The sequence below is a fragment of the Rhizobium sp. S96 genome (assembly GCF_030382195.1).
Taxonomy (GTDB): domain Bacteria; phylum Pseudomonadota; class Alphaproteobacteria; order Rhizobiales; family Rhizobiaceae; genus Rhizobium.
The window spans coordinates 299,467-414,809 of the sequence record NZ_JAUDRY010000042.1 but is presented as its reverse complement, the minus strand read 5'-3'; the positions used below and the strand labels follow the sequence as shown (position 1 = coordinate 414,809).

The window sequence follows — 115,343 nt, the reverse complement described above, 5'->3', positions numbered from 1 at the left end:
ACATCCGCGACCTGACGGCGGGCGTTACGCTCTACCTGCCGGTCGAGGTCGATGGAGCTCTGTTCTCGATCGGTGATACCCACGCCGCGCAAGGCGACGGCGAAGTCTGCGGCACGGCCATCGAAAGCCAGATGAACGTCGAGGCAACGATAGAACTGGTCAAGGACGCCCGCCTGCAGACGCCGCGCTTCACCACCACCGAACCGGTCACCCGCCACCTCGATGGCGCAGGTTACGAAGTGACGACCGGCATCGGCCCGGACCTGATGACCGGCGCCCGCGAAAGCTTGATGCGGATGATCGACCTGCTCGGTTCGGAACACGGCATGAGCGCCGTTGATGCCTATCTTCTCTGCTCGGTATGCGGCGATCTCCGGATCAGCGAGATCGTCGACCAACCGAACTGGGTTGTCTCGTTTTACTTCCCGAGGATCGTATTCGCGTGATTTCATCTGCTCCCTCACCCGTTCTCACCGTCCGCAATCTCAGCATCGATGCCCTCACCCCCGAGGGCCGCAAGCCGGTCCTTCGCGATGTCGGCTTCGAACTCGCCTCCGGCGAGACGCTTTGTATCGCAGGCGAATCCGGGTCGGGGAAATCCGTGACGTCGCTCGCCATCATGGGTCTGCTCCCGAAGGCATCGCTTCGCGTGGCCTCCGGGAACATCCTGCTTGGCGAGCGGGACCTGCTGACGTTGTCGAACCGCGCCATGCGCGGCATTCGTGGTGGCGACATCGCGATGGTCTTTCAGGAGCCGATGACCTCGCTCAATCCTGTGATGTCGATCGGCGCGCAGTTGACGGAAGCCATTCGCGAACACCAGGGCAGCGACCAGGCTGAGGCCGTCGCGCTCAGGATGCTGGACGCCGTGCAGATGACGGAGCCTGCCCGGCGCCTGAAGCAGTTCCCGCACGAACTGTCCGGCGGCATGCGACAGCGCGTCATGATCGCCATGGCGCTCTCCTGCCGCCCCAAAGTGCTGATCGCCGATGAACCGACGACGGCGCTCGATGTCACCGTACAGGCCCAGATCCTGAAGCTGATGCGCGAGCTGAAGACCGAGTTCGGCACGTCGATCATCCTCATTACGCACGACATGGGCGTGGTTGCCGAAATGGCAGATCGCGTCGTCATCATGCAGCATGGGCGCATTGTCGAAACCGGCCCCTCGCTGGCCGTGTTTTCCGAACCGAAAGAGGCATACACCCAGCAGTTGCTGGCCGCCGTTCCCCGGCTAGGCGCACTGTCGGGCACCGACAGCCCGCCGCGCGTGACTGCTTCCCCGAAAGAGGCCAAGCCCAGGGAGCATGCGCCGGTGATGAACGTCACCGGTTTGAATGTTGTTTACGGCACCTCCGGCAGCCGCTTCTTCAAGGGCAAGCCGCCGGTGCGCGCGGTCAACGATGTTTCCTTCGACATCCTGCCGGGAGAGACGCTAGGTCTCGTCGGGGAAAGTGGTTCGGGCAAGTCGACCACTGGAAAAGCGGTCCTCGGCCTCATCCCGTTTACCGGCGATGTGCTGATAGACGGGCAGAATATTGCCGGGCTGGGACAGCGCGAGATGCGCCCGGTGCGACGTTCCGCACAGATGATCTTTCAGGATCCTTATGCGTCGCTTGATTCCCGCATGGCGGTCGGCGCCGCGGTCGCCGAGCCGATGCTCATCCACGGCATCGGCGACAAGTCGGAGCGGCGCGACCGGGTAGCCGAACTTCTGAAGCGAGTTGGGCTCACGCCCGATGCCGCGACTCGCTATCCTCACGAGTTTTCCGGCGGACAGCGCCAGCGTATTTGCATTGCACGCGCGCTGGCACTCGAGCCCAAGCTGATTGTTGCCGACGAGAGCGTTGCAGCGCTTGACGTTTCAGTCAGAGCCCGTGTCCTGGACCTGCTGCTTGAACTGCAGGAGACGATCGGCCTCGCCTATCTCTTCATCTCGCACGACATGGCTGTCGTCGAGCGCATGTCGCACAAGGTCGCGGTCATGCGGCACGGACAGATCGTCGAGACCGGCTCGCGGCGGGAAATCTTCGAGAACCCGCGTCAACCCTATACGCAGGCATTGATGGCGGCTGTTCCTGTCCCGGACCCGGCGCACTACAGGGCCGCGCGAGAAGAGCTCGTTTACCGCGAGGCCGGCGAAGCGTGAGCCTCGCTCGTCGCGCCGAAATTCTTGAGGTAGATCGATAGAAGCTGCGTTTGCGACGAAATGCCGAGCTTGCGGTAAACATTGCGTCGATGCACTTTGACCGTACCGGTCGAGATATTGAGCTTAAGGCCAATCGATTCCGATGAGTGCCCCTGAAGCACGAGGTCGACGATTGCCGTTTCGCGGGCAGTCAGATTGAGATCCTGCCAGACGGCATCCGCGGGTTGGAGCGCTGTTGCTTTTGCTCCGCGTTTCTTGCCTCGCTGTTGCCCGGCATTGAGTTGGGCGTCAAAGCGCGCAGCGAGGCCGGACCAATAATGCCGGGCCATCTTGGCGACCAGTGGCTCGACCTGCTTGAGCAATGCGGTCTCGGCAGCGGGAAATGCCCCCGTCTTTTCTCTCCGCATCAACGAGAGCACGATCGTGGTGTCGTTGTCCGCGGCGATGAAAAAGCCGACCTCCTCCGCCAGCCCCGTTTGCACATAATAGGTGCGGTAATACTCACTGGAAAAAAAGCGATCCGGCGCGAGCTCGCGCATGCGGAAGACGCCCGTCCGCCGGGCATGTGCCGTGTGATAGAATGGATCAAGGAGGTAGGGACCCGCCTGATAGAGCGTGACGAAAATGATGTGCTCCTTCGGATCGAAGGTGCTGTAGAGATCGATCGGCCGTTCCTTGCCGCGGTAGGCAAAGGCCACGACATAATCGAAGCGTACCAGTGCCGACATCATGCTCCGAAAGGTTTCGCCGAACTCGGCGTCGCTCATCGCCGGCTTGCCGACCGTCGCGCCGAAGGCTTCAAACAGCGCCTGCAAATCGGTGCTCATCCTGACGGAACCCTCCCCGTTTCCTCGCTGAAAGCCCGCGAGCGTGTATATACCTTCCATGAAGCCATTTTGGCTTAAATACCTCTCTCGGGGTATATACCGTAAGAGAGGGTGCGGCTTAGTCTTTTACCAACGACGGTGGCAAAAGGCAGCGCTAGACTGCCCACTCCAAACCAACCGCAGGGAACAGACGTGGGATCCGCTTCGACGAACGATATCGAGTTCCGTTCGGTCACCAAAAACTATGGCGCGGTGACCGCCGTAACGGACATTAATCTTCATGTGCCGAAGGGCGCCTTTCTGGCGCTGCTCGGCCCTTCCGGCTGCGGCAAGACAACTTGCCTGCGCATGATCGGCGGCTTTGAGCAGCCAAGCGAAGGAACGGTCCTGATCGACGGGCGCGAGATGAACGGCGTCCCCGCCTATCGCCGCCCCGTCAACATGGTGTTTCAGCACTACGCGCTGTTTCCGCATTTCAACGTCGAACAGAACGTTGCCTACGGGTTGAAACAGATGCGGCCGAAGATCGCCAGCGCCGAGATCGATCGCCGCGTTGGCGAGGCGTTGGAGATGGTACGCCTCGGCGGCTTCGCCAAGCGCCGCATCCACGAGATGTCCGGCGGCCAGCAGCAGCGCGTGGCGCTCGCCCGTGCCATCGTCAACCGCCCATCCGTTCTGTTGCTCGACGAGCCTCTGGCGGCGCTCGACAAGAAATTGCGCTCGGCGATGCAGATCGAACTGCAAACACTCCAGCGCGAACTTGGCATTACCTTCGTGCTGGTGACGCACGACCAGGAAGAGGCGTTGTCTATGGCCGATGTGGTCTGCGTGATGAGCGCGGGCCGGATCCGCCAACTCGGCTCGCCGCAGGAAGTCTACGACCGCCCGGCTGATCTTTTCGTTGCAGATTTCGTGGGCAAGACGAACCGCGTCACTGCAAAAATGGAAGCGGACCGCGCGACCATTAGACTCGCCGACGGGTCAGCGATCGCCGCCGGACCGCGCCCGACCGTCGCTGTAGGCGAGGCGATTGTTGCGATCCGTCCGGAAGCCATTCGCCTGTCGCGGCAACCGGTTGACGGCACTGCCTTCAAGGGCACGGTGACGCATCGCATCTTCCTCGGCTCTTCTGCCGAGTATGCGGTAACGGTGCCCGGCCTCGGTGATTTTCTCGTAACCGCAGATCGGCGCGGTGTGAGCGAAAGCGACCTTGTGGAACCTGGCGAAGCGGTGTTCCTCGCCTTCGACCCGCTGGCCGCGCATGTCTTTCCAGCAAGTGCAGCATAAAACCAAAACAAGGGAACAGCATCATGAGCAAGGACTACAAGGATAATCTTCCCATTTCCGCCGAAGGCTTCATGGACGAATTCATGCGCCTGAAGCGCGGCTCCGTAAGCCGTCGCCATTTTCTCGGCATTACCGGCCTTGGCCTTGCCACGGCAGTCATGTCGCGATTCCCGGGCGCGCTCTCGACACCTGCTTACGCTGCGGGCGAACTCGGAACGCAGATGTCTATCGCCACATGGCCGAACTATCACGACCCTGCGACATTCGACAACTTCAAGGCCGCAACCGGAGTCGCCGTTGAAGTCAACGTCTTCGGCTCGAACGAGGAAATGCTGGCAAAGCTGCAGGCCGGCGCGTCCGGCTGGTCGCTGTTCGTCCCGACCAACTACACGATTTCGACCCACCACAAGCTTGGCCTGATCGATGAACTCGATCTGTCGAAGCTCCCCAATTTCAGCCAGACGACGCAAAATCCGCGCTTCACCAAGGAAGGCCAGATCGACGGCAAGACCTATGCCGTGCCGAAGAACTGGGGCACGACCGGCTTTGCCGTCAACACGTCCAAGATCAAGTCGAAGCCGACCACATGGAAGGACTTCTTCGAGCTCGCACAGACGGAAGCCGATGGCCGCGCCATGGTGCACGACTACCAGCTGACGACGATCGGCAGCGCACTGGTTTCGTTGGGCTACGGCTTCAATTCGATCAAGGCCGATGAACTCGCCAAGGCAGAAGAGCTCCTGATCAAGGTCAAGCCGCATCTGTTCGCCATCAACAGCGACTATCAGCCGGCGATGCGCGCAACCGACGCCTGGATGACGATGTGCTGGACCAATGACGGCGCACAGCTGAACCGCGATGTTCCTGAAATCGCCTACGTGCTGGGCACGGACGGCGGCGAAATCTGGACGGACTACTATGCGATCCCGAAGGATGCGCCGAACAAGGCCGCGGGCTATGCCCTTCTCAACTTCCTGATGGATCCGGCGAATGCCGCCAAGGAGCACATCGCCAATGGCGCGCCGGCAACGGACAGCCGCGTGATTTCGCTGCTTCCGAAGGAGATCACCTCGAACAAGATCGTCTACCCCGACGAAGCATCGCTGACGCCGCTCGAGTTCGGCGCCGCCGTGACGCTGACAGATCCGGGCCGCGCCGAACTGATGGCGCGCTTCAAGTCGGCCTGATCTGACATCTGAGGCCCTCCGTCTGCTCTTCGTCCAACGCGAAGAGCAGACGGACGCAGCCTTGTTGCCCACAAACCAGCATTGTGAAGCCCATAGCATGGCCCTGACAACGGATACCAAGAAACGGCTCGTCACCGCCGCGCTGGTTGCGCCGGCGAGTGCCTGGCTCTTCGTGTTTCTGGTCCTGCCCTTCATTGCGATTGTCGTCTTCTCCTTCGGCGAGCGAGCACCGGAGGGCGGATACCAGGCGGCGTTTACGTTTGCGCAGTTCGCCAATCTCGGCTCGCGTGCTGCGGCCTTCAAGAACACGCTCATTCTTGCCCCGATCGGCGCATTTGCCTGCCTGCTCGTGGCGTATCCGGTCGCCTATTATTTGGCGGTCAAGGCAAGCGCGAAATACCGGCTTCTGCTGGTTTCGCTTGTCGTCGTCCCCTTCTGGACCAGCCTTCTCGTTCGAACCTATGCGTGGATGTATATTCTCGGTGCGCGAGGCATTCCGCATCTGCTGGAACTTGTCGGCATCGAAAATGTCCGCCTGCTGAATACGCCGGGCGCGGTCCTGCTTGGGATCGTCTACGGCTATCTGCCGCTGATGATCATGCCGATCTACGTCAGCCTGGAGAAACTGGATCGACGCCTGCTGGAGGCATCTGCCGATCTCGGCGCAAAACCGATCTCGACCTTCTTCGGCATCACGCTTCCGCTGTCGCTGCCGGGTGTCATGACAGGGATTGCTCTCGTGACCATCCTGCTGCTTGGCGAATATCTCATTCCGCAGCTTCTGGGCGGCGGCAAGGTGTTCTTCATCGGCAATGCGCTGGTGGACCTCTTCCTGCAGTCCCGCAACTGGCCCTTTGGCTCGGCAATTGCAGTTAGCCTCGTCGTGGTGGTTGTCATCGTGCTTCTCGTGGCCATGCGCATTGCTTGGCGCGTCTCGGGCACCCGCCAAGTGGATCTCGTCTGATGCGCAGTCTCGTTACCGCAGTTTACCTGTTCCTCTACACACCGATCGCCCTAGTCGTCCTATTCTCGTTCAATGCAGGCCGAAACGCTTCGGATTTCACCGGCTTCTCGACGCAATGGTACGGTAAGGCGTTGAGCAACACCTTCCTGATGGAGGCGCTGCAAAACAGCCTGATCATCGCAGTGACCAGCGCGATTCTTGCAGCCATTTTCGGCACCATGGCAGCCATGGGAATGGAGCGCCTCGGTCCGAAGACCCGTGCTGCGTTCGATGGCCTCTTTGCCGCCGCCATCGTCGTTCCAGGCGTCGTCATCGGCATTGCGACGCTGGTGGCGCTTGTCGAGGTGTTCGGCTTCATCAATCCGCTCCTGGCCGCCGTCTGGCCGGGCGAACAAGCGCCGAAACTGTCACTCGGCTACGGATCGATCATCGCCGCTCACGGCCTTTTCACGATGGCGCTGGTGACAATGATCGTCAAAGCACGCATCGCAAGCCTGGGGCGGGATATCGTCGAGGCATCCAACGACCTCTATGCCACACCGTTCACGACATTTCGCCAGATCGTGCTGCCACAGATCCTGCCGTCGATCCTCGCAGGCTTTCTACTCGCGTTCACCTTCTCCTTCGACGACTTCATCATCGCCTTCTTCGTCGCCGGTTCGAATACGACGCTGCCGATCTACGTGTTCGCATCCATTCGCCGCGGCGTCACGCCTGAGATCAACGCCATCGCCACCATGGTGCTCATCGCATCGCTGATCTTGATCCTCGTCGCGCGCTTCCTGATGCGCGACCGGAAAACGCAGTAACGGGAAATATCATGATCCTCAAAAATCGCGTCGCAATCGTCACGGGAGCCGGATCGGGGATTGGCCAGGCCGGTGCCTTGATCATGGCCAGTGAGGGTGCACACGTCGTCGTCGTCGATGTCGACTTCATGAACGCCGGCGAAACTGTGAACCAGATCGTGGCCGCTGGCGGAAATGCCGAAAGCCTGGTTCTCGACGTGACCGATGACCGCGCGCTCGAAGCCGGTATTACTGCGATCGCTGAACGCCACGGACGCATCGATATCCTCCACAATCATGCCGGAGCGCAGGTGGCAGGCGATCTCGAGGAGGTCGCGATCGACGGATTCGACAAATCCTGGAACCTGAACGTTCGGGCTCACTTCATCGCCGCGCGGTTCGCCATGCCGATCATGAAGAAGGCCGGCAAAGGCGTGATCCTCAACACGTCCTCCTCGTCCGGCGTGCTCTACGACCGCGAGATGATAGCCTACACAACGACCAAGCACGCCGTCATCGCCATGACCCGGCAAATGGCCGGCGACTACGCCCGCTTTGGCATTCGTGTGAACGCGCTCTGCCCAGGCTGGGTCGATACCCCCTTCAATGAACCATTCATTGCGCAGATGGGCGGGCGTGATGCAATCGAGACCTATGTTGCCAAGCAGGTGCCGCTCGGGCGCTGGGCAACGGTTTCAGAGATCGCCGAACCGATCCTTTTCCTAGTGTCCGACAGGTCATCCTACATGACGGGCCAGATTCTCGTCGTCGACGGTGGCGAAACCGTCGTCTAGCCGCGCCGCGCTGCACGGAAACCTCTTGCAGAAAACCTCTTTCTGGCGATGCTGCCTCAGGGAGCAGGAGGAGCCGTCATGAGCCGCGATATCATTTTGGTCGATCCGTTGCCGCGGACGCTCGAACTCATCATGGAGCCGGCCGTGCGTGCCCGGCTCGAGGCGCTTGGCGAGGTCGTCATTTCGGAAGATCGCCGCATGCCGGATGAGCAGGTCGAAGCGCTGTTGCCGGAGACCGTGCTCATTTTTGGCCAGACGGATATGCCGAAGGAGCGACTGAATCGTGCACCGAAGCTCAAGGCGATCATCAATGTCGAATCCAACTTCATGCCGAACATCGATTATCAGAGCTGTGTCGAGCGCGGCATCTGGGTGATCACGCCTGCCTCCGCCTTTGCCTCGCCCGTTGCCGAGGCATCGCTGGGGATGGCAATCGATCTTGCGCGCGGGATTACCCAGGCAGACCGCGACTTTCGGCAAGGAACGGAGGAATACGGCCTCGCCGGCAACAAGGGCGTCTTCCGCTTCGCCGGGGCCCCAATCGGGATTGTCGGCTTCGGCGATCTCGGCAAGCAACTTCGAGAGCTCGTTCGCCCGTTCAAGAACCCTGTTCGGGTATTCGACCCCTGGCTTCCGGGCGAGGTGATAAAGCGGCTCGATTGCGCGCCGTCGGACCTCGACGAACTCTTTCGCGAAAGCCGGGTTGTCTTCGTATTCGCAAGCGTCACGAGCGAGAACGAAGGCTTCATCGGCCGCCGGCAATTTGAACTGATGCAGCGGGGATCGGCGTTTCTGCTGATGAGCCGTGCCGCGGTCGTGGACTTCCCGGCCATGCTTTCTGCAGTCAAGTCGGGCCACATCAGGGCCGCGACCGACGTGTTCCCCGACGAGCCAGTGGCCGCGGACCATGCCCTACGGGCCATACCGGGCCTGCTCCTGTCCGCGCATAGGGCCGGCGGCACGCGCGATGCGTTCTACGAAATCGGCTCCATGGCCGTCGCTGATGCCGAATTGATCATGAGGGGATTGCCGCCACAGCTTTGCCGGCGCGCGGATCCGGCGACGGCGAGCCGGCTACGCTCGAAGCCGGTCTCCGTATCCTGATCGCGCGCAGAGACATTGTCGGCTTCAGATCGCCGTGAAGCCGTTGTCCACGAAAAGGTGCGCGCCGTTCACGAATCTGGAGTCATCGCTGGCAAGGTAGAGTGCCGCCCGCGCAACGTCCTCGGGCTCGCCGATGCGGCCCTGCTGGGCAGCGATGGCGGCATCCGACACATCGACGCCGAGAGCCTGGAGCTCTGACACCTCGCGCAATCCATGGGGCGTCCGAATGAAACCGGGGCATACGGCATTGCATCGAATATTGCGGTCCCGGAACTCGACACCAATCGCCCGCGCGAACATGTGGACCGCACCCTTGGTCGTGTCGTAGAGCACCTCCATCGGCGTCGCCGCGACGGCTGAAATCGACGAGGTGCAAACGATCGAGCCACCACCTGCCGCGATCATTCCCGGCAGCACGGCGCGCGTCATCAAGAACATGGAGCGGACATTGACCGCGTGAAGCCAATCCCACTCCTCGACGCTCGTTTCTAGGAAAGGCTTTATGACAATCGTGCCCGCGTGATTGAAGAGCACAGTCACCGGGCCAAATTTCTCTTCGACACCGCGAACTGCGTTGTTTACGGCCGTCTCGTCCGAGACATCCGCGGTCCAAAAGTCAGCAACACCGCCATCGTCGCGAATGGCCTTTGCCGTCTGCGCGGCTGCCTCGGCGTTGCGGTCGATGATTGCCACCTTCGCGCCCTCCGCCGCAAAGAGCCGTGACGCCGCTCCTCCCATACCGGTAGCGCCGCCCGAAATAATCGCGATCTTGCCGTTCAACCGTCCCGTCATGTTTTCCCCATATCATGTTCAAAATATTGCCCCAACGCGAGGCACGCGCTGTTTGAAAGCACGCGCGCGCCTTGCGCAGAGTATCAGAGGATAGCCACGATAGAAGGAGAAAGACGCTTACCAAACGTCGTTCGATTGCCGCAACGACGCCACACCGGACAGCGACTGGATCGCTGTCAGTTCGCTCCGGCTTTTAAGATACGATGGGTGCTCGCGTCCAAAGCATGACTTGCGTCCCTGCCATCTTTGGCGAGCCCGTTGGCGGTGTTCGCGCAAGAGGAAAGTGCGAGGAGCAGAGCGACGACGGCGGCGACTTTTGTCATTTTGTCTCTCAATCGACTTGTTGATGACAAGGACATGTCGCCGCAGCGCAGGAAAGCAAGGGCGCACCGGTCTACCGCTCTAGCCAGTCTAGCTAGAGCGCCCTGCCCGCGACATCACAGAGCGCGTTGCGCGACCGCCGGTTCCTCGTCGTTATCCAGCGACAGCAGTTCCCCGACCTGCGCCAACGCTCCCGTGATGACATCGGTGCGTATCGAATAGAAGACCGATTGAGACACGCGCCGGGTATCAACGAAATTACTCTCGCGGAGGATTGCAAGGTGCTGCGATAGGGCGGACTGGCCGATACCCAGCGTCTTCGCGAGAACCTTGACCTGGATCTCTCCACGGCGCAGATTTTGAAGTATTGCCAGGCGATTGGCGTTGCCCAGAACCGACATGTAGTCCGCCAGCAAGGCGATATCGGATGAGACCCAGGTGTCTTCCTGCATGAGATTTCCCTTTTAAGAAATGGCTCGAATGCACGGCAGCAGACCACGGCTGTCGGTTTGCCCAAACCGGCCTTCGAAGCGTTTTTGAATTTTGAGAATGGGTTACCGGCTAGACCGGTGAGTCCGTATGTACTGACGCTCGACGATAAACAAATCTGAGACGCAGTGGGACATCAGCACAAGGAGTTGGTGCTGATAACAGCTGCGATACCGCCGCCTGAGGCGAGCGACCATGCTGTAACAGGAGAGTGGACATCATGTTCACCTGATTGGAATGGAAACTGTCGACACCATCCTCCACACCATTAAAAAGATAGTTAAAAATCATCAGCTTCCCGGCCGAAACCGGGCTTTAAATCCCTTTATTTTAGACAATTCGGCAAATATGGTACTTTTCAGTACCCTTTTATCGCGTCATTTCGAGAATGGCACTCACGGAATACGGTCAGTTGGCGCCGACGCCTCTTGCAAAGATTGCAATGCACTGCCGCAGATGAGCCTTGCGCAGCTCGAGATTCGGCCACGCTTTCGCCTGTCCCTCGGGTGGCCTTATGCCACCGAAGATCATATCCATCAGCATCCGCGCACAGCTCTCAGGATTGCTGATCTCTGCCTTGCCAACCGTGGCTTGCTGCGAAAGCCAATCGACCAATTGTTGTCGCGACTTGAACATGCCCTCATCGTGCAGCATGTCCCGAAGCTCAGGAAACTGCCCGGACTCGCGCATCGCCAGGTGAATGAAAGCAGCGCGCTCCTCATCTGCTTCCTCATCCATATCAATCATGAAGATCGCCTCCAGTGCCTTTGACACGGGCAGATCCTCTTCTTCCGGTCGCGGCAGATCGAGCATCATCTGACGATGCGCGATCACGACTGCGCGGAAGAGATCTTCCTTACTCGCAAACAATCGATAGAGGGTCTGCTTGGACACGCCACTACGGGCAGCGACAATGGCTGTCGTCGTGCCCGCATAGCCCAGTTCGACGAATATCTTCTGCGCGAAGGCAACGATGTGCGCTCGCTTGGTCTCGTCGCTCGATACCTTTGGACGCCCGCGCGGCCTCGGAATCGAAATGTTGGCAGGGTCCCCGGATCCATCCATGAAGCGGCACTCGATTGGCAGCGACGACAGCAAAGGCTGCCAAACGCCCAGGCAGCCTGCCAGAGACGGCATTTTGCCAAGATGGTTTCTGTGCAGGACCACGGGATCAGGAACCGTTCAGTTCGCACCCATCACGTGACCCCATTTCCGTGGCAAAGCAGCTGTTCGCGACCTCCGAGTCGCACATCAGCCGCTACATCGCACCGTTGGCCGAACCTGCCTCGTGAAACCACTGAAAGTCAATCATTTTTGGCTAATGTTGGATTATCCGGCAAACAGAGGACTTCACAACCCCGTGTTTGCCATACCAGCGGACGACCACACGATCTGAGCCGGCAGCCGATCGGGTGGCGCCCGGTAGCCCGGTCGCTCAAAGCAGCATCGAGGCACCCCGATCGAGGTAAGTGTCCAGGAACTGCTCTAGGCGTGGATTCCTTGGCTTCTTGAACACATCCTGCGGGGCTCCGGTGAACAGAACCTTCCCGTGATCGAGGAACGTGATCTGCTGACCAACGGTGGCGGCAAAGCCGATCTCGTGCGAGACGACGACCATGGTCATGCCTTCGGCCGCCAGATCACGCATGACGTTCAGCACTTCACCCGTCAGTTCTGGATCCAGTGACGATGTCGGTTCGTCGAACAGCATGATCTTCGGCTTCAGCGCCAACGCTCGGGCGATCGCCACGCGCTGCTGCTGGCCGCCGGAGAGCTGCGACGGGTAATGCCCTGCACGACCTTCGAGGCCAACTTTGACCAGCTGCGCCATGGCGCGTTCCTCGGCGTCCTTGCGGCTCATCTTGTGAACCGTCTTCAAGGCTTCGCTGACGTTCCCGAGCGCGGTCATGTGCGGCCACAGATTGAACTGCTGGAACACCATGCCGATCTGGGCGCGGATCGTGCGGTTCGCAGCTGCCGATATGCGCTCGCGCGCGCCTTGCGCGTTCTCGGTGAAACCGAGCACCTCGCCATTGATCGTGATGATGCCGGAGGTGGCTTCCTCAAGGAACGCCATGCATCGCAGCAGCGTACTCTTGCCCGATCCGGATGGCCCGATCAGGCAGGAAACCTGCCCCTGCGGAATCTCGAGGTCGATACCGTGCAGCACCGTCGAGTCGCCGAACTTCTTGACGAGATTTTTGACTGCGATCGCGGGTAGGCTCATGCGTTGAAAAACCTCAATCTGGTAAGTTTCATTTCGACGAGATGGCCAAGCCTGCCGGTGATCTCGACGAGCACCCAGTAAAAGAGTGCCAGTACGGAAAGTGCTTCGACGAAGGCGTACTGCTGGGCGCCGATGGCGCTCAGTGTGGCGGTAAGCTCGGGAACGGTAATGATCGACAGAACCGCCGTCTCCTTCATCAGGAGCACGGCCATGTTCAGCGAAGGTGGCAGCACCAGCATGGTCATCTCGGGCAGTAGAATACGCCGGATGATCTGGCCTTGGGTGAGCCCGACACATTCGCCGGCTTCGATATGCCCCTTGGGAACGGCGAGGAAACCCGAGCGGAAGATCTCGCTATAATAAGCCGCCCCGTAAATAGAGATGCCGACTAGGCCCGCAGGCAGCGGATCAAGCGAAAGGCCAATGAACGGCCCTCCATAATAGACAAGAAAGATCTGGATCAGAAACGGCGTGCCACGCAGTAGCGCGACGATCAGGCCGAGCGCCTTGTCGAGGACGGGGCCGCCAAATCGCCGACCGACGGCCACGAAGAAACCGATCACGGCGGCAGCAAGCGTTCCAACGATCCAGATCATGATCGTCACGCCAGCACCGCTCAGGATGGCAGCGCGTTGGTCGAGAATGACGTTGATGTCGAAGGTCATCGCGGAACTCCTGGAAGGGAGCGTTCGATCAAGCTGCCGGCAAGCGCCACGATCCAGTTGATCACGAGATAGATGAGGCCGGCACAGGCAAAGATCTGCAGCGGCAGGAAAGTGCTGCCAGCAAGATCCTGCGCCATGCGTGTCAGCTCGACGATGCCAACGACCGACACCAGCGAGGATGCCTTGAGGATAAGGATCGCCTCATTGACGAGCGCCGGGAAGGTAAGCCGCAACGCGATTGGTGCCTTGATGCGGCGAAAGATCTGCGCCGGGGTCAATCCCACCATCTCGGCCGACTCGACAAGCCCGATGGGAACGCTGGCAAAGCCGCCTCGCAGGTTTTCGGCCTGATAGGCCGCCGTACACAACGACAGGCCAGTAATCGCGGCGACGATACTCGGCACGTTCAAGCCGATCGCGGGCAGCATGTTGTAGATCAGCAGCAACTGCACGAGCAGAGGCACGCCACGGAAAAAGCTGATGAAAATCTGGGCAGGCGCGATGAGAAGCCGCTTCTGCGAGAGAAGCATCCCGGAAAGGAGGATCGCGATCGCAAAGCCGATCAGGATCGACACGACGCTGATTGTCACCGTGTAGATCGACGCCTGCAGAAGCAGTTCGAAGAGTTTGATGGACATGTCCGGCTTTTGCCCGCCTGGCTGTCGTGGAGACCTGATCGCGCCCTGAAGTCACGGGGCGCGATCGGTTAACGATCGGCAGAAATCAGAATGCCGGATCCTTGACAGCGTCAGGCGTATCGAAGGTCGCGCCGAACCACTTCTTCTGCAGCTCAGCCATACGACCGTCGGCCTTGATCTTGAGCAGGGCGGCGTCGATCGCGTCCATCAGGGGCGCATGATCGGCATCCTTGAGACCGATAAAGCCAAAGTAGGACTTCTTGCCGAACGGCGGCAGAACAACCTCGAACGTTCCTTCGCGCTGCTTGGCAACGAATGCGATGTTCGGCAGCGAGTTCGCTACGCCGGCAATACGGCCGGCCGCCAGGTCCGCATAGGACTCCGTGAAGGCAGGATATTCGCGGATGTCCACCTTGGACGGCAGCGTTTCAGAGAACTCCTTGAGCTGGTCGAGCTGCGACGTCGCCTTACCGACTCCGATCTTCTTGCCGGCGATATCTTCCGGCTTGCTGATCGTGCTGTCGCCGGCCTTCTTCAGCACGGCAATGGTCGCTTCGGCAATCGGCGGAGTGAAGCGATAGCGCTCCATACGCTTCTTTGTGATCGTCGCAGGACCTGCAACGACGTCGAACTTTCCGGCTTCGAGTGCGGGGAAAACGCCGTCCCACGGAAGGGCGACCCACTCGATCTTGACGCCGAGTTCCTTGCCGATTTCAGCAAAGAGATCCACGTTCAGTCCGGCATGTTCGCCGGCATCGATAAAGTCAAAGGGCGCGAAGGCGGTTTCGGTCCCAACCTTCAGCGTGCCGGCGGCCTTGACGGCTACAAGCGTGTCTGCGGCGTGGGCCGACAGGGTTGCACCGAATATGAATGCTGCGCCGACGAGGCCCTTAAGCAACGAGTTTGCAATCATGATGTTGTTCTCTCCAGTTTTCCCTCCGCAAAGGAGGAGTTCCCGATTTCAGTCCCGCTGAACGGATTTCTATGATCCGCTTTTGACTATACAAATAGATATAGGCTAGCCTAAGGTGTCAACGTCAAAGTCGACGGAAGCAAATTTTGTGCCGAACGACCGCATCGGAAGCAATGCCGATTGTCGCCTCGCCCGACAGCAAGGGCGGGATGTCGCTGGGAGCAGGTGGCGTATTGATACCAATTCATCAAAGAATTTTCAAAGACATAGAGGCGAAAATCCTGAGCGGCGACTGGCGGCCGGGTGATCGCATCCCGATCGAACACGACCTGGTTGAGGAATATGGATGCTCCCGCATGACGGTTAGCAAGGCGCTTTCCACGCTCGTGGAACGCGGCCTTATCGTCAGGCGCCGGAAGGCCGGATCGTTCGTTGCCGCACCACAGATCAACCGCATGGTAATGGACATCCAGGACATCGGCACCGAAGCAGCTCTGGCCGGTTACGAGCATCGCTATGAGATACTGGTCCGAAAGATCGACACGCTCGCACCTGCCGAAGCGGCGCAGCTGCAGAGCACGGAGGGAGCCGAGGTCCTGCGAATTCAGTGCCTCCATATCGTGGATGGCAAACCGACCGCGATCGAACGGCGAATTATCCTGCTGGATACCGTACCGCAGGCCAGAGACGAGGGCTTTGCCGACGTGCCCCCAGCGAAATGGCTTTTGTCACAGGTGCCCTGGTCGAAGGCAAGGCATGTGATCCGCGCCGTATCCGCCGACGCAACAATGGCCCGGGTGCTGCAGATCGGTCGCGGAGAGCCCTGCCTCAATCTCATCCGCCAGACGTGGCAGAACGACCGCCTGGTCACCTATGTCGAGATCACGCATCCCGGCGAGCGTTTCCAGTTTGCAGGCGTCTTCCATCCCGCCGAGACGCTTGTTTCTCGTCACCAATCGTAGCGAGGCTTCCCTGATGACCGACGAGCAGTACTTCAGGGCAGTTCCGCTTAAAGGCTTGCAAGCATTCGAAGCGGTCGGTCGCTGTGGAAGCGTTACGGCGGCCGCAACGGAGTTGAACGTCTCTCCGGGCGCCATCAGCCAGCAGATACGGAAAATCGAGAGCTTCCTTGGGGTAACTCTCCTGGAACGCAGCGGCCGAACGGCCGAACTGACGCTCTGGGGCAGGCTTTACCACCGGGAAATTTCCAAGGGCTTCGAGCAATTCGCAGCCGCCGAGCAGATCCTCGCACGGGCGCGCAACGAGAACGCGCTGGTGCTGAGCGCGTTGTCATCCGTGGTCAACAAATGGATCGGCCGGCGCATTTTCGATTGGCAGGCGCTCCATCCCGATGCGCATGTCAGGGTGACGGGCCGGGACCGCGAACCCCGCATGGGATTTGACGAGGTCGACTTTCGCGTGAGCTACGGCTCCGACGTGCTCCAGCACGACCATTATACGGAGCTGTTCCGCGATTGGGTCGTGCCCGCCTGCTCCCCTGCCCTGATCGACGCCAAGACTGTGCCGGCTTCCGCGCTGCTTCGCTATCCGCTGCTTCATGTCGAATGGGAACGGCATTTCACGCCCTACCCCAGTTGGGCAGAATTTGCCGAGAAAGTCGGCGTCCAACTCAAGGAGACCTCCACAGGGCTTTCCTTCACCCTCTCGAGCAGCGCTATCGATGCGGCCGTCAACAAGCGCGGCGTCGTTCTTGCCCAGATGTCGATGATCGCGGACGAGCTCGAGGCGCAGACTCTGGTCATCCCCCTCGATGTCAGGATCCCGCTCCGGGAAAGTTACTTCCTCGCCTGGGATCGTTCCGCGCTACAGAAGCCGTTCGGGACAGAGTTCCGCGACTGGGTTATCGCCATCTCCCGGCGACAGGCGACCGTCTCGGCACCCTCCACTCTTTAGAAAAACTAAAACGGAAGACAGCTTGCTCGATATTGATGAAAAAAGCCGCGCGGCGTTAATTTGCGCATATCGATGGTGATCAGCCTCAGGAGGGCTTAATGGCGCGAACCGACAAGATGAAACTCGGCACCTTCGTCTACACGTTCGGCTTTCACCCGGCCTCCTGGCTTCACCCTGCCAGCAGTGTCCACGGCGCCAATGATTTCAGCCACCTTCTGGATGTCGCCAAACGGTCGGAAGCGGCGAAACTCGACTTCATGTTCATGGCGGATTCACCGGCGGCTGCCGTCGGTGATCCTGATGCGCTTGCGCGGATCCCGACGAAAATGAACCGCTTCGAGCCACTTTCCTTGCTCTCGGCTCTTTCGGTCACGACCGAAAACCTCGGCTTGGTGGCAACGGTATCGACCAGCTACTACGAACCGTACAACGTCGCGCGCCTCTTCGGCTCCATCGATCATCTGAGCGGCGGTCGCGTGTGCTGGAACGTCGTAACCTCCGACCATGACGAGACGGGTTACAACTTCAATCGCGAAGGGCTCGACCCGCATGCACTGCGCTACGAGCGCGGCAATGAATTCGTCGACGTGGTCTTCGGGCTGTGGGACAGCTTCGAAGAAGGCGCCCTGCTCCTCGACCGCGAGAGCGGCGTCTATTACGACAAGACCAAGCACCACACGCTGAACCACAAGGGCAAGCACTTCCAGGTACGCGGTCCGCTCAACATTGCGCGTTCGCCGCAGGGTCGCCCCGTAATTGCGCAAGCCGGCGGCTCTGAGCCGGGCATGGACATGGCCGCCCGTACGGCAGAGGTCGTCTTCAGCCTTGCATCCAACATCGAGCGCAACAGGGCCTTTTACGATAACGTCAAGCGCCGCATGCCGGCCTACGACCGCAACCCCGATGATCTGAAGATCATGCCGGGCGTAGTCCTGAACGTCGGAGAAACTCAGGCCGAAGCGCAGGCAAAGGTCGACTACCTGATCGACAAGATGCATCCCGATGTCGGGCGCCTGATGCTCTCGGAATTCCTTGAAACCGACCTGCGCGGCGTCCCGATGGACAAGTCTTTCCCGATGAACAGACTGCCAGAGACGCCGAAGGGCTCGCGCGCGCTGTTCGACGAGCTTGTTGATTTCGTGAAGAGCGGGCGCACGGTCGGCGAACTGGTGCGTCACTACGCCGAAAAGCACACGGGCAACGGCATTACGGGCACACCGGTTCAGATCGCCGACTTCATGGAAGAATGGTTCGAGACACGTGCGGCCGACGGCTTCATCCTGATGTTCCCGACGTTGCCGGCAAGTCTCGACGATTTCGTGCGGCTCGTTCTGCCGGAGTTGCGCCGCCGCGGCCTGTTCCGCGAAGAATATGAAGGCAAGACCCTGCGCGAGAATCTTGGGCTTTCGATGCCCACCAATCGGTTTGCAGCTACCGCGCCCCAGGGCTGAACACGGAGGCAGGAAGATGGACCAGATCGCCAAGACAGGGTTTGCCGTCGATCAGTCGGCTTTCAAGATGTCGATGCGACAACTGGCGGGAGCGGTGAGCGTTATCACCGTCGGCGAGCACGATGAACGCACGGGCTTCACCGCAACGTCGGTGTCGTCTCTTTCTGCGGATGTTCCCTCCGTTATCGTCAGCGTGAACCGGACTTCGTCTTCCTGGCCCGTCCTCGAAAAGTATCGTCGCTTCTGCGTCAATGTGCTTGCCGCCGATCAGCAACATGTCGCCCAGTCCTTTGCCGGCTTCGACGGACAGCGGGGTGTCGATCGCTACACCGGCGGCAGCTGGTATCACCTTGCCACGGGCACGCCAGCGCTGAGGGACGCCTTGACGGTCCTCGATTGCGAACTCGACGCGGTGATGAACCATCACTCGCACGCGATCCTGATCGGTCGCGTCTGCGCGATCGACACCAGAGAAGACATGGAACCGCTGCTTTACTGGCGCGGGGGCTATCGCCGGCTATCAAACGGCATAGCGACGACTTCCTGAAGTTCTGGTTTGCGCGAAGGAGATGGTTCTACGCGCAAAACCGTATTCACTGCCCTCAGGCCGCGTCCGGGCGATGAAGCGTCTTGACCTCTAGGAAGTCCTCCAGACCGAACATGCCGCCCTCGCGACCGTTCCCGGACTGCTTGTAGCCGCCGAAGGGACTGCCATAGCGATGGGGGGCGCCATTAATGTGCACCATGCCGGCGCGAAGGCGTGCGGCCACGCGTTCCGCCCGCTCCGGATTGCCGGTCTGGACATAGGCGGCGAGACCGTAATTGGTGTCGTTGGCAATCGCGATCGCCTCCTCCTCGGTCTCGAACGGCATGATGGCCAGCACCGGTCCGAACACCTCCTCACGGGCGATCCGCATCGTGTTGTCGACATCCGCGAAAATCGTCGGCTTTACGAAATAGCCCGTCTCGAACCCCTCGGGCTTTCCAGCGCCGCCGACAAGCACTCTTGCGCCATCGGCAATTCCCGCCTCGATCAAGGCCTGGACGCGACCGAACTGGATATCGCTGACCAGCGGACCGATGTGTGTCCCCTCTTCCGCGGGATTGCCGACAGTAACCTCCCTGCCCACACGCTCGGCAATTTCAACAGCCTTGCCGTAAACGGACTTCTGCACGAGCAGGCGCGTTGGTGAATCACAGGACTGGCCGGAGTTGTTGAAGCACTCCAGCACGCTGCCGGTGATACGATCTTCCAGATCGGCATCCTCGAAGACGATGTTCGGAGATTTACCGCCGAGTTCCAGCGTGACGCGCTTGACGGTATCGGCGGCGTCCTTGCTGACCGCAATCCCGGCACGGGTCGAGCCGGTGAAGGACATCATCTCGACGTCCTTGTGCTTCGACAACGCGGCACCGGCATTCAGGCCGTCGCCGTTGACGAGATTGAAAACGCCGGCCGGGAACCCGGCTTCATGCACCATCTCCGCATAGAGCATGGCGTTCAGCGGCGTAAATTCGCTCGGCTTCAGGACGCAGGTCGAGCCCGTGGCCAAAGCCGGGACGACCTTGAGCGCGATCTGGTTGATCGGCCAGTTCCAAGGTGTGATCAGCCCGCAGATGCCGATCGGCTCCCGCAACAGCACATCACCGTTCGGCAGCACTTCGCGCATGGAAATGGTCTTCAGCGCGTCGATGAACCCCTGGAGATGGCCGACACCAACATCTGCCTGCTGCTCCCGGCTCATGGTCAATGGCGCGCCAAGTTCCAGCGTTATCGTCTGCGCCATTTCTTCGTAGCGGCGCTTGTAGATCGCGAGCAGCTTTTCCAAGAGCGCAAGGCGCTCTTCGACGCTGGTACGGCTGTAGCCGGCAAATGCCATCTTGGCGGCAGCAACCGCCCGATCGATATCGGCGGCGGTTCCCATGGAGATGACGGCCACCGGCTTTTCCGTGGCCGGATTCAGGACTTCCAGATCGTTGGCGGCAAGCGGCGCCACCCATTCTCCGTTGATGTAGAACTTCCGCTTGTCGAGCATGGTGTGTCCTCTCAAGACTGCTTCTGTTTTTTGTTGAGCCAATCGCTGATCAGTTGCCGGTAGCGCTCGCCGCTGAAGCTTGGAAAGTGCCCGCCATGAACAACGCGGGCCGGGATCTTCAGCAGCCGCTCCATCGATGCGAGATAGTCGTCGGCGTTGGAGTGGTACGTGTCCTCGATCAACGGCCCATCGTAAAGGATGTCGCCGGAAAACAGGATCTCGGTTTCCTTTTCCCACAAGGCGATGCCTCCTGGGGAATGGCCGGGCGTATGGATCACCTCGAACGTCCTGTCCCCGAGATCGATCACGTCGCCATCATTGAGAATGCGCGTCGCCGGCGCCTTGCGGACCGCGTAGCACTTTGAACAATAAGGCTCCGGCGGCAGGGCATCGAAGATATCGTCGGTGACGTAAGGGTCGGCAAGCGTGTTGGCCCGCGTTGGATTGGCGAGCAGGTCCGCCTCAGCGGAATGCACCGCGCGGCATTCGAATTCGTGATGGCAGCCGATATGGTCGAAATGCGTGTGGCTCGCGACGGCAATCAGGTCGCGCTCGGTGACAAGCGGCACCCATTCACGCAGGGAGACCACGCCCATGCCACTGTCGACGAGCATATCGCGGTCACGCCCCCTGATATGCCAAATGTTGCAGCGGTAAAATTCCTGAATGTAAGGCTCGGAGATCGCGGTGACGTCGTCGTCCAGACGTCGCAGCGCATACCATTTGCCGGGATCGATACGCTCCATCAGATCAGTTTCCGCCGCCATCTGCCGGCAAGGCTACGACATCGGACGCATTGACGGCAAGCACTACGCTTTGCCCTTCCGCAACGCCCACCGATTGCGGCATATGCGCGACCATCGCAAGCTCCGGCGCGGTCAAGGGTTTCAGGTGGCAGCGATAATGGGTCCCGAAAAAGGCCCCGGCGGTCACCGTTGCCTGGCCAAGCGCTGTCGCCGCCTCGGCCGCGGCGTCGCCGCGGCGGAAATGCTCCGGCCGGATGCACAAGGTCACCCTCTGCCCGTCCGTCGGAGTGGCGGCCGTGAAATTTCGGCGCGCGAGCACGATGTCGCCGATAGCTGTTTCGACCCTCGCGCTGACCGCATCGGTGGCCTTGACGATACCGGGAACGAAGTTCACCTCGCCCATGAAGCCGGCGGAAAACAGGGAACGCGGTCGCATGTAGATTTCGGATGGAGGGCCGAGGTCTTCAATGTGCCCCTGGTTCATGACGACGATCCGGTCGGCGATCGCCATTGCCTCTTCCTGGTCGTGCGTCACGTGGACGAAGGTCGTACCGACCCGCTTCTGGATCGCCTTCAATTCATCCTGCATCTGGCGGCGGAGCTTGAGATCGAGTGCACCGAGCGGCTCGTCGAGCAGCAGCACATCCGGGTCGACGGCAAGCGCCCTTGCCAGCGCCACGCGCTGGCGCTGGCCACCCGACAGTTCGTGTGGTCGCTTGTCGGCGGAGGACTTCAGGCCAACGAGGTCGAGAAAGCCTTTGGCCCGCTCTTCGCGCTCGGTCTTGGCGACACCGCGCATTCTCAGCCCGAAGCCGACATTGTCCTTGAGCTTCATATGCGGAAACAGCGCGTAGTCCTGGAACATGGTCGTCGTCGGCCGCCTGGCGGGCGGAACGTTGGTCATGTCCTTGCCGCCGATCGCGATCCGACCCTGGGTCGGCGAAAGGAAGCCGCCCAGAATGGAGAGCAGCGTTGTCTTGCCGCAGCCGGACGGTCCGAGCAGCACGATGAATTCGCCGGCTTCGATATCAAGCGACACATTGTCGAGCGCGGTGAAGGCGGCAAAGGTCTTCGTGGCGTTTGCGATGGAAACCGGAGCGGTCATGATTTCTTTGTCCTTCTGAACAGGCAGAGTTCCAGAACGATCAGCACCGTGACCGACACGAGAAACACCAGCGAGCCGATAGCATTGGTCTTTGGATTTAGGCCGGAGCGCAGCAGGCTCCAGATCTCGACGGGGAGCGTGACGTCGAAGCGAGACAGCAGAAAGGCGATGATGAACTCGTCCCAGCTGAAGGTCACTGACAGAAAGAAGGAGGCGAGCAGCGAAGGCATCAGCATCGGCGCAGTCACCAGCATCATGACCTTGAGATCGCTGGCGCCGAGATCGCGGGCGGCCCGCTCGATGTTGATGTGGTGATCACCCATCGAGGAATAAATGATGGCAAAGCAGAGCGGTAGGTTGATGACCACATGGCCGATCCCGACCGTCCAGAGAGAAAGGCCGATGCCGAGCGTATTCAGCACCGTCAGCAGTCCCAGCGCGATGATGAGGTAGCTGACCGTCATCGGCGCGATCAGCAGACCGCGCTGAAGCGCTGAACCCGGCAACTTGTAGCGGGCCAGCGCATAAGCGGCGAGAAATCCGAGAAGGCAGGCGACCAGCGACGATATGGTCGCCACCAGGAAAGAGTGAAGCAAGGCCGACATCAGCTTGCGGTCGGCGAAGACCGCCTCGTACCATTGCAGCGAGAACCCGTTAAACGGCGGCACCGGCAGACGGCCATCCTGGAATGAGAAGAGCACCAGCACCACGACGGGCAGGAAGATGAACCCGAAGATCAAAACGGCATAGGTGGTGGAAACCACCGTCGTTATCCTGTCGCGCATCGTCATGCCCTCTCGATCTTCAGCCAGCGAGCGCAGGCGATATAGGCGGCGGTTACCGCCAGCATGAGAATGATCGAGAGCGCCGCCGCCATCGGAAAGTCGGCCCGGCGTCCGAGCTGCAGCATGATGATCTGCGGCAGGACGAGCTCGTTGTTGCCGCCGAGGATCTGCGGCGTGACATAGTCGCCGATACAAAGCACGAAAGTCAGAAATGCGCCTGTCATGATGCCGGGGATCGTCAGCGGCAGGATCACGTGCCAGAAGGTCTGGAAGGCGTTTGCCCCGAGATCCGCAGCCGCGCGGCGGTAATTTGGCGGAAGCTGAACGAGATTGGCATAGATCGTCAGTGTCAGGAGCATGACAAAGAAGTGCACAAAGCCGATGACTGTCGCGGTGCGATTGCTGGCGAGTTCCAGCGGCTCGCTGATCAAGCCGCTCTGCATCAAGGCCTGATTGATGACACCATTGCGGGACAATACCAGCAGCCACGAATAGGAACGCACGACATAGGATGTCCAGAACGGGAGCACGGCGAGGATGAGTGCCGTTCGCTGGAAACGCTGCGGCACGCGTTCGGCAATGATCCAGGCAAGCGGATAGGCCAGGAGGACCGAAAGGACGGTAACGATTGCCGTTATCTCTAGCGAATTCGTCAGGCCTTTGAACAGCGCGCCCTTTTCGAAGAAGGCGATATAGTTGCCGAGGCTCCAAACCCGCACGATGGAACCGCCCTGCTGGGCCCAAAGGCTCATCGCCGCCATGAAAAGGAAGGGTGCCACGAAGAAGGCAAGCGTCCAAAGAAGCGCAGGCGCAACGAAACCCCACGCCTTGCGACGCTCCGTATATTCAAGGGAAAGGCTGGCCATGCCAAAACTCCGTCCTGCCTCTCCCGCCTGGCGGGAGAGGGTCATGGTAAGGCGTTGCGGAAAGATCGATGCTTACTGCTGCAGCATCTCGGTCCAGACATCCTGCATCTTGGCGTCGAGTTCGGCGCTCGGAATTGGATAGAGCTGGGTGCGCTTCAGATAGTCTGCCTGTTCGTTCCAGCGCAGTGCTGTCTTCTGCTCATCGGTCAGGTGCGCGCCGGCCTTCTCGTTGGCAGGCATTGCCCAGTAGCATGAGGAGGTCGCCAGCCGTGCCTGGCCTTCCGGGCTGACGATATACTGCACGAACTTGAGCGCCAGGTCCTTCTTGGTTGAGTCTTTCATGACGCCGATCGACTGCGCCCAACGCACGGCACCCTGATCAGGAATGACCCAGTCGAGGTTGGGCTTGTCCTTGACCAGACCGGCGGTCAGCCATTCTCCACCGCCGAAGACGATATCGACTTCGCCCGTGGCCAACGCCGTCTGCGACGAGACGACATCGCTCACCTGCTTGGAGTTTTTCTTCAGCGCGAACAGCTTGTCCTTGATCGCCGGCATGTCGGCGTCCTTCAGGTCGGCCGTGGCCTTTCCGAGATCGATGCCAGTCAGGCCGATCATCGGCAGGTAATAGTCGTAGACTGCAATGCGGCCCTTGTACTTGTCGGACCAGAGCTTCGACATGTCCTTCATGTCAGCCGGATCGACCTTGGTCTTGTCGTAGGAAACCGTGTTGTAGCCGAACTTTTCGGTAACAGCGTAAGTCTTGCCGTCCCGCGTGTTGTTGGCCTCCATCCTGACCTCGGGAAAGAGGTCCGCATTCGGAAGAGCGTCCGCCGGGATCTCGGCGAGAATGTCCTTGTCGACCGCGCGCTGGACATCAACGCCATCGATGACGAGAACATCCCAATCACCAGGACGGGACTGGTCGATGATCGACAGCCCCGCACCCGTACCCTCGTATTCCTTGAGATTGACCTTGACGTTGTTGGCCTTCTCGAACGGCTCGATCAGCGCGGGATCGGTGTGATCGCACCAGACGAGCGCATTCAGCTCCTCCTGGGCGAAGACAGGCGCGGGCGCCAAGGCCGCGGATGCCGCACCGAGCGAGAGCACGGCGACGGATGACAGGAATTTGCGCGCAAATGCGCCTGGAAACGCTTGGATCATGATGTTGCCCTCTGGTCAGCGACGCTCGTCTTGGCGCCTTCACAAAAAGATTGAATGAGTTCATTTTTTAAGTCAATATGAATTTTGAGGGTATTCATAATTTGAAGAGAGCTGCAAATGACAGGGCTGCGCGCAAGGCAGAAAGCTGATCGGAATCGCCGCATTCTGGAAGCCGCCACGGGCCTTTTTCGCGAGGTCGGCTACGACAGCGCACGTATCGAGGACATCGCCGAGCGCGCCGAGGTTTCTGTCGGAACCTTCTACAATTACTATGAGAACAAGGGCGATATCCTCGTGGCTGCGGTCTCGATGGAAGTCGAGGAGGTTCTGGAATCCGGCAAGGCGATCGTCGAGAACCCGCCATCGGCCACGCTCGACGCGCTGCAGGCACTGATCGGCCAATATTTCGATCACTCGCTGGTCTATCTGAGCAAGGAGATGTGGCGAACGGCGATGGCCACCTCGATCCAGCAGCCGGACAGTCCCTTCAGTCGTCGCTACACCGAACTCGACGGCCGGCTCTGCGACCAGGTTTCCATGCTGATGCATAAGCTGCAGCTGCGCGGCGCCGTTATGCCAGGGATCGATGCGGTCGCCGTGGGCCAATTGGCCTTCAACAACCTCAACATGATGTTCATCGAATTCGTGAAGGACGAGGCGATGACGTTGGAAACGCTGAAAGAACGTGTCGCGCGGCAAAATCGCCCGCTCGCACTCCTGATCAGCAGTCCCAGAATTCAATAAAAACACGGGAGATAGGGATGGAACAGCAACAACAAGCCGTGCTCGCGGCGGCCGATCGGCTTGTCGACGCTTTCGGGCGGCATGATCGCGAAAGCTACTTCGCGGCATTCGCGCCTGAAGCAACATTCGTTTTTCACAATCTGGATCGGGCATTGCATAGCCGCGCGGAGTACGAGGCAGAGTGGGAACTGTGGGAGACCAGAGATGGCTTTCGCGTGCGCGGGTGCCGTTCGAGCGACCGCCATGTCCAATTGGCCGGACCAGTCGCCATCTTTACCCACAGCGTGGAAACAGACCTTTCATTCAACGGCGAGCCGACCACGAGCACGGAGCGAGAGACGATCGTTTTTGAACAGCAGGCAAGTGGCAAGTGGCTTGCGATCCACGAGCACCTGTCGCCGCGCGCCTGACATCCGCGACCCAAGACACCACCTGAATTCGACTGACCAGACGTGCTAAGTACAGCTTAGAAGAAGGATTAAGTGCATGGTTGATTTGAAGAAGCACCTGGAAGAGCTGCGCAGCAGGTTCGCAGACAGCGCCGAGTTCTTCGATCCGCGGTTTCGCAAGGTTGCAGAGAAGATCTTCAAGGGCGGTACGCGCGCCGCCCCTTATTCCGGCATTTCGACCTTTGCCGGCCTGCCCTATCGCGAGGTGGATTTCTCGGCTCCCGATTTCGGCGATCTGCAGGTTGCAGCGATCGGCGTTCCGATGGATCTCGGGGTCAGCAACCGCCCGGGCTCACGTTTTGGACCGCGGGCCGTTCGCGGCGTCGAGCGGATCGGCCCCTACAATCACGTCCTTGATTGCGCCCCGGCCTACGACCTGCGGGCAGCCGACATCGGCGATGTGCCGTTCGGGAGCCGCTACCGGCTCGAGCAATGCCACCAGAATATCGAAGCCGCCATCGGCAAGATCGTCGAAGCAGGCGTCATCCCGGTTTCGGTCGGCGGCGATCACTCGATCACCCACCCGATTCTGAAGGCAGTTGGCGCAAAGCGGCCGGTTGGACTGATTCATATCGATGCACACTGCGATACCGGTGGACCGTTCGATCAGACGAAGTTCCACCATGGCGGGCCGATGCGCAACGCAGTGCTCGACGGTGTCCTCGATCCGACCAGAACCATACAGATCGGCATCAGAGGCTCCTCGGAATACCTGTGGGAATTCTCCTATGAGTCGGGAATGACCGTCATTCACGCCGAGGAAATTTCCGGCATGGGCATACCGGCGGTTATCGAAAAGGCGCGGAAGATCGTAGGCGACGGCCCAACCTACCTGTCCTTCGATATCGACAGTCTCGACCCGGCCTTTGCACCTGGCACAGGAACCCCCGAAGTCGGCGGACTGACCAGCCGAGAAGCGTTGGAGCTCCTTCGCGGGCTCCGGGGCCTCAACTTCGTCGGCGGAGACGTTGTGGAGGTCGCGCCGCAATACGACAGCACCACCAATACCGCCCAGGCAGGCGCGCAGGTTCTGTTCGAGATTCTGAGCCTGCTGGTTTTCAGTCCGGCGCTTGCGACGCGCTAACAAAACCGTGATCGAAACAATGCGCGCCGCCGGGACTCTCTCGGCGGCGCGACAGTATTCCTACCGGTAACGTTGCAGTAGCCGATGCGGCGCCGAAATAGCCGCGGCCGCCCCAAACACCAATCCTGAGGGCTAACAATTAGCCCTTGCCACCGCGTTTCGGCGGACGATATACCCCCTGCAGGGTTGGAGACGTTAAGGTGCTGTCTCCTGCCGGCGCCTGATGCGTGAATATGTCGAACGCAGGTAGGACGAAACTGATGGCATTTTGTTACGCTCGTGATTGCCTGTCGAGCACACCTTCCCGCACGAGTGAAATGCCGCTCGCTTGCCAAGCGAGCTTACGCTGCAGGACGAAACTCAGTTCCATTTGCTGTCCATCCGATTACTAAACCGCGCGGCGAACCTGCGCGACAAACAGCTCGTTCTCGTTCGCCGGCATCCAATGGGGCTATTCCGTGGATAACTCACCCAAATCACCATCATTGCTCGGCCGCCTGTGGCTATTTCTTCTGGGCGCAATCATCACGATTGCCGGCCTTTTCTTTGCCATCGGCGGCGGCAAGCTCGCCTCGCTTGGAGGCAGCTGGTATTTCTTGCTCGCCGGCATCGGCCTCATCATCTCCGGCCTCCTGATCGTTCGTCGCAGACCGGCAGGTGCTTTGCTGTTCGGTCTCGTCTTTGTCCTTACCGCCATCTGGGCGGTGTGGGATGCAGGACTTGAGTTCTGGCCGCTCATTTCGCGACTGTTCGCGATCGGTGTCGGCGCCGTTGTGGTCGCCCTCTCCTTCCCACTGCTGCGTCGCTCGGTCGGTCGCACGCCTGCTTATGGCGCGTCCTTCGTCCTCGCCGCCATTCTGGCCGTTGGCTCCGCTGCAGCCTTTGTCGGCATGTTCATTCCTCATCCCACGGTAATGGCAACGGCTGCCCCGACTTTGACGCCCGTCTCGCCTGACAAGGAACAGAAGAACTGGGAGAGCTACGGCAACACCCCCGGGGGCAGCCGGTTTGCAGCGCTTGACCAGATCAACCGCGACAACGTCTCCAAGCTGCAGGTCGCCTGGACGTACCACACCGGCGATATCCCGATCAGCCCGGGCGCCAACGGCGCCGAGGACCAGGAAACCCCGCTACAGGTCGGCGACACCGTATTCCTTTGCACGCCGCACAACAACGTGATCGCCCTCGACGCCGACACCGGCAAGGAAAAGTGGAAGACGGAGATCAACGCGAAATCATCCGTCTGGATGCGTTGCCGCGGCCTCGCCTATTTCGACGCCACGCGATCGCTCGAGCAGCCGACGGCACCGGGCTCCAGTCCCGTCACGCAAGTGACAGTCGCGCCGGGCGCGCTTTGCGAACGCCGGATCCTGATGAACACCATCCAGGCGGAACTGATCGCGATCGATGCCGATACCGGCAAACTCTGCGAAGACTTCGGCAACAAGGGGCGTGTCGACCTGAAAGTCGGCATGGGCGACGCACCTGATCCCAACTACGTGCTGACATCGGCACCGACGCTTGCCGGCACTACGGTCGTCGTCGGCGGCCGCGTCGCCGATAACGTCAGTGTCGATATGCCTGGCGGCGTCATGCGCGGCTTCGACGTCGTCACCGGTCAACTGCGTTGGGCCTTTGACCCCGGCAATCCAGACATCACATTGCTGCCGCCTGCCGGCAAGAGCTACACGCGCTCGACCCCGAACGTGTGGGCGGCCATGTCCTACGATCCGGCTTCCAATACGGTGTTCATGCCGGTCGGCAGCCCCTCGGTCGACCTGTGGGGCATTACGCGCACAGCGCTTGATCACAAGTACGGCGCATCCATGCTCGCTCTCGATGCCACGACGGGCCGCGAGAAATGGGTGTTCCAGACCGTTCATAACGACCTGTGGGACTTCGACGTCCCGATGCAGCCGACGTTCATCGACTTCCCGGGCAAGGACGGTTCGACGGTACCTGCGCTCGTCTTTGGAACCAAGGCCGGCCAGCTCTACGTATTGGACCGCGCAACCGGCAAGCCGCTGACAGAGGTCCAGGAACAGCCGGTTAGACCAGGCACGATCCCCAATGAACCATACGCCCCGACGCAGCCGCGTTCGGTTGGAATGCCGCAGATCGGTGCCCAAACCCTGACTGAGGCCGACATGTGGGGCGCCACCCCGTTCGACCAGTTGCTGTGCCGCATCGCCTTCAAGGGCATGCGCTACGATGGGCTGTATACGGTACCGGACACCGATATCTCCCTCAGCTTCCCGGGTTCGCTCGGCGGCATGAACTGGGGCGGATTGTCTTCCGATCCGAACAGCAACTACATCTTCGTCAATGACATGCGGCTTGGCCTCTGGATTCAGATGGTCCCGGCCGACCCGAAAAGCACTGCGACCAACAGCGGTGGCGAAAGCGTCAACACCGGGATGGGCCTCGTTCCGATGAAAGGTACGCCTTACGCAGTCAACAAGAACCGCTTCCTGTCGCAGTTGGGTATTCCGTGCCAGAAACCACCATTCGGCACGATGACGGCCATCGACGTGAAGACCCAGAAGATCGCCTGGCAGGTTCCAGTGGGCACCGTTCAGGACACCGGGCCGCTGGGGATCAAGATGGGATTGCCGATCCCGGTCGGCATGCCGACGCTGGGCGGCACGCTGGCAACGCAGGGCGGACTGGTGTTCATCGCCGGAACGCAGGATTATTACCTGCGCGCCTTCAGCTCGGCGACCGGTGAGGAAGTCTGGAAGGTACGCCTGCCAGTCGGCAGCCAGGGCGGCCCGATGACCTACAAGTCACCCAAGACCGGCAAGCAATACGTCGTCATCTCCGCCGGTGGCGCGAGACAGTCGGACGATCGGGGTGACTATGTAATCGCCTACGCGCTTCCGAACTGAAGCAACGAGACCATCGATGGGGGCCGCACCTGCTGGCCCCCATCCGACCCCGGCACGGTTGACTCGGCACGAGCCACAGCCGAAAACGCAGGAAGGCATGTTCCGGACTGCGAATTCCTCATGACAGATAAGCGCCCTACCCTCCCACCGCTCAATGCACTGAGAGCCTTCGACGCGTTGGCGCGGTGCGGAAGCCTGCGAGCGGCGGCAAACGATCTGGGTGTCGTGCCCGGCGCCGTGCGCCAACAGCTTTCCAGCCTGGAAGAACATTTCGGCGTGCCGCTCTTCAATCGAGATGGTGGACGCGTCAGCCTGAACGATACCTCACGCCGGCTTGCGGACGCCGTCGGTGTCGCCTTCGCGATCATCGCGAGGGCTGCCGACGAAGTAACGCCGCAGGGGCAGCGATCGAAGCTCAGGGTCGGCGTTCCCATGCCGATGGCAGCAGCATGGTTCATACCGCGGCTTCCTCGTATTCTGGCGGACGTGAAATCGCTTGAAATTCAGGTGGTTCCCGTCCCGGTTAGTCTGAGCCTGACGGATGCGGCGGATATCGACGCGCTGATCGCCGGCGGCGAATACAGGCCCTTGCCCGACATCTCTGCCACGCAATTCATGAACGACGAGTTTGGACCGGTCGGAAGCCCGGAGGCGATCGCGCAACTTGGCCCCGGTCTCGACGCCGGAACGGCCATCATTGCCAGGGACGTAAGCTACCTGTGGGACGACTGGTTCCGTGAAAGCGGCACCACGCCCGTGCGCTTTCAGAGGCGTACCGAATTTAACGACCTGATGCTTGCAATCAGCGCCGCCAAGGCGGGGCTTGGCCTGACCATCGCCCCGCGAGCATCAATCGAAGCGGATCTAGCCGCGGGCACGTTGATTGCGCCCTTCGGTTTCTGCGCCCGGCCCGCCGGCTATCGTCTTTGCTGCCGGGCGGTGGACCGCGATCGTAAGGCGATTGTCGCGTTGCGCGCCTGGCTCGTTGCCGAAGGGAAAGCAGCAAATCTGCACGTGGCGACACTTTAATGTCCCTGTGCGAGAGCGCCACGAATTGGTTATGACGCTTTGACGGCAACCGGGCCAATGGGCCATGAAAGGCGATATTGTATGCTGCGCTGGGGTATTCTGGGAACGAGCTTCATCTCCCATACGGTCGCTGATGCCATCAGCGCCAGCGATGGCTCGCAAATCGTCGCGGTTGCCGGTCGCGATCCCGGGCGTTTGGCCGAGTTTGCAGACCAGCACGCAATCGCCAGGCGCTATTCGACTGTGGACGCCATGGTGGACGATCCGGATATCGACGTCGTCTATGTTGGCCTGCCCAACAATGTCCACCACGAGGCGGTCATCAAGGCTGCGGCAAAAGGAAAGGCCGTGCTTTCCGAGAAATCACTGACGACGACGATGGCCGAGGCGCAAGCTCTGGCCGCCGCAGTCCGTCAATCGAGGATCTTCTTCCTCGAGGGGCTGATGTATCTCAGCCATCCCATCATTGCCGAGCTCGGCGGCATCATACGGTCGGGACGACTTGGGACCGTCCGCTCGATCGCCGGCCTCTATGCCGCCGACATCTGGAAGCTCGTCAATCCTCTCGGCAAGGGCACGCTTTACAACTTGGGCTGCTATCCAGCATCATTGCTGCAATACGTCGTTCAGACTGCCTTCGGTCCGCAGGCTTTCGCGGATCGCTCGATATCCGGTCACGGCAATATCTCATCGCATGATGGCAACATCTGCGATGCTTCCCTGTCTATCCGCTTCGGCAATGGGACGCTCGCCACGCTGCAGTCGACGGACAGTTACGGCATGTCCTTCGACTTCGTCGTGCGAGGCGACCTTGGATCAGTGCGCTTCCGGACAAACCCATGGCTGCCGACCGCCGGCGACAATATCCTGGAGATCGAGGATTATGGCCGACCGTCCGAGCAGATCCGTGTTCCGTCCGATTTCGACGCGTTCGGACAGCAGGTCCGCCTAGTCGAGCGATGCATTGCAGAGGAATTGAAGGAAGCACCTCGCCCCTCTCCACGCCTGACCGATTCCATCGAAATCATGGAATTGCTGACCGAATGGGAAAACGCGGTCCGGGCGCCTGCCACCTAGAACGACAGGTCGAGCGCGCGCCCTTCGAAGAGGCGATCCCTCGAGCCTTCAAGGTGGGACTGCATCAGATTGCGAGCGTCATCCGACCGGCCTTCGGCAATCGCCTTGTAGATCGCGTTGTGCTCCTGAAAGACCTGCTCGAGACCGGGACGCGGCCCCAGCAGCGAAAGACCGTGCAGATGCATGCCAACCGCGATATGCGCCTTCAACGCATCGATCGAGGCGGTATAGTAGTGATTGTTCGCCGCTTCCGTGACCGCACGATGGAAGTTGAAATCGGCGTCGGTCCGATGCAGCTGATGGCTGGTCGCTTCACGTAGGTCGGCTAGCGCCGCAGCAATCTTCTGGATCGCTGCCTCGTCTCGTCTCTTGGCCGCGAAATAGGCGGCAGCCGGTTCGATCGTCAGGCGGAACTCATAGCAGCGCTGGATATCCGCGATGGTCTTGACCGGTGAATAGGACAGCTGCGTCGTCGGCGAACCGTGCGCGCTGACGAAGGTGCCCGCACCCTGCCGTGCATAGACCATCCCTTGGTCGCGCAACCGAGCCAAGGCATCGCGAACGATCGGGCGGGAAACGCCAAGCAGCGAGGCAAGCTCGTGTTCGCCCGGAAGGCGCGAATCCGGCGGATAGTTACCGGACTTGATGCGCTCCAGCAGCTGATCGAAGACACGATCGACCAGCTTGACGGCTTTGCCGCGCTCCGGCTTTACCGCCGCTGTCACTTGCGCGCCTGCCGATGCGCCATTTGCTTCGTCCACTTTCATTCTCCCCGCGGACATCGTCTCACGCCGCCTGATTCTGCGGTATCAGTCTTAGCAAACTCTCGGAATTCCCAAAGCCCCCGGACTTGACCGCACAGCGGATGCTCACGCCATTCGATAGCGTCACACTGAACCACGGAATCCCCGCCTCGATCTCGCCCTTCGGAAGGAGGACACGAACACCGAGCGCCTGGAAAACAGCAAGAGCCGTATCACCGCCGCCAACCATCAGCATTTCCGGATCAGTGGCTTCTATTGCAGATTTTACACCTTGCGCAAAGCGCTCCGCAACTGCCGCGGCATCGTCATTGATCTCTCCGGTGCAACGCAGCAGGACGGGCAGGTTCAATTCGCCGGTATATGCTAAGGCTCCCATCGGCGCATCTACGCTGGTGCGCAGAACCCCCGCAGCCTCCAGCTTTGCCATCTGGGCAGCTGTAATCGGGTCGCGCGAGCCGAAGGCAAAGACCGTGTCGCTGGCTGGCTGGAACGGCAATCTGACCGCGCCGGGGCGCGTTATCCTGCGCGCGAGCGCGCTGCCAAGGCCACGGGCACCAACGGCAAGCGCCCCGGCCCAGTCGTGTTCGGCCACCAGACGATCGAGGTCTCCGTCACTCTCAGCATCTGCGACAAGAACAGTCTCGCGCCGACCGCGAAAGAGATCGCCGATGGCGAGTGGCTGATCGACGCCGCGGCCTACGACCTGACCATTTCGTGTGTAGCGCTCTTGGTCAGGAATAGCTGGCGCGACCACGATTTCGCGACGACCGAAAGCTGCGGCCAGAACCGCGCCTTCAGCTGCCACGTTACCTTTTAGCCGCGAATCGATCTTCTTCATGACGATATCGGGAGAGGCGGCAAGAAGCGCGCTGGCCGCGAGGCCCACTCTTCCTGCCGCTTCCTCCTCCGGGAGAGCCCGCGAAGCAGTGTTGACGACAACGACATCACACGCCGTCGCCAGTGCCTCGGATATGGCTTCGACATTGATCGCGACGGCCACAGACAGACCGGCATCAACGAACGGGGTTCCCGTGTCGAGCGCGCCGGTCAAATCGTCGGCGATGATCGCGACCTTCAGCGTCATGCAGTCTGTCCCGTGTTGACCGCGTGGCAGGCGACGAGGTGGCCGGGCTTGGCTTCCTTCCACTCCGGCACGACCTTGCTGCAAACATCCATGGCGATCGGGCATCGCGAATGGAAGCGGCAGCCGCTCGGCGGATTGAGCGGGCTCGGCACGTCGCCCTGCAGGATCTGGCGTGTGCGGGTGCGCTCAAGTTCCGGATCGGTTTCCGGCACGGCCGACAACAACGCCCTCGTGTAAGGGTGCAGCGGGTTCTCGAACAGCTCCTCGCGGGTCGCGAGCTCCGCCAGGCGGCCGAGATACATAACGCCGACGCGTGTGCTGATATGGCGCACGACGGCGAGGTCGTGGGCGATGAAGAGATAGGTCAGGCCGTATTTTTCCTGCAGATCGAGCAGCAGGTTGATGATCTGCGCCTGGATCGACACGTCGAGCGCCGATATTGCCTCGTCGCAGACGATGAACTTCGGCTGACAGGCAAGCGCGCGGGCAATGACGACACGCTGGCGCTGGCCGCCGGAAAGCTCATGCGGATAGCGCTGCGCGAAGCGGGTCGGCAGGCCGACATCGGTCAGAAGTGCTGCGACGCGGTCCTTCAGCTCGGCCTTGGTGCAGAGCTTGTGGAAGAGGATCGGCTCGCCGACGGCCTCGCCGATCGTCATGCGCGGGTTGAGCGTCGAATAGGGATCCTGGAAGACGATCTGCAGGTCGCGGCGGAAGGGCCGCATCTGCTTTTCGTCCAGCGTCGCCAGATCCTGGCCCTTGTAGACGACCTTGCCTGAGGTCGCCTTGTAGAGGTTGAGGATGGTGAAGCCGGTCGTCGACTTGCCGCAGCCGGATTCACCGACGAGCGAGAGCGTCTCACCCTCCATGATGTCGAGATTGACGTTGTCGAGCGCATAGACTGTCGCCGAGCGTTCGCCGAAGGCGCCGAGCTTGACGTGGAAATGCTTGACGAGGTTTTCGACCTTGAGCAGCGGTTGGGCACCCATCACGCGGCCTCCTGCATTTTCTGGACGACGAAGCAGGCGGTGCGGTGGTTTCCGGCGCCTGAAATAGGCTCAAGTTTCGGCACGCGCTCGTGGCAGACGGCTTCCGCCAGCGGACAGCGCGGAGCAAAGGGGCAACCCTTAGGACGACGGCCGGGCTCCGGCGGCGTGCCGCCGATCGAGCTGAGGCGGCTTGCCGGCGCGTCCGACAGCTTCGGGATGGAGGCCAAGAGGCCGCGCGTATAGGGATGGCTCGGGCGAGCGTAGAGCTCGTCGACCGGTGCATCCTCGACCACGGTGCCGGCATAGAGCACGGCGACGCGGTCGACGAGACCGGCGATTAGCGCCAGGTCATGGGTGATCCAGACGACGGACATGCCAAGCTTGGCGCGCAGGTCCTTCACCAGATCAACGATCTGCGCCTGGATGGTGACGTCGAGCGCCGTGGTCGGTTCGTCGGCGATCAGGAGTTTCGGATTGCAGGCAAGGCCGATCGCGATCATCACGCGCTGGCGCATGCCGCCGGAGAGCTCGTGCGGATAGGCCTGCAACCGTTCTTCCGGGCCTGGGATACCGACGAGGCGCAGCAATTCGACGGCGCGGGTGCGCGCTTCGGCCTTCTTCATGCCGCGGTGATAGATCAGCGGCTCGCAGATCTGGTCGCCGATGCGCATGACCGGGTTGAGCGACGTCATCGGGTCCTGGAAGACGAAGCCGATATCGCCGCCGCGCACCTTGCGCAGCTCCTTGTTCGACATCTTCTGCAGGTCGTGGCCATTGAAGCTCGCCGAGCCCTTGGTGACCTTGATCTTGTTCGGTAGCAGCCGCATCAGGCTCAGCATCGTCAGGCTTTTGCCGCAGCCGGATTCGCCGACGACGCCGAGCGTCTCGCCCTTGTTGACGTGGAGGTCGATACCATCGACCACGACCGCCGGGCCGTTCCTGCCGTCGATCTCGACGGTCAGGCCGCGGACATCGAGCAGTTTCTCATTGGATCGCGTCGTGTTCATTATTTGGAACCCCGCGGATTGAGTGCGTCGTTGAGGCCATCGCCGAGGAAGCTGAAAGCGACCGAGGCAAGGCCGAGGACGGCGGCCGGGGCGGCCAGCAGGTGCGGATAGTGCTGCCAGACACGCAGGCCGTCGGAGATCATGTTGCCCCAGCTGGGCGTGGGCGGATTGACGCCGACGCCGAGGAAGCTGAAGGCGCTCTCCAGAACCATGGCCGTTCCGAGACCGGCGCTAACCGAGACGATCAGCGGGCCAAGCGCATTCGGAATGACGTAGCGCTTCATGATGATCCAGTTCGACAGACCGAGCGCCTGGGCGGCGGTGATATAGGGACGGCTGCGGATCGACAGGACCTGGGCGCGCACGAGGCGCGCATAGGGCGGCCAGGAGATCAGCGCCATCGAGCCGAAGACCAGCATGAAATCGACCCATACGGTCTGGCGGTAGAAGGGATTGAGGGTCGCAAGATACTGCGCTTCCATCCACTTGGCGATCGGCGCCTTGAGCGAGGCATTGATGACGACGACGAGCAGCAGGTTCGGGACAGACATGGTCATGTCGGTCAGCCACATGATGACGCGATCGAACGGGTTGCCGAAGAAGCCGGCGATGGCGCCGAGCAGGGTGCCGATGAAGACCGCGATGACGGTGACGATGACAGCCACAAGGAAGGCCGTGCGTGTGCCAAAGACGACACGGCTGAAGACGTCGCGACCAAGATCGTCTGTACCGAAGAGATGCGTAAGCGACGGAACGGCGTTGCGGGCCTGCAGATCCTGGCTCAGATAGTCATAGGGCGTCAGATAGGGGCCGAAGATCGCGGTGAAGGCCAGGATGAGCACGACTGCGAGACCGAAGACGGCGAGCTTGTTGCGCTTCAGGCGGTACCAGGCGTCGCGCCACAGGCTGACGGGGGCCTCTTCCTGTTGTGCGACGGGAGAGAGAGGGATAGCGGACATGGTCAGCGGCTCCTTCTTGCATCGTTGGCACGCGGATCAAGCAGCGGGTAGAGAACGTCGACCAGAAGGTTCGACATCATCACCAGGAAGGATCCGATAAGCGTGATCGCCAGAATGACGGGATAGTCCGAGTTGGTGAGCGCCTGCACAGTCAGGCGACCGAGGCCGGGGAGACCGAAGACGAGCTCGACGAAGATCGCGCCGTTGACGATGGTGATCATGATCAGACCGAGCTGGGTGACAACAGGCGTCAGCACCGGGCGCAGGATATGGCGCAGCGCCACCACCATCTCAGGCACGCCCTTGGCGCGGGCGGTACGGACAAAATCCTCCGACAGCACCTCGATGACGGCGGCGCGCGTCTGGCGCACGATTAGCGCGATCGGCTGGAAGGAGAGAACGATCAGCGGCAGCAGGATGCGCACGTCGAAGACGCCGCCCCAGCCATAGGGCACCTTGATCATCGGCATTAGCACGATCAGGCCAACCATCAGCAGCGGGCCGGCGACATAGGCCGGGATCGCCCAGAGGAAGAGCGCCGAGCCGAGGATGGTATAGTCGAGGCGGCTGTTCTGGTTCATCGCCGCGATCATGCCAAGCGGAATGGCAATGACCGTCGTGAGGATGATGGAACAGAGCGCCAGCTTGAAGGAAACAGGGGCGGCAGCCGAGACCATGGCCCAAACCGAGCGGCCTGATGTCAGCGAATTGCCGAACTGGCCGTGCAGGAGGTTCCAGATGTAGAGGCCGAACTGCTCGATGAAGGGCCTGTTCAGGCCGGCACTTTCGCGGATGGCTTCGATGCGCTGCGGGTTATAGGCGACGTCGCCGGGTGCGCGCAGAAAGATCAGCTTGATCGGATCGCCAGCGCCATAGAAAGCCAGCGCATAGACGGCCAGCATGACGATAAGGACTGACGGAATCCAGATGGCAAACCGGGTTAGCACGTAGCGTAACAAGGTCACCTCCCACCGGTTGGTAGACACGTTTCCGCGCTCACGCGGACATGCGATGTCTTCTTGAAACTTGCGCGAAGGCCTTGCGGTCTTCGCGCGGTTGCTAAATTGCCCGAAGGCTATCTATTTTCAGGTTTCGGACCGGCTCAGCCGATCGAAATGTCCCAGGGCGCCACGACCTGCCAGTCGAGGTTCTTCTCCATGCCCTTGACCTCCTTGGTAGCCCAGCGCGACATCGCCTGAGAGTACCACGGAATGAAGGCCCAATCCTCGCGGAATGCCTTCTGGGCATCCTGGGCGAGCTTGATGCGATCGGGATCGTCGGCCGCCTTGGTCGCGGCCTCAGTGAGTGCGGCATCGACCTTGTCGTTCTTGTATCCGCCAAGCTTGTTCTGGGCGTTGGACGAGGTCGAGGCGATGCAGCCGGCGAGGTAGGAGACGGCATCGGGCACGCGGGTGCCGACGTCGTCGCGGAAGATCTGCACCGCGTTCTGGTCGGGGCCGGCGTAGGAGTCCTGCTGCGGCTTCATGTCGACGGCGGTGATGCCGAGGTTCTGGCGCCACTGCTCGGCGATGAACTGCGCCGCAGCCTCGATGGCCGGGGCGGAGATGCCGACGAAGAGGATCTTCGGCAGGCGCTCCGGACCGCCGTAGCTGGACTCGGCAAGCAGCTTCTTGGCGGCAGCCGGATCATAGGGATAGGGCTCGAAGCCGGAATTATCCGCGCCGGGAACCGAGTTCAGGATCTGGTCGGCCTTCTTGTGCGGACCATCGGGATAGGAGGCCTTGAAGAGACCGTCACGATCGATCGCCATGATCAGCGCCTGGCGAACCTTCGGATCATCCATCGGTGCGCGGGTGACGTTGAACCAGAAGTGCTGGCTGGTCGGGATCAGCGGGCCTGCGGAGAATTCGGGGCCGAGGTCCTGGATGATCGTCGAGGTGACGAGCTCGGTATGGGCGTTGAATTCGCCCGACTTGATAAGCGACGTCGCGGTGACGTTGTCTTCGATCGACGTAATTTCGATGCGCGCCAGCTTCGGCTTCGGGCCGAAAAAGTTCTCGTTCGGCTCGAATACCAGCTTGCCGGCGTCGATATCGATGCTGGTGAGCTTGAACGGGCCGGAATATACGGCGCTGCTGTCGGGCTTGTACCAATCCGCCACTTCCTCGCCATCGCTGCCGCGCGACTGCGCAGCCTTGGTAATCGGCGCGATGTGGTTGGCAAGACGCATGAAGAAGATCGGATCGGCTTCCGTCAGCGTGACGACGACGGTGCCTTCATCAGGCGTGGCGACGCCCGTCAGCTCGTTGCCGGAACCGGCACCGATTTCCTTGTAGCCCTGAACCTTGCTCAGCACCTGGTCGGCGCGCTGGCTCTTGGTGTTGGGCATGGAAGCGACTTCCCAGGAGCCCTTGACGTCAGCCGAGGTGATCTTGCTGCCGTCGGAGAAGACAGCCTTCGGGTCGATCTTGAAGGTCCAGACCTTGTTGTCAGGCGATTCCCAGCTGGTGAAGACATAAGGCTTGATCTTGCCTTCGCTGTCGAAATACATCGGCGACGCCCACCAGATCGAGTTCCAGCGGAACGGAACACCGCCGCCGCGCAGCGGCGACCAATCCTGGTTGAACGCCGGGTTGGCGACTTTCAGCACCTGGCCGTCATCGGCGAGCACGATACGTGCATTCAGGCCAAAAACGGTGAGGCCAACGCCTGCGGCGAGGCCGAGCTTCAGCGCCTCACGGCGCGACATCTGCGCCTTCTGCGCAGTTTTCCCATCATTACGATCAGTCATCCTGTCCTCCCATGACAAAACCCAGACGCCCTCGTCTTCACTCCACACGAAGATGCGTCACGACATGGCCAAACATTCGCTCGTTAATGTAAATATGTCAATTAAAATTAGCAGATGTCCCCACAATCAAAATCGCTAAAATATTTTATTGTTGTTTTTCTTGTACTTACAGATTCGTCGCAAATTCATTTCCTATTGTCATATTGACAACACCGTTCGCGAAGATGAAGAAAACGCCATCCTGCGGGCCGAGTTCCCGCCCTTGCCGCCGATCGGGGCGGCGTTCATCCGAGGAGGACGACATGAACGCTCACAAGATTACAGGTGTATACAGCGCGGCCGCGACACCGCTGAACGCGGACGGAAGCCCGGATCTCGGCCTGTTTACCGAACACTGCCAGCGCCTGTTGGAAGAAGGATGCCACGGCGTTGCGCTTCTCGGAACGACCGGTGAAGCAAACTCGTTTTCTTCGAGCGAGCGTCGCAACATCCTCGAAGCCGCGCTGAAAGCAGGAGTTCCCGCTGACAAGCTTCTACCCGGCACCGGTGTCGTCGCCATTCCCGAAACGGTGGAACTGACAAGGCACGCGCTCTCGCTCGGCGTAACCAAGGTCGTGATGCTCCCGCCGTTCTATTACAAGGGCGTTACGGACGACGGCCTCTTCACCGCTTATTCGCAGGTACTGAACACGGTCGCCGACAACCGGCTACAGGTCATCCTCTACCACATTCCGCAGGTTTCCGGCGTTCCGCTTTCCGTGCCGTTGATCGGTCGCCTGATTGAGGCCTTCCCTGAAACCGTTGTCGGCATCAAGGAATCTGCAGGCGATTTCAACAACATGCAGGCAATCATCGCCGCCTATCCGGGCTTCTCCGTACTTGCCGGCGCCGATCCTCTGCTGCTCCCGCTTCTCAAGGCCGGCGGCGCAGGCTGCATCACGGCGACGTCAAACCTGGTCGCGGACTCGCTGCGCGCCGTCTATGACAATGTCCACGACGAGGCACAAACCTCGGTCGTCGATGCCGCCCAGGCGCGGATCAACGCCTACCGCGCGCTGTCCAATTCCTACGTGCAGATCCCGACGATCAAGGCGATGGTCGGCCTGAAGACCGGCAATGCTGCATGGAAGCGGACGCGCGCACCATTGATGCCCCTCAGCGAGGCCGACTACGCCGCTCTTGCCGAAAATTACGCAAAGCTGCCGTAAGGAGCCGACCGATGACCTACACAGGCTTGCCGTCGGAAGCCGTTCCGGCATTGATGACTGGCGATATCACGCCCCATCCAAGCGAAAAGGGACGGGCCGAAGCCTATCTGCCCTCCCCCTGCATCCAGAACCACGCTGCCAACCTTGCCTTTTTGCCTGACGGAACGCTGACATGCGTCTGGTTCGGCGGAACCATGGAAGGCATGGGCGACATCTCCGTTTACATGTCGCGACTGGTCCCTGGCGGCTCTCGTTGGTCCGAACCCGAAAAGATGTCGGACGATCCTACGAAATCCGAGCAAAATCCTTTGATTTTCAATGCTCCGGACGGAGCCACATGGCTGCTTTACACCTCGCAAACATCCGGCAACCAGGATGGATCAGTTGTTAAGGCGCGCATTTCGACAGACGGCGGCAAGACTTTCGGAGAACCGCAACTCTTGTGCGGCATCCCAGGGACATTCGTTCGCCAGCCCATCATCGTGAACAGCCGCGGGACCTGGCTCCTGCCCGTTTTCAGGTGCATTGGCCTTCCTGGGGAGCGATGGACGGGTGACGCCGATACCGCAGGCGTGCTGATTTCCCGGGATGCCGGCAAAAGCTGGGTAATGGCCGACGTCCCGGACAGCGTCGGCGCCGTTCACATGAACATTGTCCCGCTTGCAGATGGCAAGTTCGTCGCATTCTACCGGAACCGCTTCGCAGAACAGATCCTCTCGAGCCACTCCGATGACGAGGGCGAGACCTGGAGCGTGCCAGCGCCGATCGATCTGCCCAACAACAACTCGTCAATCCAAGCCACCCGCTTGAAAAATGGCGATATTGCAATGGTTTACAACCATTCCAACGCCATGTCATCCGATGCGCGCAGGCTGTCGCTCTATGATGAAATCGAAGGCGATGAACAGGAAGAATCCGCCACACCGCAGCCTTCGGACCGACGCAAAGCGATATGGGGCGTGCCGCGCGCACCTCTCAGCCTCGCATTCTCGTCTGATGGTGGGCGGAGCTTCCCGCGCCGGGTCGATCTCGACACTGGCGACGGCTATTGCCTCAGCAACAACTCCAAAGACGCCTTGAATCGGGAGTTTTCCTATCCTTCGATCACCGAAGGTTCGGATGGAGTGATCCATATTGCCTATACGTACTATAGGCGCGCGATCAAATACGTGAGGCTATCGCCTCCGGCTGTCTAGCGCGCAAGCGCACGCGCCCAAGTCAGATGCCCATTGAACAGGTGCGCCGTCAGCGACGGATTCTCGCACCTGTTTGACCGAACTTGTCCTATTATTTAACAATTCCGTCACCCTGCGAGCTCCGACACACGGCACGGAGCGCAGACAAAATTACATGCCGATGTTATGCAGCATTATCACATTAAAACAATATGTTGATCGTGTTTTCAAACACTTCATCGGGAACCGCAGATCGGAAAAGTGAAACAAATTCGACTGCGAAGCTTGCCAAGCAAGGCAGCTTTGTATAACAAATTTACATCTTAAGCGACACCTGTGAGTGCCGCAGCAGCGTCAGGGGAGGATTGATCCAATGGTCAGTTTGGATTCGCCTATCACAATCGTTCGGCCACACCATATCGAATTTGGCGTCGGCACCGCCGACCGCCTCGGAAAGTGGGCAAGCGAAAGAGGCTACAGCCGAATCCTCGTGATTTCCGATGCGTTCAACGCGACACGCGTCGATGCGCTCGCCCTGAAGGGCGACATCACCGTCTTTTCCGAGGTCACGCCCGAGCCCGACATCGCCAATCTTGACAAGGTTCTTGCCGCGGCGAACGCAGCAGACGCCCAGCTGGTGGTCGGTTTTGGCGGCGGCAGCGCCATGGACCTGGCAAAGCTGGCTGCCGTTCTTGCCGGATCGGGCCAGACCCTGCATGAGGTTGTTGGGCCCAACAAGGTGCGCGGCCCACGCCGCGCCGCGCTCGCACAGGTGCCGACGACATCGGGAACCGGCAGCGAAGCCGGCATCCGTGCGCTGGTAACGGATCCGACGACATTGGCCAAGCTCGCCGTGGAGAGCATCCATATGCTGGCCGACATCGCCGTCATCGACCCGGCGTTGACATTTACCGTGCCCGCTCGCACCACGGCCGCAACAGGCGTGGATGCGATGGCGCATTGCGCCGAGGCCTTCACCAACCGCAAGGCCCACCCGATGATCGATCTCTACGCGATCGAGGGGACGCGGCTGGTCGGAAAGTATCTGGCGCGCGCCGTCAAGGACGGTTCGGACGCCGAAGCGCGCGCCGGGCTGTCGCTCGCGTCGCTCTATGGCGGCTTCTGCCTCGGCCCAGTCAACACCGCCGGCGGGCATGCGCTGGCCTATCCGCTCGGCACTCGTTGGCATGTCGCGCATGGAGCGGCAAATGCGCTGATCTTCCCGCATGTGCTTGCCTTCAACACGCCATCCGTGCCGGACAAGACCCGGGCGATCATGGAGGCACTCGGCCATCAGACGTCCGCAAACGTCGGCTCGGTCTTCGAAGCAGCCTACGCATTCTGCGCCGATCTCGGCATCGAGATGAAGCTGTCGGGCCTTGGTGTTCCCGAGAGCGACCTCGACGCGATGGCGGACGATGCTTTTGCGATCCGCCGTCTTCTCGATAACAATCCGCGCGATCTGTCGCGCGCCGATATTCGTTCGATCTATGAGGCCGCCTTCTAGGCGCGTTGCCACTCGAAAAGGAATGTGACTGATGGACAGGAATGCAAAAGTCGCCGTGACGCTGGGCGATCCCGCGGGTGTTGGTCCGGAAGTGATCGTCAAGGCGCTTGCCGCGCTGCCTGAACAGGAACGCGGTGATTTTGTCATCGTCGGCAATACCGAAGCGCTCGAGCGCGCCAACCAGGCGGCGGGAACCGGCCTCTCCTTTACGCTAGCCAGCGCGCCCGCTGCCGGCAAGATCGCCGTTGACGAAGTGGACCTTGGCGCAGCCCTTCCCGAGATCGGCAAGGTCAGCGCTGTCGCCGGCGACGCCTCCGTGCGCTACATCAGCCGAGCGGTCGATCTTGCGCTCACCGGTCAGGCCGACGTTATCGTCACCGCGCCGATCAACAAGGAAGCGATGAACCTCGCTGGCCACCATTTCGACGGCCATACCGGCCTGCTCGCGCATCTGACCGGTTCAAAGAGCTCGTTCATGCTGCTCGCGTCGGAACGTCTGAATACGATCCACGTCTCGACGCATATCTCGCTGAAAGGCGCAATCGAGCGCGCCAAGACGGAGCGCGTGCTGGCAACGATCGAGGCCGGACACAAGCACTTCATGCGCCTTGGCAAGAAAGCCCGCATCGCCGTCGCCGGCCTCAATCCGCATTGTGGAGAAAACGGCCTGTTCGGCACAGAGGACACCGAGTTTCTCGCGCCGGCGGTCGAGCTGGCACAGGCCAAGGGCATCGACGTCGTCGGCCCGATTTCGGCCGACACCGTTTTTGCGCGTGCCTACAACGGGGCGTTTGATCTCGTTATCGCGCAGTATCACGACCAGGGCCATATACCGATCAAGCTGGTGGCTTTCGAAACCGCCGTCAACGTCTCGCTAGGCTTGCCGATAGACCGCGTTTCGGTCGACCATGGAACCGCATTCGACATCGCCGGCACCGGCAAGGCCAATCACGTGAACATGCTTTCGGCCATCGCCTATGCCCGACTGATGGCGCGGTCACCGCGTCAGCAGGCAGCCTGACAGCCGGGTAAGCGACCGTGTTGCGACGGCAGCGCCTACGCCGCCGTCCGGTACCGGATGCCGTGGGAGGAGATTGTAATGGACAGGACAGTTGTCATTCTCGGCGGAGATCTTGCTCCCGAAGGGCGACTGCTTTTGGAAGCCGCCGGTGCGACCGTCTTGGCCACACCCGCCTATATCGACCGCAAGGCTGTGATCGAAATCCTGGAGACCCACAAGCCGGATGCGGTGATCGTACGACTGCTCAGCGACAGGCTGGGGCACGAGGAGATGATCGCAGGAGGCAAGCTTCGTCACATCGCCAAGCACGGCGTCGGCACCAACGATATCGACGTCAAGGCGGCGACCGAACTGGGCATCGGCGTTTCGATGACGACCGGCAGCAACGGACATTCCGTCGCCGAACACGCGCTGGCGCTTATCATGGCGCTGGTCAAGGATCTCCCCAGGCAGGATGCACTGATCCGCGATGGGATCTGGGACAAGAACCAGTATCAAGGCCGGGAACTGCGGGGCCAGCATCTCGGCATCGTCGGCTTCGGCTTCATCGGCCAGACGCTTGCCGGAATGGCCAGGGCGATCGGGATGACCGTTTCGGCCTTCGACCCGCACACGCCCGACAGCGCCTTTGGAGACAACTTCAGCCGCGACACTGATCTCGATGATCTTCTTGCCAAATCCGACATCGTCAGCCTGCACTGTCCGCTGACGCCGGAAACGCAAAACCTCATTGACGCGCGCCGCATTCGGCTCATGAAGCCTGGTGCCTTCCTGATCAACACCGCCCGTGGCGAAGTCGTGGATGAGAAGGCTCTTACGGCAGCGCTTGAGGACGGACATCTGGCCGGCGCAGGGCTCGACAGCTTCGCGGTGGAACCACCCGGCATTGCAAACCCGTTGTTCCAGCTCTCGAACACCCTCGTAACGCCGCACGTGGCCGGCGTCACTCTCGACGCCAAGCGCGCCGTCTCGGTGATGTCAGCCGAGAACGTACTAGCCGTTCTCAATGGGAACACACTCGCGCCGCGTTTCCTCGCCCGTTGACGACGGCGCAAAATCTGATGGAGATCTCCCATGGGTGATACGCCTGACATCCGCTACATACCCGAAGCGCTACGGGCGTTCACTCGCGACGTCTTTCTGGCAGCAGGCCTTGAAGACGCGAAGGCTGCGACCGTTGCACACTATCTCGTCGAAGCGGACCTGCTGGGACATACGACGCATGGCCTGGCATTGGCCGGCTGGTATCTGCAGAGCATTGCCGATGGCGTCATGACACGGGCCGGTGAGCCGGAGATCCTGTCGGATCGCGGCCCCGCAATCGCATGGCGCGGACGCCGCCTCCCCGGCGCCTGGCTGACGTCGGAGGCGGTCAAATTGGCCTGCGAACGTGCCGCAACCTTTGGAACTGCGACGATCACCATTGCCGACAGCCACCATATCGGCTGCCTCGCGGCCTATCTCACAATTGCGACCGACCGTGGCTACATGGTCAGCATTGCCAGCTCCAGCCCCTCCGGCGCACAGGTTGCGCCTTATGGCGGGCGAAAGGGCGTCTATACGCCCAACCCCGTGGCCCACGGCATCCCGACGCCGGACGACCCGATTTTGATCGACATCAGCGCGTCGATAACAACGGTCAACATGGCGCAGCGCTTGGTGCGCGAGGGGCGACAGTATGAGTATGAATGGCTGCTCGACGAGCAGGGAAACCCCAGCCGTGATCCGCGGGTTATCGATCGAGGGGGAACCTTGCTACCGGCCGGTGGCCTAGACCACGGGCAGAAGGGCTATGGCATGGCACTTCATGTCGAAGCCTTTACCCAAGGGCTGGCCGGCTATGGCCGCGTGGATGCCCCCAAGGGCACGAATGCGGCGGTAACGGTCCAGGTTTTTGATCCCGACGCCTTCGGCGGCCGCGACGCATTTCTGCGTCAGACAGGCTGGCTTGCGTCCGCCTGCCGCGAAAATCCTCCCCGCCCCGGTGTTCAGCGCGTCCGCCTGCCCGGCGAAAATGGCCTTGCCCGCAAGCGTACCGCCGCGAGCGAGGGTGTTTCATTGGCTTCCGGCATCCTGGGGCCGCTCGTGGCGAAGGCAGAGGCGTTGGGTGTGACCCCACCCAGCCCGCTGTAATGCGGGCTGCACCACGCTATGGCCAATCAGCATAGCCGGAGGACAGGACCTCATTGTGTGAGCCGGCCGCAGCTCGCGCCATTTGCCGATATTTCTGCGGTGACAGACCCGTGCGCTTGGAAAAAAACTGACTGAAATAGGTCGCTTCGTGAAATCCCAACGCGTCGGAGATTTGCTGAATTGAGCGATCCGATCGCTCGAGCCTCAGCTTCGCTTCCTGGATAAGCCGCTCGTGGAGAAGCTGTATCGGCGAGCGCTGTAGCTCACGCTGGCATATGGCGTGAAGGCGATCCGGCGTCACGCCGAGTTCGCGTGCGTAGTCGCCAATCGGCTTGTGTTGCAGGAACCATCCTTCGACGAGCTGCCGGTATCGCTGGAGGACCGAACCACGCCGCCCCTTGTGGGCAAGCTCACCTTCGCCACCACCGTCAAACCGCCACACCGCCATCAAAATGAGCCGGAGGTAGGCGGATACGACCATCCAGGAAGCGCTTTGAGGATCGGCCAGCTCATTCGCGTAGCCCGCGAACAACGGCGCCAAATCCTGGGAAAACTGCGGACCGAAATCGTTGATCAGCTTCAGCTGCTCGGTGAGAATTCTGAGCGAATAGGCCTCGACGCGGTCGCCAACGGCATCCGCCAGAAGGTGTGGTGACGCGCCGATCAGATAGCCATGACCGCCGGCGGCAATCCCGATCTCGTAACGGTCATGAAACGGCAGCGACACCAGCGACGGCCCCTTCATGAACCGCTCGTCAAAGTTCTCGGAACGAAGCGTCGCACTGCCCGCCGGCAGGAAGAAGAAATGATGGAAATCAGCGTAGATGCCCTTCTGAAAATGAAGGGTCCGCTTCGACAAGGCGGAATCATGCCGTTCGCCCCGCGCGTGGTGATAAAGTCCGCTTTCCACACACCTCTCCCAATATGTCGACCTATATTCCCCGAATTATTATATGATTTAGCCAAAAAAGTATAATTCTTGGCTTGGCATTCGGCGTAGGATTTCTTCATCGGCCTTTGGGAGGAGGCATCCGGTATCGCTGGATGGGCGGCACGCTGCCCGGGATTATCGATTCACCTTCCATCGGCGCTGCGGGCTCGCCCCGCGTTTAAACGGGTGTCGCTGGTGTTTGTTACAAAACTCCTCATTCACGATCAGGAAACGGATGCATCCGATGCCTCGACGTTCGAGCGCATCAGCCCCGTCACGGGTGACCTCGTTACGATCGCCGCCGCGGCATCCCCCGCAGACATGGATCTCGCGGCGGATTCGGCCGCTGCAGCCTTCCCGGATTGGTCGGATGCCCCACCCGGCGAGCGACGTGCGTTGCTCAACCGCGTGGCAGATCTGATTTCAGCCAGAACGATAGACCTGATCGCGGCAATGATCGAGGAAACCGGCGCAACCGAACTTTGGGCGAAGATGAACTGCGAACTGGCAGCTGACATTTTCCGCGACGCCGCCGCGATGACCACCCAGATAACCGGCGAAATCATTCCCTCTTCGATCTCCGGCAACATGTCGCTGGCGGTTCGCCAGCCGGCGGGCGTCTGCGTCGGAATAGCGCCGTGGAACGCACCGATCATCCTCGGTGCTCGCGCCATCGCCATGCCGCTCGCCTGCGGGAACACCGTGATATTGAAGGCGTCGGAACTCTGCCCGAAAACGCACTGCCTGCTCGGTGAAATCGTGCGCGCCGCAGGCTTCCCGCCAGGCGTGGTCAATGTTGTCACCAACGCTCCGAAGGATGCGGCGGCGGTCGTCGAGGCGCTGATTGCACACCCGGCGGTGCGGCGGATCAATTTCACCGGGTCAACGCGCGTCGGGCGTATCATTGCCGCTCTCGCCGCCAAGCATCTGAAGCGCTGCCTGCTGGAACTCGGCGGCAAGGCACCGTTCATCGTGCTCGCGGATGCCGATATCGATGAGGCCGTGCGCGCCGCTTCCTTTGGCGCCTTCATGAACCAGGGCCAGATCTGCATGTCCACCGAGCGGATCATCCTGCTCGACGAGATCGCCGACGAGTTCGTCGACAAGTTCAAGGCAAAGGCAACCCAGCTCGTGGCCCGGGATCGACGGGAGGCGCCAAGCCCGCTGGGGGCGATCATCAGCCTTGAGGCGGCACGCCGCGTCACCACGCTCGTCGACGACGCGTTGCAGAAAGGCGCCAAATTGTTGTGTGGCGGCCTCGCGCGCGGAGCATTCATGGACGCGACGATCCTCGATCACGTGACGCCCGCCATGCGCATCTATCGGGAAGAGAGCTTCGGGCCGCTGGCAGCCATCATTCGCGTCAGCAGCAATGACGAGGCCGTCACGATCGCCAACGACAACGAGTATGGACTGTCATCGGCGGTGTTCAGCCGCAACATCCAGGAAGCGCTGGCAGTGGCCAAGCGCATTGAATCCGGCATCTGCCACATCAACGAAGCCACGGTTTCTGACGAACCGCAGATGCCGTTCGGCGGAGTGAAAGCGAGCGGATACGGCCGCTTCGGCGGCAAGGCCGCCATCGACGAGTTTACGGAATTGCGTTGGATCACCGTCGCGACGGGCAGGCGCGACTATCCGATCTGACGCGAGAAGCACGAGTGGAGCGTGCCTGAACGTTACATGGGGCCAAAGGTTTAGGGCCAAATTCTGGGAGGAGTGAACCATGACGAAAGACCATAAGGAAACGAATTCGATGCCGTTCACACGGCGCGGCTTCATGGCCGCCACCGCAGCCGGCGGCATGACGCTTGCCATCGGCAGCAGATCGGCGCTGGCCCAGGCCGACGACACGATCAAGGTTGGCTTCATCAGCCCGCGCACCGGGCCGCTCGCAGGCTTCGGCCAGACCGACGGCTACGTGCTGGACCTCGCAAGGAAGGCACTGGCTGGCGGTCTGCAGGCCGGCGGCAAGACATGGAAGGTCGAAATCATTGACCAGGACACACAATCGGATCCGTCCCGTGCCGGCCAGCTTGCCAAGGACCTGATCAACAATCGCGGCATCGACCTCATGCTCGCGGTCTCGACCCCCGAGACGATCAACCCGGTAGCAGACGCCTGTGAAGCCGCAGGCGTGCCCTGCCTTTCGACAGTGATGCCCTGGGAAGCTTGGCATTTCGGTCGCGGCGCAAAGCCCGGCGCTCCCTCGCCGTTCAAATGGACCTATCACTTCGGTTTCGGCGTCGGCGAATTCCACAAGACCTATGTGTCGCAATGGAATCTGATCAAGACCAACAAGAAGGTCGGCGTCATGTATCCCAACGATGCAGACGGGAACGCCATCCGCGCCAATCTGGCCCCACTGCTGGCGAAGGACGGCTTTACCATCGTGGATCCGGGTCCCTACGAGAACGGCACCAGCGACTACTCCGCCCAGATCGCGCTGTTCAAGCGCGAGGGAGTCGAGATCTTCAGCAGTTTTCCGATTCCGCCCGACTTCGCAGCATTCTGGCGCCAGGCCGCTCAGCAGGGCCTGACTCGCAAGATCAAGATCTGCCAGGTCGCCAAGACTGGTCTCTTCCCGTCCGATATCGAGGCACTCGGCAAGCTCGGCGTGAATGTGAGCAGCGCCGCATACTGGCACAAGGCGTTTCCTTACAAGTCGCCCCTTACCGGCGTCTCGGGAACGGAGTTGGCCGATGGCTATGAGGCGACGAGCGGCAAGCAATGGACACAGCAGCTTGGCGCCAGCCTGTCACTGCTCGACGCGGGCTTCGACGCACTCAAGGCCAGCACCGATGTGAAGAGCAAGGAAGCGGTGGCCAAGGCGCTCAGCACGCTAAAGACCACGACCATCGCCGGCAAGGTGGATTTCACCTCTGGACCGGTTGCGAACGTCTCGCCGGGGCCGATCATCGGCACACAGTGGGTAAAGGCGCCGGAAGGTTCCAAGTTCGCGCTCGACTATGTCGTCACCGAGAATGTCACTGATCCGAACGTTCCGGCCAGCGGCAAACTCATCCCCTACAACGGGTGAGCGGGCCAGTGCACCAGCAATTTCAAAAGGGGCCGAGAGGAGAGTTTCTCTCGGCCAACGGCATCAGCAAGAGCTTCGGCGCGCTTGTCGTGATCGAAGATCTGGATTTCACCATGGGCGTCAACGACGCTGTCGGCATCGTCGGCCCCAACGGCGCCGGCAAAACGACACTGCTCAGCATATTGGCCGGTGCATTCGCGCCAACCAGCGGCGCTATTTCCTTCGCGGGCCATGACGTTACGGCGATCACGGCCGCCGGCCGATGCAAGGCCGGCCTGGTGCGCACGCATCAGATTCCGAAGCCATTCAGCGGCATGACCGTCTTCGAAAACGTATTCGTGGCCGCCGCTCATGGCGAGATCTCAGCCCGCGAAGAAACCTACGACCGTGTGGTCGATTCCCTATCGCTTTGCGGCATGCTTCAGGTCGCCAACCGGCAGGCAGACTCGCTTGGCTTACTCGACCGCAAGCGCCTTGAGCTCGCCCGGGCGCTGGCAACCAATCCGAAACTGATGCTTCTCGACGAGATTGGTGGCGGCCTGACCGACAGCGAAGCGAGCGAGCTTGTCGCAACGATCCAGGAGCTTCGGCGCCGAAGCATCGGCATCGTCTGGATCGAGCACATTGTTCACATCCTTCTCCAGGTCGCCGACCGCCTCATCTGCATGGACGCCGGCCGCATTATCGCCGACGGCGACCCCAAGGCCGTGATGAGCGACGAGCAGGTGATGAAAGCCTATCTCGGGAGATCGCCGCTATGAGCATGCTCTCAATCCAGAACCTCGAAGTCCGCCATGGCTTGCTGAAGGCCGTGCGTGGTGTCAGCTTCGAGGTCGAAAAAGGCGACGTTCTCGCCCTCGTCGGCGCGAATGGGGCCGGCAAGACGACATTGTTGAGGTCGATCGCAGGCGCACATCTGCCCGCCTCCGGCAAAATCCTCCTTGAAGGCAAGGACCTCACGCACGTTCCCTCGCACAAGCGGATTGCGATGGGCGTCGCACTGGTACCGGAAGGTCGCCGGCTCTTTTCACAGATGACTGTCGAAGAAAACCTGCTGCTCGGCAGGACATCGGGCCGCAAGGGCGAATGGACTGTGGACCGGGTCTTCGACGCGTTCCCGAACCTCGTACCGCGTCGCCACGCAAAGACGGGCCATCTCTCCGGCGGAGAACAGCAGGCAACAGCGATTGGACGCGCGTTGATGAGCAATCCCGACGTCCTGCTTCTCGACGAGGTATCCCTCGGCCTGTCGCCGCTGGTTGTCGATCGCGTCTACGCCCAGCTGCAGAAGCTTCTGACATCCGGAACGACGATCATCCTGGTCGAGCAGGACCTTGGGCGGGCGATGAGCGTGGCGAGCCACGTCATCTGCATGTTGGAGGGCAAGATCGCGCTCGACAGCCCTGCCTCGGTGGCTTCACGCGAACAGATCACGCAAGCCTACTTCGGGCTGCACCGCAGCGACAGCAGGAGGGTGACACAATGATGGACAGTCTTATTCAGGGTATTCTCCTGGGCGGCTATTACGCCGTGATCGCCTGCGGCCTCTCCTTCATGTTCTCGGTGATGCGGATCATCAATCTGGCTCATGGCAGCCTGGCAGTCGCTGCTGCCTATGGTCTCTGGCTGCTTGCCGACAAATTTGGCGTGTCGCCAATTGCGGGGCTGGCGATCGTGTTGCCGATCATGGCCGCCATCGGATGGGCCCTGCAGCGCTTCATTCTCGAGCGCAGCGCACGTGGAAGCGCTCTTCTTCCGATCCTGACCACCTTCGGGCTGTCGATCATCATCGACAACCTGCTCTTCCAGCACTTTGGTGCCGACACGCGATCGCTGGCGCCTTTCCTCGGCGATCTCTCCTATGATTCCTGGGAGCTGCCCGGGGAAATCTATGTCGGCAAACTTTCAGTGATCATGATGGTGGCGGCTGTCGCCATTCTCGGTGGTCTCCAGCTGTTCCTCAGCCGTTTCGCGTTGGGCAGGGCCATTCGGGCCACGGCCGAGGACCCGGACACGGCCGGTCTCGTCGGCATCGATGCGCGAAAGATCAACGCCGTTGCCACCGCCATCGCCATGGTGACGGTCGGGATCGCGGGGGCGTTCCTCGCCATGCGGGCGACGTTCGACCCCTACTCGGGCGGCCCTCAGCTGCTCTTCGCCTTCGAAGCGGCAGTCATCGGGGGCGCGGGTTCGCTTTGGGGCACATTGGCTGGCGGCATCGTCCTCGGTCTCGCGCAATCGCTCGGCGCCCAGCTTCATCCGCAAGGTTTCCTGATTGGCGGCCACCTTGTATTCCTGCTGGTGCTCTTTGCCCGGCTGTTCCCGCTGCGCGGCGCCCTTCTCGGCAAGCTCCGCACGACCGTCCGGAGCCACGCATGACATATGTTCCGAAAGACTTTTCCGTCGAACGCTGGACCCGATCCTCGCGCCTTGCCGTGCTCGGCGGCGTTCTCCTTCTTGCATTGTTTGCGACTGCGCCGGCATGGATGGGCGCTGGCGCCGTCGATCGCATGACGGCCTTGTTCATCTACGTGATCCTTGCTGCCATGTGGAACGCGCTGGCGGGCTATGGCGGCCTCGTCTCTGTCGGCCAGCAGGTCTTCTTTGGGCTTGGCGCGTACTTTACGGTGCGGCTTGCGGATGCCGGCCTCAATCCTTTCATCTCGCTCGTCGTCGCGGCATTCATCACCGCTCTTTTGTCGATCCCGCTGTCGTTTTTCATGCTGCGCCTGAAGGGCGGCGAGTTCGCGATCGGGATGTGGGTGGTGACAGAGATCGTTCACCTGCTTGTCAACCTCGACCAGCTCATCCAGGGCGAGACCGGGACCTCGCTGATCTCACTCAACGTCTACGATAGCCAGACGCGACGCGCGACGATCTACTGGATGGCGCTTGTGGCGATGGCCGGTCTCCTCGGCCTTCTGTTTGCTGTATTGCGAAGCCGAGCTGGAGCAGCCATCCAGGCCATACGAGACAACGAGGACGCCGCCATGTCGGTTGGCGTCAAGGTCATGGCAACGAAACGCCTGCTCTTCGTACTTGCCGCGTTCGGTGTTGCGGTCGCCGGCGGCCTCTGGCTTGCAACGGCGACGACGTTCCAGCCCAAGACTTACTTCAGTATCCAGTGGACGGCCTACATGATCTTCATGGTCCTGGTCGGTGGGATCGGCAAGTTCGAAGGAGCGATCCTCGGTGCGGTGCTGTTCTTCGTCATCGAGACCTATTTCGGCAATCTCGGTGTCTGGTACCTGATCGGCCTCGGCGCGACGGCAGTGCTGTTTTCGCTCTACCTTCCCTCGGGTCTTTGGGGCGCAATCGAACAACAGTCCGATGTCCAGCTACTGCCTGTAGGCTACCGGCTCAAACTACCCGCCAACCTCGTCAAACAAGAAGATCGATAGGCTCGCGAACCGCGGACTATCGGGAAAGGTGAAGTCAATGCTTTTTGGGAAGACAATTCTGATCACCGGCGTCGCGTCGGGGATCGGGGCAAGGACCGCCGAGCTCGCAGCCCAACTCGGCGCGGAAGTCATCGGCGTGGACGTGCGCGCGCCCTCGCAACACCTGGCGTCATTCATCCAAGGTGACATTTCCTCGGCTGACGGCATCGCCGAGATCGCGCGCCGCTTGCCGGAGCGGCTCGACGCGCTTGCGAACGTAGCGGGTCTTTCCGGCAATACCGGCATAGCACAGACCCTTGTTGTGAACTTCTTCGGGCTCAGGGCACTGTCCGAAGCCGTCGCGCCGCGGCTCCGTGAAGGCGGCGCGATCATCAACGTCGCCTCGATCGCAGGATACGGCTGGCGAGCGAACCTCGAAAGGGCAAAGCGCCTGACCTCAGTGGAAGGCTTTCCCGATATCGAGAAGCTCGCCGCCGAGCATGGCCTCAAGAATGAAGAGGGTTATCCGCTGTCGAAGGAGCTTCTATTGCTCTGGACAATGCGCGCTGCTCACCAGCCCCTGTTCAAGGATCGTGGCATCAGGGTCAACGCGGTCAGCCCCGGGCCGGTCGAAACACCTATCCTGCAGCAATTCCGCACCGTTCTCGGCGATGCCCGAGTCGACAGCGACATCACGCGCGTCGGCCGCGCGGGAACGGCTGCCGACATCGCTCCGGCCATCCTCTTTCTGTGCTCGGACGGAGCCCGCTGGATAAACGGCGCCAATCTTGCCACAGACGGCGGCCTCGAAGCCTCCATCAACGCCGAAGTTCTCGGCTTCTAACATCTTCGCATCAGGAGACCTGACATGGACATTGCCCTTCTCATCGACGGCGAGGACCGCCAATCATCGACCGGCCGGACCTATGATCGCATCGATCCCTTCACCGAAAAGGTCGCCAGCCGTGCGCCCGCTGCCAGCCTTGACGACGTTGCAGCGGCAATCGATGCCGCCTCCTCCGCCTTTCCCGACTGGTCGAAAACCGGTCCGGGGCATCGCCGCGCCATTCTGCTCAAGGCGGCAGACATCATGGATTCGAAGGCGGCGGAATTCACGCGCCTGATGATAGAAGAGACCGGTGCAACCGCGCCCTGGGCAGGTTTCAATGTCATGCTCGCAGCCAACATCCTGCGCGAGGCGGGTTCGATGACCACCCAGATTTCCGGTGAGGTCATTCCCTCTGAAAAGCCGGGGACACTGGCAATGGGTGTGCGCCAGGCGGCTGGCGTCTGCCTGGCGATTGCCCCATGGAACGCGCCCGTTATTCTCGCCACCCGCGCGATCGCAATGCCGATTGCCTGCGGCAACACCGTCATACTGAAAGCCTCGGAACAATGCCCGGGCACACATCGGTTGATTGCTACTGCCCTGGTGGAGGCCGGTCTGCCGGCCGGTGTCATCAATGTCATCACCAATGCACCGGAAGATGCATCGGCCGTCGTTGCCGCATTGATCGCAGCACCTGCCGTTCGTCGTGTGAACTTCACGGGCTCCACCAAGGTCGGCAAGATCATCGGCGAACTGTGCGGCCGGCACCTGAAGCCGGCATTGCTGGAACTGGGCGGTAAAGCACCGCTTGTCATCCTTGATGACGCAGATATCGACGGCGCCGTCAACGCGGCGATCTTCGGCGCCTTCATGCACCAGGGCCAGATCTGCATGTCCACCGAACGCATCATCGTCCAACATGCGATCGCCGACGTTTTCGTGGAGAAGCTCGCCGCCCGGGCACAGCAACTGCCGGCGGGCGATCCTCGCGGGCATGTCGTGCTGGGATCGCTGATCAGCCTCGAGGCCGCAAAGAAGATGGATGACCTGATCGCCGATGCGCTGGCAAAGGGCGCCAAGCTTGTCGCCGGCGGAAAACGCACCGGGACTGTCGTGGAGGCAACCCTCCTCGATCACGTCACTGCGGACATGCGCGTGTATGGCGAAGAATCCTTTGGTCCGGTCAAGCCGATCATTCGTGTTGCCGATGAGGACGAAGCGATCCGCATTGCCAACGATACCGAATACGGCTTGTCCGCGGCGGTGTTCAGTCGTGACGTTCAGCGCGCAATGGCGGTCGCGGCACAGATCGAATCCGGCATCTGCCACATCAACGGCCCGACGCTGAACGACGAAGCCCAAATGCCGTTTGGCGGGGTCAAGGGCAGCGGCTATGGCCGGTTCGGCGGCAAGGCCGCCATCGCCGAGTTCACCGATCTCCGCTGGATCACGATCGAAGACCCGGGCCAACACTACCCATTCTGAGCGTAGACGCCGCCAACCCTTGCAATGCGAAGAGACCCGGGCACGAGATGCCCGGATCTCCGTTTATGCCTCGCCATAAAAAACCGCTTGGGTTTTCGCCTCGGAATCATTTATAGAACTATTCGGTTCCGTAATGATTACGGGTGAGTCGTCGTTGGGGCTTTTGTCTCGTCCCCAAGCACACTCTCGGCTGAATTGGGGTCGCCGACCGATATCGGGGCATGCAGAAAGTCATACTGTTGATCTGCACGACGTCGCCTTGGCGGCGAACGGTCGCACTTTGCCGTTTGACTCCTGCGCATAGGGGCAGTGTTTATGGTTTCCACGTATCTCAGTTATCTGACGATTACCAACAATCTCGGCAAAACCCTCTCGAGGACGGCATCGCAAGGATCGGTCGCGACCGAAACGGCGTACTATAAAGAGAACATCGGCAAGGTTACGAGTGTCGATGACTTCATGAGCGACTACCGCCTCTATTCCTATGCCATGAAGGCATACGGCCTGGAGGACATGACCTACGCAAAGGCCTTCATGAAGAAGGTTCTTGAAAGCGACCTCAGCGATTCATCGAGCTTCGCCAACTCACTGAGCGACAATCGCTACACGGACTTCGCCGCCGCCTTCAAGTTCGTTGGCGAGGATGCGGCCGCTCAAACGAGCAGCCAGGAAAGCACGCTTCTCGACAATTACCAGAGCTCCTTCGACGATGAGACCGCCGATATCACCACCGAAACGGACTATTACGACGGCGCGATCAACAACATCACGTCTGTCGACAGCCTGCTCGGCAGCTCACGGCTGCGAAACTATGTCCTGAATGCTTTCGGCTTGAGCACCGACTACACGTCCACAAGTTTCCTGCGCAATGTCCTGACCAGCGACGTCGATGATCCTGATAGTTTCGTCAACCAGCTTGACGACGACGTCTACCTCAACCTTGCCAAGGCGTTCAATTTCAACACCGACGGCAGTGTTAGCGACCCGCTGCAGACCGACGACCAGAAGGCCTATGTCGAGAGCGCCTACACCATTTCACAATCGACCTTCGCCTCGTCTCAGGTCGAAGATGCCTATTCGGCCTACTTCTCGGCAACGATTGGCAACATAACGACGGTCGACCAGCTGATGGCGGATGACAAGCTCGTTGCCTATATCCGGTCGGCCTATGGGCTCAGCGATTCAGAGCCCGATAACTACATCTCCGCCTCTTTGAAAAGCTCAACGCTCGCAACCGCGATCGGCTATGGCGATCTTCACGATGCGTTCAATTTCGAGTCCGACGGCACGCTGGCAGATGGCGTATCGGCGCAGACCAGCGACCAGACCACGGCGACGACCGAGGCATTCTCCACGAACTACTCGTCGGCCAGCGTCGACACCTGGATCGAAGACTCGGTCGCGAACTACAAGACCCGCCTCGCGGATGTGACGAGCATCGACGACTTCCTGAAATCGAATGCCGACGACGATGACGACAGCAACGATGACGACGCCGAATTGTGGCAGATGGCTCTGCGCTCGTTTGGCATCGGATCGGACGAGGTCACGAAAAGCGAATTCCGAAAGATACTAGAAAGCGACCCGGACGACCCGGACAGCTACGTCAACAAGCTCAATGACAGCAGGTTCACGTCGCTGCGTGCCGCCTTCAGCTTCGATGCCGACGGCAATACCACTGTGCCTCTTCAGGCAATGTCGCAGTCGGTCGTCGACGACTTCGTTGCCGACTACAAGGAAAACAAGATCCGGTATCTGACGGGCACGGAAAAGACCGATGCATCCACCGCCGCAGATACCGAAATGACCTATTTCAACACGCAGATGGGTACGATCAGCAGCGTCTCCGAACTGCTGGCCGACGACCGCCTGGTCAATCTGATGCTTGAAGCCAAAGGCATCGATCCGGACGACGTCACCTCAAGCGAGCTGAAGAAGATGTTCGAGTCGGACCCTGACGATCCCGACAGCTACGTCAATCAGCAGTCTGACACCCGCTTCGCATCGATCGTTGCTTCGTTCAACTTCGATACGGACGGTAATCTGTCGGCAGACCCCGTCGGTACCGTCCAGCAACGCGGCGATGTAATCGATACGGTCAACAATTACGTCCGCCAGACGCTGGAGAGCAACGAGGGCGACAGCAACACGGGCGTACGCTTGGCGCTCTACTTCGAGCGCATGGCGCCGACGATCTCGAGCGCCTACGACATTCTGGGCGACAGCGCGCTGTTCGAATTTTTCACGACGACGTTCAATCTCTCAAGCTACGTGTCGAACATGGATGTCGACAAGCAGGCCGAGATGGTCACGAACTTCATCGATCTGGAGGATCTCGGCGACCCGGACAAGGTGGAAAACCTGATCCAGCGCTTTACGGCGATGTACGACGTTGCGAACGGAACCACCGATTCCAGCGCCCTCAGCATTCTCAGCGGCTCGACCTCGATCAGTGCAGATACCCTGCTCGCCGTCGCGCAGTTGAAGAGCGGCTAGGAGAGCGCAGCGATGAGTGGCTGGATTGGTTCGTTGACCGTACCTGAAGAAGACCTGGAGCAGGCTTTGAAGCTTGCGGCCGATCTGGTGGATCTTCTGCCGTTTTCAGGCGTCAAACTCTGCGAGGAGCAGAAGCGCGCCTGGCCGCGCAGCGGCGTCTATGGCCCCGCCGGCGACGAAATCACCGGAATCCCTCCTGAGGTCGAGTTGCTGTGCGAGGCGATCGCCACCTGCCTCTTGGCCGACGCTTCCATTGATATGTCCGAACTATCCGCGAAGGTCGCCCCGTTTCTGCGCGACACCATCCCCCCTTCACGGATCCACTGAAGCTACCGCGCCCGCACGCCTAATCCTGCGAGTATTTGGAATTGAGATTGGAGGGTGGCCGCTTGTGCTTGCGCGCGAAGAATTTCACGAAAACGAGATAAAACAGACAGTTGGCGAGAATATAGCCGCCCTCAAGTGCGCCCGCGTAAAGCGCGGACCACACGAAGACCTCGATGCCCGATTTTGCCGAGCCGATACTCGCCAACGCGTATCCGGCAATCACTATCACGACCACGAGCGTAAAATGCAAAATCGGCAATCGGACGGCGCATACGGCGCCGACTAAAAACAGAACTAAAAGACTCCACGGCATTAAACTTCGGCTCCCAGCGGATCGTCTGGAATCAACACCCCAACCTTATCGCCTATTTCCACACACGAACAAGGTGGGGCATATTTCGACCTCCCTTTTCACCAGCTCGACCGCCGCCTCCGGCAACACACAAGCGTCACGGGGAGGCTGACGGTTTGAAGCCATCGTCGGCTGCCGGCGTGCCGGGCGCTCCTTGCCATCGTTCAACACGAATGACATCTCCTGGGAGAACCGGGTCATTGTCTTTCGCAGGCATCGTGTGTGTCGCACCGTTGGCGGTACGGTCGACGGTCGTCACGAACGACCCTGGACCGTCATCGGCGGCGACATTGGCAGCGACCGGCGAGCGAATCTCGATGTTCTGAAGCAGAGTTCGCGCCGTTTCGGCCTTCTCTGCATTCGCCGCAAGCTGGTCGCGCACCTGTGCCGCCTCGGTCAGGGCATCGACACGGTAGCGGTTACGCACATCCGCGGTGTCTCGAGCCACCTTGGCAATGTCCTGCTGCGCTCTGAGGATGGCCAGCGAGACGTCAAGATTTCGGCTTTCCAGATCCGCCAAATTCTGGCTGGAGGTGAGCTGCCGAGACGATACGGTCAACCCCTGGGCGATCAGCTTGCTGACGGCACCGACGTCCTTGTTGGCAAGATCAATCTGCTTCGCCAATGACGCCGACTTGGCTTTCAGGGTCTCGATCTCATTCGTGGCCAGCACCTTCGCCTGGTTGAGCGCATCGAATTCGGCACTCATCGATTGCTGACGTGTATCGAACAGGTCTTGCTCCTCGCGCATCATGCGATCGACGACAGACTGTCCCGCCCTCCTCGTCAGCTCCTCTGGGAACGTGATCGAGGGTTGATTATGGGTAATCGCATCCAACCGGCCTTGCCGGGCAAGGAGCCCGAGCCGTTCAACCTGAAGCGTACGCAGATCCCCGCGGCTGACCAGCGCATCATGCTGCAGGGTGAACGAGCTTGCGTCGACCGGGCCGAACATACCGCCAGCCATGCTCAGCGCCTGAACGATCGTCAGACCGGGACTATAGCTGTATTTTCCCGGCTTCGAGACAAGGCCAGTGACGAAGAAGGGCCGGTATTCGGAAACCTCAACCGAAGCGTTGGGGCGCTTCTGCAGCCCGACCTGTGCTTGCAGCCGTTCACCGATCGAGTTGGCGACCTGTTCCAGCGTCATTCCGGCGGCAGGCACGGTGCCGATGATGGGAAGCGACAGGTTCCCGGCTGCCGAAATGGCAAAGTCACCGTTCAGCGGCACCCATTCATAGGCCGTTCCAGTGACCGGCCGCCATTCGTAGACACGGATTTTCAAGGTGTCCTGGGGACCGAGGATGTAGTCCTCCGCTTTCGCCGAGGTGCTGAAGCACAGTGCGATGAGCGTGGTCAGAAAAAGGAAAAGGCAAGCCACCCAGGCTCGCTGTCTATCGGCACCACCAATTGTTCTTTGCCACATCTGCCTGCTCGTGGAAGAAACTGTATGGGTCATGTTTCACTCCTACCAAATACTAGCGCGGTGATCGAAACAATGCTTCTCAGCCATCGCTAGGCTACACCAACCTGAGCCCGACTGGCTGTCGACCTGACGACAAAAGACTTGAACTTCTCCATGAAGATCTCCGTTCGGAACTCTCCGGCGCGCGCGACCGCATCCGCCGGATCGAAATCGATCCGCTCCAGGCGTTCTACCGCGTCGATCAGCGCTTCGACCGTCTGCGTGCCGAAGAACACGCCGGTCCTGTCGCGCACCACGGTTTCGGTCGCTCCGCCGCGGCCGAATGCTATCACGGGGCGTCCGCTCGCCATCGCTTCCACCGGCACGATCCCGAAGTCTTCCTCCCCCGGAAAGATGAGCGCCTTGCACCGTGCATAGTGGTGCTTGAGGACGTCAAAGGGCTGAGGTCCCAGGATCGTCACCGTGGGCCCGGCGATCTTGCGCAGATGGTCGAGCATCTCGCCGCCGCCGATCACCACGAGCTTCGCCTTCATGCGGTTGAAGGCCTCCACCGCCAGATCAGGTCGCTTGTAGCCTACCAGTTCTCCGACCATCAGATGGTAATCGCCGAGTTCGGAGGCCGCGACCGGCCGGAAGGCAGCCGTATCAACCGGCGGATGGATAACCTCGGCGTCCCTGCGATAGTAGCTCTTGATCCGCTGCGCCACCGTCGCGGAATTCGCCGCGAAATCGTCGACACGATTGGCCGTCGCGACATCCCAGGTTCTCAGGTAATGCGCGAGCGGCGGCATCATCAGGCGGGTCATCAACCCTGAACTATCGTAGTATCTGTTGTACATATTCCAGATGTATCGCATCGGAGAATGACAGTAACACACGTGCACGGCCGTGGACGTCGGGATTACCCCCTTGGCGGGCCCGGACTCGCTACTAATTACGAGGTCGTACTCATTAAGGTCGATCTGCTCCAAGGCCATCGGCATAAGGGGCAGATATTTCTTGTACATCTTCTTTGAATAGGGAAGTCCATCGATGAAGGTCGTGTGGACCTTATGCTTCCGGATTACGTCGGAAATTGCTGCTATATCATAGACATGTGTGTAAATATCCGCGCACGGATAGATGTTGCAAAGTGCTTCGAGCACCTTTTCTCCACCGCGCATTCCAACCAGCCAATAGTGTATGATTGCCACACGCATGGAAAGCTCCATGAAAATATTAAACCGCATAGATTGTAGAAAATGAACGCGGTCATCAGATATGACAAAGAATATCATAAATCGACCAAAGTCGCTCCGGCCTTATCAACAACGATTTCATCCAGATGCTACTCAGACATTATCGTAACCTACCTATAAATACTGCAGCGCAACAAAGACATTGTCAAACGGTGCGCTAGTTGTTAACTTACCGACCATGCCCGATCGGCGCAGTCTGCACATGCCCATTGACCTTTCTTGAGTAGGGAGCAAGCAGATGAGGGAATTTGATCTAAGACGTGACTTTGACGGACTGGGTGGCGCGAGGATGCGCCGGCCCACGGAACTGGTGCACATTGGACGTTCAAGGGCGAGAATTCCCGATACCGCACCAGGTAGAATGAAGTACGCCGTCGATGCGGTCCTGGCCGTCATCGCGCTGGTCGTACTGTCTCCAATGCTGCTGATGGTGACGGTGATCCTGCTTGTCACGCAGGGTCGGCCGATTTTCATCACGCATCGGCGTATCGGCAAAAATGGCGTGCTGTTCTCGTGCTTGAAGTTCAGAACCATGGTCTCCAACGCCGAAGAGGCGCTGGCGCATCATCTGACGGAAAATCCAGACGTCCGCGCTGAATGGAAGGCTACACGAAAGCTGAAGGATGACCCCCGCGTCACCCCTTTCGGGCGGATTTTGCGCAAGAACAGCATCGACGAGATCCCACAGCTGCTGAACGTCATCAAAGGCGAGATGAGTCTTGTCGGCCCTCGCCCGATTGTACCGAACGAAGCCGAACTCTATGGCGTGCATTTTTCCGACTACATTCGGGTTCGCCCCGGGCTGACCGGCCTTTGGCAGGTGAGCGGGCGAAACGACACGAGCTACAGCAAACGTGTGGAACTCGATGTCCGGTACGTGTCGGAGCAAACGCTATGGGGCGACGTGGTGATCATGGCCAAGACGATACCGGCCGTGCTGTCCTCCCGCGGTAGCTACTGAGACGTCGACCCTAGGGGCCGGAGGCAGATGCATGTCCTGTGCCGTCTGCCGCCACAAAAATATGACTGCGCCGTAAACAGACGTTCCGAGCATTGAAACCCTCATGGAAGGACGCTGATGTCAGCATTGCAGGATATCTATCTTTCCGATCATTATGCGGAGCTCAATCCGAACTGGCACGAAGAGGATTCCCCTTGGAAGGCCCGCCAGATCGAAAACATAATCAGAAAGAACGGGCTGCAATTCGATACGCTTTGCGAGATCGGTTGCGGAACCGGAGAGATCCTGCTGAATTTGTCCCGGGCGTTCCCGGAAGCTCGGTTTGCTGGCTATGAGGTCTCCCCTCATGCCTACCAGAGAGCAAAGACAAAGGAGACAGATCGTGTCTCCTTTCACCTGAGCCCCAGCGCGGGCGAAGAGCGGACTTGCTACGAGGTCCTTGTGGTCGCAGACGTCATCGAGCATGTCGACGACTACATCTCCTTCATAAAGGGGCTTCGCGCCCGCGGTCGAAAGGCCATCTTCCACATCCCGCTCGACCTCTCGGTGCAGTCCATACTGCGCGGCTGGCCGATCATGAATCTGCGCGCCAATGTCGGGCACCTGCATTACTTCTTCAAGGACACGGCGCTCGCGACCATCAGGGATTGCGGGTACTCGGTGATCGACTACAGCTACACCGCCAGCCGCCTGGAGCTTCCCAACCAGGCGCTCAGCAGCCGCTTGATGCGCCTGCCGCGCAGGATGCTCTACTCCATCAACCCGGATTTGGCAGTTCGGGTGCTCGGCGGGTACTCGCTCCTTGTTTTGGCAGAGTAACGATCATGACGATGGCAAGGAGACAAGCTGCAACATGATCCTGGAACCCATCGGCGTCGCTACCATTCTTGTTGGTCTGTTTTGCGTACTGCTTGGCGACATGACGATGGTCACCGTGCTTGCGATCGTGCCAGTGCTTGGGTCGGCGGCGGCGATGTTCGTCGGCTTTGCCAATATTCAGCCGGCCCATGTTCTCCTCGGCTTCCTTGCATTGGGCGTCATCACGCGAAAGCAAGAGTTGCGGGCCTTCATCCGCGCCCTCAGCCCTGGTGAGCCGGGCTTCTGGTTCGTCCTGCTGATCGCCTATGGCGTGCTGAGCGCCTATTTTGCTCCGCGCCTGCTGACGGGCGTGACGCAGATCGTCGCGCTCGGATCGACGGTCTTTGGCGACACAGGATCGACCGTTCCGCTCGTGCCGGTCTCCAGCAACCTCACCCAAAGCGTCTATATGATCGGCAACCTCGTTTGCTTCGGGTTGACCTTGGCGGTGGCGTCGACCCACCGCGGCTTCAATGCGGTTCTGACCGGGCTGATCGGCTATTGCGTCGCCAACATCGCTTTTGCCGTGCTCGACATGGCCACCTTTGCCACCGGCACGCAATGGCTCCTCGATTTCATGAGAAACGCCCAATATGCGCTTCACACGGACGCGCAGATCGGCGGACTGAAGCGAATTGTCGGCTCCTTCACCGAGGCCTCCTCTTTCGCGAGATCGACGCTTGGCGTGCTGGCATTCTCGGGAACGCTCTGGCTCGCCGGCTACAAACGGCCGCTTATGGGCGCGATCGCCGCAGCCTCCGTCGTGCTGCTGTTTCTGTCGACTTCATCGACAGGCGTCGCCGGCGCTCCCCTCATGCTGCTGATCCTTTACGCGACCGCGTTCTCGCTGAGCGGCAGGAGGCGAATCCGCCGCGTGACCGCCGCCGCTATGATCATGGTCCCTCTTGCAATGATTGCGGTCGCGCTGCTGATAGCCATCGATCCCGTGATATCCAAGACCGTCTATGACTACGTGGACATCGTTGTGCTGGGCAAAGCCACGTCCGATTCCGGCATTGAGCGGAGCACGTGGAATACAATCGCCATGCAGAACTTCTTCGACAGCTGGGGATTTGGTGTTGGGCTTGGAACCGTCCGCACATCGAGTTTCGTCATGGCGCTGCTCGCCAATGTCGGCATTCCCGGTACGATCTTCTATGCGGCGTTTGCCTACACCGCGTTTTTCAAGAAGCGCGGCGTCCCCGGAACGCTGACGTCCGATGTGCGGCTTGCCGCACGCAACGGGTGCTTCGGCTTGATGATCGGAGACCTGCTTGTCAGTCCGGTGCTCGATCAGGGGCTGTTCTTCTGCATGCTGGCTGCTGTCTGCTGCGCCCAGCCCGAACGCGAGCGCAGCACCCAGGCGGTGCGCGCTGCCACGCAGTTGGGAGCGACCGCATGAGCACCGTGCCCAAATTCGCCGTTAATGGCCGTTTCCTAACGCAGAATGCGACCGGCGTGCAGCGCTATGCATTGAATGTCATGCGGGCTCTGAACACTGCGCTGGAAGAAGCGGACGGGTGGGCAACGATCGTTGCGCCCGTCGGCGCAAATGATCCAGGCTTCGCCCGCATGCCTGTGAGCCATTCGGGCCGCCTGTCGGGTCACGCGTGGGAACAACTCACTCTTCCCGCCCGATGGCGAGGGAGGCTCCTCAATCTTTGCAACACCGCCCCGGCGTTAAAGGCAGACCAGATCGTCTGCATCCATGACGCCAACATCTTCGCAGCTCCCGACAGCTACAGCCGCTCATTCAGAGCGTTCTATCACACGCTGCAGCCGCTTCTCGCCCGGAGATCTGCCCGGATCACCACGGTCTCCCACGCTGCAGCCCGGCAGATCGCCAGACACCTTCCCATTGCTGTCGAAGACATAGCGGTCCTGCCGAACGGCCACGAGCATGCCTTGCGCTGGGATCCTGCGCTTGCACAGACCGCGCCAGGGATCATTGCCACGGTATCCGGTCGAAGCGAGCGTCAGTTCGTGCTCGCTCTCGGTTCACGCGCACGGCACAAGAACCTGACCCTGCTGATCGACGCAGCGCCGGGGCTCGATGAAATCGGGGTCGACATCATCATCGTTGGCGGCGACGCGGGAATTTTTGTCCCGGGCGAACTCGCGGCGCGGCCCAACGTCCGCCTGATCGGGCGCGTTTCCGACAACGATCTCGCATACCTGCTCGACCGGGCCCTCTGTCTCGCCTTTCCGTCATTGACCGAGGGATTTGGCCTGCCGATTGTCGAAGCGATGGCACGGGGCTGCCCGGTCGTCGCCTCCCATTGCGCCAGCATGCCGGAGGTTTGCGGCACCGCCGCTCTCCTTGCGTCCCCGACCGACCCCGTGGCCTGGGTCCAGCATATCAGCACCCTCAAGGATTCGCAGGAACTGCGCGCCGACCTCGTGCAACGGGGACGCAGCCAGATCAGACAGTTCTCGTGGTCCAACACGGCCGCAGGCTATTTGGAACTGCTTGAACGGCCGACGGCCCGGAGATCGATCTATCATGCACCGGTTACAGCTACTGGCGCGCGCACGGCGCTCGTTGTGGCAACACGCGGACGCCCTGCCCTTGTCAGCGCAACCGTGCGGCACACGCTTGCAACGCAAACCCAGCCCCCCGACACCGTTATCGTCTCATGCGTCGATCCCGAGGATGCGGGAGATCTCGCGGACCATCCCAACGTCACTGTGTTGACCGGACCGCCCGGCCTCGCCGCCCAGCGCAACACCGCCTTGGCCAATCTCCCCAAGAATACAGAGATCGTCGCTTTCTTCGACGACGACTTCGTTGCCGACGGAAACTGGATCGCCGCTGCCACCCGCACCTTCCGGGATGAGAGCCGCGTTGTCGCCTTTACCGGCCGCGTTGTTGCCGACGGCATCAACGGCCCCGGCATCGCATTCGCCGATGCCGTGCAGATGACAGCGGAGGCAGCGGCGGCCGATTGGGCTTGGATCGAACCCTACAGTCCCTACGGCTGCAACATGGCATTTCGCGTAAAATCAATCGGCTCGACCCGCTTCGACGAACGCCTGGTCCTCTACGGCTGGCTTGAGGACCGCGACTTCGCGGCTACCCTCGCCAAGGGCGGTGGGCGACTGGTCAAGGACGCCGCTGCCTTCGGCGTCCACATGGGCACCAAGGGTGGACGCATAAGCGGCAACCGTCTTGGGTATTCGCAGGTCGTGAACCCGCTCTATATGCTGCGTAAGGGAACGATGACCATCCCGAAGGTCGCGAACCACATCCTTTGCAACATGGCCAGCAATTTCGGACGAGCGGCGTGGCCGGAACCGTTCGTCGACAGACGCGGCAGGGCACGAGGCAATCTCATTGCCATTGCCGACGTACTTCGTGGCCGTCTGGAACCCGAGCGCGCGGCAGGGCTCCCGACAGCAAGCCAGAGGGGATCAATTCAGCCGGAGGTAAAGGCGCGATGACGTATAACAGCCCGCAGCCCCTGAAGCGTTTGTCCGGGCTATGGCGGTTCGATGACACGCTTACGGAGAAGACCGACGAAGGTCCGGTGGCTCTGCTGCGCGCGATGTATCTGCTCGGTCTGCAGCACAAGACGAAACTGATCCTATGCACCGCGATCGGCGTAGGATTGGCAACGCTCTATGCCAAAACCCTTCCACAGACCTATTCGGCAACGGCTACGCTTTTGCTCGAGCCACGACGCCAGGCCGCGATTTCCGGCCAAGAGGCAATCGTACCGGGCAGCCTCGACTTGAACAGAGCCGATAGCGAGCTCCAGATCATCCGCTCGGAGCGTCTTCTATCGGCAGTATTCGACAGCCTGGACCTAGAGAACGCACCGAGCCTCGGGCCGGCTGCTGGACGAATGATCGACGCTCCGATGGCCGAGGTACAGCGCTATCTCGATCAGTCCGTGATCGGTAAACGACCGCCCGCCGAGAACAATCCCGCCGTCCCGGAAATCGGCAAGTCCGGGCGCTCGGTGCCACCTGCAGCGCCAAGCAACGATCCAGCCGAAAATAGCGCCCGCCAGGCGGCATTCCAGGACTTCATAAGGAACCTCAACGTCCGACGCGTTGGCCAATCCTACGTCATCGAGATCGAATACTCGGCAACCGACCCTGTGCTCGCGGCCCGCGTCGCGAACGCAATGCTGTCCGGCTACATCTCGCAATCTGTCGGCTTCAAGGCGCAATTGGCGCAAGCCGGAACGGAAGCGCTTCAAGGGCGCCTCGACGCTCTGGCCGCCCAGGTCAACGCAGCCACGGATGCAATGAGGCACGGTACGCTGCCGATCATTCCGACGCCGGATGCCGACGCCCGGATCATCGGTGCGGCATTGCCGCCGGTGAGCCCCACTGGCCCCCGTTCAAAGCTCATCATGGCGCTTGGGGGCGTGCTCGGGCTGATCGGGGGCTTCACCATCCTGGCGCTGGATCGCAAGGTTCGGACGGCCAAGGATCTGATGCGTGATACCGGCGTTCCCTGCCTCGGAACCATACCCGAAGCCGGTAGCTGGATCGGCGCAGCCTGGCGCACGGATATCGAGCGGGCCGCACTTGTCGTCAGCCAGCCCAGTAGCCGCTACGCTGTCGCTATGCGTGACTTGAGAACATCAATCGAGATCGCCTGCTCCTCCATTCGCAGCGAACGTAGTCTGGTGATCGCGATCGCCGGCTGGGAAGAAGGCGCCAATATCTCGACGGTCTGCCTCAGCCTTGCGCAATTGATAAACAGAAGCGGCCGGTATGTTACCCTCTTCAAGTCCGAGGTCGGGCGTCCGGACTATGAGGCCGGCGGGATGGACAGTTCCGTTGCCGTTTCGTTGGCTGATGCGCTGATTGCCGACGTGCGTCCCGAGCAAGTCCTTTTCACGAACAGAGACGGCATTACGGTATTGCCGATCCACTCGGTTAACCCAGAGACCAACCTTTTTGCTGACTTCCGAGACCGCCGTGTCGCACGTATTGTCGAGTCCGCTCGCGTCAGAGGCGACGTCTTGATCGACTTGCCACCTCTGCACGACTCGACGGACGCCCTGGCATTGGCGATTCACGCTGACGCGGTGCTGATCGTGGCAACCGCCGGGAAAACGACGACCGATGAGGTGAATGACATGCTTCATCAATTGCGGCGCTCCGGCGCCAATGTGATCGGCACCGTAGTCAATCGGAGAAAGGCATGACACCAGCAACGGTCGGCGGACAGGCAGCTGGCCTTCTTTACAGAACGGTGCCGCGCCAAAGGTCGAGAACCATGGCAAATGGTCACCAGGACAGAGTGACGACTCCGAAGCTTGCGGTCGTCATCACCTGCTGGAATTACGAGGCGTATGTGTCACGGGCGATCCGTAGCGTCGTTTCGCAAGGGCGCGACGATTGCGAACTCGTGGTGATCGATGACGGTTCGACGGATCACTCCTGGGAAGCAATCACCCGCGAAGGCGTGACCGCCTATAGGACGGAAAATCGCGGCCAGCGCGCGGCCTGCCTCTACGGGCTTGATCACACGCAGGCCCCCTTTGTGCTTTTTCTCGACGCCGACGACGAACTGGTCCCGGGCTCCCTTGCCACCATCATCGCCGCACTCGATGAGCGGGTTGCTAAGCTGCAGTTCCCCTTGATCCAGATTGATCGTGACGGAAACGTCACCGATGCGAATGACCCGTCGCTCGGCACGTTCCGAAGCAGCCTGACCCTCGCCGACCGGGTACTGCGTACGGGGGTCTACACAACGCCTCCTACCTCCGGAAACGTGTTCCGGCGTGACGTCTGCGAATATCTGCGAGAGGTCGATTATGATCGCGCGGTCGATGGCGTCATTCTGTTCATTGCCCCCTTCCTGGGCGACGTGGTGGGACTCTCGCAGCAGTTGGGGCGTTATCGCGTGCATGACCGAAACGACTCCGGGCTGGGACGTCCCCTCAGCGCTGAATCGTTGCGCCGGGATATCAGGCGCTTCGTGGATCGCACGGATCATCTGCGCCGAATCCTGGAAAGATCAGGCCGGGCGGCAGAACTGGTGGCGCCGGAGCAAACCTACTACTATCTCGAGCACAGCTATTATCTGGCGATAGTCGATGGCCAGCGTGTTTCCCTCGGCAACCTTGGTCGATTGTTGGTCGCCCTGTGGAGCGAATGCTACCCCGCGAAAACCAAGGCTAGATTGACAGCGTACTATCTGATCACCACTGCCCTGCCAAACGAGCGCGCACGCCGCGCAATTGGCTATCGGCTTGAGTCAGGAAGACGTTCGGCCATGGGCCTGCTTCGCTCACTTCTCTGATGGCAGCACACTTGGCGTTCTCACGCCCGACAGCTATCGACGATTGACAAGCTCGAGCCGCCCACCACCGGCGATCAACCGCACACCCAGAGCAAGCAGCGTGCCGACATAAGCCGCCGCACCCGTGCTCGCCACGATGCCAAGCTCAACGACATCGTTCCACGCACGGCCCGCAAGCTCGTGTCGCAACACCAGAACCCAGATCGCCATGACAATGGCGGCGAGCGCAATTTGCCACAGGTTCTTCAACTGCCTCCAGATTTCAACCTGCAGCAGCCGCCTCGTCTCCATGAGATAAAAGACAAACATGATCGAGGAGAGCAGCACCCTCGCAAAGCTGACGCCTGTGGTTGAAAAAAGATAGAAAGCAATAGAGATCAATACCAGCCTGAAGCACAGGTCGATCGTGTTGAGCTTGAAGATGATATGCGGCCGATCGACCGCAAGCCCGGCAGAGTACAAAGTCTGGAAGTAGGGAATGGGGATCATCGACAGCGCCAGTGGGGTGAGGAGAGGCGCCGCGTCCTTCCACTTCGCTCCGAGCAGCAGGTCCGTGACAAGGTCCGACGTCAGGCTGATACCGACACAGGCCGGCACCGCAATCAGCATGACAAAGCGAACGGCTTTCAGGAAGGCGAACTTCATCCGCTCGGGATCCGAGCCGATCCGTGCAAATGCAGCCATGACAGACTGTTGCGCAGGACCGATCAGGTTCTGCGTCGGAATTGCCGCGACATCGCTGACCAAGGCATACCGACCGAGTATCGCCTTGCCCGCGACGGCGCCGATCAACACGCGATCGAACTGCCAGTTGAGGGCCGATACCAACTGCGCGGAACTGAACCAGCCAATGAAGCCTGCAAAATCGGGCAGCCGGGACAACGAGAAGGCCGGGCGATAGGGCGCCAGAACATAGGACGCAATAGTCGCCGCGGTCGATGAAGCCACGTAATTTGCTGCGATCGCCCAGTAAGTTCCCCCGAGGAAAACGGTGGTCGTGGCCACGACGAACGAGGCTACCTTCCCGCAGAACTCCAGAAGGAAGGTCTGCCGGAAACCGAGATCCCTGGCGAAATGCACCATAGCCGGGCTGTATAGGCCCTTTATGACTGGGGCGAGCGCGAGCACCGCAACGAGAGGCATCAGCTCCGGGTCGTTATTCAGGGCGGCAAAAGGCCACGCTGCCGCCAGAATAATGACGGCGATCAACCCGCTTCGCAGGATACTCAGCGTGAAGCTGGTGTCCAAATGGCGTTGGTCAATTGTCTTGAGGCGGACGAGCGCCTGCGTGACAGGCAGCTCGAGGACGGTGTCGACAACAAGCACGAGCGACATCGCCAACGCCGCCAGACCAAAATCGTCGGGTGTCAGGCTGCGAGCGAGAACCAGCAGCGTAAAGAAGTCGATGATGCGGCCGACGAAGCGAGACACAATGAGCCAGCCGGCTCCTTTGAAGGCTTTGAATGCGAGCATTCTGAAATCAAGACCCCGCTGTTTGCCTCATCGCTCCAAGGTATCGCAATGTTGTTTCATGCTTATGCATCGGCCGCACAAACGAAGCGCGTTCAACCGGCTGCGAACGCCCGCAGGGATTCCGCAAGCTTGCTGTAAAGCACGCGTGTGTTGAAATGCTGGCGCACAGTTTCCACTGCGGCAGCACCGAAGGCCTCTTTGTTTTCCCAGGCATTCAGGATCGCAGCCGCAAGCGCCTCGGGATTCGCGACCGGAACCAGCCGACCATTCACGCCGTCTTCCACAAGGCGCTCGAAAGCCCTGATCCTGCTCAAGACGACGGCAGTGCCGCACCCCATCGCTTCCAACGCAGCAACGGCCACGGCCTCGTTAGCCGAAGGCATCGCGTAGACCCCGCAGGTCTGCAGGAAATCTCGAACTGTCGTCCGATCGACAAAGCCATGAAACCGCACGCGAGCGGAAACACCGGCATCGACCGCGCATCGCGTCAGCAACTCAAGGTCGGGGCCGGCGCCGACGATGTCCAGTGACCATTCTTCCGGCAAAAGCCCAAGTGCCTTGATGATATCGCTCGTTCGCTTCTGTTTGTTGGTCAGCCGCGCCACCGTCAAAATTGTCTTGCTGCGTTGGACATCGGCGCGCGGATAGAACCGGGAGGTATCGCAGCCGTTGGGTTGCAACGTCGGCACGCCGCCATGCTTGGCAACGATGTCGCATTCGTCGGGTGTCTGACAGTAGACGCCGCGGGTTCGCGCGAAGGATCGGCGCTTGAACCACTTCAGCACGCCCTTCGAAACGCCGCCGTGATCAGCGGCGGTCATCGGCAGATCGATGCGCGAAACAACATGGTCGAACCGACCGCTCCAATATTCCTGAATGTAGAGCAGATCGACGTGATCCTGTGCGAGCCCTGCCTTGAGCGGCTTCATCAGTGCTGCCGCATTGAGCCGCTCATCAGCGTAGAGCGTCAGCGGATTGGTTCGACTCATTCGCTTGAGCCATACCCTTTCCGCCGGCCGGTACCACGCCGCAAGCTGAAGAAATCGTACAGCAACGCCCGAATCCGTTTCGTAGCGGCCGCTTTCATGCAGCGAGGGAATGTAGAGCGTCACCTTGACGCCGTTCTCCACAAGACCACTGCCGTAGTACCAACTCCAATCGTTGCGGTAGCTTTGAAGGTATTTCTCGCGTGTCTGACCCTGTACACGTCCGAAGAACCCTTCGAAGGAACCACAACTCAGAAGCATGGCAACATTCATCAGCAACTCCTCGGCCTGGCCAGTCTAGCGATGCAGGCGAACTGTGACGCCCCGCACGATATGCACCGCTTCAAGCGCTGCCAGCAGCGCCGGCTTGAGCAAGGGAAAGTCACGCGCAATCGCCCCCTCGCGCCATAGCTGCGACTTCACCGAGATGAGTTTCCGGCCGATCGCGGCCCTTTCGGAGCCACCGATCACCTGCACCATATCCGACCGTCCGAAATCGACCGAACGCGGGCCGGTGCCGAGCGCGACAAGATCGAATTGGGTCGGGTTGGTAATGGCTCTTTTCAAGCGCCGCCAGGCTCGGTCGGCGTCAGCCACAACCGTCGCTCCGCTGGTGACGCCGTCGATGTACTGCAGCGCTCCTGCGAGGAGCGGGTTGCCCAGCGAAGGGTCAAGTCTGCCGTATCGGATGTCGCCGGAATCCCCCACTATCTGGCCGTCGGCATCTTCGCTCAGCCGTCTTACCGACGGCACTGCCGGCTCGAACAGACTTTCGATGATCTGCCAGTACCTTAGAATGACGGATTCCACTTTGAGTGGGCTGTAGAGGTTTTGTTCGACCACAAGCCCCGCAACTCTCGGGAAATGATCCTCGCTCAGCCCTTTGTAATTGCACCTGGCGAACTGGATAGTCTCGAAACGGTGGTCAGGGAAGCCGGCGGCCAGGAGCCGTTGCGTGCTGCCATACAAGCCGGTATCGCACAGGATAATCCGCTTCGTGTCTCCAGCAACCTGATCGAGATGCCGGGCAAAAAGCTCGTTCTGCTTTCGTACATCGGCAAGGACACGTTGACCTTCCGAAGTGTCCAGCATGAAAAAGAGCCGCGCCGGGTCGAAAGGCTGCCGCCAAGCCGCCGGCAGGTCGTAGCGCCCCTCACCCATTGCATGAGCGACATCCGCGAAACTGTTGCCGCGAAACTCGCGACCGAGCTCGTCCAGCACCGCCGGGCTTCTCGTCATGAGCGCAGAACGCGCCGCAACAAGGCGCGAGACCAGAATGCTCTCCCGCTTCATATCGAGCGGAAGCTCTAGAGCCTGCAACAATCGCTCGAATGCTTCACGGATACCGACGCCGCCTCTCGCGCAAAACAGCATGGTCGCATCGCCGCCTGCATTCGCCTGCCTGGCGTATAGCCAGATCAGCAAGCAGAACTCGGCGACGATCGGCCCAAAAACCTCCTTGCCGAACGACGTTCTATCCTCCGGCACGGGAACATCCATCCTGCCTCGCGACAAGCGTCGCCTGACGCGCCGAATTGCTTCCGTGGCTGCGCCGTCCGCCCGGGAGGCGTAGCTTCTGAAAGTGTTCCTCGGAAGATGTACGGCCCGGATGCCCATTCCCTCGGGAACGTAGAAGTCGGCTCTTTCGTCGTCCCCTATATGGAGCATTTGCGAGGGGGAGACCGACTCAGCTTCCAGAACTGCCGAAAACAACCCACCATGCCGCTTGCTCGCACCCATGTCGGCGCTCGAGTAGACCCGGTCGATGAGCCCAGGGCCATGAAAATAGTCGATCAGTTCGGTGAGTTTGTCTGCCGGCAACCCCGTGTCGCTCACGGCAACAACCCTGAGCCCCGCCGCATGATAGCGCCGCAGCAACATCGCGAGAGCGCCGTTCGCCGAAAGGGCCTTTTTCTCGGACGCCAATTCAATCGCAAGCCGTTCCTCGACCAAATTCTCGGGCAATCCGAGAATGTTGAGTTGGTTGCAGATAATATCGGTGAGACGCACCTCACCCGCGCCGTCGCCCATATTCAATGCGCGATAGGCTGATTTCTGTGCTAGGAGACGCACACGAACAAGGTCGTCCGGCGGCACCGAAAAACCGCGCTCGGCGAGCAGTCGCGCAAATTTTGTCTCGGCCGCTACGATCCGAGATCGCTCCGATTTCCTGCGGCGTAACAATAAAGTATCGAAGACGTCGGTTGAGATCAGCTCTATCTTGCTGACAGGGCTGTAGAGATCATCATGGCTTCGTCGCAGCACTGGATACTCCCTGCGTCGGTCAGTTTAATTGATCCGTCTCTCCGGAACGAATTCCGGCACACAAAACAACCCAGCCACGTCTCAGGAAACCGGGCTCGCACCAATGCATCGCATTCTCGTGGCGCAAACGAGCCCGTAATTTCAAGCGCCACCAAGATATAGTAGCAGACTCAAATTCACGATATCAAGTGCCGATCAACAACTCGATCAAAGAAAAAGATTGATAGAACTGAGATTTACTACTTAAGCGTTATAAGTTCTTACGTATGAAACGCCGGATACATCCGAATATATCAACCTTACTCTTATCTTTTCAGGTCGGAAAATTTAATCTATGGTTGGGCTTGGGGGTCTTATAGACGGGAACAGTCTATGGGTGACGCAAGTAGCGAAATCGTCCGCGAGACTAACATCGAACCAGAGGGGTTTGATGCAATTGTTCTTGGAGCCGGGATTTCCGGCTTGGTGTCTGCTTCCGTTCTTGCAAAGCAGGGAAATCGCGTTCTCGTTGTCGATGAGTATAGCCACATAGGGGGCAACCATATCGACTGGTCGTCCAACGGTTACACATTCGACATCGGAAGCCTGATCTTCCAGGACGACTCCCCCCTGCTCGACCATTTTCCGGAATTGCTGACGCTTTACGTCCCGATCGATCCGAAGTGGGCGCGGTTGAACCCGCAAGGCATGGTAACGGCCTATCCCATCTCGCTGCGCGACGACATTCTGGGCGCCGGTCCACTGGAGATCACCAGAATCCTCGCTTCTGTCGCCTACGCGCGGATCTTCCAGCGGAAAATGCGGAACGCCAAGGAATTTTCCCGATATTGGATTGGCGCCTATCTCCTCCACCGTTCCGGGCTGGAATCCTATATGAAACGCTTCTCCGGGATCGGCGCGGAAGAAATCGACATTGATCTCGCCAGAAAGCGAATGCTCTGGATCAGCGAACATGCCTCCTTGAGAAATCTGGCCTCACGCGTGCTGAAGCCCAGGAGGCACGGGCCAACCAACCGCCAGATGGCGCGTCCGCGGGAAGGCTTTCGAACGCTTTACAATGCTGCGGCCGAGCGGCTGACAAAACAAGGCGTTACATTTCATCTGGATGCGAAGATGCAGAGCGTCCTTAGAATTCAAGGCAGGCTGCACTTGGATCTCGGCGACAGAACCGTCGCGTCCAGCCGGGTGATATCAACGATACCGATCCACCGAGCCGAGGAATTGTGCGGTCTTGATTCCGGCCGGCGGCTGGAAAGCATGACGCTCATCGCCCTCTATTTCAGCTTTTCCGGCGAGCGGGGGTTCAAAGAGTCGATCATCTACAACTTCTCTCACGAAGGCGCCTGGAAGCGCTTGACCGTCTATTCGGACTTCTATGGAAGGGTTGGCGATCGCGAATATTTCACCGCCGAGGTTGTGGCCAACCATGTCGGCGGATCCGTGAGCCAAGCCGAAGCCGATTTCCGTGCGCACGTTCAGGCAAACGGACTTTTCACCGGCGACCTGAAGCTCGAGGGAAGCCAGGTGCTGGACAATGCATATCCAATCTATCGCGAGGGCGCGGCGCGGCACGCAATCGAAGCTGGGCGACAGCTGCGGGCCTTCGGGCTCGAGTCCTTCGGCCGGCAGGGTGCGTTCAACTATCAGCCGACCGCTCGCACCTCGACCCTGGAGGCGGAGGCGTCCGTCAACGGCGCATAGGCCTATTGGATATCATGTCTGCCGATACGGTCCGAGAGACAGGAGCGAACGTTCGCGGCGGTCAGGGTTGAGATTTTAGCCATTGCTGACAAATGCCGATCGGGCCATACTTCGATCTCATCCATTGCGAGCGCATAGCATTTTTGCCGACAACGACACTGGGTGCTTTTCATGCGTATCCTGCATATTCTCAATCATACCAATCGGTTGAATGGGCACGTTCACGCGGCGGTCGATCTCGCATGCGCTCAAGGCAAGCTCGGCCACTCCGTCTGTGTCGCCAGCGGCGGCGGCGATTTCGATGCCCTGCTGCACAGGAACAATGTCGAGACGGTAGTCATCGATCACCACCGAAAGCCGGTCAACCTTCTCAAATCGTCGCTTGCGCTGCGTTCGCATGTGGCCGCGTGGAAGGCGGATATCGTTCACGCTCACATGATGACCAGCGCCGTCCTCGCTTGGCCGATCTGCAAATTCGCCGGCATCCCGCTGATCACCACAGTTCACAACGAGTTCGAAAAGAGTGCAATCCTCATGGGGCTCGGCACGCGGGTGATTGCCGTGAGCGGAGCGGTTGGCGCATCCATGCGCAAGCGCGGGATACCGGCTTCAAAGCTGCGGGTTGTCCTCAATGGAACGATCGGGTCCATGCGCTTCGAAGACCGCAACCGGGTGCCTGTTGCTCTCCACGCCCCTAGCATCCTCTACGTCGGCGGCCTGCACCCCAGGAAGGGGTTGCCCGACCTGTTCAAAGCCTTCGACATTGCTTACGCACAACACCCTGAGGCACGGCTCTATGTCGTGGGAGAAGGACCGTTCAGAAAGACCTATGAAGAAATGGTCGGCCAGATGGATTGCGCGACAGCGGTGAGCTTCCTGGGCGCGAAGGAAGACCCCTTTGCCTGGATGGCCGGCGCGGACATCTTTGTTCTGCCGTCTCACGCCGATCCGGCGCCCCTTGTCCTTTCCGAGGCGCGGGAGGCCCGCTGTGCGGTCATCGGGACCTCGGTGGACGGCATACCACAGCTGTTGGAAGGCGGAGCCGCCGGCATTCTGGTTCCCCCAGAAGACCCTGGCGCGCTTGCGGCCGTTCTCTGCGATCTTCTCGACAGTCCCGCCCGGATTGAAGAGTGGAAAGACAAGAGCCAATTGCGCATCGAGCACCTGACGATCGACCGCGTGGCGCGCGAAACGATGGATGTCTATGGAGCCGCCCTGTCGCCAATCTCGAAAACGGCCGCAGCAGCAGCCTGAAGCCTGCAACCTCAACCGGAGAGCCAACACCATGACCACCACTACGTCTCGCCGTGGTATTCTGATCGGCGCTGCCGCGCTGGCGGCCGGAGGCGGCTTGCTCCTCACCGGCAACCGCCCCGTTGCCGAAGAAACCCGCGACCCGACAGAAGGTCGGGCTCTCGCTTTCGATGAAAACTTTGCGATGCTCGATCCGGCAATCTGGTTTGCCGGCCCAAAAGCCACAACCTTCGATAGCGGTTTTTACGGCCGATCCGCCTTCAGCCGGATCGAAGGCGAGGAAGGCTTCCTCCCCTACGAGATCGTCGATGATGCGGCAGCGGGCAACGGCAAGGCACTCCAGATATCAGCCCGATATATCGGGCGTCCGATGAACGTGCCAAACTACTATGGAAACAACCTGCCCGAATTCCAGTGGATCTCCGGCAATATACAGACGGCGAAATCAGACGGCACAATCATGAAGGGCTGGAGACAGGGATATTTCGAAGTGCGGATGTGGGTGCCCGCGCATCCCCTGAGCTTCCCTGCCTTTTGGCTGATGAACGGCAGGAGCATCCTCTATCCAAAAACCAGCATCGAACTTGATGTCATCGAGCAAAAGGGCTTCGAGCCAACTCAATACGGCCTCTACCTGCACGAATGGGGCCAGCCCGGTGAACACCACGAAGGAATCGGCATGCATGCCGGAACAGACATTACCAAGGGCTACTTTCGCTATGGTGTTTCCGTCGATGGCGGCCGTTGCCGGTTCTATTTCGAACGCAAGCCTATTCGCGATCCAAAGACCCAGCAGGCGGTAGAATGGACGATCGGGCGTGCGGCGGAGATGGATGCGCAAGACGACGTTTTCTGGCCACTGATAACCCTCGCCCTGCAATCCGACGTTCCGTTCCCCAATCCGCTGCGCGATGAAGACCGGGAGACGAGACTGCGCGTTGACTACATGAGGGTCTATACCTGACCTCCACGCGACGGCGAACCGGCCAGCGGCTATCAGTTATTTGACAAGCTGTGCTCGACCAGCGCTGCGAGCCCTAAAAGACCCGCATCATCCCCACGGCGTCCACTGAGCATCAGCCCAATTGGACGGTGTTGGGACGGTCGACGAACCGGGATGGCAATAGACGGCTGGCCGGAGAGATTGAACACCGTCGCGTTTTTCGACGCCTGCAAGTCGTAGTCGTAGTGCCAGTTTCCGAGAACCGCCGGCATGGTGGTTGCTGCCGGAGCAACGAGCACGTCGCAATCGCGCATGGCCGCGTCCATCGTCTGTGCAAATCGACGAACCCGGCCCCGCGCATCCTGGTAGTCGGCCAGAGTGATGCGCGATTTTCTTTCCAGTTTTTCCGAGGCGCGTGGGCTGAACCGTTCGCGGTGGGACAAAAGCTCGCCTGCGAACGCTTCGTAAGCTCCCCGAAACAAGCGTGTGCTTATCGTCAGGCTGTCTTCGACCCCTGCCTCATCCAAATCGACGATCAAGGCGCCCAGGCGCTGCAGATCGGACAGGCACTCCTCGACTGCACCTGCGATTTCGGGATCACCGTCAAAGAAGAAGCGGCGCATCACGCCGATCCGAACGCCCGCGAGCCCATCGTCTCGCACGGCAGCATCTTGCCCCTCAAGCCCTGTAGCCGCAGCAAAAGTCAGTGCTGCGTCAGCCACGGTTCGCGTCAATGTGCCCACATGGTCCAACGACGGCACCAGCGGCACGACACCGTCCGTCGAGATGGCATTGAAACTCGGCTTGAAGCCGACAACCCCACAACAATGAGCGGGAAAGCGTATGGAGCACGCCGTGTCGGTCCCCAACGCCGCGAATGCCAACCCGGCGCCGACAGCGGAGGCCGAGCCCCCGCTTGAGCCACCGGCATCCAGGCGGGCATCCAGCGGATTGTGGATCGCACCGAAGAACGGATTGTCACTGGTGGTGCCATAGGCAAGCTCGTGCATCCCGACCTTGCCAAGAATGACAGCGCCAGCGTCCTTCAATCTCCGGACGACCTCGGCATCGTGCTCGGGAACCAGATCGGCGAACAGCTCGGATCCGCACGTCATGCGAACGCCGGACACCGCTATGTTGTCCTTGATGGCAATCGGTATGCCGTGAAGCGGGCCACGCCAGCGCCCCCGTGATCGCTCGGCGTCGGCAGCGCCCGCGGCCTCAAGCGCCAACTCCCGTGTGAGAGTAATGAAGGCGTTTAGCGAAGGGTTCAGCCGGTCAATGCGTTCCAGCATATGCTTTGTGAGCGCGACGGATGTGAGGGTGCCAACCCGCATGAGCGCCGACACCTCGGCAATGCTGAGGTTGTGCCAGTTTTCTCCCAGCATCCTCAGCGCTCGCTTTGACGCAGCCAGTCCGCGAGAGACCGTCGCTTCTGCCGCCCGCGGCCGGCCATTGCCTCGGCCGCACACAGCGAGTTCAGCACGGCCTCCTGCGTCGCTTCGGCAGCGGCGCGGAAGAGTTCATCTATCCTGCCTTCGTTGAGCGCCCGGATTTGAACGAAATCTGCGGGTTCATCGTGGTCGAAGACCACGCCCGTGCTGAAACCGATCGTGATATCGCCGCTTCCGTGCCCCCAGAAAGCACCGAGCCGAGCAAGGCCGGCGCCGCACCGACGGCTGACGCGCTGCAGCTGCCGGTGTTCCATCGGGATGTCTGTGGCAAGAACGATGATGACGGATCCCTTCTCGGCATCCTGCGTCGTCTTCGGGTTTGGGCGTCGGCCATCCGGCAGAACAAGATCGCCCGCTCGTCCGAAGTTCGAGAGAACGAGAACGCCAAGATGAAAATCCGATCCATCCAGAACGATCCTGCGTGACGACGTGCCAATGCCGCCCTTGAAACCGAAGCAGCTCATTCCGGTTCCTGCACCGACACTGCCTTGCGCCATCTCTTCACTTGCGTTCGCGAGCGCGAGACGGGCGTGCTCCTCGGTCACGGCCATTGCCTGGATATCGTTCAGCGGCCCGTCATTGCATTCGCCGACCACGGGATTGACCGTTGCCGTCTGCCTGCCGATATCGGGATTTTGCGCGATCGCCTCGCGAATGAGCGCATTGGCGCAGGTTCCCACGGCAAAGGTATTGCTGAGCAGGATCGGTGTTTCCAATGTCCCCAGCTCGTCGACCTGGACGAGGCCGGCGCTCTTGCCGAACCCGTTTATGACATCGGCGGCAGCCAGCACCTTCCGGCGATACATGTTGCCGCCATGGGGAACGATTGCGGTCACGCCCGTATTGATGTCGCCGGCCCGCAGCGTGTGATGCCCGACGCGGACTCCGGGCACATCGGTGATCGCATTGCGTGGGCCAGTGGGCATGGTTCCGCAGACGATGCCGAAATCACGTGCTGTTACGCTCACTGGTTGGTCCTTCCCAATTTACAGACGCCCGGCTTCGATGATGCTCTTCAGGAACGCCTGCGTTCTTTCGCCCTGAGGCCGTCCGAAGATCTGCGAAGGCGGACCTTGTTCATAGACGACGCCACCCTGAAGGAAGCAGACCTTGTCTGCCACTTCGCGGGCAAACCCCATCTCGTGGGTCGCCAGCACCATCGTCATGCCCTTCTTCGCAAGATCGCGCACGATGTCCAGAACTTCCGATACGAGTTCTGGATCAAGCGCCGACGTAATTTCATCGAGCAAGAGCAATGTCGGGTCCATCATCAGCGCACGAACGATCGCCACACGCTGCTGCTGACCGCCGGAGAGCCTGTCAGGATATTCGTTGGCCTTGTGCTCGAGTCCGATGCGGGCGAGAAGCGCGCGGCCCTTCTCGAAGGCTTCCTTCCTGGGCATGCCGAGCACCTTGAGCGGCGCCAGGGTGACGTTCTCGATCACGCTCATGTGCGGAAAGAGGTTGTAGCCCTGGAAGACGATGCCGATCTCGCGGCGCAAGGCATCGAGATCCACGCCCGGTCCGGTCACACGGTCTCCGTGAAGGCGGATTTCGCCTTCCTGGATGGTCTCCAGCCGGTTAATGCAGCGAAGCAGTGTGGACTTGCCGCAGCCGGACGGCCCGATGAGACACACGACCTCATGTTCCTCAATATCGAGCGAGATGCCGGCGAGAACCTCCACCGGCCCGTAGCGCTTGTATGCCTTGTCGATTTCGACGAGTGCCATTTTCAGAGTTTCCTTGCCTGCCGGCCTACATGCCCGAGCGCATCTTGCGGCGGTCCCGCTCGATCAGCTTGTCGACGAAGCGCGCCTGCGGAATGGTGATGACGATGAAGATGAGCGCAACCGTGGTCACGGCGGAGAGGTTGAAGTAGTTGCTGGCGATGATCTTCGACTGATTGAAGGCGTCGATCGTGCCGATGATGGCGACGAGCGCGGTGTCTTTCTGCAGGCTGATGCAATTGTTCATCAACGCCGGCACGATGCCACGGACGGCCTGGGGGACCACCACGTAGCGCATCGTCTTGAAGTAGGACAGGCCAAGCGACCGGGCCGCAGCAATCTGGCTTGGATGAATGCTCTCGATACCCGCCCGGTAAACCTCGGAGGTGTATGCGCCGTATGTCAGCGTCAGAGCGATGATGGCATAGGCGTTCGACGAGAGATCCTTGAGGATTGGAAGCCCGGTCAGCGGCAGACCGAAGCCAATCAGGTAGATGGTGATGATCGCCGGGAGACCGCGGAAGAGGTCGCCATAGATGATCGCCAGCGTGCGGATAGGTCTGCCTGCGTCACCGGGGAGTGTTCTGGCGATGGCAACGACCAATGCCCAGACGAGGATAAGGATGCCCGATACGAAAAAGATGAAGACGTTCGTGCCGAACGCCTTGAGGACCGCTCCGGCCGACTTGGCGATCAATCCAACGTCGAAGAACGTCCGGCTTACCGCAGCATCATTGACCACCAGGAACCATGCAAGGACGCACACGATGAGTAGGGATGCCGCATAGGCGAGTGCTCGCCAGGATGCATCGGAAGCATTGGCCCCGAACTCGCGCCCCAGATGAACGTCGGCTGTTCTGGCCGCCTGGCGTGACCACGACAGGGCGCGCACTGCCAACGCGACCACGAACAAGGGAATGATAACAGCAATGGTCGAGACGATCGCGACCGGCGTCCCCGACCAGCCCTGAGCGACCACATAGCCGCGAATGAAGTAGACCGTATAAACAACGGCAAGAAGAGTGAGGATCGCGCAGAGCAGCACCGCGACGGAGCGTCTGCCGTGGGTTTTCACCTGGTTGCGAGCGCGCCAGTTGATGGCGCGCTCTCCCCCGGCTTCAACAGCCTGTATCGACATGGGGTTCTCTATCCTCGGCTCAGGGCTTCCAGGCCGGAACATCGTCCGGCGACACGCCACCGAATGATTCCAGAAGATAAGCCTTCTCCAGCTGCTTCAGCGTGCCGTCGGCCTTAAGCTCTTCCATCACCTTGTCGATGATCGGATTGTTCGGCGAGCCCTTCGGATAGATGCCTGCCGTCTGGCCACCCGTCGAATACTTGCCCACGGCAACCAGCTTGCCGCCAGAATTAGCGACTTGGCCGAGCACGATGCCGAGATCGGTCATGACCCCATCAACCTTGCCTGCCACAGCCGCGGTGAACATGGAGCCCGTGTCGTCAAACACGTCGACCTTCTCGACCTTCAACTCGTCCTGGAGATAGGAAACCATGGTCGTCCCCGCCTGGGTCCCCATGTGGCTCGTCTTAATGCTCTTTTCATCAAGCGTCGAGCCAGCCTTGGCGGCAATACCGTAGTCCGAAGTCGCGTAGGGCATGGAGAAATCGACCACCTTCTTGCGCGGTTCGGTAACCGAGATCAGCGCCAGGGCGATATCGAAGTCCTTGTTCTGGCCAGCGACGATGGAATCGAACGATGCGTTGACGAGCTTGACCTTTTCGAGCCCAAGGCGGTTGGCGATGTTGACCGCCATGCAGAACTCGAAGCCGTCCTTGATCGTATCGGGCGTGTCGCCATTGAACTGGCCGACGGCCGGGAGGTTGATGATGACCGTGAACTGGCCGGGGACGGCCGGCTTGATCGATGCCGTGCCTTTCTGGCCGGTGAGCGGGCAATCGCCGTAACCTTCGGTCGCCGCAGCAGCAGTCGCCATCGCCAGCGTGCCGGCGAATAGAGCAGCCGCTGCTGACCTAGCAAGAGTAGTTGAAATTTTCATGGTTCCCTTCCTTTTATCGTTGTTGGGTTGAAGTCATTGCCGCTAAAGGATCGGCGCGGTTTGGGTCCGGGCGAGCTCCAGATAGGCGGCTTGCAATCGACGCGTAATCGGCCCGGGCTTCCCGTCGCCGATCGAACGTCGTGCAACTCGAATGATTGGCGTGACCAGGCTCGAAGCGCTCGTCAGAAAGACCTCCCTGGCATCGTAGGCCTCGTCGAGCGTGAAGCGGCGCTCCTCGATCGTGAGCCCCTGCTCCTCGGCGACGGCTTGCAGCGCCCGACGGGTGCAGCCAGGCAGCACGGCGTGAGAGTTCTGGCGCGTAACGATCACGCCCTCCTTGCTGACGATGTAGGCAGTCGACGACGCGCCCTCCGTCACGTGCCCATCTTCGACGAACCAGGCCTCGTGAAAGCCACGAGCTTTCGCCTGCTTCTTTGCAAGCACCTGCCCAAGCAGCATGACCGTCTTGATGTCGCGTCGCGCCCAGCGCGGATCGTCAGCTACATCAACGGCAACACCATCGCGCACCGACGCCGTGTCCACGATCTTCTTTGCCTGGGTAAAGCCGATAAAGCTCGGCTCGATTGTTTCGGGATATCCGAAATCGCGGTCGGCGACGCCGCGAGTCACCTGCAGATAAATGACGCCCTCACGCAGGTTGTTGCGTCGCACCAACTCGGTCTGGATCTCGACGATCCGTTCCTTTGCCATCGGCATGGGGACGGAAATTTCACCAAGCGAGCGCTCGAGCCGGGCAATATGGAGGTCATTGTCGAGCATGCGGCCGTCGATGACGGCTGTTACCTCGTAGATGCCGTCAGCGAAGAGAAAGCCCCGATCGAAGACTGAAATTTTTGCGTCTTCCTCCGCAACAAACGCCCCGTTTACAAATATCGTTCTGCTCACCCGTATGCCTCGCATTGATAGTATGCGCGGACGGTAGGCGATAAAGGATCGGCTGGCCAATGCATTGTTTTGCAAGCGTTATGCACATTTTGCATAAGACTGAATAGGCGTAAGTGTGCGAGATCGGGACCGCGCCAATGCGGTAATCCCTCGGCCCTAGATCAGCGTCGAAGACAGGTAAAAAAACGCGCGCCGAGCTTCTAGTCGTCCCTGGCTCCGGCGGACGATGGCAACGTCCGCGCCCCCATTGCGCGCCAAAGGCGCTCTACAATCGGACGGGATGAAACGGCGTGGCGATAGATGCGGATATCGACATTGATATTCCATTTGGGATCAAGGCTTGCCGGAGCGAGGCGACCGCTCCTGATGTCTTCCTCGACAAGCTTCTCGGGTAGCCAGGCCACGCCCCACCCCGCCAACGCCATCGCTTTCAGGCCGACGGAGATCGTGTTTTCGTGGACGATCGTCCGCGCAAAGCGCTCTTCACGTGCAAAATGCTTTGAAAGGGCCACCCCGAAAAACGAAAAATCGCCATAGCTCAGATAGGGAACAGGTTTCCCGGCGGCTATGCATATGTCGAGAAGCGGCCCACCATCCTCACACTTGCACACGGGTAGCAGCGTTTCCGTGCCGAGCAACAGATAGGGAAAGCGATCGCTATCAAGCCAGAATGGCACATCGCTGTGCGCGTAGCTGAGAAAGAAATCCACTTCCCCGTCAATCAACATGGCCACGTTGTCTTCGATGCCACCTCGGTCTGCGCCCAGTTTTGAGCTGACCGGCCCGACCGCGCGCTCGAGATTTCGCAACCACTCGGGAAGGAACGTCACCGTCAGCGTCTGCAATGAGGCGAAGGTGACGACATCGGATCGCGCACTCGCGGGTCGCAATCGTTCTCGCGTGCCATAAAAGTTGCGAATCGCCTCCTGCGCCGCCGGAAGGAAGGCTTTGCCTTCTTTCGTGAGCTCGGCCGGAAACGTCGCACGGCTAACCAGCGTCACACCAAGCCAGCTCTCAAGCTGCTTGATCCTGCGGCTGAAGGCGGACTGGGTGATGCTGCGTTCCTGCGCCGCTCGTGAAAAGCTGAGGCTCGACGCCAGCGCAACAAAATCCTCGAGCCACTTCAGCTCCAAAGTCCATACTCCCAAATGGCGTCAAACGCGGCACCCAAGGCGTGGCTGTGCCAGCATGACACGGCAAATCCGCTCGGCAGCCGTGAACTGCCACAGCGACGTGGTCTCCGACTAATGAGCGGTATAGGCGCCGTCCACCGGGTAATAGCTCCCCGTTATGAAGCTCGCCTGATCCGACAGCAAGAAGCACACGACCGCGGCCACCTCTTCCGGCGTCCCGCGCCGGCCCATCGGCTGAAGCGCCTCCATGCGGCGCGTGCTGGTAAACTCCTGGTGCTCAGACAGAAGAGGCGTCTCGATCCAGCCAGGCCCAACGACATTGATTCGCACGCCCATCCTCGCATATTCGATCGCCGCCGCCTTGGTCAGACCGACAACACCATGCTTGGCGGCGGTATAGGCCGATATGGTCGGCAGACCGACCGATCCTAGCACCGAGGACATATTGACGATGGAACCCCCGCCGCTGCCCAGCATCGCCGTGATCTCCTTACGCATGCAGTAGAAGACGCCGTTCAGGTTGACGTCGATAATCTTGTGCCAGTCCTCGATCGGATAGTCTGCCGCTGGCCTGCGAGGGCCGTTGATACCGGCGTTGTTGACGGCGAGATGCAGCCCCCCACACTCCCCTACCGTGAATTTGACAAGCGCTTCGACCGCTTCGGGATCGGTAACGTCGACAACGAACTCACGCGCCTTGCCTCCCAGCGAGCGAATATCCGCTGCGGTTTTACCGGCAGCGGCGGCATCGATATCTGCGATGATAACCTCGGCACCGTACTGAGCAAGTTCGCGGGAAATGGCGGCGCCTATGCCGGAGCCGGCACCTGTTACGATCGCGACCTTCCCATCGAAACCGAGCTTCATAATGTCATTCCTCATTCCTACTCCACGACGCAGTCGAGCAGAGGAGAATGCCTGACGCAAGAAGTTTCGTCGGCTTGTCCCGCCTCGGTTGCAGTCGCTCCATTCGAACACTGTGACCGGAATGCCTAAGTCGCCCGAATAATCAAGTAAGAATGATCGCCGGGCAGCAAAATCCACTGCGAAGACTTTGGCCGAGACTTGGCCAATCAGAATTGGAATGTTACACCGTCGGGAGGGCTGATTGATCGCATAGCGGGTGAAAATGGACAAAAACCAGATTACGCGCCGGGCGCTCGTGCTGTCCGGCTTGGCTTTGATCACGTCGGGGTGCAGCGGAGCAGGATGGTCATTCGGGAGCGGCGAACGAGGCGCCAATCCGAATTTGCGAAGGCGGGAGGTTGCGTACAGCACCAATGAAGCGCCGGGAACGATCGTCGTAAACACCTCTGAACGCTTTCTTTATTTGGTAGAACCTGGCGGTCGAGCCACGCGCTATGCCTGCGCCGTCGGCGAAGAGGGCCTCAGCTACAAGGGTAGAGCGACCATCGGACGAAAGGCCGAATGGCCGTCATGGACGCCGACCGCGAGCATGATCGAGCGCAAACCCCGCCTGGCGCAGTATGCGGGCGGCGTGCCGGGCGGGCCGAACAATCCTTTGGGGGCAGCAGCCCTCTATCTCTATCGCGGCTCCGAGGATACGAAGTTTCGACTGCACGGAACGAATGAACCGTGGCTGATCGGCCAAGCCGTATCGAACGGATGCATCCGTTTGACCAATGAGGATATCGTCGATCTCTACAGTCGGATTCCCGTCGGTACGCCAGTATTGGTCGTGTAATGCTTACATTTAACGGCAAAGACGCCACGATCTGTTAGTCATCTTGCGACACGCCCGGCGCTCGGAAAGCCGGTGTGTCATTTCCGCACTTGGCGTTCGTGTATTTTGCCGCTATTAGTAGATTCGTTGCCTTCGATAACCTTATTCCGTGCTGTGGAGAGGACTACTTGATGAGCAGAATTCTAATCCTATCACTGATTGCCGTGTTTTCCGTTGCGAGCCTGAGCTCGTGCGGGACTGTTGGTAAAGGCAAAGGTAAGGCGCCGCCGCCAGTAGCGGAAGCGCCTATCACTAAGTAACAGTCGATCTTTGCGTGGGGAGGGGGCAGTCACTGGCCCTTCCCCATTCCTCGTTCAGGCTAGACCGGCTTTCCCGCTTGCTCGTGCATTGGTAGCATGCGCGCTTGCCTTTTGCCTGCGCTCATTTCAGCTTGGGAGATGCCGTGTGGGGATGATGCTTGCTAAGAGCCATCTGTCACTATTCCTCTTGTTTGGTCTCGCGTTGACGTCATGCCAAACAGACGACAAACCACCTCAGCCGCGCTTCGTGTCCGACACCAGTGGAACGCCCGTCAAAGCAAATGCGGCTAACCAGTACTTTATCGAATTCCGATCCCGCTACGCGCTGACCTATGGCCACACTTATGCGGTGTTCGGTCGTCTGGACAAGGGCGGCGGGATGATCAATCCGCAGGTGGCGGGTCTCGCTCCAGCCTCGCCGGATGCAGCACCTTACGTGATGGGCCATTTCATCCCGGTTCCGGCATCAACCGGGGCTACGGATGGCGATCTGGAAGAGCAGTACAGATCAGCGAGTTGGCGAGTCCTGCTGACCGAAGCAGAGTACAACAAGGTTGTGCCGCACATTCGCGCTCTTCAGGCCAAGTCCAAGTTCTGGGAAGCGTCTGTCTACAATTGCAACGCTTTCGTTGCGGACATCGCTCAATCAATGGGATATAAGACCCCCAGTATTTGGCTGAGACCGCAACAATTCATCACGAAGCTTCGCGAGATGAACACGGGTTGATTGCGATCAGCATATTTTGGATCGCATGATGGATTGCAGAAAGGCCCCGGTTTAACGTGAACGTCTCTGTTGCTGCAGCGGGTCAAATAGCGTGGGTGCTGGGCATCATCGCGTGGTCCGTCATTCGCTATCCCTTCGAGCGGCGCGCCAAACGCGTTCGCGTCGTCACTGACCGCCGCTCTGCCATAGAGGTGTTTGGGCTCACCGCAGCGCTCGTCGGCATGGCATTCGTGCCTGGCGTCTATGTCGCGACCGGATTTCCGAAGTTTGCCAACTATACCGCGCATGTCTGGGCTGTCGTAGTCGGGGCGATCTGCTTTGCAGCGGCCATGTGGGTTTTTCGCCGAACCCACAAGGAACTCGGCAGGAACTGGTCGATTTCGCTGCAGATTCGCGAAAAGCACGAGCTGATCAGCCGCGGCCCCTATGCGCTCGTTCGCCATCCCATGTACACCTCCTTCATGCTTATGGCTGTCGGCCAGGCCTTCCTTCTTGCAAACTGGATCGCGGGCCTTGCCGGTCTGGTCGGCTTCGCTATTCTCTTTTTCCTGCGGGTGGACAAGGAAGAGCGCATGATGCTGGAGGTCTTCGGCCCGCGCTATCGCGACTATATGGACAAGACTAAGCGGCTTATCCCTTATCTTTACTAGAGGTGGCATGATGCGTGGGCGCGCGGTCAAGCTTTCGGCGTCACGGCGCCTTGTCGGAGACCTGATGCGGTTTTCGATCGGCGTTCCTCGCGTGACGGTGCAACGGCAAATGAACCTTGGCGCTCTGCTTGGCGCACGCGCCGCCTTGCAGGATCGCCCCTCCTGGACCGTGCTGTTCCTGAAGGGATACGCGCTTCTCTCCGCCGAGACGCCAGACTTGCGGCGCGCCTATGTAAAGCTGCCAAGGCCACAGCTCTACGAATACCCTGAGAGCATCGCTTCGGTCGCTCATGAGCGAGAATACGAGGGTGAACGCGCCGTGCTGTTGAGCACGATCAAATGCCCCGAGCGCCAGTCCATATCCGACCTGGGCGCGGCGATTGGGGCGGCGCGGTCGCGGCCGGTTCTCGACGTCAAACAATTCCGCCGCGCCTTGAAAATCGCCCGCCTGCCGGGACCGATCAGGTGGCTGCTGATGTGGCTTGGTCTCAATCTTGGACGCCAGCGCGGACGGTTTTTCGGTACGTTCCAGCTGTCTGTCTACTCCGGCCTCGGTGCCGAATCTCTCAATCCGCTCTCGCCGCTGACGACGATCTTCAACTATGGGCCGATCGATCGGGATGGGCTGGTCACGGTTCGCATCCACTACGACCACAGGGTCATGGACGGAGCCAACGTCGCACGTGCGCTAGAGCGTTTTGAAACGATATTGAACGGCCCCGTTGCCGATGAAGTCAAAAAGCTTGCGAGCGGCGGAGCGCGCCCGGGCAAGGCAGTATCCGAGGCTACAACATGACGCCAAGTGGCGAACTCCGCCCGGCAATCGTCGTCATTGGCGCATCGCGTGGTATCGGCAAGGCGATTGCTGAAGTTGCCGCGAGGGAACGCACGATCGTCGTCCTCGTCGCCCGTTCCGCCGAGGGGCTTGCTGCCGTGGCAGCCAATGTGAAGGCATCCGGCGCCGAAGCCTACGTGCTTGCGCTGGATCTGATAGCACGCGACGCGGCGGCAGCGCTGGAGACTTTCCTCTCCGAGAACGGCCTGTATTGCGATGTCCTGGTCAACAGCGCCGGCTACGGATTGCGGGGCGGAGCGACAATCCTGAAGTATGACGAACAGCTTGGGATGGTCGATCTCAACATTCGCGCTCTTACCGACCTGACGCTCCGCTTCCTTCCCGGCATGGTCGCCCGCCGCCGCGGCGGCGTTCTCAACCTGAGTTCGATCGCGAGCTTCACGCCCGGTCCTTACATGGCCCTGTATTATGCCAGCAAAGGCTTCGTCCGGTCGTTCTCGCAGTCGCTTCACTATGAGCTGCGCCGCAGCGGCGTTGCAGTGACCTGCGTAGCACCAGGACCCGTCGCGACGGAGTTTCTGGAAAAATCCGGCGCTAATCGCGCCGCATTGTTCAAGATCCTGCCGAAGCTCGATGCGGTTTATGTCGCCGAACAGGCCTGGCGCGGCCTTCGGTCTGGCCGTCGCCTTGTAATACCAGGGATTTCCGCCAAACTGGCGGCATTTATAGCCGCAACGCTACCGTCGGCCATCATGGTGCCCCTGATCGGCCGGCTGCAGCAACGCAGCGGTGACCCCTGCCCCTGCGGCTCAGGCAAGAAGTTCAAGGAATGCTGCGGCCGCTAGCCTAGGCCGGATCTCAGGCGTTTTCGAAGCCCGACAGGACGCCGACCGCGTTGACGCCGATTTCCTCGACGGCATAGCCGCCTTCCATGACGAACAGCGTCGGCAGACCGAGCGCCGCTATGCGCGCGCCGATTTTCGGAAAGTCGTCCGTCGTCAGCTTGAACTTGCTGATCGGATCCTTTTCGAACGTATCGACCCCGAGCGAAACCACCACGACATCGGGTGCATACTCGGCCAGCCTGTCGCAGGCGTCGTCCAGTGATGCGCTCCAGCGGTCCCAAGTGGTACCGAACGGCATCGGATAGTTGAGGTTGAAGCCCTCTCCCTCCCCGGCACCCCTCTCGTCCGCATGGCCGAGGAAGTATGGATATTCCTGCATCGGATCGGCGTGCAGGTTCAAGACCTGGACGTCTGCGCGAGAGTAGAAGATTTCCTGCGTGCCATTGCCGTGATGATAGTCGACATCGAGGATGGAGACCTTCTTGGCTCCCTTGTCGCGGAACCACTGAGCCGCCACGGCAGCATTGTTGATATAGCAATAACCGCCGGCAAAGGCTGCACCGGCATGATGTCCAGGTGGGCGGCAAAGCGCAAAGGCGGATCGGTCGCCGCCGTGGACGAGTGCTGCCGCCGTCAGTGCTACGTCATGCGACGATTTGATCGCTTTCCAGCTTCCCTCGACAAAACCCGCGCCGGCATCGAAGGAATAGTAGCCGAGTAACCCATCGATGAAATCAGGTGGAACATCGCCGCGCAAACCGCGCGTCGGCCAGGTGAATGGCAGTGCGGTTCCTGAACGGCCGAGCGCTGTCCAGCTATCCCAAACTGTCGGCAGAAAATCGAGATAGTCCTGTCGATGCACCTTGGCCGCGGTGGAGAGGTCATACTCTTCGGGCGCGAGGATCGGTCCGAGGCCGACGGCGCCGATGCGCTCCGCCACGAATTGCGGTCGGGACGGCAACTCGAAACCTGGAACGATGGCACCCGCGACGAGCTCAAGCTGACTGGAATGGCCGCTATGCAGCGGCGAAAAAACGGTTTTCATATGAATTTTCCGAGAGAAGGAAGCGGCCGTGCGAGGCATATGCCATCGCACGGCCGGCCTGGAATTTTACTTCTGAAGTTCTGTCCAGATCTTGGTGTACAGCGCCTGAACCTCAGGCGGGCAAGTCTCCGACGGATGACCGTTGGCCGCAAATTCGGCGGGCACCTTGATCTCAGGCGCATCTTTCATGTCTGCCGGCATGAACTGCTCGGAGCCGGCAATGCCGTTGGCATAGCGGTGGAAGCCGGAATTCATGCCGGCATTTTCGGGCTCCATCATGAAGTTCTGGAAGAGCTTGGCGTTCTCGACGTTCTTGGCATCCTTCAGGATCACAAGATTGTCGCTCCAATCGACGAAGCCTTCCTTCGGGTAGCCGTAGTGGATAGCCGGGTTCTTCAACCGCTGGCGGAAGGCCGAACCGTTCCAGTCGCTGGTCGCCGCGAAGTCGCCGGAGGTCATCTTCTCGATGGTGTTGTACTCCATCGCCACCCAGTTCGGCTTTGCCGCGATCAGTGTGTCGCGCACTTTCTTGAGCACGTTGAGGTCGCCGGTGCACTTCTTGCCGCCGCTATAGAGAACGGCCGCGTCCATCACGTCGTTCATCTCAGGTACGACGTTGATCTTGCCCTTCAGCTCATCCGGGGGATTGAAGACGATCGACCACGTGTTGATGTCGCCCTTATAGACGTCGGTGTTGACCACCGTCCCGACCGTTCCCATCGCCCACGGCACCGAATAGTGGCGCCCCTTGTCGAAATCCGGATCCGCCCATTCCTTGGCGACGTTCTTGAAGTTCTCCATCTGGTCCGGCCGGCTTTCCAGCAGCAGTCCTTCAGAAATCCAGATCGGAAGATAGTTCTGCGAAGGCACAGCCATGTCGAAGCCGGAGCCACCCTGGCGAACCTTGGCAAGCGCCGTATCGTTCGAATCGTAGTCGGTGATCGTCACCTTGACCTTGTACTTGTCCTCGAACTTCTTGATCATTTCGGGGCTGGTATAGTTGCCCCAATTGTAGATGTTCAGCACACCTTCGGCGAAGGAGTGCGAGGTCGAAGCCAGCAATACGGCGGCTATGACCATGGCTGATTTGGCGATCTTCATGCTGTTCCCTTTCGTTATCCACGTTTCTTATTGACGAAGAAGAAGACTGTGACGGCTGCGACAGAGAGGACGAAGAAGACGGTGGAGATGGCATTCATCTCCGGCGTGATCGCTCGTCTTATTTGCCCGAGCATGTAGGTCGGCAGCGTGTCCTCCCCTGCCGACTTGACGAACTCGGTGATGACGACGTCGTCGAGCGAGATGACGAACGCCAGCATGAGACCGGCGAGAATACCCGGCCAGAGCAAGGGGAAGGTGACGTAACGAAACGTCTTGAGCGGCGTGGCGTAGAGATCCGCAGCAGCCCGTTCAAGCGTCAGATCCATGTTCTCGAGCCGCGCGCGGATCGGCAGATAGGCGAACGGGACGCAAAACGCGGTATGCGCCGCGATGAGATAGCCGAGGCCGGTATAGCCGGTCCAAATCTTGATGCGGGAGAAGAGGATGAGCAGCGCCACCGCCGTGACGATCTCAGGCACCATCAGCGGCGCGTTGATGAAGGCATACTTCATCGTCAAGCCGCGATAGGCCGGTGTGCGTGTCGTTGCCAGCGCCGCCATCGTCGCGGCGATTGTCGCGACGACGGCAGCAATTGTTGCAATTTGCAGCGACCGGATCGATGCGTCGATAACCTGCGCGTTGTTGAAGGCGCGATCAAACCAACGCAGCGACAGGCCCTCCCAGTTCGCAAGACTTTCGCCCGCGTTGAAGGCATAGACGACGAGAACCGCGATCGGCAGGTAAAGCAGGAAGAAACAGATCATCGCGATGGTCGTGAAGCCCGTCTGACGCTTAACCGAAAAACTTCTAGCCATGGCCATTGCCTCTCGCGCCGGCGTTGCGGACGTAGACGAGCAGCGCCGCCATGACCACAACCATCAGCGTGATCGAAAGGGCAGAGCCCAGCGGCCAGTTTCTGCCCTGCCCGAATTGCAGTTCGATCAGGTTTCCAAGCATCATGTTCTTACCGCCGCCGAGGATTGTCGGAGTGACATAGGCGCCAAGCGACGGGATAAAGACAAGAATGGAGCCTGCGATGATGCCGGGCATGGACAGCGGCAAGACGATACGCTTCAAGACCTGGAACGGCGTTGCATAGAGGTCATAGCCGGCTTCAAGCAGCCGAAAATCCAGCTTCTCGAGACTTGCATAAATCGGCAGCACCATCAGCGGCAGATAGACGTAAACCATGCCCGCCATGATCGCGCCGTTGGTGAACAGCATCTGGATCGGACGTTCGATCAGACCGAGACGCAGCATCAGTGTGTTGATCAGCCCTTCGTTGCGCAAGATCTCCAGCATCGCGAAGGTTCGGATCAACAGGTTCGTCCAGAACGGGATCGTGATTAGAAAAAGCCACAGTTCACGCGTGCGCTCCGGCCGCGCAGCAATGAAATACGCCGTGGGGAACCCGAGAACGAGCGTGAATACGGTTGTCAGCAGCGACAGAACGGCCGAACGAACGAAGATTGACGCGTGAGCATCCGCCAGCGAAAGCGTGTCGTCGAAGATGTCACGCTGCAGAAATACACCGATCCAGCCATCCTCGGAAAATAGCCATTGCACGTCGCCGTAGGGTCCCGGTGTCAGGAACGAATAGACCAGTACGATGAGAAGCGGACCGCAGGCGGCGAAGAGGATGATCAGCAGGGCCGGAGTGGAGAGCAGCCAGCGATTTCGAATGTCGCGCCGTCTGTATTCGTCCATGACCCCGGCGGCTTCGCTCATCTTAACCCCTCAAGACCCGGGCGGCGTTTGGCGCAAAGGCGATCCCAACCTCGTCGCCGACGGCCAGACCGATACTCTGGTTTGGCTTGTTCTGTTGCCGGATCGTGAAGGACGTCGCGCCGTCAGACAGCCGGACATGGTAGTGGGTATCGGTGCCGCTATAGATGATATTGGTCAGCGCACCCCGAATGCCGCCAGATCCGCTGGCCTCCTCGGGGGCACAAAAGCCGGCGTGCTCGGGCCGGAGCACCACGGTGACGTCGCCGTCCGGCGTAAAGTCGGAAGGAACCGCAGCGCGGATCTGCCCCCCGGCCTTGAGATGAACATCGGCATGCTGTCCGCTGAACGCGATCACGCGGCCTTCCAGGAAGTTCGTCTCGCCGATGAAGTCGGCTACGAACCGGTCAGCTGGCGCATCATAGATATCGCGTGGCGCGCCGACCTGCAGCACCTTGCCTGCCGACAGGACCGCGATGCGGTCCGACATGGTCAGCGCTTCTTCCTGGTCATGCGTGACAAAGATGAAGGTAATCCCGGTTTCGGCCTGCAGTCGCTTCAACTCGATCTGCATTTCTTTTCGCAGCTTGTAATCGAGCGCGGAAAGCGGCTCGTCCAGCAGCAGCACTTTCGGCCGCGGTGCCAGGGCTCTTGCAAGCGCGACGCGCTGCTGCTGGCCACCCGAGATCTCGCTGGTACGCCGGTTGGCCAGTGCCTCCATCCGCACGAGTTTCAGCATGGCGGCCACTCGTTCCGCCACCTCGGCCTTGGGGCGGCCCAGCATCTGCAGGCCGAACGCGATGTTTTCGCCGACAGTCATGTGAGGGAAAAGTGCATAGTTCTGAAAGACCGTATTGATCGGCCTTTTGAACGGCGGCATTGCAGCGATGTTCTCGCCATCCAGCAGAATCTCGCCATGGGTCGGAAACTCGAAGCCGGCGATCAGGCGCAGCAGAGTCGTTTTTCCGCAACCGGAAGGTCCAAGAAGCGTGAAGAACTCATTCTGCCGGATGGCGAGTGAGGTCTCGTTGACGGCGGCTACGGCATACTCGCCGAAGCCGAAAAATTTGGACACACTGCGAATTTCGACGGCATTCAATTGCGTCATGCACAGGCTTCGCGTTCTTTATTGCTGTTCCCTTTTGACGCTAGGTGAGCACAGCGCAAAGCGATTGACAACCCGAATTCGCAAGCCCGCCCAATCATTTCTCCGAAAAGGTGATGCGGCCACCGCAGATCGTCATAACCGGGCGAACGCTGGTCAGGTCCGTTGGATCGATCGCCTCAAGGTCATGGCTGAGGATCGTGATGTCGGCTAGGAAGCCCGGCTTGATCTGTCCTTTGGTCGCTTCGCGGAATTCAACATAGGCGCCCTCGACGGTGTAGGCTTCCAAAGCTTCAGGTAGCGAAAAGCTTTGGTCTGGATCGCTTTCCTGCCAACGCGTCCTTGTGATCGCGGCATGCATGCCGTGGATCGGGCTGATGGGCGAGACCGGCCAATCGGAGGCAAAGCAAATGTGGGCGCCGGCATCCTTGAGCGTGCGCCAGGCATAGCTCAGCGGCCAACGAGCGGGGCCGATGCGCGATACGGTCGGCTCCAGCGGCACACCCATGCAGCCCGGCGGATGCGGCGGCTGCATCGAGGCGACGACCCCGAGCTCGGCAAATCGCGGAATGTCCGAACCATGCACCACTTCGATATGCTCGATACGGTGACGACTGTCTCTAACCCCGTTCGCCTCGCGCGCTGCGGCATACCCGTCGAGCACCGCCTTGACGGCACCGTCGCCGATCGCATGAACGGCGATCTGCAGGCCCCGGCGATCGGCTTCGACCGCGACTTCACGAAACTGCTCCGCCGTAAACAGTCCCTCACCGCAATAGCCCGGGCGGTCGGCATAGGGCTCGACCATGACCGCGGTCCAGCTGTCGAGAACGCCATCGAAGAACACCTTGACCACGCCGGAGCGCAGGAAATCGCTGTCGTAGCGCGCTGCCATTTCCGAGGCCTTTTCAAGCATGTCGACCGACATGAAATTCTTGAAATGGAACGGGATCATCACGCGGCACGGCAGCCCGCCATCCTCTTGCTCGATCGCTGCAAGGAGTTCCAGCTGATAGAGGTTGCCGTCCATGTTCTGGATCGTGGTGATGCCGTGCCGGGCGCAGTAGTCGAGGCCGAGCCGCATCACATCCATGTCCGTGCGCCATTCCGCGGCGGTCGGTCGTGGATCCGGCTCACCGCCCGTCGAAAGGCCGAGGCGATAGCGCCCGAAGCCGCCGGCTGCCTGAACCGGGCTGAAAGCCTCCATTTCTCGAAGTTCGCCGGTTGCAAGGCCATCGGCGCCCATAACGATCTCATTGCCAGGCCGAAGCTGCTTGCCTTCGAGAAGCCCAGACAGCTCGAGCGCCCTTGTGTTGGCCCACGCCGTATGATGATCGGGGGCGAAAAGTATCAGGCCCTGATCCGGCGAGATCTTATCGAGATCGTGCCGTGTCAAGCGATCCGTCTCGCCGAGCAACGTGTAATCCGCCCCCTGGGCGAAGAGAATTTTCTGTTCGTCGCGGCCCTTAGCATATTGCCGAACGGCGGCCGTCAGCTCGTCCAATCCGGATACGCCCTTGAGTTGAAGGTGGTCCAGCTCCGCCGCCCCGGAAAACAGATGCATGTGATTCTCGGAAAAACCGGGCGTAACGGAAGCGCCGGCGGCATCGACTATCCGGGTATCCGGCCCACGCCAGCTCGCCGGTCCCTCGTCTGCCTCAACACCCCGTATCTTTCCGCCGGAGACGGCGATGGTAGAGAGACCAGACCGCGTCGTACCGGGTGACAGGACGCGCGCGTTGACAATGAGAAGCTCGGCAAAATCGGACATGGATGGCTGACCCTGAATCGGAGTGAGACCCAGCTAATCATGCTCCGCGGCAGCCAGACAAGGCCTGATCGAATCTAAAAGATCCGTGGCGCCAGATTGTTCAGCAGGCGCTTGAAACGTCCCCGTGAGGACGCCAAGCGAGGTGGTTCACCCGGCAGTCGCCGGATGAACCATTGCATAACGTTAGTTGGCAAGCAGGTCGTTGACGCGGGTTTCCGCATCAGTCAGCGCGGCATCGATTTCCTTCTGGCCGGTGATGGCGGAGGCCATCTCTTCGCCGATGATGTCATTGACGGCGAACTGATGACGAACCTGTGCCGGCAGCGGCTTGGCAACATTCGCGATGCTGAGGATCGTGGTGCGATGCGGCAACGCCTTGAACTCGGCAGAGTCGATGACCGCCTGCTGAGCCGGCAGGTGACCGGTGCGAGACCAATCGAAGTTGTGATCGGCCATGAACTTCAGGAACTTGCCGATAGCGGCAACCTGTTCAGGAGAACGATCCTTCTTCGTCATTGCCCAGGAGTGGCCGTCCGACCAGTATGCCGGCTCACCACCGAATACCGGCGGATACGGATAGACCGCGTAGCCGTTGCTGAGCGGATTGTCCGCCTGCTTCGACAGAGCGTCGAAATCGCCGACGACCCAGGTACCGTTCAGGAGAACGCCGCCATCACCCTTGGTGAAGCCGGACAGGGATGCAGCGTAGTCCTGATCCTTCGTTGTCAGATCCTGATCATAGATATCCTTGAACAGCTGAACGATCTTCTTGGCTTCAGGCGTGTTGAGCTTGACGTGGGTCGGATCCGCGAAGAAGTCAGACTTCATCTGCGTCAGGTAGATATAGAGCGCACGATAGAAGGCGCCCTTTTCGTTGGCCATGCTCTGGACGAGATAGGGCTTGCCGGTCTTTTCCTTGAACTGCTTTGCCTGTGCGAGCAGCTCGTCGGCGGTCTTCGGCAGCACCGGCGTGCCGTCGTCATTCACCAGACCCGCCTGGCGGAAGTAGTTCATGTTGATGTGCCACAGCATGGTGTGGGAATCGATCGGCAGACCGAAGATCTGGCCTTCCTTCGTGACACCCTCGCGGCCAGCGGAGGTGAAAGCCGAAGGCTCCACGCCGGCAGCCTTGAGAACCGCATCGAGAGGCTCGAGAAGACCCTTCGACTGGTAGTCGGAGAGAACGGATTCGTGAATGGTGACGACATCCGGCGGCTCGCCCGATGCCAGCTGTGCCGTCAGCTGGTCGTAGCCGGGCCATTCGACGGTGTTTACGTTGATCTTGATGTCCGGATTGTCCGCAACGAACTTGTTGATCTGCGAGGTGATGATCCCGCACTCGCCGACAGCCTTGCTGACGTCGGTGTTGGTGCCCCAATCGGCGTCGCACGATCCGAAGAAGCGCTGGACGGTGATTTCGACCGGATCAGCGGCCACGGCTGGCCACGACGCCATGGTCATGGCCGCCGCCAGTAGGATGTTTCTCAAGCTAGTCTTCATTGCAATCTCCTCCTATTGCTTGCGAAAACGCGGGTTGAAACCGGATTGTCAGGTCATGATCGTCATCTCACTGCGTAACCCGAAACCGCAGTGACGATGTATTTCTGGAAGAACAGGTAAACGACGAGCGTCGGCAGCCCTGCGAACACCGCCTGGGCCATCAGGAAGCCAAGGCCTTCTGTCTGGGCGAAGTTCATCTGCATGGAAGCGATGCCGGTGGTGATCGTGTACATGTCCTTCTTGGTCGCAGAGATGAGCGGCCAGAGATAGTCGTTCCAGGCGCCGAGGAAGGTGAACACACCGAGTGTCGCCTGGGCCGGGATGGTCAGGGGCAGAAGCACCTTCCAGAAAATCTTGAAGCGTGACGCGTTGTCGAGCAGCGCTGCCTCGTCCAGTTCCTTCGGAATCTCCCGGAAGTACTGTGTCATCAGGAAAACACCGAATGGTGCAGCCAGACCCGGCAGGATCAAACCGGGATAGGTGTTATGCAGCCGCAGCATGCTGAAGATCTGATGGCGCGCGACAATCACCGCCTGCTCCGGCACGGCAAGGCCGAACAGAACGATGACGAAAAGAATGTCGCGTCCAGGAAAGCGCAGCCGGGCAAAGCCATAGCCGGCGAGCGACGACAGGATCAGCACGCCGAGCGTCATGCCCGACGAAACGATGAGACTGTTCAGGAACCAGCGGAAAACATTCGATCCGCCGAGGACATCCACGTAGTTTTTGACCGTATAGGGAACGTGGAAGACCGAATTCGTATCCAGCTTCAGTTCCGCATTGAGCTTGAACGATAGCCCGACGACCCAGAGGATCGGCACGACCATGATCAGGCCCGCGACCACGACGGCCAGAAGGATGATGCGGTCGCCCAGAGTTTTTCCGACCATGCCGGAGCTTGTGCCGCTCATCGATTTTCTCCGCGCCGGTTGGAAAGGAAGTATTGCAGCATGCCGGCCATCAGGATGATCGCGAACAGAACCTGCGAGGTCGCAGCGCCCATGCCGACATCGAAGCGGGTGAAGGCAACGTCGTAGATGTAAAGGACGATCGGCCTCGAAGCATTGTTGGGACCGCCCTGCGTCATCAGCTGCGCCTGGCCGAATACCTGGAACTGAAGCACGCTCTGAATGATCAGCACGAGCAGGAATGTCCGGCGGATCGACGGAAGCGTAATGCGCCATAGCGTCTTCCACCGCCCGGCATTGTCGAGCGCCGCCGCTTCATAGATTTCACCTGGTACCTGTTGCAGCGCCGCCAGAAACAGCATCATCGGCAAGCCCACGCCCCACCAGACTGTTGCGATCGCGACAGCCGGGAGCGCAAGACGCGCATTGCTGAGGAAGGTGACCTGGGGCAGGCCGAACCAGCCGAAGATATTGGAAAGCAGGCCGATGTCGGGGATGAACACAATACGCCAAATCAGGGTTACCACCGTGACGGATAGCACCGACGAAGCAAAGAAGACGGCGCGCATCACCGAGGCGAAGCGTGTCTTGCGATTGAGCGCCAAAGCGAGTGAGAGGCCGAACACCGCGAGAACCGGCACGGTCAGGACAACGAAATAGAGCGTATTGAGAACCGCGCCGCGGAAGATTTTGTCGTTGAACAGGCGCGTGTAGTTGGCCAGTCCCACAAATTTGCCGGGGCCGAACAGGTCCGCCTTCGTCAGCCCCAACCAGAAGCCCCAAAACAGAGGGATGACAAGCAGGCAGATGAAGACAAGCACGAACGGCGCAACGAACAACCCGTTTCGCAGCCTGGATTCGTTCATGTGGATGGCTTGGCTCATCACGCCGCCTCCGCGGTGTGATAGCCGCGACCGGCCGCGTCAAAAAGGTGAGTTCTGCGGCCGTCGAACGTCAAGGCCACAATTGCACCGGGCGCAAGCGGACTGTCCCCCTTGGCTTCAGCAACCAGCAGCGAATTGTCAGGTATGCGTGCATAAACGAGTGTGCGGTCGCCCAACCGCTCAATCACCTCAACAACCGCGTCGGTGTCGCCTGTGCCGGCTTGCCCGATCGAAATCGCCTCCGCTCGAACGCCCAGCGTGTAGTGGCTGGTCGATGACAGATCGTTGATACGGACCGCCGTACGAACGATCGCTCCATCGGTAAGGCGAACGACATCGCCGTCGAGTGTCACGGGGAGAAAGTTCATGGCGGGAGAGCCGACGAACTCGGCGACGAAGCGGGTCGCAGGTCGTGCATAGATCTCCATTGGCGTGCCAACTTGTTCGATGCGCCGGTTGTTCATGACGACGATCCGGTGTGCGAGCGTCATCGCCTCGATCTGGTCATGCGTCACGAAAACCATCGTCGATTTGACCCGGTTGTGAAGCTGCGCCAACTCGACGCGCGTACGAACACGAAGTGCTGCATCCAGATTCGACAGTGGCTCGTCAAACAGGAAGGCCTGCGGCTCCTTGACGATCGCGCGACCGATGGCCACGCGCTGACGCTGACCGCCAGACAGTTGCCCCGGCTTGCGCTCTAGCAGCTTGTCGAGAACAAGAACCTGCGCCGCTTCCGTTACCCGGCGACCGATCTCCGCTTCATCGACACCGATATTGCGCAGGCCGAAGGCCATGTTGTCACGCACGCTCATGTGCGGGTAGAGCGCGTAATGCTGGAACACCATAGCGATCCCACGTTCGCCCGGTGGCAGATGATCGATGCGCTTCCCGTCGATGCGGATCTCGCCGCCGTCGATGCCCTCCAACCCGGCAATCATCCGCAGCAAGGTCGATTTTCCGCACCCCGATGGGCCGAGAAAGACCATGAACTCGTTAGAGTTGATCGTCAGGGACAGATTATCGATGACCTGCACGGCACCGTACTGCTTGCTTATATTCACCAGTTCAATGAGCGCCACGTATTCCTCCGCTTTTGGGCCTCCAGAGCCTTGCCGTCCGAACCGGGCGCGGTTTCCTGCGCCCGGACCTGACATCGTCACTTGCTCTGATTGACCGTCGCGATCATGGCGTCGAACAAGGCGGCGGCAACCGGATCGGTGCCGGCCGGCGCATTGGTCAGCCGGAAGGTCGTTGCAACAAGGTTTCCGCGCCCCACACGCCGTTCCGCGATCGTGACTGCCGGCTTGTGGACCCAACCGATGACGAGCCCGCCGTGCACCGGACCGGCATATTCGAATGTCCGGAAGCCCGTCAGGACATGGTGCGGGACGACCTTCTCGAACGACAGGTCGAGCAACGGACCACCCGGCAATGACGCGAACGCACCCGCCCGGCGGATCCAGCTGAAGTTGGCGATCCAGTCGCCGCGCCACAGCGTTCCTTCGCGTGCGATCAGACCAATGCCTGGAAGCTGCTGGTCGATACCAACAGGCATGTCCCGTTCATCGATTGTCATCTCGCGATAAAGCTTCTCGCCTTCGGGAATGTCCGTGCGCAGATTGCGATGCGTGGGAACGCTGCCATCCGCGATCACGAAATAGCGTGCGCCGTGACGCATTGCCTCGATGTCGCTCTTGTCGAGAGCATGCGCCAGATTGACGTCCGCTTTTTCAGGTCCAGCGACTGGATAGCCAAGCGTCTCGGCAAAAGCGCGAAGCGCCGGATCCTTGGAGGCTATGCTCGGCAAGCTGGCCCGGCTACGCTTTGCGTAGAGCGCGATATCGAGAACGTTGGTTGCAAGCCGCCGCCCGTTTGACAGGACTTCGAACTCGATGCGTAGCGTGCGGTTGGCGTCGGTATCCGGCATCTGCATCGGCACCACGCCGACGCTTGCCACCGCATTGGCGGCCGTTGCCGGCAGAGTCCGCTCGCCGTCGTGTCCATAGGCCCAGCGGATCGTTGCCCCATCGGGGATGGACGCACCACCTGTGGCGACCGCGAGATCAACTTCCAGAACATCCCCAGCGTAAGCCGACCAGGCAGTCGGGCGGGCGACAATCACGATATCGCTATTGATGCTTGCGAATTGGTCGTGGAAGACGCGCGGATTTCGGTTGATGTCGAGAAGGCCGTTTGCCTCCCAATGAACGTCGGTAAATTCGGTGATGACGTAGCCGACGATCGTCGGGTGCGCGCGCATCACTTCGATTTCGTACTTCAGATTTGCGAACTGATACCACTGCGCGGCCTCAATGAACGACCCGAAGTCCTTGAAGACGGTATCCAGGTGCAGCGCGCCGAAGCGTTTCTGAACGCCATGGGGATAGGCGACGCCATCACCCCATGTCGCACCGGTTTCCATCCAGAAGGGTTCTGAGCCGTCTTCCAGCAGGACCTTCGACGGATCAGGCAGGCCCCACACGCCAAACTCGGACACGATAAGAGGCTCGTCGCCTCGTCGCTGCGCATCTCCCAGGCCAGAATAAGTCCACGCGGCGCCATCGGCGAATTGCTTGGTAATGTCATCCCACTCCTCGCGACGTTCAGGAACGGAGCGGTAATAGTGGTAGTCATTGAGGTCGGACTTCACATGGAAATTCGGGAAGCAGGCGGAATTGTCCGTAACAAGGCGGCCCGGGTCGAGCGCCTTCAGCCAGTCATAGGTCTCGGCCAGCCACTGACGATGGTCGGCATTCTCGACTGTGCGCGTTCCCCAATCCTCGTTGATGATCGTCCAGGCGATGATCGACGGGTGATGGCCATCGCGCCGAACAATGCCCTCCATGGTCTCGCGCATCCGCCGGGCAGAGGCATCCGTGAATGTCTGGACGTTCGGAATCTCGGTCCAGATCAGAAGTCCGATGCGGTCCGCCACATCGTAGTAGCGCGGATCGGGAACCTTGATGTGAATGCGCAGCGTGTTCAGCCCAAGAGCCTTGGCCTTGCGCGCCTGATCCTCGAGGAACTCGAGCGAAGGCGGTGTGCAGATACCCTCAGGATAGTAGTCCTGATCGAGCGCGGCACGCATATAGAGAGGAGCACCATTCAGGAAGAGCTGTCCGTCGCGTGTCTCGATGGTGCGAAAACCGAATGTGACCGACGCGGTATCGACGACTGCGCCTGCAACGGCAAGGCTGATGTCGGCACGATAGAGGTTCGGCGTCTCCGGCGACCAGGCCTTCACCTGTGGGACGACTACGCTCAACGTACGGCCAGCGCCCTTTCCTGTCGTCTCCAGCGCTCCGCCAGGTCCGTGCACAATGACATGCACTTCTGCGTCCGCCGCCGCTGCTGAAAGATCCAGATCGAAGCGAACGGTGCCCGAGGCAAGGTCTGCCTTTGCCGCAACATGCTTGATATTGCTGATGTCACGCGCCTCCAGAGTCACCGACTGCCAGATGCCGCCAAGCGGGCCATACCAGCTCTGCTTGCCGTGCGGAATTTCCGCGAAAGGAAACTGCGGGTATTTGGTCGCGTCGGCGCTCGGGAGCGTGACCGAAACCTCGATCTCGTTCTCCGCCTTGAGCAGAGCGCTGGGGATGCTCAGCGCGAACGGAAGGTAACCGCCTTCATGCGTCCCAATCGACTGACCGTTGACCGAAACTTCGGCGAAGTAGTTCACCGCGCCGAAGTGAAGGGAGATTTCACGTTCAGCCCAATCCTGCGGCAGCGAGAACCGCCGGCGATAGATTCCCTTGCCGAACGCGTCACGCAGATCGGCAAATTCGGATTGCCATACGGACGGGACATTGGTCGACCGCCAGTCGGCGTCTGTCTCGAACTTGAACTGCCAGAGGCCGTCGAGTGTCATTCGCTTGCGCGCATCCTGGGACGGCGCCAAAGCGGGCGTGACATGGGCGGTCATGAACTCTCTCCCTTGCGGATTATGTTATTAGTTATATTATTAGTGATGGGTATCGATAATATAACTTGGTGGCAAGCGGAAAATTCCACGATGCGCAAAACCCACAGGGGCCGGTTGTCGGAAAAGTGGATTTTCTATAATTTGATGAATGGGATGGGCCGATCGATGAAGTGGGACAGACTTTGACCAAGCGTGCAACCATGGTTGACGTTGCACAGCGTGCAGGCGTCTCACAGGCAACGGTATCTCTGGTATTGAATGGGGTCAGCAATCCTCGCGTTTCCGATGTAACTCGGGCACGCGTCATGGAAGCAGCGGAAGCGCTCGGCTATCGCAAGGGCCCGCGACATAACGTTCCGGAACATCGTCGGCCCGTCATCGGATTACTGATAGACGAAGTCAGCACGACACCGTTCGCCATGCCTTTCATCGAGGGAGCGCGCGACGAGGCCGCGCTGCAGGATATCCTGATCGCAACCTTCTGCACCCGGTCCGATCCCAAGATCGAGAGCGCAGCGCTCGATCTGCTCCAGGAACTCAATGTCATCGGCATTCTCTACACGACCTTGACGACCCGGCAGATCGTTGCTCCGGAGCGGTTGAACGACATACCGACGGTTCTCGTGAACTGCTACGACAAGCATCGCCGACACCCGTCAGTCGTTCCCGGCGATGTTGCGGGCGGACATGCCGCGACCGAGGCGCTGCTCAAGGCTGGGCATCGACGGATCGCTCACCTTAAGGGAGAAGACTGGATCGATGCCGCAAGAGAGCGCGAGAAAGGATACCGACAGGCCCTGACCACATGGGATGTTCCTGTGGATGAAGACCTGATTCTCATGGGTGGCTGGACTGTCAACGGTGGCCGCGAACTGACGCTCAAACTGCTTGATCGACAAGACCCGCCGACCGCCATCTTCTGCTTCAACGATCGCATGGCGGTGGGTGCCTACGACGCGGTCAAAAGCCGGGGCCTGCGTGTTCCCGAAGACATATCCGTGGTGGGCTTCGACGACGAGGATCTGGCGTCCTACATGGTGCCGCCGCTCTCAACGGTACTGCTGCCCCACGACGAAATGGCTCGATGGGCCGTGGGGGCGCTGCTCGACCATAACGAGGGTATCTCATCTCACCGCACCACGCAGAAGATCAAGATCGAGTGCCCGCTGGTCGAGCGTGGCTCGATCGCCGCGCCACTTGCGCCGTGATTGCGCGACAGTTGACGACACCTCGAGGACCGCGCCGGTCAGGCCGTTGCGAGGCTATAGCCGGCTCCGGCAAACGCTGCTAGCACCCGAAAAGGCTTCCTCCTCCGCGAAGCCGACGGGCCATTTGACATCCACCCAAAGGATGCAGACATTGCCTCCGATGTCACGACCGACGTGGCCGACGGGATGCAGAGTCGCAGACCTTCTCTGAACAGGATGAGCAACATGAACCTCAAGGACCCCTCACTCTTTCGCCAAGCAGCGCTGATCGGCGGCGAATGGATCGACGCCGATCCAGCCAATGCGATTGAGGTCAACAATCCGGCTACCGGCGAAATCATCGGCCGCGTCCCCAAGCTCGGCGCGGCCGAGACCAAGAAGGCTATCGAGGCAGCACGAACCGCCCAGAAGGGCTGGGCCGCACGCACCGCCAAGGAGCGTTCCGGCATCCTGCGCAAATGGTTCGAACTGATGATCGAGAACAAGGATGACCTCGGCCGCATCCTGACCCTGGAACAGGGCAAGCCGCTCGCCGAAGCGACTGGCGAGATCGTTTATGGCGCGAGCTTCGTCGAATGGTTCGCGGAGGAAGCGCGCCGCGTCTACGGTGACCTGATCCCCGGCCACCAGCCGGACAAGCGCCTCATGGTGATGAAGCAGCCGATCGGCGTTGTCGCAGCCATCACGCCCTGGAATTTTCCAAACGCGATGATCACCCGCAAAGCCGGCCCCGCCTTTGCCGCCGGTTGCGCCATGGTTCTGAAGCCCGCCTCGCAGACGCCTTTCTCGGCACTGGCGATCGCCCATCTCGCCGAACGCGCCGGCCTGCCGAAAGGCCTGTTCAGCGTCGTCACCGGCTCGGCCGCGGCAATCGGCGCCGAGATGACCGCCAATCCGACCGTTCGCAAACTGACCTTCACCGGATCCACCGAGATCGGTGCCGAGCTCTATAAACAGAGCGCACCGACGATCAAGAAGCTCGGCCTGGAACTCGGCGGCAATGCTCCCTTCATCGTTTTCGACGATGCCGACCTTGATGCAGCCGTTGAAGGCGCATTGATCGCGAAATTCCGCAACAATGGCCAGACCTGCGTCTGCGCGAATCGGCTATACGTTCAGGACGGTGTCTATGATGCCTTCGCGCAGAAGCTTGCGACCACTGTCGGCAAGCTGAAAACAGGCAACGGCTTCGACGAGGGCGTGATCCTTGGACCACTGATCGACAAGCCGGCCCTCGAAAAGGTCGAGGAACATGTTGCCGATGCGCTGGCCAAGGGAGCAAACGTGGTGCAGGGCGGCAAGCGCCACCCGCTCGGCGGTACCTTCTATGAAGCCACCGTCCTTGCCAATGTCACCAAGGACATGGCGGTTGCGCGCGAAGAGACATTCGGGCCGGTAGCCCCCCTCTTCCGCTTCAAGGATGAAACGGATGTCATCGAGCAGGCGAACGACACCGAGTTCGGTCTTGCTTCCTATTTCTACGCCAAGGATCTCGCCCGCGTCTTCCGGGTCGCCGAAGCGCTGGAATACGGCATGGTCGGCGTCAACACGGGGCTGATCTCGACAGCCGAAGCGCCCTTCGGCGGCGTCAAGCTTTCCGGCCTCGGCCGAGAAGGCTCGAAGTACGGCATCGAGGAGTTCATGGAGATCAAATATGTCTGCCTTGGCGGCATAAGCTGAGCTGAAGGTACAGATCGGCTCCCTTTCCATGGCCGCAGGGAGCCGATTTTATTGCGCCGCATCTGGACTGCGGCTTACCGAGCAGTTCCGTGGACCGAGCGTATGACAGGTCGCCCCGGGCGTCTCCCAGCCTATTGCCGACCCTGCCTACGCGTCAGCAGCCATACGAGGTACGGACCGCTGATCAAAGCTGCAAAGAGCCCGACCGGCACCTGATAGGGATAGATGATGATACGCGAGAGCCAATCGGCAGCAATCAGAACGCCCGCGCCGATCAGAATACTCGCCAGCAGTTGATGGCCGGGTTTCTGAAAGCCGATCAACCGTGCGAGGTGCGGCGCAATCAGGCCGGTGAGGCTTAGCGGGCCGACAAGGAACGAGGCTATAGCAGTCATCACCGCAGCGATGACCGCGAGGATCAGCCGGCTAAGGCCGACCGAAAGGCCGAGACCTCGGCTGGCGCTGCCGCCAAGCGGCAAGATCGTCAGCCACCTCCCCAGCAAGGGGAGCGCCCCGGCGAGACCAACGGCCGAAATCACCGCTGTCCAGGCCTCAAAGGCGCCGGCCCGACTGGTGGAACCCGAGAGCCATGTCAGCAGAATATATGCACGCATATCGCCCTGCGCGAGGACCATGGTGACGATCGCCATGGCGAAGGCGCCGATTGCTATTCCGGCCAGCAACAGTCTTTCGGGTGCGAATTGGGTACGGCCAGCGATGGCAACCATCACCATAAACGTCACCAACGCTCCGAGTGCCATGGCAGTGAGCATGATTGTCGGCGACGGAAACCCGAAGAGAAATAGCGCCACGGTCAGGCCGGCGCCGCCGCCCGCGCTAACGCCCAGCACTTCCGGGCTCGCGATCGGATTGCCGGTCACCCGCTGCATGATAAAGCCTGCGGCGGCAAGCAACGCCCCGGCACCTCCGGCAGCCGCCGTGCGCGGCAGACGAAATGGAAGCAGGTCCGAAAACAGCGAGCCCACGGCAACGTGCCAGCCATCCTCGCCCTGCCCGATCGTCAGGGCTGCAGCAAGGAACAACAGGATCAGCGCGCCGAGTCCAAGTAGGGCAACAAATGGTCGCTCCATACGACCAAATGCGGAGCTGGAGCGCGCCGTCACTGCGGCGACGGAGTGGACACGCGGCAGGAGGAACAACAGCAAGGGGCCGCCCAGTAGCGCGGTGGCGGCACCCGCAGGCGCAAGGTCGGAAAAGCCCGGCCCAAGCAACTGCGTGACGCAATCGGTGAGAAACAGCAGGCCAGCACCCGCCAGCGGAGCGACAATCATCACTTGCCGGGTGGTCCGCGCCCCGACAAACCGCGCGATAGCAGGTGCCGCAAGCCCGAGAAACCCGATGATCCCGACCTGCGCCGTGACAGAGGCCGAGAGCCAGACGCCGAGCGCCAATACCAGGAACCGGGTGGAATGCAGGGCAACCCCAAGGCTTCTTGCTGCCCCGTCGTCCAGCGAGAGCACGGTCAAGGGCCGCATCAGCAGCGTGGTGGCAAGTGCGCCGATCAGCAGGCGGGGACCAAGGGAGAGGACACCGCTCCAGTCCTGCTGGCTGAGCGAACCCGCGCCCCATATATAGATCGACATCGCATATTCGCCGCGCGCGAGAACAACCGTGACACTCAGCGCCGAAGCAATCAGCGTCACGATCATGCCGGAAAGAGCGACCGTCACCGGATCGAGGCTGCGCCGCCAGCTGAGTGCGAGCACGATGGCCACCGCTACCAGTCCGCCGCCGAAGGCAACGAGTTCCCGCGACAAGCCGAGAAGCAGTGGGGAGAAGCTCATGGCGATGGTCAGCGCCAACTCCGCGCCGGAGGCAATGCCGAGCGTCGAGGCGTCGGCGATCGGATTTCGCAGCACTCGCTGCAGCAGTGCTCCGGAAAGACCGAGCGCAGCTCCCGCGATCAGCGCCATCGCCGCGCGTGGCAACATGCTGTCCCAGAGGAGAATTGAATCCAGCATGGCCGCATCGGCGGCATCGACGGGCACCTGTGGCCGCAACAGAACAAGCAGCGCGAACGCGATGACGCAGAGCACGGCGAACACCACGCCGTTCGCCGGAGCCAAGGGTGATATGGTACGGTTTAGCATGCGGTCAGCCGTTCCAGGCACGTGTCAGCCCCTCCGCGAGAAGATCGGCAAACCGCATTGCTGCTGGCAAAGCACCGTAGGGATTGATCGAGCCCAAGGTCAGGACGCGTCCCTGGCGCACCGCCGGCAGCGCGTTCCAGAATGCGCTGGTCTTGAGAGCTGCCAGCGCATCTTCGGGCTGCGGCGGGATCATCACGATCCAGGCCTCAGGAACGGAGGCAAGCGTTTCGATGCCGACCGGCGCCATGGCGGAATAGCTGGTGGCACCAGACCAGGCATTCGCCACTCCAACACGCTTCAGGACTTCGCCGAACATGCTGTCGGCACCGAACACTCGGTAGTGCCGCGCATCGCCGAGATTGATCGGAATGACCGGTCGCCCGTCACCAGCGGCAAAGACAGCGCGATGTCGCTCAAGTCTTTCGGAAAGCGTGTCTCGTAACTGCTCGGCTGCGGGCAGCTTCAACCTGTCCCCGATTGCGAGCGTCGCCGCTTCGGCGAGCACAAAGGGATTTTTGTTCGGCTCATAGATCGCGTGGCTTTCCACCGGTGCGATCCGGCTCATCAGATTGTCGGCCCAGGCGTAGAAATTCGAATTGAAGATCAGGTCCGGCCTCGCAAAGCGCATGGCTTCGAAGTTTGGCGTGCCCCGCAAGCCGAGATCGGCGACTGACGCCGGCACATCGGGCGTCGCCGCGACTTGGCGGAACTGCCGAAGCTCCGTCCCAGCCACAACATTCGCGCCAATCGCAAGCAGCGTTTCAAGCAACGCCCAGTCCAGCGTCGCCACCCGCGGCAGCTGCTGCGCCGACAAGACGGCAGGTGCGGCCAGCAAGGCGGCAGCGCCTGCGATGAAATGCCTTCGGGTTGAATACGTCACTGTTGTCACAGGAGATAGCGGACCGTTCTAACGGGGTAAGACACCGGGAGGGACAAGCCCTCCCGGTCGCGCAGCCAATGCAAAACTAAACCACCGCTGTCAACTTACCATTTCTTGCTCAGCTTGAACGTAACCGTCCGAGCGTCACCGTAACCGCAAACGCTGAGGCCACCGCAACCGGACACATATTCCTTGTCGAAGAGATTGCTGACGTTGAGCGATGCGACCCAATTTTCCTTTTCGTAGCGGATAGCCGCGTCGAATACTGCTGCGCCTGGGACCTTCCTGGTGTTCGCTTCATCGGCCCATGACCAGCCCTGATAGCGGACACCAGCTCCAAGGCTCATCCCCTCCAGGGCACCCGACGTCACAGCATAATCGAGCCACAGCGCGCTCGTCACCTTCGGGACGATATAGGGCGAGTTGCCCACCAATGCGGGGTTGGCCTGGTTCTCGGTCACTTCCATGTCGGTATAGGCAAACGAACCAAGCATCTTCCAATTGTCATCAAGATTGATCTTGGCTTCCAGCTCCGCACCACGGGAGACAACCTCACCAAGCTGGCTCTGGCTGAAGTCCGGATAGGTGACCGTGTTGTTGTGCTTGGTGATGTGGAAGACGGACGCTGTGATCACGCCATCGATAAATGTCGGCTCGTATTTGACGCCGCCTTCGACCTGATAGCCGTCCTCCGGCTTCAGGGCGCCGGAGATACCGGTTCCGATCTGCGGATTGAAGAAGCTCGCGACACTGACGTAAGGCGTCACGCCGTTATCGAATTCATACGCCAAACCGGCACGTCCACTGGCTGCCGCATCGTTCGTGCTGTAGCTCGTCCCGACAACAGCATCGGCGTCGGTGTTGACGAAGTCATAGCGTCCGTTGACGGTCGCCACCCAACCGCCGCCAAAGTGTATCTGGTCCTGGGCGTAGATGCCAAGCTGCTGCTGCGTGACAACCTGATCGAGCTGCACATCGTTCGCCGGCTGCGGCAAGCCATAGATCGGATCAACCGGGCTGATAGGCGTCGCGGCGGCGGGCCACGTCGGCCATTTCTGCACGTGATCCAGCTTGTAGTATTTGTAGTCGAAGCCCACCATGACGTTGTGGGTTGCGCCACCGAGATCGAACTCGTTCTCTGCCCGGTTATCGACGGAGACCGTATCCACCCTGGAGGTACCCTCGAAGCCGACGCGATAAAGCTCGGTCAGGGTCGCGTCGGTGTAGCCATAGGGGTACGGCCCGATCTCATGCTTGTCCAGATGACCATAGCGGAGGTCCTGCGACACCTTCCAGCCATTGTCGAACTCGTGCTCGAACTCGTAGCCAAGCATTTGCTGCGTATAGTTGCCGTCATCGATATCGGGCTCGCCAAGGAATGTCTTTCTGTCGATTTTTCCATAGGGCGCGTTCACAACCGTTCCCACGTAGGGGAGGAAGCCGTTACTCGAATGCACCTGATCGAGCGCGCCAGCATAACCCCAAACGGTGAGGCTCGTTGCGTCGTCCGGAGCGACAGTCAGCTGGGGCATGATGAAGCCACGCTTGTCGTGGGTGTAATCGACATAGTTGTCGCCACCGGCAACCTTGCCGGTGAGACGATAGGTCATCGTGTCGCTGGAACCGACCTTGTCGGAAATGTCGAAACCGGCGAATGCGTTGCCGTTCGAATTGATGCCAGTCTCGGCATAATAGAGCGGGTCATCCGTCGGGCGCTTGCGCACAAGGTTGACCACGCCGCCTGGATTGGCGCCTCCGAGAAGAACCGAGGACGGTCCCTTGAGCACTTCGACGCGCTCAAGCATGAACGGATCGATCTGGAAACCGCCGAAGCCATAGCTGAACAGCGAGAGGTTATCCATGAAAACGCCGGTCTGCGTGGCGTTGAAACCGCGAATGAAGAACCAGTCCGTATCGCCGTCATTACCATAAGGCTGAGCCACAACGCCCGGCGTGTAGAACAGCGCCTGGTCCACCTTGTTGGTGATGCCACGATCGTCGAGCTCCTGCCGCCCGATGACGGAGACGGATTGCGGAATTTCGTTCAGCGGAGTGTCGGTCTTCGAACCCGTCGTCGTCGCCTTGGCGACATAGCCTTTGACAGGGCCGGTCGCCGCGGCATCGGACGCGGCGACGTCTGCACCTTGAACCACCACCGGCTGCAATTCCGTTGCCTCCTGCGCCAGCACGGAGGACGCATGTGCCAACCCGGCAACAGCCACCCCCGCCAACAGATTGGCCCTGAAAATGAAACCCTTGGTCCTGCTATGCATGCCGTTACCCCATCCACGCCGCGCAAAGGCACGGCCATCACCTGAATAAGGTGAGTGATTAACTCAATTTTAATGGCCGAGCTTGTCGCTATCCGGGGAGAATTGAACGATTTTGGGCAATTTTTCGCACTGCAAACGAACGCCCGACCGCTGTGTCTTTCAGGCCACCCGCGCCTTTTTCCAGTAGGCAGGCGTGGTGCCGACATTCTTGCGGAAGACACGCGTGAAATGCGCCTGATCGGAAAATCCCGTTTCAGCCGCGATCACCGTCAGCGGCTGATCGCCCTCCACAAGAAGCTGCTTGGCCCTGTCGAGACGCGCGTTCATCTGCCACTGGTGCGGTGCCACGCCCGTCGAAGCCTTGAAAGCATGGCTGAAATGCGATTGCGAGAGCCCGGTGAGAACCGCCAACTCTTCCAGGCGGATGTTGCGGAGGCAATTTTGCTCGATGAACTCGGTCGTCTTGCGCAGTTGCCACGCCGCAAGCTTACTGCGCTTGCGCGGTGTCGCCTTCGTCAACTTCATCACATCGATGATCAACGACATCGCCAAGCCGTCGCCATAGAGGTCGTGCAGCGGCTGCGGATTGGTGCATTCGGCAGCGATCAACTGCGCGAGCGTGACGATGCGTTCGTCCGAGAACAGAAGCTGCGGGCTTTTCAGTCTTTGGGGATCGATTTCTTCCATCAGCCGGCCGCTGACGATATCCGCATCGAAATGAAGGTCGAGATGCCTGATAAACTCGACATCCACCAGATCTGCCCAGAGCTCCATATCGGCAGGAACATAGGAAATCGGCCGGTAGGCCCTATCTTGGACCGTGCCCTGCCCCTTGGGCATCAGCCTTACCTTTGAATTGCCGGGACCGTGCAAGTCGAGCAAAATGAAGAGGCGGGGATCGCTGGCAACGTAATAGCCTCCCGCATAGGGGGCGCATTCGACATCCCAGACATCGGCCACGATCCCGTTCCATTGGCGGCGATGCGCGCCGCCAATAACGGAAAAGCCCTCGATCTTGTTTTGCATTCTCGGTTGAAACGTCATGGCCGGTCTCGCATTCCGGCGCGACCGGAAAACATGTGTATTTTAGTCAAGTTTACTATCGTGATCTTGTCGTGAGCGCAATGCGAAATTGCCGAATAGTCGACAGGTGGTAAAACATCAGCGGGGACTGTGCCGGTCCGCTATTGCGGCGCGACCGCGTCCGCCAGTGCCTGCCGGTCGAGTATCCGTTCGATCGAACCATTTGCCATGACAGCGGTGCGATCGCACATGTGGCCGATAACGCCGGGATCGTGACTGACGAGAATGAACGTCATCCCATGCGCAGCCTTCAAATCGTTCAGCAGGTTCAGTATGCCGGCTTGCACCGAAACGTCGAGCGCCGAGGTCGGTTCATCGAGCAACAGCAACTTCGGCTTCAGCAGCAAGGCGCGAGCGATCGCCACGCGCTGGCGCTGCCCACCGGAAAGCTGGTGCGGATAGCGTTCCGCCACCACCGGCTTCAGCCCGACTTGATCGAGCGCTGCGTGCACACGGTCCCTTACATCGCGTACGCCACGGATCGACAATGGCTCGCCGAGCGTCCTTGCGATACGATGGCGGGGGTGCAGCGACGAGTAGGGATCCTGGAAGACCATCTGAATCTCTTCGCGAGCGGCGCCGGTAATCT

At 60.3% G+C, this 115,343-nt stretch carries 103 protein-coding genes (2 of these 103 only partly in view); 51 read left to right on the top strand and 52 right to left on the bottom strand.

The annotated features are described in order from the left end of the window. On the top strand, positions 1-446 hold the end of the coding sequence (locus tag QTL94_RS28155) for an acetamidase/formamidase family protein (RefSeq protein ID WP_065693046.1). Its footprint begins 499 nt before the window's first position; only the last 446 of its 945 coding nucleotides appear in the window; its start codon lies off the left edge, out of view; its stop codon occupies positions 444-446. Beyond that, complete coding sequence (locus QTL94_RS28150) at positions 443-2,149, top strand: ABC transporter ATP-binding protein (protein WP_289803863.1); 1,707 nt, start codon at positions 443-445, stop codon at positions 2,147-2,149. The genes QTL94_RS28155 and QTL94_RS28150 overlap by 4 nt, the downstream gene beginning before the upstream one ends. On the opposite strand, the gene QTL94_RS28145 is transcribed toward QTL94_RS28150, so the two are convergent. After that, on the bottom strand, positions 2,125-2,976 hold the full coding sequence (locus tag QTL94_RS28145) for a response regulator transcription factor (protein ID WP_289803862.1): 852 nt from the start codon (positions 2,974-2,976) through the stop codon (positions 2,125-2,127). The genes QTL94_RS28150 and QTL94_RS28145 overlap by 25 nt on opposite strands. Before the next feature lie 192 nt (positions 2,977-3,168). On the opposite strand from QTL94_RS28145, the gene QTL94_RS28140 reads away from it, so the two are divergent. The 6 genes from QTL94_RS28140 (at position 3,169) to QTL94_RS28115 (ending at position 9,100) form a co-directional block, all read left to right on the top strand. Further along, positions 3,169-4,263, top strand: a complete 1,095-nt coding sequence (locus QTL94_RS28140; protein ID WP_289803861.1) for an ABC transporter ATP-binding protein — start codon at positions 3,169-3,171, stop codon at positions 4,261-4,263. A gap of 23 nt (positions 4,264-4,286) precedes the next feature. After that, entirely contained in the window at positions 4,287-5,450 is a 1,164-nt protein-coding gene (locus QTL94_RS28135; protein ID WP_289803860.1) for an ABC transporter substrate-binding protein, read from the top strand. Positions 5,451-5,547: 97 nt separating this feature from the next. Beyond that, complete coding sequence (locus QTL94_RS28130; RefSeq protein ID WP_065693051.1) at positions 5,548-6,414, top strand: ABC transporter permease; 867 nt, start codon at positions 5,548-5,550, stop codon at positions 6,412-6,414. Then, positions 6,414-7,223, top strand: coding sequence for an ABC transporter permease (locus QTL94_RS28125; RefSeq protein WP_289803859.1), 810 nt, complete (start codon positions 6,414-6,416; stop codon positions 7,221-7,223). The genes QTL94_RS28130 and QTL94_RS28125 overlap by 1 nt, the downstream gene beginning before the upstream one ends. Before the next feature lie 11 nt (positions 7,224-7,234). Beyond that, a complete protein-coding gene (locus QTL94_RS28120; RefSeq protein ID WP_289803858.1) occupies positions 7,235-7,996 on the top strand; it encodes an SDR family NAD(P)-dependent oxidoreductase in 762 nt (253 codons plus the stop codon). Positions 7,997-8,074: 78 nt separating this feature from the next. Next, positions 8,075-9,100, top strand: coding sequence for a hydroxyacid dehydrogenase (locus QTL94_RS28115; protein WP_289803857.1), 1,026 nt, complete (start codon positions 8,075-8,077; stop codon positions 9,098-9,100). A gap of 24 nt (positions 9,101-9,124) precedes the next feature. Here the strand turns inward: QTL94_RS28115 and QTL94_RS28110 are convergent, their stop codons facing one another. The 7 genes from QTL94_RS28110 to QTL94_RS28075 form a co-directional block, all read right to left on the bottom strand. After that, complete coding sequence (locus tag QTL94_RS28110) at positions 9,125-9,892, bottom strand: SDR family NAD(P)-dependent oxidoreductase (protein WP_289803856.1); 768 nt, start codon at positions 9,890-9,892, stop codon at positions 9,125-9,127. Between the two features lie 437 nt (positions 9,893-10,329). After that, the gene (locus QTL94_RS28100; RefSeq protein ID WP_289803855.1) at positions 10,330-10,665 is read right to left on the bottom strand and encodes an ArsR/SmtB family transcription factor; all 336 of its coding nucleotides are present in this window, start codon (positions 10,663-10,665) and stop codon (positions 10,330-10,332) included. Between the two features lie 445 nt (positions 10,666-11,110). Next, a complete protein-coding gene (locus tag QTL94_RS28095) occupies positions 11,111-11,767 on the bottom strand; it encodes a TetR/AcrR family transcriptional regulator (protein WP_289803854.1) in 657 nt (218 codons plus the stop codon). Between the two features lie 370 nt (positions 11,768-12,137). Then, positions 12,138-12,929 (bottom strand): amino acid ABC transporter ATP-binding protein, encoded by a 792-nt coding sequence (locus tag QTL94_RS28090; protein WP_289803853.1) that lies wholly within the window; start codon positions 12,927-12,929, stop codon positions 12,138-12,140. Further along, positions 12,926-13,594: an amino acid ABC transporter permease gene (locus QTL94_RS28085; RefSeq protein WP_289803852.1), complete on the bottom strand. Its 669-nt coding sequence runs from the start codon at positions 13,592-13,594 to the stop codon at positions 12,926-12,928. Before QTL94_RS28085 ends, QTL94_RS28090 begins: the two co-directional genes overlap by 4 nt. Continuing rightward, the gene (locus tag QTL94_RS28080; protein WP_113521939.1) at positions 13,591-14,232 is read right to left on the bottom strand and encodes an amino acid ABC transporter permease; all 642 of its coding nucleotides are present in this window, start codon (positions 14,230-14,232) and stop codon (positions 13,591-13,593) included. Before QTL94_RS28080 ends, QTL94_RS28085 begins: the two co-directional genes overlap by 4 nt. A gap of 85 nt (positions 14,233-14,317) precedes the next feature. Further along, a complete protein-coding gene (locus QTL94_RS28075; RefSeq protein ID WP_289803851.1) occupies positions 14,318-15,145 on the bottom strand; it encodes a transporter substrate-binding domain-containing protein in 828 nt (275 codons plus the stop codon). A gap of 233 nt (positions 15,146-15,378) precedes the next feature. Here QTL94_RS28075 and hutC point away from each other — a divergent pair, with 233 nt between their 5' ends. From hutC to QTL94_RS28055, 4 genes are all read left to right on the top strand, one after another. Continuing rightward, positions 15,379-16,107, top strand: coding sequence for a histidine utilization transcriptional repressor HutC (gene hutC, locus QTL94_RS28070; protein WP_289803896.1), 729 nt, complete (start codon positions 15,379-15,381; stop codon positions 16,105-16,107). Between the two features lie 13 nt (positions 16,108-16,120). Continuing rightward, positions 16,121-17,059 carry a LysR family transcriptional regulator gene (locus QTL94_RS28065; RefSeq protein WP_289803850.1) on the top strand — a complete coding sequence of 313 codons (939 nt, stop codon included), beginning with the start codon at positions 16,121-16,123 and terminating at the stop codon, positions 17,057-17,059. 98 nt (positions 17,060-17,157) lie between these two features. Continuing rightward, the gene (locus QTL94_RS28060) at positions 17,158-18,510 is read left to right on the top strand and encodes an LLM class flavin-dependent oxidoreductase (protein ID WP_289803849.1); all 1,353 of its coding nucleotides are present in this window, start codon (positions 17,158-17,160) and stop codon (positions 18,508-18,510) included. A gap of 16 nt (positions 18,511-18,526) precedes the next feature. After that, positions 18,527-19,057 carry a flavin reductase family protein gene (locus tag QTL94_RS28055; RefSeq protein ID WP_289803848.1) on the top strand — a complete coding sequence of 177 codons (531 nt, stop codon included), beginning with the start codon at positions 18,527-18,529 and terminating at the stop codon, positions 19,055-19,057. A gap of 55 nt (positions 19,058-19,112) precedes the next feature. On the opposite strand, the gene QTL94_RS28050 is transcribed toward QTL94_RS28055, so the two are convergent. The 6 genes from QTL94_RS28050 to QTL94_RS28020 all read right to left on the bottom strand — a co-directional run bounded on the left by QTL94_RS28050 (position 19,113) and on the right by QTL94_RS28020 (position 25,215). After that, positions 19,113-20,546 (bottom strand): aldehyde dehydrogenase family protein, encoded by a 1,434-nt coding sequence (locus QTL94_RS28050; protein WP_289803847.1) that lies wholly within the window; start codon positions 20,544-20,546, stop codon positions 19,113-19,115. Between the two features lie 11 nt (positions 20,547-20,557). Beyond that, positions 20,558-21,292, bottom strand: coding sequence for an MBL fold metallo-hydrolase (locus tag QTL94_RS28045; protein ID WP_289803846.1), 735 nt, complete (start codon positions 21,290-21,292; stop codon positions 20,558-20,560). A 4-nt stretch (positions 21,293-21,296) separates the two neighbouring features. Then, a complete protein-coding gene (locus tag QTL94_RS28420; protein WP_354666078.1) occupies positions 21,297-22,397 on the bottom strand; it encodes an ABC transporter ATP-binding protein in 1,101 nt (366 codons plus the stop codon). After that, positions 22,394-23,182, bottom strand: a complete 789-nt coding sequence (locus QTL94_RS28030) for an ABC transporter permease (RefSeq protein ID WP_502944207.1) — start codon at positions 23,180-23,182, stop codon at positions 22,394-22,396. The genes QTL94_RS28420 and QTL94_RS28030 overlap by 4 nt, the downstream gene beginning before the upstream one ends. A gap of 2 nt (positions 23,183-23,184) precedes the next feature. Continuing rightward, entirely contained in the window at positions 23,185-24,048 is an 864-nt protein-coding gene (locus QTL94_RS28025) for an ABC transporter permease (protein ID WP_289803844.1), read from the bottom strand. A gap of 72 nt (positions 24,049-24,120) precedes the next feature. Next, complete coding sequence (locus QTL94_RS28020; protein ID WP_113521949.1) at positions 24,121-25,215, bottom strand: polyamine ABC transporter substrate-binding protein; 1,095 nt, start codon at positions 25,213-25,215, stop codon at positions 24,121-24,123. A gap of 117 nt (positions 25,216-25,332) precedes the next feature. On the opposite strand from QTL94_RS28020, the gene QTL94_RS28015 reads away from it, so the two are divergent. The 6 genes from QTL94_RS28015 to QTL94_RS27990 all read left to right on the top strand — a co-directional run bounded on the left by QTL94_RS28015 (position 25,333) and on the right by QTL94_RS27990 (position 32,486). Further along, entirely contained in the window at positions 25,333-25,959 is a 627-nt protein-coding gene (locus tag QTL94_RS28015) for a TetR/AcrR family transcriptional regulator (RefSeq protein WP_289803843.1), read from the top strand. A 17-nt stretch (positions 25,960-25,976) separates the two neighbouring features. Continuing rightward, entirely contained in the window at positions 25,977-26,369 is a 393-nt protein-coding gene (locus QTL94_RS28010) for a YybH family protein (protein ID WP_289803842.1), read from the top strand. A gap of 76 nt (positions 26,370-26,445) precedes the next feature. Further along, complete coding sequence (speB, locus tag QTL94_RS28005; RefSeq protein WP_289803841.1) at positions 26,446-27,492, top strand: agmatinase; 1,047 nt, start codon at positions 26,446-26,448, stop codon at positions 27,490-27,492. Positions 27,493-27,950: 458 nt separating this feature from the next. Next, complete coding sequence (locus QTL94_RS28000) at positions 27,951-30,380, top strand: glucose/quinate/shikimate family membrane-bound PQQ-dependent dehydrogenase (protein ID WP_289803840.1); 2,430 nt, start codon at positions 27,951-27,953, stop codon at positions 30,378-30,380. 120 nt (positions 30,381-30,500) lie between these two features. Then, on the top strand, positions 30,501-31,409 hold the full coding sequence (locus QTL94_RS27995; protein WP_289803839.1) for a LysR substrate-binding domain-containing protein: 909 nt from the start codon (positions 30,501-30,503) through the stop codon (positions 31,407-31,409). Between the two features lie 81 nt (positions 31,410-31,490). Continuing rightward, positions 31,491-32,486 (top strand): Gfo/Idh/MocA family protein, encoded by a 996-nt coding sequence (locus tag QTL94_RS27990; protein WP_289803838.1) that lies wholly within the window; start codon positions 31,491-31,493, stop codon positions 32,484-32,486. On the opposite strand, the gene QTL94_RS27985 is transcribed toward QTL94_RS27990, so the two are convergent. The 7 genes from QTL94_RS27985 to QTL94_RS27955 all read right to left on the bottom strand — a co-directional run bounded on the left by QTL94_RS27985 (position 32,483) and on the right by QTL94_RS27955 (position 40,041). Then, positions 32,483-33,247, bottom strand: coding sequence for a FadR/GntR family transcriptional regulator (locus tag QTL94_RS27985; protein WP_502944206.1), 765 nt, complete (start codon positions 33,245-33,247; stop codon positions 32,483-32,485). The genes QTL94_RS27990 and QTL94_RS27985 overlap by 4 nt on opposite strands. Before the next feature lie 25 nt (positions 33,248-33,272). Next, positions 33,273-34,334, bottom strand: coding sequence for a four-carbon acid sugar kinase family protein (locus tag QTL94_RS27980; RefSeq protein WP_289803836.1), 1,062 nt, complete (start codon positions 34,332-34,334; stop codon positions 33,273-33,275). Continuing rightward, entirely contained in the window at positions 34,331-35,323 is a 993-nt protein-coding gene (locus QTL94_RS27975) for an ABC transporter ATP-binding protein (RefSeq protein ID WP_289803835.1), read from the bottom strand. Before QTL94_RS27975 ends, QTL94_RS27980 begins: the two co-directional genes overlap by 4 nt. Next, positions 35,323-36,330 (bottom strand): ABC transporter ATP-binding protein, encoded by a 1,008-nt coding sequence (locus QTL94_RS27970; protein ID WP_289803834.1) that lies wholly within the window; start codon positions 36,328-36,330, stop codon positions 35,323-35,325. Before QTL94_RS27970 ends, QTL94_RS27975 begins: the two co-directional genes overlap by 1 nt. Further along, entirely contained in the window at positions 36,330-37,289 is a 960-nt protein-coding gene (locus QTL94_RS27965) for an ABC transporter permease (RefSeq protein ID WP_037181816.1), read from the bottom strand. The genes QTL94_RS27970 and QTL94_RS27965 overlap by 1 nt, the downstream gene beginning before the upstream one ends. 2 nt (positions 37,290-37,291) lie before the next feature. Then, positions 37,292-38,248: an ABC transporter permease gene (locus QTL94_RS27960; protein ID WP_026283501.1), complete on the bottom strand. Its 957-nt coding sequence runs from the start codon at positions 38,246-38,248 to the stop codon at positions 37,292-37,294. Positions 38,249-38,391: 143 nt separating this feature from the next. After that, a complete protein-coding gene (locus tag QTL94_RS27955) occupies positions 38,392-40,041 on the bottom strand; it encodes an ABC transporter substrate-binding protein (protein WP_289803833.1) in 1,650 nt (549 codons plus the stop codon). A 302-nt stretch (positions 40,042-40,343) separates the two neighbouring features. Between QTL94_RS27955 and QTL94_RS27950 the strand changes: the two genes are divergently transcribed. From QTL94_RS27950 to QTL94_RS27925, 6 genes are all read left to right on the top strand, one after another. Beyond that, positions 40,344-41,249, top strand: a complete 906-nt coding sequence (locus QTL94_RS27950) for a dihydrodipicolinate synthase family protein (RefSeq protein ID WP_289803832.1) — start codon at positions 40,344-40,346, stop codon at positions 41,247-41,249. Positions 41,250-41,260: 11 nt separating this feature from the next. Then, on the top strand, positions 41,261-42,445 hold the full coding sequence (locus QTL94_RS27945) for a sialidase family protein (protein ID WP_289803831.1): 1,185 nt from the start codon (positions 41,261-41,263) through the stop codon (positions 42,443-42,445). Positions 42,446-42,797: 352 nt separating this feature from the next. Next, on the top strand, positions 42,798-43,931 hold the full coding sequence (locus tag QTL94_RS27940; RefSeq protein WP_289803830.1) for an iron-containing alcohol dehydrogenase: 1,134 nt from the start codon (positions 42,798-42,800) through the stop codon (positions 43,929-43,931). Between the two features lie 31 nt (positions 43,932-43,962). After that, positions 43,963-44,952, top strand: a complete 990-nt coding sequence (gene pdxA, locus QTL94_RS27935) for a 4-hydroxythreonine-4-phosphate dehydrogenase PdxA (protein ID WP_289803829.1) — start codon at positions 43,963-43,965, stop codon at positions 44,950-44,952. 78 nt (positions 44,953-45,030) lie between these two features. Then, positions 45,031-45,996: a hydroxyacid dehydrogenase gene (locus QTL94_RS27930; protein ID WP_289803828.1), complete on the top strand. Its 966-nt coding sequence runs from the start codon at positions 45,031-45,033 to the stop codon at positions 45,994-45,996. A 30-nt stretch (positions 45,997-46,026) separates the two neighbouring features. Further along, the gene (locus QTL94_RS27925; RefSeq protein ID WP_289803827.1) at positions 46,027-47,085 is read left to right on the top strand and encodes an Ldh family oxidoreductase; all 1,059 of its coding nucleotides are present in this window, start codon (positions 46,027-46,029) and stop codon (positions 47,083-47,085) included. Between the two features lie 16 nt (positions 47,086-47,101). Here QTL94_RS27925 and QTL94_RS27920 read toward each other — a convergent pair whose 3' ends face one another. Next, a complete protein-coding gene (locus QTL94_RS27920) occupies positions 47,102-47,995 on the bottom strand; it encodes a helix-turn-helix transcriptional regulator (RefSeq protein WP_065693086.1) in 894 nt (297 codons plus the stop codon). Positions 47,996-48,211: 216 nt separating this feature from the next. On the opposite strand from QTL94_RS27920, the gene QTL94_RS27915 reads away from it, so the two are divergent. From QTL94_RS27915 to QTL94_RS27870, 10 genes are all read left to right on the top strand, one after another. Continuing rightward, positions 48,212-49,663: an aldehyde dehydrogenase gene (locus QTL94_RS27915; RefSeq protein WP_289803826.1), complete on the top strand. Its 1,452-nt coding sequence runs from the start codon at positions 48,212-48,214 to the stop codon at positions 49,661-49,663. A gap of 79 nt (positions 49,664-49,742) precedes the next feature. After that, positions 49,743-51,056: an ABC transporter substrate-binding protein gene (locus QTL94_RS27910; protein ID WP_289803825.1), complete on the top strand. Its 1,314-nt coding sequence runs from the start codon at positions 49,743-49,745 to the stop codon at positions 51,054-51,056. Positions 51,057-51,064: 8 nt separating this feature from the next. Further along, complete coding sequence (locus QTL94_RS27905; protein WP_289803824.1) at positions 51,065-51,817, top strand: ABC transporter ATP-binding protein; 753 nt, start codon at positions 51,065-51,067, stop codon at positions 51,815-51,817. Further along, entirely contained in the window at positions 51,814-52,542 is a 729-nt protein-coding gene (locus QTL94_RS27900) for an ABC transporter ATP-binding protein (protein ID WP_289803823.1), read from the top strand. Before QTL94_RS27905 ends, QTL94_RS27900 begins: the two co-directional genes overlap by 4 nt. Beyond that, the gene (locus QTL94_RS27895) at positions 52,539-53,435 is read left to right on the top strand and encodes a branched-chain amino acid ABC transporter permease (RefSeq protein WP_289803822.1); all 897 of its coding nucleotides are present in this window, start codon (positions 52,539-52,541) and stop codon (positions 53,433-53,435) included. The genes QTL94_RS27900 and QTL94_RS27895 overlap by 4 nt, the downstream gene beginning before the upstream one ends. After that, complete coding sequence (locus tag QTL94_RS27890) at positions 53,432-54,457, top strand: branched-chain amino acid ABC transporter permease (RefSeq protein WP_289803821.1); 1,026 nt, start codon at positions 53,432-53,434, stop codon at positions 54,455-54,457. Before QTL94_RS27895 ends, QTL94_RS27890 begins: the two co-directional genes overlap by 4 nt. 37 nt (positions 54,458-54,494) lie before the next feature. After that, positions 54,495-55,280: a coniferyl-alcohol dehydrogenase gene (locus QTL94_RS27885; protein WP_289803820.1), complete on the top strand. Its 786-nt coding sequence runs from the start codon at positions 54,495-54,497 to the stop codon at positions 55,278-55,280. A 24-nt stretch (positions 55,281-55,304) separates the two neighbouring features. After that, on the top strand, positions 55,305-56,750 hold the full coding sequence (locus QTL94_RS27880) for an aldehyde dehydrogenase (RefSeq protein WP_289803819.1): 1,446 nt from the start codon (positions 55,305-55,307) through the stop codon (positions 56,748-56,750). Between the two features lie 315 nt (positions 56,751-57,065). After that, positions 57,066-59,246 (top strand): DUF1217 domain-containing protein, encoded by a 2,181-nt coding sequence (locus QTL94_RS27875; protein WP_289803818.1) that lies wholly within the window; start codon positions 57,066-57,068, stop codon positions 59,244-59,246. A 12-nt stretch (positions 59,247-59,258) separates the two neighbouring features. Then, the gene (locus tag QTL94_RS27870) at positions 59,259-59,573 is read left to right on the top strand and encodes a hypothetical protein (RefSeq protein WP_289803817.1); all 315 of its coding nucleotides are present in this window, start codon (positions 59,259-59,261) and stop codon (positions 59,571-59,573) included. Positions 59,574-59,592: 19 nt separating this feature from the next. Here QTL94_RS27870 and QTL94_RS27865 read toward each other — a convergent pair whose 3' ends face one another. From QTL94_RS27865 to QTL94_RS27855, 3 genes are all read right to left on the bottom strand, one after another. After that, entirely contained in the window at positions 59,593-59,778 is a 186-nt protein-coding gene (locus tag QTL94_RS27865; protein WP_289803816.1) for a hypothetical protein, read from the bottom strand. A 244-nt stretch (positions 59,779-60,022) separates the two neighbouring features. After that, positions 60,023-61,384 carry a polysaccharide biosynthesis/export family protein gene (locus QTL94_RS27860; protein WP_289803815.1) on the bottom strand — a complete coding sequence of 454 codons (1,362 nt, stop codon included), beginning with the start codon at positions 61,382-61,384 and terminating at the stop codon, positions 60,023-60,025. A gap of 56 nt (positions 61,385-61,440) precedes the next feature. Further along, positions 61,441-62,550 carry a glycosyltransferase gene (locus QTL94_RS27855; RefSeq protein ID WP_289803814.1) on the bottom strand — a complete coding sequence of 370 codons (1,110 nt, stop codon included), beginning with the start codon at positions 62,548-62,550 and terminating at the stop codon, positions 61,441-61,443. A gap of 277 nt (positions 62,551-62,827) precedes the next feature. Between QTL94_RS27855 and QTL94_RS27850 the strand changes: the two genes are divergently transcribed. The 6 genes from QTL94_RS27850 (at position 62,828) to QTL94_RS27825 (ending at position 70,673) form a co-directional block, all read left to right on the top strand. Beyond that, positions 62,828-63,550 (top strand): sugar transferase, encoded by a 723-nt coding sequence (locus QTL94_RS27850; protein WP_113521977.1) that lies wholly within the window; start codon positions 62,828-62,830, stop codon positions 63,548-63,550. 126 nt (positions 63,551-63,676) lie between these two features. Further along, positions 63,677-64,369, top strand: a complete 693-nt coding sequence (locus tag QTL94_RS27845; RefSeq protein ID WP_289803894.1) for a class I SAM-dependent methyltransferase — start codon at positions 63,677-63,679, stop codon at positions 64,367-64,369. Between the two features lie 34 nt (positions 64,370-64,403). Next, on the top strand, positions 64,404-65,810 hold the full coding sequence (locus QTL94_RS27840; protein ID WP_289803813.1) for a hypothetical protein: 1,407 nt from the start codon (positions 64,404-64,406) through the stop codon (positions 65,808-65,810). After that, positions 65,807-67,849 (top strand): glycosyltransferase, encoded by a 2,043-nt coding sequence (locus QTL94_RS27835; protein ID WP_289803812.1) that lies wholly within the window; start codon positions 65,807-65,809, stop codon positions 67,847-67,849. The genes QTL94_RS27840 and QTL94_RS27835 overlap by 4 nt, the downstream gene beginning before the upstream one ends. Then, positions 67,846-69,573, top strand: coding sequence for a Wzz/FepE/Etk N-terminal domain-containing protein (locus QTL94_RS27830; RefSeq protein WP_065693102.1), 1,728 nt, complete (start codon positions 67,846-67,848; stop codon positions 69,571-69,573). The genes QTL94_RS27835 and QTL94_RS27830 overlap by 4 nt, the downstream gene beginning before the upstream one ends. Further along, positions 69,570-70,673, top strand: coding sequence for a glycosyltransferase family 2 protein (locus tag QTL94_RS27825; protein ID WP_342587906.1), 1,104 nt, complete (start codon positions 69,570-69,572; stop codon positions 70,671-70,673). Before QTL94_RS27830 ends, QTL94_RS27825 begins: the two co-directional genes overlap by 4 nt. A gap of 33 nt (positions 70,674-70,706) precedes the next feature. On the opposite strand, the gene QTL94_RS27820 is transcribed toward QTL94_RS27825, so the two are convergent. From QTL94_RS27820 to QTL94_RS27810, 3 genes are all read right to left on the bottom strand, one after another. Next, positions 70,707-72,146, bottom strand: a complete 1,440-nt coding sequence (locus QTL94_RS27820; protein WP_065693103.1) for a lipopolysaccharide biosynthesis protein — start codon at positions 72,144-72,146, stop codon at positions 70,707-70,709. Positions 72,147-72,238: 92 nt separating this feature from the next. Continuing rightward, the gene (locus QTL94_RS27815; protein ID WP_289803811.1) at positions 72,239-73,405 is read right to left on the bottom strand and encodes a glycosyltransferase family 4 protein; all 1,167 of its coding nucleotides are present in this window, start codon (positions 73,403-73,405) and stop codon (positions 72,239-72,241) included. 24 nt (positions 73,406-73,429) lie between these two features. Further along, positions 73,430-75,397, bottom strand: coding sequence for a hydrolase (locus QTL94_RS27810; RefSeq protein WP_289803810.1), 1,968 nt, complete (start codon positions 75,395-75,397; stop codon positions 73,430-73,432). Between the two features lie 372 nt (positions 75,398-75,769). Between QTL94_RS27810 and QTL94_RS27805 the strand changes: the two genes are divergently transcribed. The 3 genes from QTL94_RS27805 (at position 75,770) to QTL94_RS27795 (ending at position 79,316) form a co-directional block, all read left to right on the top strand. Beyond that, positions 75,770-77,098: an NAD(P)-binding protein gene (locus QTL94_RS27805; protein ID WP_289803809.1), complete on the top strand. Its 1,329-nt coding sequence runs from the start codon at positions 75,770-75,772 to the stop codon at positions 77,096-77,098. Between the two features lie 171 nt (positions 77,099-77,269). Further along, complete coding sequence (locus QTL94_RS27800) at positions 77,270-78,352, top strand: glycosyltransferase family 4 protein (protein WP_289803808.1); 1,083 nt, start codon at positions 77,270-77,272, stop codon at positions 78,350-78,352. Between the two features lie 31 nt (positions 78,353-78,383). Continuing rightward, a complete protein-coding gene (locus tag QTL94_RS27795; RefSeq protein ID WP_289803807.1) occupies positions 78,384-79,316 on the top strand; it encodes a glycoside hydrolase family 16 protein in 933 nt (310 codons plus the stop codon). A gap of 32 nt (positions 79,317-79,348) precedes the next feature. On the opposite strand, the gene QTL94_RS27790 is transcribed toward QTL94_RS27795, so the two are convergent. The 8 genes from QTL94_RS27790 to QTL94_RS27755 form a co-directional block, all read right to left on the bottom strand. Then, positions 79,349-80,683, bottom strand: a complete 1,335-nt coding sequence (locus tag QTL94_RS27790; RefSeq protein WP_289803806.1) for an amidase — start codon at positions 80,681-80,683, stop codon at positions 79,349-79,351. Between the two features lie 2 nt (positions 80,684-80,685). Then, a complete protein-coding gene (locus QTL94_RS27785; protein ID WP_289803805.1) occupies positions 80,686-81,717 on the bottom strand; it encodes a DmpA family aminopeptidase in 1,032 nt (343 codons plus the stop codon). A gap of 18 nt (positions 81,718-81,735) precedes the next feature. Next, the gene (locus tag QTL94_RS27780; RefSeq protein WP_289803804.1) at positions 81,736-82,479 is read right to left on the bottom strand and encodes an amino acid ABC transporter ATP-binding protein; all 744 of its coding nucleotides are present in this window, start codon (positions 82,477-82,479) and stop codon (positions 81,736-81,738) included. Between the two features lie 25 nt (positions 82,480-82,504). Continuing rightward, complete coding sequence (locus tag QTL94_RS27775; protein WP_289803803.1) at positions 82,505-83,614, bottom strand: amino acid ABC transporter permease; 1,110 nt, start codon at positions 83,612-83,614, stop codon at positions 82,505-82,507. A gap of 19 nt (positions 83,615-83,633) precedes the next feature. Next, complete coding sequence (locus QTL94_RS27770) at positions 83,634-84,491, bottom strand: ABC transporter substrate-binding protein (protein WP_289803802.1); 858 nt, start codon at positions 84,489-84,491, stop codon at positions 83,634-83,636. A gap of 42 nt (positions 84,492-84,533) precedes the next feature. Next, entirely contained in the window at positions 84,534-85,397 is an 864-nt protein-coding gene (locus QTL94_RS27765) for a D-amino-acid transaminase (protein WP_289803801.1), read from the bottom strand. 200 nt (positions 85,398-85,597) lie between these two features. Continuing rightward, positions 85,598-86,530 (bottom strand): LysR family transcriptional regulator, encoded by a 933-nt coding sequence (locus QTL94_RS27760; protein WP_289803800.1) that lies wholly within the window; start codon positions 86,528-86,530, stop codon positions 85,598-85,600. A gap of 111 nt (positions 86,531-86,641) precedes the next feature. After that, positions 86,642-87,397, bottom strand: coding sequence for an SDR family NAD(P)-dependent oxidoreductase (locus QTL94_RS27755; protein WP_065693115.1), 756 nt, complete (start codon positions 87,395-87,397; stop codon positions 86,642-86,644). Between the two features lie 262 nt (positions 87,398-87,659). On the opposite strand from QTL94_RS27755, the gene QTL94_RS27750 reads away from it, so the two are divergent. The 6 genes from QTL94_RS27750 (at position 87,660) to QTL94_RS27725 (ending at position 91,552) form a co-directional block, all read left to right on the top strand. Further along, complete coding sequence (locus QTL94_RS27750) at positions 87,660-88,235, top strand: L,D-transpeptidase (protein WP_289803799.1); 576 nt, start codon at positions 87,660-87,662, stop codon at positions 88,233-88,235. Between the two features lie 170 nt (positions 88,236-88,405). Next, positions 88,406-88,534: an ABC transporter gene (locus QTL94_RS27745; protein ID WP_083199635.1), complete on the top strand. Its 129-nt coding sequence runs from the start codon at positions 88,406-88,408 to the stop codon at positions 88,532-88,534. Between the two features lie 151 nt (positions 88,535-88,685). Continuing rightward, positions 88,686-89,261, top strand: a complete 576-nt coding sequence (locus QTL94_RS27740; RefSeq protein ID WP_065693117.1) for a hypothetical protein — start codon at positions 88,686-88,688, stop codon at positions 89,259-89,261. 56 nt (positions 89,262-89,317) lie between these two features. Then, positions 89,318-89,911 (top strand): protein-S-isoprenylcysteine O-methyltransferase, encoded by a 594-nt coding sequence (locus QTL94_RS27735; RefSeq protein WP_065693118.1) that lies wholly within the window; start codon positions 89,318-89,320, stop codon positions 89,909-89,911. A gap of 10 nt (positions 89,912-89,921) precedes the next feature. After that, a complete protein-coding gene (locus QTL94_RS27730) occupies positions 89,922-90,707 on the top strand; it encodes a hypothetical protein (RefSeq protein WP_065693376.1) in 786 nt (261 codons plus the stop codon). Next, a complete protein-coding gene (locus QTL94_RS27725; RefSeq protein ID WP_289803798.1) occupies positions 90,704-91,552 on the top strand; it encodes an SDR family NAD(P)-dependent oxidoreductase in 849 nt (282 codons plus the stop codon). The genes QTL94_RS27730 and QTL94_RS27725 overlap by 4 nt, the downstream gene beginning before the upstream one ends. A 13-nt stretch (positions 91,553-91,565) precedes the next feature. Here the strand turns inward: QTL94_RS27725 and QTL94_RS27720 are convergent, their stop codons facing one another. The 11 genes from QTL94_RS27720 to QTL94_RS27670 all read right to left on the bottom strand — a co-directional run bounded on the left by QTL94_RS27720 (position 91,566) and on the right by QTL94_RS27670 (position 105,519). Further along, positions 91,566-92,597 carry a histone deacetylase family protein gene (locus tag QTL94_RS27720; protein WP_289803797.1) on the bottom strand — a complete coding sequence of 344 codons (1,032 nt, stop codon included), beginning with the start codon at positions 92,595-92,597 and terminating at the stop codon, positions 91,566-91,568. Between the two features lie 66 nt (positions 92,598-92,663). Beyond that, positions 92,664-93,698, bottom strand: a complete 1,035-nt coding sequence (locus QTL94_RS27715) for an ABC transporter substrate-binding protein (RefSeq protein WP_502944204.1) — start codon at positions 93,696-93,698, stop codon at positions 92,664-92,666. A gap of 14 nt (positions 93,699-93,712) precedes the next feature. Further along, positions 93,713-94,513: an ABC transporter permease gene (locus QTL94_RS27710; protein ID WP_289803796.1), complete on the bottom strand. Its 801-nt coding sequence runs from the start codon at positions 94,511-94,513 to the stop codon at positions 93,713-93,715. Continuing rightward, a complete protein-coding gene (locus QTL94_RS27705; RefSeq protein ID WP_289803795.1) occupies positions 94,506-95,426 on the bottom strand; it encodes an ABC transporter permease in 921 nt (306 codons plus the stop codon). The genes QTL94_RS27710 and QTL94_RS27705 overlap by 8 nt, the downstream gene beginning before the upstream one ends. A gap of 1 nt (position 95,427) precedes the next feature. Continuing rightward, positions 95,428-96,531, bottom strand: coding sequence for an ABC transporter ATP-binding protein (locus tag QTL94_RS27700; protein WP_289803794.1), 1,104 nt, complete (start codon positions 96,529-96,531; stop codon positions 95,428-95,430). Positions 96,532-96,625: 94 nt separating this feature from the next. After that, complete coding sequence (locus QTL94_RS27695; RefSeq protein ID WP_289803793.1) at positions 96,626-98,299, bottom strand: amidohydrolase; 1,674 nt, start codon at positions 98,297-98,299, stop codon at positions 96,626-96,628. Positions 98,300-98,482: 183 nt separating this feature from the next. Then, positions 98,483-99,799, bottom strand: a complete 1,317-nt coding sequence (locus QTL94_RS27690) for an extracellular solute-binding protein (RefSeq protein WP_065693125.1) — start codon at positions 99,797-99,799, stop codon at positions 98,483-98,485. A 62-nt stretch (positions 99,800-99,861) separates the two neighbouring features. Next, the gene (locus QTL94_RS27685) at positions 99,862-100,710 is read right to left on the bottom strand and encodes a carbohydrate ABC transporter permease (protein ID WP_065693126.1); all 849 of its coding nucleotides are present in this window, start codon (positions 100,708-100,710) and stop codon (positions 99,862-99,864) included. After that, positions 100,707-101,591 carry a carbohydrate ABC transporter permease gene (locus QTL94_RS27680; RefSeq protein WP_289803792.1) on the bottom strand — a complete coding sequence of 295 codons (885 nt, stop codon included), beginning with the start codon at positions 101,589-101,591 and terminating at the stop codon, positions 100,707-100,709. Before QTL94_RS27680 ends, QTL94_RS27685 begins: the two co-directional genes overlap by 4 nt. Then, positions 101,591-102,673 (bottom strand): ABC transporter ATP-binding protein, encoded by a 1,083-nt coding sequence (locus QTL94_RS27675; RefSeq protein WP_289803791.1) that lies wholly within the window; start codon positions 102,671-102,673, stop codon positions 101,591-101,593. Before QTL94_RS27675 ends, QTL94_RS27680 begins: the two co-directional genes overlap by 1 nt. A 77-nt stretch (positions 102,674-102,750) precedes the next feature. After that, positions 102,751-105,519, bottom strand: coding sequence for a glycoside hydrolase family 2 protein (locus tag QTL94_RS27670; RefSeq protein WP_289803790.1), 2,769 nt, complete (start codon positions 105,517-105,519; stop codon positions 102,751-102,753). Between the two features lie 182 nt (positions 105,520-105,701). On the opposite strand from QTL94_RS27670, the gene QTL94_RS27665 reads away from it, so the two are divergent. Both QTL94_RS27665 and gabD read left to right on the top strand, forming a co-directional pair. Beyond that, positions 105,702-106,727 carry a LacI family DNA-binding transcriptional regulator gene (locus QTL94_RS27665; protein WP_289803789.1) on the top strand — a complete coding sequence of 342 codons (1,026 nt, stop codon included), beginning with the start codon at positions 105,702-105,704 and terminating at the stop codon, positions 106,725-106,727. 225 nt (positions 106,728-106,952) lie between these two features. Next, a complete protein-coding gene (gene gabD / locus QTL94_RS27660; RefSeq protein ID WP_289803788.1) occupies positions 106,953-108,407 on the top strand; it encodes an NADP-dependent succinate-semialdehyde dehydrogenase in 1,455 nt (484 codons plus the stop codon). Positions 108,408-108,538: 131 nt separating this feature from the next. Here the strand turns inward: gabD and fhuB are convergent, their stop codons facing one another. The 5 genes from fhuB to QTL94_RS27635 all read right to left on the bottom strand — a co-directional run. Beyond that, a complete protein-coding gene (fhuB, locus tag QTL94_RS27655; RefSeq protein ID WP_289803787.1) occupies positions 108,539-110,518 on the bottom strand; it encodes a Fe(3+)-hydroxamate ABC transporter permease FhuB in 1,980 nt (659 codons plus the stop codon). A 4-nt stretch (positions 110,519-110,522) separates the two neighbouring features. Continuing rightward, a complete protein-coding gene (locus tag QTL94_RS27650; protein WP_502944203.1) occupies positions 110,523-111,407 on the bottom strand; it encodes an ABC transporter substrate-binding protein in 885 nt (294 codons plus the stop codon). 95 nt (positions 111,408-111,502) lie between these two features. Further along, entirely contained in the window at positions 111,503-113,671 is a 2,169-nt protein-coding gene (locus tag QTL94_RS27645) for a TonB-dependent siderophore receptor (protein WP_289803785.1), read from the bottom strand. 159 nt (positions 113,672-113,830) lie between these two features. Beyond that, positions 113,831-114,715, bottom strand: coding sequence for a helix-turn-helix domain-containing protein (locus QTL94_RS27640; protein ID WP_289803784.1), 885 nt, complete (start codon positions 114,713-114,715; stop codon positions 113,831-113,833). A gap of 140 nt (positions 114,716-114,855) precedes the next feature. After that, positions 114,856-115,343 carry the 3' portion of an ABC transporter ATP-binding protein gene (locus QTL94_RS27635; protein WP_289803783.1) on the bottom strand. 226 nt of this gene lie beyond the right edge of the window, so 488 of the gene's 714 nt are visible here — the last part of the coding sequence; the start codon falls outside the window, past its right edge; it ends in the stop codon at positions 114,856-114,858.

Bases quoted from the DNA above. Each gene is read 5' to 3' on its own strand.
- QTL94_RS27815 (WP_289803811.1), bottom strand. From the start codon at position 73,405: ATGAATGTTGCCATGCTTCTGAGTTGTGGTTCCTTCGAAGGGTTCTTC.
- QTL94_RS28110 (WP_289803856.1), bottom strand. From the start codon at position 9,892: ATGACGGGACGGTTGAACGGCAAGATCGCGATTATTTCGGGCGGCGCT.
- QTL94_RS27745 (WP_083199635.1), top strand. From the start codon at position 88,406: ATGAGCAGAATTCTAATCCTATCACTGATTGCCGTGTTTTCCGTTGCG.
- QTL94_RS27885 (WP_289803820.1), top strand. From the start codon at position 54,495: ATGCTTTTTGGGAAGACAATTCTGATCACCGGCGTCGCGTCGGGGATC.
- QTL94_RS27975 (WP_289803835.1), bottom strand. From the start codon at position 35,323: ATGGGTGCCCAACCGCTGCTCAAGGTCGAAAACCTCGTCAAGCATTTC.
- QTL94_RS27725 (WP_289803798.1), top strand. From the start codon at position 90,704: ATGACGCCAAGTGGCGAACTCCGCCCGGCAATCGTCGTCATTGGCGCA.
- QTL94_RS28065 (WP_289803850.1), top strand. From the start codon at position 16,121: ATGACCGACGAGCAGTACTTCAGGGCAGTTCCGCTTAAAGGCTTGCAA.
- QTL94_RS27710 (WP_289803796.1), bottom strand. From the start codon at position 94,513: ATGGCTAGAAGTTTTTCGGTTAAGCGTCAGACGGGCTTCACGACCATC.
- QTL94_RS28120 (WP_289803858.1), top strand. From the start codon at position 7,235: ATGATCCTCAAAAATCGCGTCGCAATCGTCACGGGAGCCGGATCGGGG.
- QTL94_RS27670 (WP_289803790.1), bottom strand. From the start codon at position 105,519: ATGACCGCCCATGTCACGCCCGCTTTGGCGCCGTCCCAGGATGCGCGC.
- QTL94_RS27770 (WP_289803802.1), bottom strand. From the start codon at position 84,491: ATGAAAATTTCAACTACTCTTGCTAGGTCAGCAGCGGCTGCTCTATTC.
- QTL94_RS28045 (WP_289803846.1), bottom strand. From the start codon at position 21,292: ATGGAGCGTATCGATCCCGGCAAATGGTATGCGCTGCGACGTCTGGAC.
- QTL94_RS27840 (WP_289803813.1), top strand. From the start codon at position 64,404: ATGATCCTGGAACCCATCGGCGTCGCTACCATTCTTGTTGGTCTGTTT.
- QTL94_RS28125 (WP_289803859.1), top strand. From the start codon at position 6,414: ATGCGCAGTCTCGTTACCGCAGTTTACCTGTTCCTCTACACACCGATC.
- QTL94_RS28075 (WP_289803851.1), bottom strand. From the start codon at position 15,145: ATGATTGCAAACTCGTTGCTTAAGGGCCTCGTCGGCGCAGCATTCATA.
- QTL94_RS27900 (WP_289803823.1), top strand. From the start codon at position 51,814: ATGAGCATGCTCTCAATCCAGAACCTCGAAGTCCGCCATGGCTTGCTG.
- QTL94_RS27820 (WP_065693103.1), bottom strand. From the start codon at position 72,146: ATGCTCGCATTCAAAGCCTTCAAAGGAGCCGGCTGGCTCATTGTGTCT.
- QTL94_RS27640 (WP_289803784.1), bottom strand. From the start codon at position 114,715: ATGACGTTTCAACCGAGAATGCAAAACAAGATCGAGGGCTTTTCCGTT.
- QTL94_RS27705 (WP_289803795.1), bottom strand. From the start codon at position 95,426: ATGAGCGAAGCCGCCGGGGTCATGGACGAATACAGACGGCGCGACATT.
- QTL94_RS27965 (WP_037181816.1), bottom strand. From the start codon at position 37,289: ATGTCCGCTATCCCTCTCTCTCCCGTCGCACAACAGGAAGAGGCCCCC.
- QTL94_RS27855 (WP_289803814.1), bottom strand. From the start codon at position 62,550: ATGCGTGTGGCAATCATACACTATTGGCTGGTTGGAATGCGCGGTGGA.
- QTL94_RS28420 (WP_354666078.1), bottom strand. From the start codon at position 22,397: ATGACCGCTCCGGTTTCCATCGCAAACGCCACGAAGACCTTTGCCGCC.
- QTL94_RS28085 (WP_289803852.1), bottom strand. From the start codon at position 13,594: ATGACCTTCGACATCAACGTCATTCTCGACCAACGCGCTGCCATCCTG.
- QTL94_RS27690 (WP_065693125.1), bottom strand. From the start codon at position 99,799: ATGAAGACTAGCTTGAGAAACATCCTACTGGCGGCGGCCATGACCATG.
- QTL94_RS27700 (WP_289803794.1), bottom strand. From the start codon at position 96,531: ATGACGCAATTGAATGCCGTCGAAATTCGCAGTGTGTCCAAATTTTTC.
- QTL94_RS28080 (WP_113521939.1), bottom strand. From the start codon at position 14,232: ATGTCCATCAAACTCTTCGAACTGCTTCTGCAGGCGTCGATCTACACG.
- QTL94_RS27680 (WP_289803792.1), bottom strand. From the start codon at position 101,591: ATGAGCCAAGCCATCCACATGAACGAATCCAGGCTGCGAAACGGGTTG.
- QTL94_RS28055 (WP_289803848.1), top strand. From the start codon at position 18,527: ATGGACCAGATCGCCAAGACAGGGTTTGCCGTCGATCAGTCGGCTTTC.
- QTL94_RS28095 (WP_289803854.1), bottom strand. From the start codon at position 11,767: ATGGATGGATCCGGGGACCCTGCCAACATTTCGATTCCGAGGCCGCGC.
- QTL94_RS27645 (WP_289803785.1), bottom strand. From the start codon at position 113,671: ATGCATAGCAGGACCAAGGGTTTCATTTTCAGGGCCAATCTGTTGGCG.
- QTL94_RS28145 (WP_289803862.1), bottom strand. From the start codon at position 2,976: ATGAGCACCGATTTGCAGGCGCTGTTTGAAGCCTTCGGCGCGACGGTC.
- QTL94_RS27990 (WP_289803838.1), top strand. From the start codon at position 31,491: ATGCTGCGCTGGGGTATTCTGGGAACGAGCTTCATCTCCCATACGGTC.
- QTL94_RS27755 (WP_065693115.1), bottom strand. From the start codon at position 87,397: ATGAAGCTCGGTTTCGATGGGAAGGTCGCGATCGTAACAGGTGCCGGC.
- QTL94_RS27790 (WP_289803806.1), bottom strand. From the start codon at position 80,683: ATGCTGGGAGAAAACTGGCACAACCTCAGCATTGCCGAGGTGTCGGCG.
- QTL94_RS27685 (WP_065693126.1), bottom strand. From the start codon at position 100,710: ATGAGCGGCACAAGCTCCGGCATGGTCGGAAAAACTCTGGGCGACCGC.
- QTL94_RS28020 (WP_113521949.1), bottom strand. From the start codon at position 25,215: ATGATCCAAGCGTTTCCAGGCGCATTTGCGCGCAAATTCCTGTCATCC.
- QTL94_RS27870 (WP_289803817.1), top strand. From the start codon at position 59,259: ATGAGTGGCTGGATTGGTTCGTTGACCGTACCTGAAGAAGACCTGGAG.
- QTL94_RS27940 (WP_289803830.1), top strand. From the start codon at position 42,798: ATGGTCAGTTTGGATTCGCCTATCACAATCGTTCGGCCACACCATATC.
- QTL94_RS27825 (WP_342587906.1), top strand. From the start codon at position 69,570: ATGACACCAGCAACGGTCGGCGGACAGGCAGCTGGCCTTCTTTACAGA.
- QTL94_RS27740 (WP_065693117.1), top strand. From the start codon at position 88,686: ATGATGCTTGCTAAGAGCCATCTGTCACTATTCCTCTTGTTTGGTCTC.
- QTL94_RS27980 (WP_289803836.1), bottom strand. From the start codon at position 34,334: ATGACGCTGAAGGTCGCGATCATCGCCGACGATTTGACCGGCGCGCTC.
- QTL94_RS28015 (WP_289803843.1), top strand. From the start codon at position 25,333: ATGACAGGGCTGCGCGCAAGGCAGAAAGCTGATCGGAATCGCCGCATT.
- QTL94_RS28030 (WP_502944207.1), bottom strand. From the start codon at position 23,182: ATGCGCGACAGGATAACGACGGTGGTTTCCACCACCTATGCCGTTTTG.
- QTL94_RS27695 (WP_289803793.1), bottom strand. From the start codon at position 98,299: ATGTCCGATTTTGCCGAGCTTCTCATTGTCAACGCGCGCGTCCTGTCA.
- QTL94_RS27750 (WP_289803799.1), top strand. From the start codon at position 87,660: ATGGACAAAAACCAGATTACGCGCCGGGCGCTCGTGCTGTCCGGCTTG.
- QTL94_RS28050 (WP_289803847.1), bottom strand. From the start codon at position 20,546: ATGCTCGACAAGCGGAAGTTCTACATCAACGGAGAATGGGTGGCGCCG.
- QTL94_RS27715 (WP_502944204.1), bottom strand. From the start codon at position 93,698: ATGAAGATCGCCAAATCAGCCATGGTCATAGCCGCCGTATTGCTGGCT.
- pdxA (WP_289803829.1), top strand. From the start codon at position 43,963: ATGGACAGGAATGCAAAAGTCGCCGTGACGCTGGGCGATCCCGCGGGT.
- QTL94_RS27875 (WP_289803818.1), top strand. From the start codon at position 57,066: ATGGTTTCCACGTATCTCAGTTATCTGACGATTACCAACAATCTCGGC.
- QTL94_RS27925 (WP_289803827.1), top strand. From the start codon at position 46,027: ATGGGTGATACGCCTGACATCCGCTACATACCCGAAGCGCTACGGGCG.
- fhuB (WP_289803787.1), bottom strand. From the start codon at position 110,518: ATGCTAAACCGTACCATATCACCCTTGGCTCCGGCGAACGGCGTGGTG.
- QTL94_RS27800 (WP_289803808.1), top strand. From the start codon at position 77,270: ATGCGTATCCTGCATATTCTCAATCATACCAATCGGTTGAATGGGCAC.
- QTL94_RS28060 (WP_289803849.1), top strand. From the start codon at position 17,158: ATGGCGCGAACCGACAAGATGAAACTCGGCACCTTCGTCTACACGTTC.
- QTL94_RS27880 (WP_289803819.1), top strand. From the start codon at position 55,305: ATGGACATTGCCCTTCTCATCGACGGCGAGGACCGCCAATCATCGACC.
- gabD (WP_289803788.1), top strand. From the start codon at position 106,953: ATGAACCTCAAGGACCCCTCACTCTTTCGCCAAGCAGCGCTGATCGGC.
- QTL94_RS27955 (WP_289803833.1), bottom strand. From the start codon at position 40,041: ATGACTGATCGTAATGATGGGAAAACTGCGCAGAAGGCGCAGATGTCG.
- QTL94_RS27835 (WP_289803812.1), top strand. From the start codon at position 65,807: ATGAGCACCGTGCCCAAATTCGCCGTTAATGGCCGTTTCCTAACGCAG.
- QTL94_RS28130 (WP_065693051.1), top strand. From the start codon at position 5,548: ATGGCCCTGACAACGGATACCAAGAAACGGCTCGTCACCGCCGCGCTG.
- QTL94_RS27860 (WP_289803815.1), bottom strand. From the start codon at position 61,384: ATGACCCATACAGTTTCTTCCACGAGCAGGCAGATGTGGCAAAGAACA.
- QTL94_RS27775 (WP_289803803.1), bottom strand. From the start codon at position 83,614: ATGTCGATACAGGCTGTTGAAGCCGGGGGAGAGCGCGCCATCAACTGG.
- speB (WP_289803841.1), top strand. From the start codon at position 26,446: ATGGTTGATTTGAAGAAGCACCTGGAAGAGCTGCGCAGCAGGTTCGCA.
- QTL94_RS27895 (WP_289803822.1), top strand. From the start codon at position 52,539: ATGATGGACAGTCTTATTCAGGGTATTCTCCTGGGCGGCTATTACGCC.
- QTL94_RS27890 (WP_289803821.1), top strand. From the start codon at position 53,432: ATGACATATGTTCCGAAAGACTTTTCCGTCGAACGCTGGACCCGATCC.
- QTL94_RS27995 (WP_289803839.1), top strand. From the start codon at position 30,501: ATGACAGATAAGCGCCCTACCCTCCCACCGCTCAATGCACTGAGAGCC.
- QTL94_RS27910 (WP_289803825.1), top strand. From the start codon at position 49,743: ATGACGAAAGACCATAAGGAAACGAATTCGATGCCGTTCACACGGCGC.
- QTL94_RS28115 (WP_289803857.1), top strand. From the start codon at position 8,075: ATGAGCCGCGATATCATTTTGGTCGATCCGTTGCCGCGGACGCTCGAA.
- QTL94_RS27795 (WP_289803807.1), top strand. From the start codon at position 78,384: ATGACCACCACTACGTCTCGCCGTGGTATTCTGATCGGCGCTGCCGCG.
- QTL94_RS27930 (WP_289803828.1), top strand. From the start codon at position 45,031: ATGGACAGGACAGTTGTCATTCTCGGCGGAGATCTTGCTCCCGAAGGG.
- QTL94_RS28100 (WP_289803855.1), bottom strand. From the start codon at position 10,665: ATGCAGGAAGACACCTGGGTCTCATCCGATATCGCCTTGCTGGCGGAC.
- QTL94_RS27780 (WP_289803804.1), bottom strand. From the start codon at position 82,479: ATGGCACTCGTCGAAATCGACAAGGCATACAAGCGCTACGGGCCGGTG.
- QTL94_RS28010 (WP_289803842.1), top strand. From the start codon at position 25,977: ATGGAACAGCAACAACAAGCCGTGCTCGCGGCGGCCGATCGGCTTGTC.
- QTL94_RS27945 (WP_289803831.1), top strand. From the start codon at position 41,261: ATGACCTACACAGGCTTGCCGTCGGAAGCCGTTCCGGCATTGATGACT.
- QTL94_RS27950 (WP_289803832.1), top strand. From the start codon at position 40,344: ATGAACGCTCACAAGATTACAGGTGTATACAGCGCGGCCGCGACACCG.
- QTL94_RS28135 (WP_289803860.1), top strand. From the start codon at position 4,287: ATGAGCAAGGACTACAAGGATAATCTTCCCATTTCCGCCGAAGGCTTC.
- QTL94_RS27720 (WP_289803797.1), bottom strand. From the start codon at position 92,597: ATGAAAACCGTTTTTTCGCCGCTGCATAGCGGCCATTCCAGTCAGCTT.
- QTL94_RS27805 (WP_289803809.1), top strand. From the start codon at position 75,770: ATGGGTGACGCAAGTAGCGAAATCGTCCGCGAGACTAACATCGAACCA.
- QTL94_RS28090 (WP_289803853.1), bottom strand. From the start codon at position 12,929: ATGAGCCTACCCGCGATCGCAGTCAAAAATCTCGTCAAGAAGTTCGGC.
- QTL94_RS27970 (WP_289803834.1), bottom strand. From the start codon at position 36,330: ATGAACACGACGCGATCCAATGAGAAACTGCTCGATGTCCGCGGCCTG.
- QTL94_RS27730 (WP_065693376.1), top strand. From the start codon at position 89,922: ATGCGTGGGCGCGCGGTCAAGCTTTCGGCGTCACGGCGCCTTGTCGGA.
- QTL94_RS27830 (WP_065693102.1), top strand. From the start codon at position 67,846: ATGACGTATAACAGCCCGCAGCCCCTGAAGCGTTTGTCCGGGCTATGG.
- QTL94_RS27850 (WP_113521977.1), top strand. From the start codon at position 62,828: ATGAGGGAATTTGATCTAAGACGTGACTTTGACGGACTGGGTGGCGCG.
- QTL94_RS28025 (WP_289803844.1), bottom strand. From the start codon at position 24,048: ATGGCCAGCCTTTCCCTTGAATATACGGAGCGTCGCAAGGCGTGGGGT.